We start from the raw sequence: 110,737 nt of genomic DNA, 5'->3' as shown, positions 1-110,737 counted from the left end.
GCGACGCGGGCCTCGAGCTCCCCGCGGGCCGCGGGCTCGAGCGAAGCGCGGGCCGCCGCCTCCGCGATCCCCGTGACGGAGAGCGGGATCGCGATGCTCTGCGCCGCGGCGAGGATCGCCGGCTCTCCGACGCCGTAGCCGATGCGGAGGCCGGCGAGGCCGTAGGCCTTGGAGAAGGTGCGCAGCACGACGAGATTCGGGTGCGCCGCGAGCACGTCCTCGCCGCGCACCGCCGCGGGGTCGGTGACGAACTCGCGGTACGCCTCGTCGAGCACCACGAGGACGGTCGCGGGGACGCGCGCCATGAAGCGGTCGAAGTCGGCGCGCGCGATCGCGGGCCCGGTCGGGTTGTTCGGCGTGCACAGCAGGATCGCCCGCGTGCGCTCGGTGATCGCGTCCGCCATCGCGTCGAGGTCGTGGCGCGCGCCCGCGGCGAGCGGCACGGGCACCGGCGTCGCGCCCGAGGCGAGGCCGAGGGAGGGGTACGCCTCGAAGCTCGGCCACGCGAAGAGGTACTCGTCGCCCGCGCCCGCGGCGGCGTGCACGAGCTGGTAGAGGATCGTCACCGAGCCGGCCCCCAGGTGCACGCGCTCGGGGCCAACGCCGAACGGCGCGGCGAGCTCCGCGCGCAGCTCGGGCATCGCCGCGCCCGCGTAGCGGTTCACGTCGAGGCGCCGCCTGAGGGCGTCGAGCACGCCGGGCAGCGGCGCGAACGGGTTCTCGTTGCTCGAGAGCTTGAACCCCGGCTTCGTGGGCGCTGCCCCCTGCCGGTAGGCGGGGGCGGCGAGCACCTCGGCGCGCAGACGGACGGGGACGGCGGCGTTCTCGCTCATGGCTCATCAGTCTAGTCGCGGCGGGACGACCGGCCGCGGGGCCGAGCGCCGGCGGCCGAGCGCCGGCGGCCGCGCCCCGGCCGCCGGCGATCCCGGCCCTCGCGCCCGGACGCGATACGGTACGTCTGACCCCGTCCGAGCGCCCCAGGAGGATGCGATGCCGCTCCAGCCGACGAGCACCGCGCAGTTCGCCGCGCACCGCGCGGGCGCCCTGCCGCCCACGGAGGAGTTCCGTCCCGGGGTGTGGTCGCTCGCGATGCCCATGGCGAGCCCGCAGCTCCCCTACAACCTCTGCACGGTGATCGCCGCCGATGACGGGATGCACGTCATCGACCCCGGCGTCGACGGCGCGGCGCAGTTCGAGCGCCTCGCCGACGAGCTCGCCGCCCTCGGCTCCGGCATCGCGGACGTCGCGACGATCACGGCGACGCACCTCCACGGCGACCACCTCGGGCTCGCGGCGCGCCTGCGCGCGGCGTCCGGTGCGCGGCTGCTCCTGCACCGCGCGGAGGACGATGCGCTGCCGCGGCTCGCCCGGCAGCGCGCTGCGGAGCTCGGGCGCGACGGAGCGCCCGCCCCGGGTGCGGGGGCCGGGCCCGCGGCGCGCGATCCCGACGCCGAGACCTCGCGGGAGCGGCGCGCGCGCTGGGGCGTGCCGCCGGAGGAGTCGCGCTCGATCAGCGCGAGCGCCGCCGCCGACGGCGAGACGGCGGGGCTCCCCCGCGCCGACGTCCGGCTCGAGGACGGGGACCTCCTGCCGATCCCCGGCCGCCGCATCGCGGCGATCCACACCCCGGGCCACACGACGGGCCACCTGGCCCTCCGCGACGCGGAGGGCGGGGTGATCTACACGGGCGACCACGTGCTCCCGGCCATGACGAGCGGGCTCGGGCTCGGCGCGCGCTCGGAGACGAACCCCGTCGCCGAGTACCTCGAGGGCCTCGAGCGCATCGCCGTCTTCGACGCCGACGAGGTGTCGCCGGGGCACCAGTTCCGCTTCCGCGGCCTCGCCGAACGGTGCGCGGCGCTCGCCGAGCACCATCTGCGGCGCACACGCGAGGTCGCGGCGGTGCTGGCGCGCGAGGACGACCCGACGGTCTGGCGCGTCGCGTCCCAGCTGCGCTGGTCCGCCGGCTGGGACGGGCTCGACGGCTTCGTGCTCGGCTCCGCGCTCGCGCAGACGGAGATGCACATGGCGTTCGTGCGCTCCGGGCTCGCCGCGGCGCATCTCGAGGGCTGACGGCCGGGATCCGGCGCCTCGCGCGCGGCCCGAGCGCGTGCGAGACTGGTGCCATGCGCACCATCGCCCGGATCATCGTCAACGCCTTCGCGCTGTGGCTCACGACGCTCATCGTGGGCGGCTCGGGCGATCACGGCGTGTGGATCGTCCCCTACGACGGGGAGCCCGCGAGCCGCGTCGTCACGCTGCTGCTCGTGGCGCTCGTGTTCGGCATCGTGAACGGCACGCTCGGCAGGGTCGTGCGCTTCGTCTCGATCCCGCTGTACATCGTCACCCTCGGGCTCTTCGGGCTGATCGTCAACGGGATCATGATCACGGTCGTCGCCTGGCTCTCCGAGCTCATGGGCTTCGGGCTCGGCGTCGGCGGCTTCTGGTGGGGCGTGCTCGCCGCGCTCGTCCTCTCGATCCTCTCCGGCATCATGAACGGCCTGCTGGGCACGAGCAAGAAGCGCGACCGGGATCGCTGAGCGCGGGGCGCCGGGGGATCCGGGCCAGCGCCGGGCCGCCGGACGACGTGGGAGAATGGGGTCGGACCGCGATCCCGACCCCGAGAGGCTCCCATGACTTCGCTCCCCCCGCAGCCCATCAGCCCGCTCGACGGCCGCTACCGCCAGGCGGTCGCGGAGCTCGGCGACACCCTCTCGGAGGCGGGGCTGAACAAGGCGCGCGTGCACGTCGAGGTGGAGTGGCTCGCGGAGCTCACGGAGCGCTCGCTGCTCGGCGCGACCCCGCTCGCCCCCGAGCAGCTGGCGTCGCTGCGCGCCTGGGCCGCAGGCTTCGGGCAGCCGGAGATCGACGAGCTCGCCGAGACCGAGCGCACGACGCAGCACGACGTGAAGGCCGTCGAGTACCTCGTGCGCGCGCGGCTCGAGACGCAGGGGCTCGGGCATCTCGCGGAGCTCACCCACGTGTGCTGCACGAGCGAGGACATCAACAACCTGTCCTACGCCCTCACCGTCAAGCAGGCGGTCGCGGAGGTCTGGCGGCCGCGCTTCGAGCGGGTGATCGCCGAGATCGCGCGGCAGGCCGAGCTGTACCGCGAGCTCCCGATGATGAGCCGCACGCACGGCCAGCCGGCGACGCCGACGACGCTCGGCAAGGAGCTCGCCGTCTTCGTGCACCGCCTCGAGCGGCAGCTCCATCAGATCGACGACATCGAGTACCTGGGCAAGTTCTCCGGCGCCACGGGAACCTTCGCGGCGCATCTCGCCGCCGATCCCGACACCGACTGGGCCGAGGTGTCGCAGCGCTTCGTCGAGCGCCTCGGGCTCGACTGGAACCCGCTCACCACGCAGATCGAGTCCCATGACTGGCAGGCGGAGCTCTACACGCGCATCGCGCACGCGAACCGCATCCTCCACAACCTCGCGACGGATGTCTGGAGCTACATCTCCATCGGCTACTTCCGCCAGATCCCGGTCGCGGGCGCCACCGGCTCCTCGACGATGCCGCACAAGGTCAACCCGATCCGCTTCGAGAACGCCGAGGCGAACCTCGAACTCTCCAACGCGATCCTCGACTCGCTCGCGCAGACCCTCGTGACGAGCCGCTGGCAGCGCGACCTCACCGACTCCTCGGCGCAGCGCAACATCGGCGTCGGCCTCGGCCACTCCGTGCTCGCGCTCGACAACATTCTCAAGGGGCTCGGTCAGATCGACGCGGCTCCCGAGGTGCTCGCAGCCGACCTCGATGCGAACTGGGAGGTGCTCGGCGAGGCCATCCAGACGGTGATCCGCGCGGAGGTCACCGCCGGGCGCTCCACCATCAGCGACCCGTACGCGGCGCTCAAGGAGCTCACCCGCGGGCGCCGCATCGGCCAGGCCGAGCTCGGCGAGTTCGTCGAGGGCCTCGAGATCGGCGAGGCCGCCAAGCAGCGCCTGCTCGCCCTCACCCCGGCCACGTACATCGGCGACGCGGTGCGGCTCGTCGACTTCCTCACGCGCTGACTCCGGCGGCCGTCGCGCCGCCGACTCCCCGGCACTCGCTAGCATGGTGGCATGCACGCGAGGAACGGACGGGGCGCGACGGCGGCGGCTCGGACGCGACGCGTCTCGCTCACCGCGGTGCTCGATGAGTTCTTCTTCATCTTCGCCGGCGCCGCGGCCGTCTGGCTCGCCTGGCTCGTCCTGACCGAGACCTTCCACTTCGGCTGGGTCGGGATCGCGTTCCTCATCGCGTTCTGGGCGATCCTCGCGTATCTCGCGCTGCCGCGGCTGCACCGCATCCTCACGACCGTCTACGTGCCCGACTACTTCATCGGCCGCGCCCGCACGAGCGACGGGCTGCTCGGCGACCCGATCAACCTCGCGGTGCGGGGGCCGGAGGCACGACTGCACGAGACGATGGCGGCGGCCGGGTGGACCCGGGCGGACCCGGTGACGCTGCGATCCTCCTGGGGGATCATCGCGTCGACCGTCACCCGCAAGAGCTACGAGCGCGCGCCCGTGAGCCCCCTCTTCCTCTTCGGGCGCATGCAGGACTTCGCGTATCAGCAGGAGGTGGCGGGCAACCCGGCGAAGCGCCACCACGTGCGCTTCTGGCGGACGCCCGAGGGGTGGCTGCTGCCGGGCGGCGCGCGGGTCGACTGGCTCGCCGCCGGCACCTTCGACCGCGCCGTGGGGCTGTCCCTCTTCACCCTGCAGGTGACGCACCGCATCGACGCCGACACCGACGTGGAGCGCGACCACGTGGTGCGCACGGTGCTCGGGGCGGGAACCGGCGCCCGGCTGGAGGTGCTGCGCGACTTCTCGACGGGATACCACTCGCGCAACGGCGGGGGCGACAGCATCCGCACCGACGGCGACCTGCCCGTCATCGATCTCGACGGGGCGGCGGCATGAGCGCCGCGGGCGCGCGGAGGCCTCGACCTCCCCGCGATCCGGGGAAGCGCCCGGCGATCGAGACGACGGCGCTCTTCGACCGGGATCCCGCGGCCGCCGCCGATGCGCCGCGGCCCGCCCCCATCGTGGGCGGCACCGTGCTCGTGCTGCTGCGCGCCGCGGCGACCGTGCTGTGGGGCGCCGGCTTCCTCAGGGTCTGGCCGCGGATCGCCGAGGAGGCCGGCGTCGACGCCGGGACGGCCGAGGGCGCCGCCGTGCTCGGCGTGCTCATCGGCTTCGGCGCGGTGTGGCTCGGCGTGCTCATCGTCTTCGCCGTGCTCATCTGGCGGGGCAGCACCACCGCGCGCATGCTCGCGCTGGGCTGGACCACGCTCACGATCGTCGCCCACGCGATCGCCTACTTCGCCAACGGGGAGGAGATCACGGTGCGCACGACCCTGCTCACCCTCTCCCTCGACATCCTGGTGCTGCTCGCCCTGTCGAGCCGGCCGGCCCGCACCTGGTCGCGCGCCCGCGGCGAGGCCAGGCGGGCCCGCCGAGCCCGGCCGCACGCCGGCGGCCGCCGCCGCTCGGCTCGGGTCTAGGGGCCGTCCGCTTCCCGCGCGTTCCCCCGCCCGCGCGGATCCCGAGCCCGCGCCGCACGTTCCCCGCACGTTCCCCGCACGTTCCCCATCCGCGACCCCCCACCCCTCCGCACGTTCCCTTTCGCACGTTCCCCTCGGCGACCCCCTCCGACCCTCTCCGCCCCTTCGCACGTCAGTAGTTGCGGGTTCGCGCGCGTGCAAGCCGCAACTACTGACGTCCGAAGGAGGCGGCGGGAAAGTGGAGGCGGCGGGGAGAGGGGACGGCGGGAGGCGGGGGGTTCCGGATCGGCGCGGCTCAGGCGGCGGGCAGCGGCTCGATGCGCCACTCGGCGCGATGCGCGGATCCGGGGGCGAGCGCGACGAGGCCGGCCGACTCCCCCGCGTTGAAGGCGTCGGGCGCGCAGCTCATCGGCTCGACGGCGAGCCCCGCGCGATGCCCGGGATCGGCGGCGCCCGCAGGGGCATCCGCCGTGCACAGCTGCACCCACGGGCAGGCCGACCCCCACACCATCGCCACGCCACCGCCGTCCGCCGCGCGCAGCTCGAGTCGCGCGCGGCCCCCGGCGTCGCGCGCGACGTCGGTGAAGGCGTGATCGATCACCGCCTCGCCGATGCGGCGTGGCTCCCGGAAGTCGAAGCGCTCCGCGTCGACGCCGACGCCGCGCACCGTCCCGGGAAGGAGCCGCTCGCCCACGGTCTCCATGACCCGCTCGGCGGGCAGTGCGAGCTGCCACGCGTCGAGAGGACCCGGCCCCGCGACGAGGTACGGGTGGGGGCAGACGCCGTAGGGAGCAACGCCCTCGCCGAGGTTCGTCGCCGTCACGGTCTGGGTGAGGCCCGCCTCGCCGAGCGCGTAGCGCACATCGAGGCGGATCCGCCACGGATATCCGGGACTCGGCGCGATCACGGCCCGCAGCGTGACGGCGGAGGTCGGCGCAGCGGAAGGCACCGCGGCAGAGGGCACCGCGGCAGAGGGCACCGCGGCAGAGGCAGGCGCGCCGGAAAGCGCCGCGGCGGACTCCCGCGGTGCCGACGCGGGCGCAGCGGTGCCCCCGCGGGCGGCGATGCCGTCGTCATCCGCGACGTGCTCGTGCGCCTCGCCGCCGTCGTGCCCCACGGGCGCGAAGTCGAGCCCCCGGGTGAAGCCGTGCAGCGCATGCCCGCGCGCCGGCTCGGTGACGGGCAGGCGGTACGCCGCGCCCCGGAAGCGGTAGCGCCCGTCCACGACGCGATTCGGCCACGGCGCCACCGTGAGTCCGCGGAAGACGGGCGCGGGCTCCTCGGCGGCGAAGGGGACGATCAGATCGCGCTCGCCGATGCGATAGCTGCGCAGGCTCGCGCCGATGGACGCGACGACCGCGCGCTGGGCGCCGTGGACGAGCGGGAACTGCCGGCCGGACGCCGGCCCGCCCGCGGCGGGGCCGCCGCTCAGTGCCAGGTCTTCCCGTCCTCGGGCCGCTGCAGATCCTTCCGCGCCTCGAGATCCTCCTCGCTCGGCTTGCCGCCGAGGCCGATGAGCGCCACCACCATGATCGTCACGATGAAGCCGACGCCCAGGAAGATCGCGGCGAGCAGCAGCTCACGGGTGACCAGCAGCACGACGAGGCCGGCGAACACGCCGAGCACGGCGGAGAAGCCGATGAGCTCGAGCGGGCGCAGTCGGTCGCGGCGCGAGGGCGTCACGGGACCCGGGTCGACGGGCTCGGGATTCTGGGACATCGTGTGGCTTTCCGGAAGGGATCGAATCGAAGGAGGACTATCGCGCGCCCGCGGCGGCCTCGGGGGCTCCGCCGCGGCGATCGAAGGCCGAGATGCCGAGGAAGACCCCCGCGACGATCGCGTAGCCGCCGAAGAAGCCGAGGATCGCCACCGGGTCGTCCCGCACGAGCAGTGCGCAGATCGCGAGGAGGATCCCGATCGCACCGAGCAGCGTCGCGTCCTGGCGGCTGCCTGGCCGCACCGCCGCCCCGATGAACTCGAGCAGCGCGCTCACGAGCGCCCAGGCGGCGATGGCGACCGCGAAGCCGATCGCGGTACCGGTGAAGGGCACGACGAGCGCCGCGACGAGCGCGACGGCGCCGAGGAGCGCGGGGATCGCCACGCCGCCCGCGGCGCGACCGCGGAGCACGTGGACAAGATGGGCGACCCCGATGGCCCCGAGCGCGACGCTCGCGAGCGCGAGATCGAAGCCCAGCCGCTCGTGCATCGTCGCGCTGAAGGCGATGGCGAGGCCGGCCACGAGGAGCACCGCGACGCGGAACAGCCGGACGCCTCGAGAGGGGAGTGCGTCAGGAGTCGCCGGACCTCCAGCAGGAGCAGCCGCAAGCGTCATGACACACCTTTCCGAGTCGATTCCCAGTCTACCCTGCTCACCGCAGGGAAGCTGGGCCGCGCCTGATCGCGCCGGGCGACCGAGGCGTGTCCGCCGGGCGAGCCTCAGACGCCCTGCGGCATGTCCTGGAAGCGCGAGTAGTGGCCCTGGAACGCCACCGTCACGGTACCCGTGGGCCCGTTGCGCTGCTTCGCGAGGATGAAGTCGGCCTCGCCCGCCCGCGGACTGTCCCGGTCGCCGACGGCCTCGCGGTGCAGCAGGATCACCATGTCGGCGTCCTGCTCGAGGGATCCGGACTCGCGCAGGTCGCTGATGGCCGGCATCTTGTCGGCGCGCTGCTCGGAGGCGCGGTTGAGCTGCGAGAGCGCGATGACGGGGACGTCGAGCTCCTTCGAGAGCAGCTTCAGCGCGCGCGAGAACTCCGACACCTCCTGCTGCCGGCTCTCGGCCTTCTTGCCCGATGAGAGCAGCTGCAGGTAGTCGATGACCACCATGCGCAGCCCGTGCTGCTGCTTGAGGCGCCGGCACTTCGCGCGGATCTCGACGAGCGTGAGGTTCGGGCTGTCGTCGATGAAGAGCGGGGCCTCGGCCACGCGCGCCTGCGTGGCGGCGAGCTTCTGGAAGTCGCGGCCGTCGAGCGCCCCCTTGCGGAGCGTCTGCATCGGGATGGTCGCCTCGGCGGCGAGCAGGCGCATCGCGATCTCCGCACGGCCCATCTCGAGCGAGAAGAACACGGTCGGCGCCTGGGCGTGCACGGAGGCGTGGCGCGCCACATCCATGGCGAGCGTGGACTTGCCCATCGCGGGGCGCGCCGCGATGATGATCATCTGCCCGCCCGCGAAGCCGTTGGTCATCGCGTCGAGCTCGCTGAAACCGGTCGGCACCCCGAGCATGCCGTCGGCGGCGCCGTTGGCCTTGTTGATCTCCTCGAGCGCGGCGTCGACCGCGAGCGAGAGCGGCACGTAGTCCTCGCCCTGGTTCTCGCCCGTCACGCCGTAGATCTCCGACTGCGCCACGTTCACGAGATCGATCGCCTCGCCCTCGCCGGCGTAGCCCATCTGCACGATGCGGGTGCCCGCCTCGACGAGCCGGCGCAGCAGGGCCTTCTCGGCCACGATCTCGGCGTAGAAGCTGGCGTTCGCCGCCGTCGGCACGATGCTCGTGACCGTGTGCAGGTACTCCGGGCCGCCGGCGCGCTGCAGCTCGCCCGTCTTGGTGAGCTCGTCGGTCACAGTGATCACGTCGGTCGGCTCGCCGCGGGAGTAGAGCGAGAGGACGGCCTCGTAGATCACCTCGTGCTTCGGCACGTAGAAGTCGCCGCCCTTGAGGAGGCCCGTGACGTCGGCCACCGCGTCCTTCGAGAGCAGCATGCCGCCGAGGGCGCTCTGCTCGGCGAGCAGGTCGTAGGGCGGGGTCCGCTCATGGCCGCGCGACGCGTCCTCGAGGAACGGGTCGGGGATTCCCAGGTGTGCGATCGACACGCGGTCACTCCTTCACGATGAGACGGATCCGGTCACTGTTCGATCAGACACCGGACCCCTGACATTCACGGTAGGGGGGCGGCGGCGGCGCTTCAAACAGCGACCCGAAAAGCCTGTGGATAACTCGGTGCATAACTCGCCGAATTTCGCCGCGCGGTTTCCACATCGTTGGGGATAGCCTGTGGACGGCTTGTGCATTGATGCGGATATTTTCGCGCTGAACTGGGGTTTTGATTATCCACAAGTCGAAAGTTATTCAACTCTCAGGTGAAGCTTGAATCTTCGAATCGCCCGAGGGCTGTGGATAAATCCGGACGCGAGGGCCGCTTGTCAAGTCCGGATCGGCCCGGGAATGTCGGCGCCCGTTCACGGGCCGTTCACGAGACCGCCCCCGGACACGACGACGGGGCGGCGGGATCCCGAAGGATCCCGCCGCCCCGTTCGCGGCACGGTCAGCGCTGGGCGATGACCTGCAGGGTGACCTCGGCGTCGACACCCTCGTGGAGGTGGATGACCGCCTGGTACTCGCCCGTCGACTTGATCGAGGGGAGGGTGATCTTGCGCTTGTCGATCTCGCCGAGGCCGGCGTCCGACACCGCTGCGGCGACCGCTGCGGGCTTGATCGAACCGAAGAGGCGCCCGCCCGTGCCGGTCTTGGCGTGCAGGCGGATCTTGCCCTCCTGCAGCTTCGCCTTGAGCACCTGCGCGTCCTCGACGGATGCGAGGGCGCGGGCCGCGCGGGCCGCGCGGAGCTGGGCCACCTGGGCCTCGCCGCCGCGGGTCCAGTGCACCCCGTAGCCCTGGGGCACCAGGTAGTTGCGCGCGTAGCCGCTCTTGACGTCGACGACGTCGCCGGCCGAGCCGAGGCCCTGGACCTCGTTGGTGAGAATTACCTTCGCCATGATGCTCTACTCCTTAGCGGCCGGAACCGGCGTAGGGGAGGAGCGCCATCTCGCGGGCGTTCTTCACGGCCTTCGCGATCAGACGCTGCTCCTGCACGGACACGCCGGTGATGCGGCGGGCGCGGATCTTGCCGCGCTCAGAGATGAACTTGCGGAGCGTCGCGACGTCCTTGTAGTCGATGACGCCGACGGTCTGCTTCTTCGCGGGTGCAACGGCCTTCGCGTTCTTGCCGCGACCCGGCTTGCGGCCTGCGCCGCTGGACTTGCCTGCCATAGTGGTCTCTTTTCGTGATGCGCCCCGGGATCTCGCCCGGGACAAGAAGTGTTTCGCCGCCGGTGACCGGCGGAGGGGAGCTCGCCGCCCGGAGGCGGGGCTGCTGCCTAGAAGGGCTGCTCGTCGTCGAATCCGCCGCCGAAGCCGCCGGCGGAGGAGTCGCCCTGGCCCGAATTGGTCCAGGGGTTGTCCTGCGGCTGCGCCGCGGGCTGACCCCAGCTCGGCTGACCGGCGGGCTGGGCGTTGCCGCCGCCGAAGCCGCCGACCTGGCCGCGGGACTGCCCGCGCGACACCTGCGCCGTGGCGAAGCGGAGCGAGGGTCCGATCTCCTCGACCTCGAGGTCGAGGGAGGTGCGCTGCTGCCCCTGGTTGTCGGTGTAGCTGCGCTGCGTGAGACGGCCCTGCACGAGGACGCGCATGCCCTTGGTGAGCGACGCCGCGATGTTGTCGGCGTACTCGCCGTATGCGCGGCAGCCGAGCCACAGCGGCTCGCCGTCCGACCAGTCACCCGACTGGCGGTCGCGCACGCGCGGCGTCGAGGCGATCCGGAAGGTCACCCACGACTTGCCCGCCTGGCTGACCCGCGGCTCGGGGTCGGCAACGAGGTTGCCGACGACGGTGATCAGCGGCTCGCCGGCCATGATCTACGCGCCCACCTTCGCGGCCGCACGGGCGGCCTTCGCCTGATCGCGCTTCGCCTGCGCGGCGCGCTGGGCGATGAGCTCGTCAGCGCGGAGCACCTTCGTGCGCAGCACGGCCTCGGAGAGACCCAGCTGGCGGTCCAGCTCGGCGGTCGCCTCGGGGGTCGCGGTGAAGTTGACCACGGCGTAGATGCCCTCGGCCTGCTTCTTGATCTCGTAAGCAAGACGGCGCTTGCCCCAGATGTCGACGTTCTCGATCTCGCCGCCCGCGTTGCGGATGACGCCCAGGAACTTCTCCAAGCTGGGGGCCACCGTGCGCTCGTCGATACCCGGATCGAGGATCACCATGAGTTCGTACGGATGCATTACTGACCCACCTCCTTCGGACTTCACGGCCACAGGATTTCTGTGACAGGAGGGTGTTAGTGCATCGTGCCCGCGCGCGTCCCCGACGGTTCGGCGCACAGACAACCTGTCCATACTAACACCTCGCGGCCGTGGCGCAGAGCGGATCCCGGGTCAGTCGCCCGCCTGCGGCGCGGCCCGCAGCGCGAAGGCCTCCGTCGTGCCGATGGATTCCCGCTGACCGCCGACGTGCACGAGGTCCGCGCCGTCGACGACGAGCTGCGTGCCGTGGGCGCGCAGCGCGGCGGTCTTGCGGTCGAGCCACGGGGAGACGTCGTGCGCCTCGGCCCGGAGATGGCGGGGATCGGGATCGTCTCCCGCCGTCGCCGCGGCGGCCTCGGCCCTGCCGAGGATCTCCCAGAAGGGCAGCCCGAGCGCGAGCGCGACGGCGCGGGACGCGCGGTGCGCGAGCACGTGGTCGGGGTGACCGTAGCCGCCCCCGTCGTCGTAGCTCACGATCGCCCCGGCGCCCGCCGCGTCCGCCGCGGCGAGCAGGTCGGCGATGACCTCAACGGCCGGCGCGCTCGTGAGCGCATCGGCGCCCGCGGCGCCGTCCGCCTCCGCGCGGCCGTCCGAGCCCCAGCGCATGCCCGAGTCCTCGTAGATCGCGGGCGGCAGCCCGGCGGCGCGGGCCGGGGGAGCGCCGAGGAAGGCGTGGCGCTCGAGGCCGAGCATCCCGAGCGCCGTCCGCAGCTCGTTCTGGCGCACGACCGCGAGGCCGTGCGCTCCCGCGAGCGCGGCGAGCGGGCCGGCGACCACCTCGCCCCGCTCGCCGCGCGTGAGCGTGACGAGCAGCGGCTCGCGGCCGGCTTCGGCGAGCGCCGCGAGCGTGCCGCCCGTGGTGATCGTCTCGTCATCGGGGTGGGCGTGCACGAAGAGGACGCGCGCCCGGCCGTCGAACCAGTCCCGGGGATCCTCGCTCATCGTTCCCGTCCCTCCGTCTGCTCCGCGTACCAGGCGCGCAGCCGCGCCTCGGCGGCCTCCTCGCCGATGGGGCCCTCGTCCAGGCGCACCTCGAGGAGGTGCTTGTAGGCCCGCCCGACCAGCGGGCCCGGCGGGATGCCGAGGATCGCCATGATCCGCTGGCCGTCGAGCTCGGGCCGCACCGCCGCGAGCTCCTCCGCCGCCGCGAGCTCCGCGATCCGCCGCTCGATGTCGTCGTAGGCGTGCTCGAGCCGCTCGGCCTTGCGACGATTGCGCGTGGTGACGTCCGCACGGGTGAGGATGTGGAGGCGCTCCAGCTCGTCGCCGGCGTCGCGCACGTAGCGCCGCACGGCCGAATCCGTCCACTGCTGCTCGCCGTAGCCGAAGAAGCGCAGGTGCAGCTCGATGAGGCGGGCGACCTGCTTCACGGTCGCATTGTCGAAGCGGAGTTCGCGCAGCCGCTTCTTGGCGAGCTTCGCGCCGACGACGTCGTGGTGGTGGAAGGTGACACCGCCGCGCTCGAAGCGGCGCGTCGCGGGCTTGCCGATGTCGTGCAGCAGGGCGGCGAGGCGGAGCACGGTGTCGGGCGCCGCCGGGGCGCCCGGATCGCGCCGCGCGCGCTCGAGCTCGACCGCCTGCCGCAGCACGGTCAGGCTGTGCTCGTAGACGTCCTTGTGCCGGCCGTGATCGTCCTGGGTCTCGACGAGCGCGGTGAGCTCGGGGAGGAACCGCTCCGCGAGCCCGGTGTCGACGAGGATCCGGATCCCGGGGACGGGATCGTCGGCCGCGAGGAGCTTGACGAGCTCGTCGCGGATCCGCTCGGCCGAGATGATGTCGAGCCGATCGGCGAGGCGGACGATCGCGCCCAGCGTCTCCGGCACGACGGCGAAGCCGAGCTGCGCCGCGAAACGGGCGGCGCGGAGCATGCGCAGCGGATCGTCGGTGAACGACGACTCGGGGGAGGCCGGGGTGCGGATGCGCCCGGCCAGCAGGTCCTCGACGCCGCCCGAGACGTCGACGAGGCGCAGCCCCGGCAGCATGAGCGCGAGCGCGTTGATGGTGAAGTCGCGGCGGAGGAGGTCGCCCTCGATGGTGTCGCCGTAGCTCACCTCGGGCTTGCGGGAGTCGTCGCGGTAGATCTCGGCGCGGTACGTCGTCACCTCGACGGTCTCCCCGTGCACCCGGGCGGCGATCGTGCCGAAGTCGCGACCGACGTCCCACACGGTGTCCGCGACGGCGTCGAGGATCGCCCGCGTCTCCTCCGGGCGCGCCGAGGTGGTGAAGTCGAGGTCGGTCACCGGCCGTCCGAGCAGCGCGTCGCGCACCGGGCCGCCGACGAGGGCGAGCTCATGGCCCGCCGCCGCGAACGCCTCCGCGAGGACGGCGACCGGGGAGGTCCCCGCGAGGGCGCGCACGGCGTCCATGGCGGCGGCGAGCGACGGGGTTCCAGCGGAAGACGGCATCCTCCAAGGGTACCGGGGGCCGATGCACGGTCGCGGTCCCTAGACTTGCAGGCATGTCATCGGACCGCCTCCCGCGCTCGTCGCCCGGCCGCCGTCGGCGTGCCGTGCGCGCCGGGATCGCGATGCTCGCGGGGATCGCGGCGCTCGCGTCCGTCGCGGCGGGCGGATGGCCGGGAGCCGTGCCGACCGCGCGCGCGGCGCACGCCGACGCGGACGGCGCGGGGACCGCGGGCGATGCGGCGCGCACGGCGCTCGTCGTCGCGGCGCAGGATCCCGTGCTGCGGCCCGGCACGGCGTCGATCGACGTCGAGGTCCTCGTGCGCAACGCGGGGGGGAGGAGCTGCCGGCCGGCACGCTCGAGCTCCGTCTCGGCACGGCGCCGCTCGCGGGGCCGGACCCCGGCGAGACCGCGGAGCCGGACGGCGAAGCCGCGGGAGCCCTCATCGCGGAGGTCCCCCTTCCCGCGACCGGGCCGGGCGCGGAGCAGGAGCAGACCGTCTCGGTGCCCCGGGATCAGCTGCCGCTGGGCGCCCTGCCCGAGGCGGGGGTCTACGCGCTGCGCGCCGAGCTCGTGCCGGGCGAGCAGGCCGGTCGCGCCGCGACGCTGCGCGCGTCGTCCGCGGTCGTGTGGCGCGACGCCGCGGCCGCCGCCGATCCCGTCGTCCTGCCGCTGAGCGTCATCGTGCCGCTCGTGCTGCCCGCGGACATCCGCACGCTGCCGACGCGCACCCAGCTCGAGGAGCTCGTGCCCCGCTGGGAGGCGCTGCTCGCCGCCGCGCGCGCCCGGGAGGCGACCCTCGCGATCGACCCGAGGGTGATCGCCGGCATCCGCGCCTACGGTGACGACGCCCCCGTCGCCGCGCAGCGGTTCCTCGCCGCCCTCGAACGGAGCCCGCTGCCCGACTTCCTGCTGCAGTTCGCCGACGCGGACCCTGCGGCCCAGGCCGATCTCGGCTTCACCACCCTGCTGGAGCCGACGAATCTCGACTTCGTGACCCGCTTCGGCGCGTTCGACGAGCCGCAGCAGGGCGGCACCGACGCCGAGAGCGGCGACGCCGCGAACCCGGGCGACGGAGCCGATGCGACGACCGCGGGAGACGACGATCCGGACGCCGCAGACGGCGCCCCGGCGGGCGCGGAGGCCGGGGCGGATCGCACCGGCGGCGCGGGCGGCGGATCCGGGAGCGCGGGATCCGAGGCCGCCGATGCCGACGCGGGCGCGGAGGGCGACGACCCCGCAGCCGACTTCCCGTTCCCCGACATCGCCTCCCTCACCGCCTGGGACGAGACGGAACCCGCGGGCTGGCCCGCGGAGGGCGAGGCGGACGCGGCGACGCTCGCCCTGCTCGACGACGCGGGCATCGACACGGTGGTCCTCGATTCGGGCGTTGTCGCCGCCGATGACGGTCCGGTCGTCGAGTTGGCCACCGGGGGCACCGCGATCGTGACGGATACCGGCCTCGCCGGCGCCGCGCGGGCGGCGCTCGGCGCGGCCGCCCCGGCCGAGCGGTCGGCCGGGCTCGCCGAGCTCGCCGCGCGCACCGCGTTCGCGGCGGCGAACGGCGACGCCGCCGTCCTCGGCCTCGATCGCGGGGCCGTCGGCGATGCGGAGGACCCGGCGGCGATCCTCGACGCGCTCGCCGGCTTCGACTGGGTGCGGGCCACGCCGATCGCCGAGCAGCGGACCGGCACCGGCGCGCTCGCCGTGCCCGCGGCGGACGCGGCAAGCGCGGGGGAGTCCGACGCGGCGGATCCCGCCACCGGTCCTGCCACCGATGCCGACGGCACCACCTCGGCCACGACGGAGGCCGCCGAGGCCGCGACGGATGCCGCCGACGAGCGACGGGAGCTGCTGGGCGCCGCGGTCGGGCGGGAGTCCTCGGTGAGCGAGCTCGGCGCGGTGCTCGCCCACCCCGCGTACCTCAGCGGCTACCAGCGCTCGCGCCTCCTCGAGCTCTTCGCCACCCGTCACGCGGGGCCGGGCTTCGCGGAGGTCGCCGATCGATTCCGGCTCCGCGACGCCGAGCTCCTCGAGGGCGTGCAGGCGATCAGCACCGAGCACACGCAGCTCGTGGGAGCCTCCACCCGGGTGCCCGTGCAGCTGCGCAACTCGCTGCCGTTCGACGCGGTCGTCTCCGTCGAGGCCGCGCCGGCCTCGGCGGCGCTCGCGGTCGCCGAGCGCCGCTTCCCCGAGGTGGCGGTGCCCGCCGAGGCGAATCAGACGGTCCTCGTGCCCGTGCGCAGCCGCATCTCCTCTGCCGAATCCGGCCTCGTCGTGTCGGTGTCCTCGACGGGCGGGGAGCTGACGGTCTTCACGGGCACGCTGCCGATCACGATCCGCGCGAGCTTCGAGGTGATCGCCATGTGGACCCTCGGCGTGCTCGCGGCCCTGCTGCTCGGATTCGGGATCTGGCGGAGCGTGCGGCGTCGGCGCCGCACCGGCCGCGGTCCCGCCGCCTCCGAGGGGGCTGGGGATCCCGGGAGCGCGGAATAGCGCGCGCCTAGGATGGGTTGTACCCACCGTGCGGCGAACGCCGCGACTCTCACAGCACTGCGCGCGAGGAGCCCCATGCGACACATCATCATCATCGGTTCCGGCCCCGCCGGATTCACCGCCGCGATCTACGCCGCGCGCGCGGGCCTGCAGCCGCTGCTCTTCGCGAGCTCCGTGGGGATCGGCGGCGAGCTGATGAACACGACCGAGGTCGAGAACTTCCCGGGCTTCCCCGAGGGCGTGCAGGGCCCCGATCTCATGCAGAAGATGCAGGAGCAGGCCGAGCGGTTCGGCACCGAGGTCGTCTACGACGACATCACCGAGGTCGACTTCTCGGGCCAGGTGAAGCGCGTCACCGCCGGCGACGGCTCGGTGCACGAGGCGCACACCGTGGTCTACGCCACGGGTTCGGCGTACCGCAAACTGGGCATCGCCGACGAGGATCGGCTCTCCGGGCACGGGGTGTCGTGGTGCGCCACCTGCGACGGCTTCTTCTTCCGCGAGAAGACGATCGCCGTCGTGGGCGGAGGCGACTCGGCGATGGAGGAGGCCACCTTCCTCACCCGCTTCGCGTCGAAGGTCTACGTGATCCACCGTCGCGAGGAGCTCAAGGCCTCGAAGATCATGCAGCAGCGCGCCTTCGACAACGAGAAGATCGAGTTCGTCTGGAACGCGGAGGTCGCCGCCATCCACGGCGACGCCGAGGTCACGGGCGTCACGCTGCGCGACACGGTCGACGGCACGGAGCGCGAGCTGCCGCTCGAGGGGCTCTTCATCGCGATCGGCAACGATCCGCGCACGCACCTCGTGCACGGCAAGCTCGACCTGACGGCCGAGGGCACCATCGCGGTGGACGGCCGGAGCTCCCGCACCTCGGCCGCCGGCGTGTTCGCGGCGGGCGACGTCGTCGATCCCACGTACCGCCAGGCGATCACGGCGGCCGCCTCCGGCACCGTCGCGGCGCTCGACGCCGAGCACTACCTCGCCGCGCTCGGCGAGTCCGCAGCCCAGCCGGCCGACGCCCTCGTCGGCTGACCGAACCGAACGCAGTCACGAAGGAGACATCATGTCCGAAGCTATCACCGTCGACGAGCAGACCTTCGACAAGGTCGTGCTGCAGAGCGACGTCCCCGTCCTCGTCGATTTCTGGGCGGCCTGGTGCGGCCCCTGCCGCGCCGTGGCGCCGATCCTCGACGAGATCGCCGTGGAGCAGCAGGGCAAGCTCCGCATCGTCAAGCTGAACGTCGACGAGAACCCGAACCTCGCGGCCCAGTACCGTATCACCTCCATCCCCGCGATGAAGGTCTTCAAGAACGGCGAGGAGGTGCGCGAGATCATCGGCGCCATGCCGAAGCCGATGATCGAGGAGCACCTCAACGGCATCATCTGATCCCGGTTCCGCGGTTCGCGGGCGGGCGTCGTCTTCGGACGGCGCCCGCCCGCGTCGTGTCAGCGCCTCGGATCGTCCGCGGTCTCCACGAGCCCGGCGAGCCGGTCGATCGAGGCGCGGAGCGCCTCCGCGGTGTTCGCCCGGGCGCGCGCGAAACGGGTCTCGTCGGTGAGCCCGCTCCAGTCGTAGCCGTGGCGGACGAGGGTGCCGCCCGATGCCAGGGGTTCGAGCTCCCACCGCCACAGGTGGCCGGGCTCCGGCAGCCCGACGGGGGAGGGGAGCCAGGCGATCCTTCGCCCCTCGACGAACTCCACGATGCGGTTCTCGCGCACCTCGCCGGTGTGGATCGTCATGGTGAACACGTCGCCGACGGCGCGGACGCGCTGCCCCGCGCCGGCCGCGGTGAGGTTCCCGTTGCCGTCCCACTCGGGCTGCCGCGCGGGATCGGCGATGAGCTCGAAGATCTCCGCCGCCTCGGCCGCGACGACGCGCTCGGCCGCGACGATCCGCTCCTCGGCGGCCATGCGGCTACGCCCCGAATCCCGGGTCGCCGAGTTCGGCGAGGATGCGCTTGAGGTCGGCGATCGTGGCGAAGTCGATGATGATCTGCCCCTTCTTCGCGCCGAGCTTGACCGCGACGCGGGTGTCGAAGCGGTCGCCCAGGCGCTCGGCGATCTCGCCGAGCTGCGCCTGGACCCCGCCGGCGCGCGGCTTCGGGCTCTTCCGCTTCGGCTCCTCGGCTGCGACGGCCTCCGCCGCGCGGACCGAGAGGCCCTCGTTCACGATCTTGTCGGCGAGGCGCTGCATGGCCTCGCCGTCGCCGTCGAGCGAGAGGATGGCGCGGGCGTGGCCCGCGGTGAGCACGCCGGCCGCGACCCGGGTCTGCACGGGCTCGGGCAGCCGCAGCAATCGGATGGTGTTGGAGATCTGCGGCCGGGAGCGGCCGATGCGCGTCGCGAGCTGCTCCTGCGTGATCCCGAAGTCGGCGAGCAGCTGCTGGTAGGCCGAGGCCTCTTCGAGGGGATTCAGCTGCGCGCGGTGCAGGTTCTCGAGCAGCGCATCGCGGAGCATGTGCTCGTCCGAGGTGCTGCGCACGATCGCCGGGATCGTGTCGAGGCCCGCGCGCTTGGAGGCGCGCAGGCGCCGCTCGCCCATGATGAGCTCGTACTGCGGTTCGCCCGCGGCCGGGGCCGGCTCGATCGCCCGGACGACGATCGGCTGGAAGACCCCGAACTCGCGGACGCTGTGGGTGAGCTCCTCGAGCGCCTCCTCGTCGAACTCGGTGCGCGGCTGCACCCGGTTCGGCACGATGTCGGCGACGTCGATGCGCGTGAGCCGCGCGCCGGGCACGTCGCGCAGCTCGGCGTCGGCCGACGCGCTCGCCTCGCCCGCGGGCTCCTCGGCGACCGCCGCCGCGGCCCCGCTCGCGGGGAAGAACACATCGACCGGTCGCTCGCCGGTTGCCGGGGACTGCGGGATCAGCGCGCCGATCCCGCGGCCGAGGCCGCCTCGCTTCTTCGTCGTCGCCATGTCTTATGCCTCTCCCTGCGCCACCGTGGCGGCGGCCTCGTTCCGTTCGGGTGCCGCCTCGCCCCGCGCTCCCCGCTCCGCGATCTCCGCCGCGGCCTCGAGATACGCGAGCGCGCCGATGGAGGCGCCGTCGTAGGCGTGCACGGTCTGCCCGTAGCTCGGGGCCTCCGAGATCCGCACCGATCTCGGAATCACGGCGTCGAGCACCTGTTCGGGGAAGTGGGCGCGGACCTCGCCCGCGACCTCCTGAGCCAGATTCGTCCGCGCGTCGTACATGGTGAGGAGGATCGTGGAGATCGCGAGCTCGGGGTTCAGATGCTTCTGGATGAGCTGGATATTGCCGAGTAGCTGGCTCAGACCCTCGAGCGCGTAGTACTCGCACTGGATCGGGATGAGCACCTCGTCCGCCGCGACGAAGGCGTTCACCGTGAGCAGGCCGAGGGACGGGGGGCAGTCGATGAACACGTAGTGGTAGCGCCGTTCCGATGCCGCGAGGAACTGCTGCAGAGCGGTGCGGAGCCGCTGCTCGCGGGCGACCAGGGAGACGAGCTCGATCTCGGCGCCGGCGAGGTGGATGGTCGAGGGCACGCACCACAGGTTCTCGTGATCGGTGGTCGGCTGCAGCGCGTCCTCGATGTCGTCGTCGCCGAGCAGCACGTCGTAGATGCTGGTCACCTCGGGCCGGTGCGGCACGCCGAGCGCCGTGGAGGCGTTGCCCTGCGGATCCATGTCGACGACGAGCACGTTGGCTCCGCGACGGGCGAGGGCGGAGGCGAGATTGACCGTCGTGGTCGTCTTGCCGACGCCGCCCTTCTGGTTGGAGACGGTGACGATGCGGGTCTGCACAGGGAGCGGGGAGACCGTCTCCGCGAGTTTCCGCCGTCGCCGGATCTTGTCGACGAGGTGATCGCCGACGAGCGACTTCTCCGCTTCAGCCATGTCTCACGATTTTAGCGCGAAACACCCGGGTCGTTTCATCGAGCTGGCCGATCCCGAGCTCCTCGACCGCGACGTCCGTGACGCGGTGCTTCCGCAGCGCCTTCGCCGCGGCCTCGATCTCCTCCTGCACCGAGGCGCCCTTGAGGAAGAGCATCTCGCCGCCGTCGCGCAGCAGGGGAGCGGTGAGCGGGATGAGCTTGCGCAGCGCCGTCACCGCGCGCGCGGTGATCTGGTCCACCTCGAAGGCGTCATGGAACTCCTCGGCACGGCCCCGGCGCACCTCGGCGTTCTCGAGTCCCAGCCGCTCGATCTGCTCGGTGAGCCAGGCGCAGCGCCGCTCCATGGGCTCGATGAGCAGGAAGCGGACATCGGGTCGCACGATGGCGAGCACGAGCCCCGGCATGCCGCCCCCGGTGCCGATGTCCGCAACGCGGGCGCCGGACACGAGCAGCGGCGCCAGCACCGCGCTGTTGAGGAGGTGACGGGTCCACAGGCGCGGGGGCTCGAGCGGGCCGATGAGACCGAGCTCCTCGCCGCGCCGGCCGAGATCGTCCGCGAACGCGCGCAGCACGCCGATGCGGTCGCCGGCGATCTCCGCGGCTGCCGTCGGCTCGAGCTCGATGCTGGTGGTCACGCGCCTGCCCTCCGTGTGCGGTCCTGGGATCCCGGTCGGCCGTCACGGGCGCCGGGGATGCGGCTAGCCTCGCGCCGGCCTGTCGGTTTCACGTGAAACGCTCACGCCGAGCGGCTGATGACGAGGCGCCGGTCGCGGCCCTCGCCGCGCGACTCGGAGTGGTAGCCCCGCTCCGCGACCTCGTCGTGCACGAGCTTCCGCTCGTAGGAGGACATGGGCTCGAGCTCGACCTCGTCGCGGCCCGCAGCGATCTGCGCGACCGCGGCGTCGACGAGCCCCTTGAGCTCCGTCGCCCGGGCATCGCGCGATCCGCCGATGTCCACGATGAGGCGCGAGAAGCGACCGGTCCGCGCCTGCACCGCGAGGCGGGTGAGATCCTGCAGCGCCTGCACGGTGTCGGGGCCGGCGAGGCGGTCGAGCTCCTCCCCGCCGCCGGTCACGGAGACGTAGGCGCGCCCGTTCGCGACATCGATGTCGATGTCGCCGTCCAGGTCGGCGATGTCCAGAAGTCCCTCGATGTAGTCGGCCGCGAGATCGCCGTCGGCCTCGAGATCCTCGATCCCGAGCGCCTCGTCGGGCCGCGCGATGCCATCGGATTGGGTGCTCACGGTCACTTCCCCTTCTTCTTGGCGCGCTTCGCGCTGATCGGCTGTTGCCGCTGCCCCACCTGCGGCTGCTGCGGCTCGGGCAGCTCCTCGCCCCGCTCCTTGGCGCGCTTCTCCTCGTCGGTGAGCTTGCCCTTGGCCTTCAGCCGCTCCTGCCTGGCTCGCCAGGCCTCGCTGCCGGGCGTGGGCATGTTGCGGATCACGATGAACTGCTGGCCCATGGTCCACAGGTTGGAGGTGAACCAGTAGACGTTGAGCGCGAGGGGGAAGGTGAAGCCCGAGAAGAGGAACGCGAACGGGATGATGTAGAGCATGATCCGCTGCTGGCGGTACATCGGGGAGTTCTTCGTCTCGTCGGAGACGTTCTTCGACATGATCTGCAGCTGCGTGAAGAACTGGGAGGCGATCATCAGCACCATGATGGTGCCGAGGATGATGATGACGGTCCAGTTCTGCGCCTCCCAGGCGCTGCCGAAATTCATCCGCAGCGGAGCGACGCCGAAGAGCTTGGCGTTGTAGAAGTTCTCGGTGAGCGCCTCGTCCATGAAGCCGATGCCCTGGCGCTTCTCGGCCGCGTGACGGAGGACGTAGAAGAGCGAGAAGAAGATGGGCATCTGCACGAGGATCGGCAGGCAGGAGGCGAACGGGTTGGTGCCGTGCTTCTTGTACAGGGCCATGGTCTCGCGGCTCATGGCCTCGCGCGAGTACTGATCCTTCTTGCCCTTGTACTTGTCCTGGATCTTCTTCATGTCCGGCGCGAGATCCATCATGCGCCGCTGCGACTTGATCTGCCGCACCGTCACCGGGATCAGCGCCGAGCGCACCACGACCACGAGGCCGATGATCGAGAGCAGCCAGGTGGCGCCGGACGCCGCGTCCATGCCGAGCGCGGTGAATAGCCAGTGCCAGGCCCACAGCACCAGCTCGACGAGCCACCGCAGCGGCCAGAGTATCGTTTCGAAGAAGTCCACCGGGGTCAAGCCTTTCGCTCGATGGGGCGGACGAATCCGCGCGAGTTGATGACGAATTTCGGGCGGCGCGGGGGCGGTACATCGTCGACGCCGCCCGCACTGAAGGGGTTGCACCGCAGCAGCCGCCACGCGGTGAGAGCGATTCCGACGAGGAATCCACGCAGTTGATACGCCTCAAGAGCGTATCGGGAACAGGATGGATAATACCTGCACACCTGCCCGTAGAGCGGGGAGACGATGCGGCGGTAGAGCTGCATGGCCGCGATCGCGAGGTTGCGGGGGAGGAGCCAGATCTCGAGGAGCAGCCTCATGGCGCCGCCCCCGTCGCCCCGCTCGTCCCCGTCGCGGGCGCGAGCTGGCGGAGAACGCGATCCATCGCCCGGTTGAGCTCCGCCTCGAGATCGGGGAAGCTCGCCTCGGCGCAGGCCGGAAGCGCGCGGAAGACGATGTCGACCCCGGCGACTCCGGCCTGCAGCCGTCGTTCGGCGATGGTCTTCATGCGCCGTCGGAGCAGGTTGCGCGTGACCGCGTTGCCGACCGCCTTCGAGACGATGAAGCCGAAGCGGGCGGGATCGCCCGGCGCACGCAAAACCGCGTGGGTGATGCAGAACGCACCACCCACGCGGCGGCCGGCGCGCACCGCGCGCCGGTAGTCCTCACCCCGGGTGACCCGATGCAGCCTCGCGGGCACGATCGACCTGGGGCGGGGGAATTACGCGGTGAGCTTCGAACGGCCCTTGCCGCGACGGGCCGCGACGATGGCGCGGCCGGCGCGGGTGCGCATGCGGGCGCGGAAACCGTGGACCTTCGCGCGACGACGGTTGTTGGGCTGGAAGGTACGCTTGCTCATGACAGACTCCGTGACTTATGGAACAGATCCCCGAGGCTCCGGGCGACGAGGAAGTCGGATTGCGGGCAGCGCAGCACGGGGCTGCCGCCCATACAAGGTCTTCATATTACGCTACGCCGCCGCGCGAGTCAAAGCGCAGCCCTCGTCGGCGGAGCGCGGCGGCGGACTTGCCTGTGGACAAATCTGTGACTAACGTGGGCGCAGGTGTTTCCAGCGACGAGGATGTCCCTGGGAAATCCGGGGATTTCCGCACTTGCGCTTGTGGATAAGACTGGGTATAACACCGAACCACCGCACGACGAGCATTCGAACCGGGTACGCGTGACTGACGAGGAACTCCAGGGGGTCTGGGCCAGAGTGACCCAGGCCGTGATGGGCGACCCCGCGGTCGGTCCCGCGGTCGGCGCGCAGCTCGCGCTCGCGGTGCCGCGCGGCATGGGCGCGGGCACGCTGTATCTCGCGGTGCAGCTCGAGTTCACCTTGAAGCTGCTCGAGAACCGCCTGCGGCCCGCCATCATGTCCGCGATCGCCGACATTCCCGAAGCCGCGGAGATCGCGAACTTCGTGGTGATGGTGGACGAGGACGCGCATCCCTCGATCGATCTCGACCCCGAACCGCAGGCGGAGACCGCCGCGGCGCCCGCCGGGAGCGGGGAGTCCACGGGTTTCGCGGATCGGGGCGCCGAGGTCGGCTTCGGCGACGGCTTCTCGGCGGCACGCGCCCAGACCAGGCACGAGGCCCCGCGACCGGTCGACGAACCGCGCAGCCGGCACGGCGCGGAGGCTCCCCTCGACAGTCGCCTGAACGAGAAGTACGGCTTCGACAGCTTCGTGATCGGGCAGTCCAACCGCTTCGCGCACGCCGCCGCCGTCGCGGTCGCCGAGGCGCCGGCGCGCGCGTACAATCCGCTCTTCATCTACGGGGACTCCGGCCTGGGCAAGACGCATCTGCTCCACGCGATCGGCCACTACGCCCGCGAGATGTTCCCCGACGTCCGCGTGCGCTACGTGAGCTCCGAGGACTTCACGAACGACTTCATCAACTCCATCGCCAACAATCAGGGCGCGGCCTTCCATGCTCGGTACCGCAGCGTCGATATTCTGCTCGTCGACGACATCCAGTTCCTCGAGGACAAGGTGGAGACCCAGGAGGCGTTCTTCCACACCTTCAACACCCTGCACGATCACAACAAGCAGGTCGTCATCACGAGCGACGTGCAGCCGAAGCAGCTGCGCGGCTTCGAGGAGCGGATGCTCTCCCGGTTCGAGTGGGGCCTGCTGACGGACATCCAGGCGCCGGATCTCGAAACCCGCATCGCGATCCTCCGCAAGAAGGCGCAGCGCGAGAACCTCGAGATCGATCACAGCATCCTCGAGTTCATCGCGAGCAAGTTCTCCTCGAACATCCGGGAGCTCGAGGGCACGCTGATCCGCGTCACGGCGTACGCGAGCCTGAACCAGCAGCGGATCGACATGCAGCTCGTGCACACGGTGCTGAAGGACCTCATCACGCTCGAGTCCGACAACGAGGTGCAGCCCTCGGACATCATCAGCCGGACGGCGGAGTACTTCGATCTCTCGGTCGACGATCTCTACGGCCCGACGCGCGCGCAGCAGATCGCCACCGCGCGGCAGATCGCGATGTACCTCTGCCGCGAGCTCACCCCGCTCTCCCTTCCGAAGATCGGACAGCTCTTCGGCGGCCGGGATCACACCACGGTGATGTACGCGCACAAGAAGATCTCGCAGCTCATCGCGGAACGCCGCTCCGTTTACAACCAGGTCACCGAGCTCACGACCCGCATCAAGCAGGCCTCGCGCTGAGCGGTCCCGCGTGCGCCTCGCCGCGCGGCATCCGGCGAGGGTCCGGGAGTTATCCACAGGCGGGGGATGCACTGTGGACAGCTGGGGAGAACTCGGGCGTTTCTGTGGAGGGTCCGCAGGCGCTTGTGGAAACTCCGGGATCACCGAAGTTCCGCGTCATCGCGCCGATCGTCGGTCATCCAGAGTCCGCCAACAACTCACATTCCTGTAGTTCCCCGTCCCCGATTGGGGTCCGCCGACTTATCCACAGTTTCCACAGCCGTTAACACTGTTAACACTTCACCCATTCTTCGACGGGCACTCCATCACGAACTCGCTCCGCCGGCACCGAGAACGTACACGCCGGAATGACAAGCCCGGGTGCCCCGACCCCCTCGAGTGTGCAAAGATTGTGAACCGAAGTGCAGCTCAGGTCCGCATGCACGTGAAAGGGATACAGCCGATGCGATTCACCGTCAACCGTGACGTGTTCAGTGACGCGGTCTCATTCGCGGTGAAGCTGCTGCCCCAGCGCCCGACTCAGCCCCTGCTCAGCGGTGCGCTGATCGAGGCGGAGGACGGGAGCCTCACGGTCTCTTCCTTCGACTACGAGGTGTCCGCGCGCACCAGCATCACCGCGGAGGTGGCGGATCCGGGCCGCGCGCTCGTCTCCGGTCGACTGCTCGGCGAGATCGCTTCGCGCCTGCCGCACGCGGACGTCGAGGTCTCGCTGCTCGAGAGCCGCGTCGAAGTGCGGTGCGGCTCGGCGTCCTTCAGCCTGCCGGCGATGCCGGTGGAGGAGTACCCGCAGGTTCCGCAGGTGGACACCGTCTCCGGTGCGGTGCCGGCCGACGTGTTCTCCGACGCGATCGCCCAGGTCTCGATGGCGGCCTCGAAGGACGATGTCACGCCCGTGATCACCGGTGTGCAGTTCGAGATCACGGAGAATTCGCTCACGCTCACGGCGACCGACCGCTACCGGGTCGCGACGCGCAGCATCGACTGGGAGAACCAGGGCGGACAGAACGATCTGAGCGCCCTCGTGCCCTCGAAGATCGTCACCGAGGTCGGCAAGACGTTCTCGGGCGACGGCATCGTGCACGTGGCGATCATCAAGGACGCGGAGCGGGAGCTGATCGCGTTCACCGGGGGTTCGAAGACGGTCACCTCCTTGCTCATCAAAGGGAACTACCCGCCGGTCGGCCGCCTGTTCCCGACGTCGATCGACAACTATGCGGTCGTGAACACGGGGGAGCTCGTCGAGGCCGTCGGTCGTGTCGGGCTGGTCCTCGAACGGGAGGCGGCGCTCCGCTTCTCCTTCGCGGAGGGGACCGTGACCCTCGAGGCCGCCGGCACCGAGTCCGCGCAGGCGGTCGAGACGGTCGACGCGCACCTCGTCGGCGAGGAGATGGTCGTCTCCCTGAAGCCCCAGTTCCTGCTCGACGGGCTGCGCTCGACGCACGCGGAGTTCGCGCGCATCGCCTTCACGCGCACGGACAACCCCGGTAAGCCCGGCCCCGTGCTCATCACGAGTCAGCGCAGCAAGGACGAGACGGACGAGGAGAGCTTCCGCTACCTGCTCCAGCCGAATCTGCTGCTCCGGTAGGGGGAGCGATGCGGGTCGCGCACCTGTCGCTCGCCGACTTCCGCAATTACGCCTCCGCGGAGCTCGCGCTCGAGTCCGGCCCGAATCTGCTGGTCGGACGCAACGGCCAGGGCAAGACGAATCTCGTCGAGGCGATCGCCTACTTCGCGACGCTCCGATCGCACCGCGTGACCGGAGACGCCGCACTCATCCGGGCGGGGCGCGACGCCGCGGTCGCACGGCTGAAGGTGGCGGCGGATGAGCGCGACGTGCTGCTCGAGCTGCAGATCAATCGGGGGGCGCCGAACCGCGCCCAGGTGAATCGGAACGCAGTACGCCCGCGGGAGGTCACCCGATGGTTCTCGGCGATCGCGTTCGTGCCGGAAGACCTCTCGATCGTTCGTGGAGAGCCCTCAGGACGCCGGCGCTTCCTCGATGATGCGCTCGTCTCTCGCCATCCGGTCGCCGCGGGCGCGCTGGCGGACTACGAACGAGTGGTGCGGCAGCGCACGGCGCTGCTGAAATCCGCGCGCGGCGGACGCGCTGGGGGAGTGGAGGCGACGCTCGAGGTCTGGGACGAGCAGCTCGTCGACTTCGGCACGCAGATCCTGTTGGCGCGTCGGGAGCTCGTACGCGACATGATCGGTCCGCTCCGCACCGGCTATGCCGCGCTCGTCGGGCAGGATCACGGCCCGGCGCTCACCCTGAGCGAGTCTGTGCGGGAGGAGGGTGAAGGTGTTTCACGTGAAACTCCGGATCCGAAGGAGGACGCCGCCGTTTCACGTGAAACACTCGCCGAGCAGTTCCGTGCGGCGCTGCACCGGGTTCGGGGAAGAGAGCTCGAGCGGGGCGTGACGCTCGTCGGTCCGCATCGCGATGACCTGGTGCTCGAACTCAACGGTCTTCCCGTGAAGGGGTATGCGAGTCATGGCGAATCGTGGTCGTTCGCCCTCGCGATGAAGATGGCGCTTGCGACGATCCTCCGCGACGAGTCCCCCGCGGGGGATCCGGTGATCATCCTCGACGACGTCTTCGCCGAGCTCGATCTGCGTCGGCGCAACAGCCTCATGCGCGCGGTCAGCGGATTCGAGCAGGTGATCGTCACGGCTGCCGTCGAGGAGGACGTCCCCGATGGCGTCGACTGGCATCGCGTGCGGATCGATGGCGGGCGGATTCTCGGAGACGCGTCGTGACGCCCGCGGCGGGGGAGCCGGGCTTCGCCACCGAAGCCTATCTTCGCGCGAAGTCCGTGTGGAAGGGGCGACCGGTCCGTCGCCGCCGCGGTACCGCTGCGGATGCGCCCGGGGGGAGCCCATTCGGATTCGGACGCGACCCGCGGATGCTCGGCGATGTGCTCTCGACGGTCGCCGGGGAGATGGGGTGGAGCCTCGAGCTCGAGCAGGCGAGGCTCATCGCGGAGTGGTCGGAGTTCGCGGGGGAGTCGACCGCCGAGCACACCACGGTGCTCGGCATCAGCAACGGGGTCGTGCAGATCCAATGCGACTCGACGACCTGGGCCACCGAGCTGCGTCGCCTCCGCGCGGAGATGCTCACGCGCCTGCTGCGAGACTACCCGGACGCGGAGATCAGGGATCTGCGCTTCCTCGCCCCGGGCGCCCCGAGTTGGCGGCACGGACCGCGCACCGTGCAGGGCCGCGGACCGCGGGACACTTACGGCTAGGGACCGCCTGGAGTGCTTCGACAGCGCCTTACGAGCCATCGTCTCGACACGTCCGGAGCCGATTTCTGACGTTCGTGAAAACCGAGGGGACGATCCCCGCTGAAACTTCGTGCTCAACGGCGCGGAATCGGGCGCGAGGCCGCTGAAGCTTGATAGGCTAGGGTGCGGAAGTGTCCAGGGCTGAGAAAAGCTCTGAGAGGCCCAGAAAAGGATCAATCAAGGCATGAGTTCAGAACAGGCTGCTGCAGCGGACGACTACGGCGCCGGAGCTATCCAGGTGCTCGAAGGGCTTGAGGCAGTACGCAAGCGGCCTGGCATGTACATCGGATCCACCGGTCCTCGAGGGCTCCATCATCTCGTCTACGAGATCGTGGACAACTCGGTGGACGAGGCGCTCGCCGGCTTCTGCGACACCATCGACGTTACCATCCTCGAGGATGGCGGCGTCCGCGTCGTCGACAACGGCCGCGGCATCCCCGTCGACCCCCACTCCTCGGATCCGAGCAAGTCGTCGGTGGAGGTCGTGCTCACGGTGCTCCACGCCGGTGGCAAGTTCGGCGGGGGCGGCTACGCGGTCTCCGGCGGACTGCACGGCGTCGGCTCGTCGGTCGTGAACGCGCTCTCCACGCGCTTCGCCGTCGAGGTGAAGCGACAGGGTTTCACGTGGAACATGTCCTTCACCGGCAGCGTTCCGGATGCGCCGCTCGCGCAGGGCGCACCGAGCGAGGAGACCGGTACCACGATCACCTTCTGGCCGAGCCCGGAGATCTTCGAGACGATCGAGTTCGACTACCAGACGCTGCGGACCCGGTTCCAGCAGATGGCGTTCCTCAACAAGGGCCTGCGCATCGTCCTCACGGATCTGCGGCCGCAGGATCCGGTGGAGAACGACGCGGGCGAGCTCGTCGCCCCGGCACCGCCGCGCGACGAGTTCCTCTACGAGCGCGGCATCGAGGACTACGTGCAGTATCTCAACGCCGCCAAGCGCGCCGAGATCGTCAACGAGGAGATCATCTCGTTCGAGGCGGAGGACACGGAGCGCAAGATCGCGGTCGAGGTCTCGATGCAGTGGACGACGGCGTACACGGAGAGCGTGCACACCTACGCGAACACCATCAACACCCACGAGGGCGGCACTCACGAGGAGGGCTTCCGCGCGGCGCTCACCACGCTCGTCAACCGCTACGCGCGCGAGAAGAACCTGCTCCGCGAGAAGGACGACAACCTCTCGGGCGACGACGTGCGCGAGGGGCTCACGGCGGTCATCTCGGTGAAGCTCGGCGAGCCGCAGTTCGAAGGGCAGACGAAGACCAAGCTCGGCAACACCGAGGCGAAGGCCTTCGTGCAGAAGGTCGTCGGCGATCAGCTGGGGGACTGGTTCGAGCGGAACCCCGGTCCGGCCAAGGACATCATCCGCAAGTCGATCCAGGCCGCGACCGCGCGGCTCGCCGCGCGGAAGGCCCGCGAGACCGCGCGCCGGAAGGGGCTCCTCGAGTCCGGCGGCATGCCTGGCAAGCTCTCGGACTGCACGAGCAAGGACCCCACGATCTCCGAGATCTTCATCGTGGAGGGCGATTCGGCCGGCGGCTCGGCGAAGACCGGGCGCAATCCGCACACGCAGGCGATCCTGCCTCTGCGCGGCAAGATCCTGAACGTCGAGAAGGCCCGGCTCGATCGCGCGCTCGGCAACGCCGAGGTCCAGGCGATGATCACGGCCTTCGGCGCAGGCATCGGCGAGGAGTTCGACCCCGAGAAGGCGCGGTACCACAAGATCGTGCTCATGGCGGACGCCGACGTGGACGGCCAGCACATCACGACGCTGCTGCTTACGCTGCTCTTCCGCTACATGCGCCCGCTCATCGACCTCGGCTACGTGTACCTCGCGCAGCCGCCGCTGTACCGCATCAAGTGGGCGAACGCGGAGCACGAGTACGTCTTCAGCGATGCTGAGCGCGATGCGCGCCTCGCCGCGGGTTCCGAGGGCGGCAAGCGGCTCATGAAGGAGAGCGGCGTGCAGCGCTACAAGGGCCTCGGCGAGATGAACCACGAGGAACTGTGGGAGACCACCATGAACCCCGAAACCCGCACCCTGTTGCAGGTGACCATGGAAGACGCGGCGATCGCCGACGAGATCTTCGCCACTCTCATGGGCGAGGACGTCGAGGCGCGCCGCAACTTCATCCAGCAGAACGCGAAGGACGTGCGTTTCCTTGACATCTGAGAACGAGACGCCGGATCAGGCGGAGACCGGGATCGACGGCGCGGACGGCGCGGCGATCGACACGGACGCGATCGACACCGAGCCGGGTCGCGGCGCCGAGGGCGAGGAGGCCGTGCACGGCCGTATCGACCAGGTCGACCTGCAGTTGGAGATGCAGCGCTCCTACCTCGACTACGCGATGAGCGTCATCGTCGGGCGCGCGCTGCCCGACGTGCGCGACGGCTTGAAGCCCGTGCACCGCCGGGTGATCTACACCATGTACGACGGGGGCTACCGGCCCGACAAGGCGTTCTCGAAGTGCACGCGCGTCATCGGCGACGTCATGGGCCAGTTCCACCCGCACGGCGACAGTGCGGTCTACGACTCGCTCGTGCGCCTCGTGCAGCCGTGGGCGATGCGCTATCCGCTCGCGCTCGGACAGGGTAACTTCGGCTCCCCGGGCAACGACGGCGCCGCCGCGCACCGGTACACCGAGACGAAGATGTCGCAGCTCGCCATGGAGATGGTGCGCGACATCGATGAGGACACGGTTGACTTCCAGGACAACTACGACGGCCGCACTCAGGAGCCGACGGTTCTCACGAGCCGCTTCCCGAACCTGCTCGTCAACGGCTCCGTCGGCATCGCGGTCGGCATGGCCACGAACATCCCCCCGCACAATCTCCGCGAGGTCTCAGAGGCGGCCATCTGGCACCTCGAGCACCCCGACGCCTCGAAGGAGGAACTCCTCGAGGCGCTCATGGAGCGCGTGAAGGGACCGGACTTCCCGACCGGCGCCCAGATTCTCGGCACCAAGGGAATCCGCGAGGCGTATCGAACGGGCCGCGGCTCCGTCACCATGCGCGCCGTCGTGAACATCGAGGAGCTTCAGGGCCGCACCTGCCTCGTCGTCACGGAGCTCCCGTACCAGGTGAATCCCGACAACCTCGCGGTGAAGATCGCGGATCTCGTCAAAGAGAACAAGGTCCAGGGCATCGCCGACATCCGCGATGAGTCGAGCGGCCGCACCGGTCAGCGCCTCGTCATCGTGCTCAAGCGCGACGCCATCGCCAAGGTCGTGCTCAACAACCTGTACAAGCACACGCAGCTGCAGGAGAACTTCGGCGCGAACATGCTCGCGATCGTCGACGGGGTGCCGCGCACGCTCTCCCTCGACGGCTTCATCACGGCGTGGGCCAAGCACCAGGTCGACGTCATTGTGCGCCGTACGGAATACCGGCTGCGCAAGGCGGAGGCCGAGGCGCACATCCAGCGCGGCTACCTGAAGGCGCTCGATGCGCTCGACGAGGTCATCGCCCTGATCCGCCGCTCGCCGACCGTCGATGAGGCCCGTGAGGGCCTCATGGCCCTCCTCGACGTCGACCAGCTGCAGGCCGACGCGATCCTCGGGCTGCAGCTGCGCCGTCTGGCCGCGCTCGAGCGGCAGAAGATCCTCGATCTCGCCGCCAAGCTCGAGGCGCAGATCGCCGAGTACCAGGGCATCCTCGCCTCGCCGGGGGAGCAGCGGAAGATCGTGGTCGACGAGCTCGGCGAGGTCGTCGGCAAGTTCGGCGATGAGCGCCGCACCACCATCCTGCACGGCTTCGACGGCGACATGTCCATGGAGGACCTCATCCCCGAGGAGGAGATGGTCGTCACGGTCACCCGCGGGGGGTACGTCAAGCGCACGCGCATCGACAACTACCGCTCGCAGCACCGCGGTGGCAAGGGCGTCAAGGGCGCGCAGCTGCGGGCCGACGACATCGTGGAGCACTTCTTCGTCACGACGACCCACCACTGGCTGCTGTTCTTCACGAACACCGGACGGGTGTACCGGGCCAAGACGTACGAGGTGCCCGAGGGCGGGCGCGACTCCAAGGGGCAGCATCTCGCGAACCTGCTCGCCCTCGCCCCCGGCGAGGCGGTCACGCAGATCCTGGACATCCGCGACTTCGCGGCGGGCGGCTACCTCGTGCTCGCCACGCGCGACGGTCTCGTGAAGAAGACGGCGCTCGACGAGTACGACACGAATCGCACGGGCGGCATCATCGCCATCAAGCTGCGCGAGGGCGATGAGCTCGTCTCCGCGCTCATCGCCGACGCGAGCGACGACGTGCTGCTGGTCTCGCGGCACGGCATGTCGGTGCGATTCACCGCATCTGATCAGGCACTCCGTCCGATGGGCCGGTCCACGAGCGGCGTGCGCGGCATGAACTTCCGCGACGGCGACGCGCTGCTGTCGGCCTCGCGGATCGACGAGAGCGGCGGCTTCGTCTTCGTGGTCACGGAGGGCGGCTACGCGAAGCGGACGGCCGTGGACGAGTACCGCGTGCAGCAGCGCGGCGGCTTCGGCATCAAGGTCGCGAAGCTCGACGAGAATCGGGGCGACCTGGTCGGCGCGCTCATCGTGGAGGAGCCGGACGAGGTGCTCGCCGTGCTCGCGAGCGGTAAGGTGGTGCGATCGAACGTCGCCGAGGTTCCGGCGAAGGGGCGCAACACCATGGGCGTGGTCTTCGCACGCTTCCCAGAGCAGGACCGTATCATTGGCATCGCACGGAACACCGAGCGAGGGCTCGACGAAGAGGAGTCCGTCGCCGCGGACACCGAACACGCTGAGAACGAGGAAGACCTGAATGAGTAACACTGTCGCCGACAAGCTGGCCAAGAAGACCCGGAAGAAGGCGCCCGCGAAGCAGGTCCGCCTGAAGCTGGTGTACATCGATTTCTGGTCGGCCGTGAAGTTCTCGTTCCTCGTGGCCCTGTGCCTCGCGATCGTGAGCGTCGTGTCGACGATCCTCATCTACACCGTGCTCATGCAGACGGGCGTCTTCAGCCAGGTCGACTCGCTCTTCATGGACATCGTGGGCGAGGAGAACAGCCTGATGAACATCATCGGCTTCCCGCAGGTACTCGGCTTCGCCGTCGTCGTGGGGATCCTGAACACGATCGTGGGCACGGCGCTCGGCGCCGTCGGCGCGCTCGTGTACAACCTCCTCGTGCGCGTGCTCGGCGGCTTCCAGCTCGGCTTCACGAGCAACTGAGCCGCGCCGCGTGCGCGGCATGCCAGGCAACGCGCCCGGTCGTCGGATCCGATTTCGGATCTCGGGTACTTTCGGGTAATGTTGTTGCTTGGTCACGGGGCTATAGCTCAGGCGGTTAGAGCGCTTCACTGATAATGAAGAGGTCCCAGGTTCAAGTCCTGGTAGCCCCACCAATACACGCACGGGCGGTCGAGCAATCGGCCGCCCTTCGTCGTATCCGGCGGTCGGAAGACGATGGGGGATCCGAGATGGGCGACGGCGCCGAGCGGCCGGAGATCGTGAGCTACGACGGGCTTCCCGCGGCCTCCGGGGGAGCGCACGGGCTTCGGGCGAAGAACCCGCGGGCGGCGCGCGAGCGGGTCGACGCCTTCCTCGCCGCCTGCACCGTCGGGGCCGAGCCGCGCTGGGACCTGCGGATCGCCCGAGGGGGACCGGTGCCGCTTCGCGAGGGGCTCCGTGCTTTCGCCGTCGCGTGCTTCGGAGGTCCCGCGCGCAGCGGAGCGGAGGGCGAGACCTGGCGCGTTCCGGCGTCGCTGGCGCCCGAGGCGCTGGAGCATCTCTCCGCCGCCGACCTCGCGGGTGCCGTGAACGCGCACGGTCAGTCGCTCGCGGTGCTGTCGGCGCAGGCCTCGGTACGGCTGCGCGATCCGGGCACCGGGCTCGCCGATGCGGGTGTGACCCCCGAGGCGTGCGGGGGATTCGCGGTCGACGGCTACGGCCGCCTGCTCGGCGCGTCCGGCGTGCGCGCCGCGTACGGGACCTCGGGCTCCACGCTCTCGCTGTGGCTCTGCCTGCCGGGGGATGCGCGCCTCGAGGCCGCCGCCGCGCATCTCGCCGCGCACACGCCCGTGCGGCTCTCGGCGAAGCACTGGCGGCGTTGGATCCCGCTGCGCGGTGCCGAGGGGTACCGCTCCCGGCGGATCCCGTCACCCGTCAGGTGAGGCCCGTCGCGTGCGGAGCACGGGCGCGCGCGGGGCGCCCCGGTGCTTTTGCGCGCGCGAAACCCGGCGGCTATAGTAGTCCCAGACGATTCCGGCCCCGCCGTGATCGTGGAGGCGAGGCCCGGTTCGGGAGCTCATCTCGGGTCCTTAACTCAGTTGGTAGAGTGCCTGCTTTGCAAGCAGGATGTCGGGAGTTCGATTCTCCCAGGATCCACCACGCTCCCATCGGAGCCCCTCTCCCGCACCGGGCACGCCGGACGACATCCGTTCGCCGAGACGACCGGGCGTCTCGTAGAGTCTCCCCATGCGGCTCGCGATCTCTGCGTTCATCGATCCTGCCACCGTGCCTCTGGTCGCGGAGTCCCGGGAGTTCTACGCCCGCCGGCCTCCCGGCCGGGGGCCCGGCACGCTCGGCGAGCTCATGCGGATCCGCGCGGCCGCCCCGACCGCTCCGACCGCTCGCGAGAGCACGCCGGCGCCGGCGGAGGAGACGGTGAGCGCTGATGGCCGCGAGGTGCGGGTGCGAATCCACACGCCGACGGGGAAGGCCGCCAGGGGAGTGCTCCTCGAGATCCACACGGGTGGCTTCTTCCTCGGTTCTGCCGCCGGCAGCGACACGCGCAATCGTCGTCTCGTGGAGGCTCTGGACATCGCCGTCGTGAGCGTCGACTACCGGCTCGCTCCCGAGCATCCGTGGCCGGCGGCCCCCGACGACTGCGAGACCGCCGCACTGTGGCTCGCAGAGCACGCGGCAGCGCGCTTCGGCACGTCGCGGCTCGTGATCGCGGGGTTCTCCGCGGGCTCCACCCTGGCGGCAGCAACCCTGATCCGGGTCCGGGACCGCGGGATCGACGCGTTCCGCGGCGCAGTCCTGCAGTGCGGAACCTACGATCTCTCCGCGCGGACCCCGGCCGGACGCCGCATCGCGGACGAGTACTTCCTCGCCGCGTACGCCGGATGCACCGCCGATCGCACGCGCCCCGATGTCTCGCCCGTCTTCGGCGACCTCAGGGGCCTGCCGCCCATTCTGATGGTGGTCGGAGAGGAGGACATCCTCCTCGAGGACAATCTCGCCATGGCGACGAGACTGCTCGCCGCCGGCGTCGAGGTGGATCTGCGGGTCTATCCGGCTTCTCCGCATGCGTTCACCAGCCATCCGACCTCCATGGCGCGCACGGCGCTGGACGGCATCGACGAGTGGCTCCGGCACCGCTTCGCACCGACCGGCTGACTCCGGATCGGGTCACCGAATGCTCTGCGCCGGATCCCCGGGCCGGCAGTCGTACGGAAACTCTTGCCGAAACTAGCGTAACCATGCATGATGGTTACATGAATCTCGCACCTCCGACCGGGCAGTGGTTCGTCGCCGACGACGGCCAGCGCTGGTGGTTCGACTCCGGGTCGATCGCGCTCGACTTCGCGTACACCGGGGGATTCCCGGGCCCCGAGGCATGGGAGCTCTGGCACGGGCCCGAGGACATCGCCCGATGGTGGCGCGAGCGCTTCGACGTCGAGGTGCCGGTGGACGAGGAGGAAGCCGTGCGGGCGCGGGACCTGCGTCGTGCCATCGCCGACGCCGTGCTGGCTGCGGCTGCCGGCACCGCGATCCCCGGCGGGGCCGCCTCCGTCATCGACGCCGCCGCGGCACGTCCGGACGTGCCTCGGCAGCTGCGCGCCGAGCCGGCGGTGACCTGCGACCGTCTGCTCGCGACCATCGCGCGCACGGCCGTCGCCGCGCTCGAGCGGCCGGAGCGCGTGCGGGTCTGCGGAGCGGACGATTGCGCCGTGATGTACCTCGACATCTCCCGATCGGGCAACCGCGCCTGGTGCTCGATGCGGCGATGCGGCAACCGGCAGAAGGTCCGTGCGCTCCGTGCGCGACGCGCGGCATCCGAGACCCCCGACGATGGGGCATCGCAGCCCCGGGAGGAGCACCACTCATGACCCTGCAGCGAGCGGCACAGCCGATGCCCGTCGACATCGCCGAGATCCTGGCCGAACAGCGTCTCCGCGACGCCTACGACGACCGGCCCGCCTACCAGCGCAACGACTATCTCGCGTGGATCGCTCGGGCGAAGCGACCCGAGACCCGGACCAAACGCATCACGCAGATGCTCGACGAGCTCGCCGAGGGCGGCGTGTACATGGGAATGCGCCACCGCCCCTCCCGCCGCTGATCCGCCCTACGGACGCGCAACCTGAACGGCCCGGCCGCGCGGCGAGATCGGCGCACGCCCTCAGAGGCCCCGAGCGTCACGCTCCGCCGCTGCGGCTCCGGGCGCGAGCGCCGCGGCGCCCGAGCAGGAGCGCACCGGCGGCGGCGAGCAGGATCGCGGCGCCCGCCGCCGATCCGAGCGGCGCCGAGCCGGTCGCCGCGAGCGCGGGGGCCGCCGGTGCCTGCGGCGCGGGCGAGGACGGCTGCTGCTTCGGCGGATCGACGGGCCCCGGAGGTTCCGTCCGGGGCGCCGGGCTGATCTCGAGCACGGCGACGGCGCTCGTCGAAGACGCATGTGTCGCGTCTCCGGCGTAGGCGGCCGTGATCTCGTGCGATCCGGCCGCCAGCGTCGTCACCTCGAGCGTCGCGACGCCGTCCGCCAGCTCTGCCGTGCCGAGCGGCACACCGCCCGCGAAGAACTCGACCTCGCCGCTCGCGGCGTCCCCCGCCGGGTCCGTCAGCACCGTCGCCCGGAGATGCGCGGGGTCGCCGGCAGCGAGGGGGCCGGCGGGGATCGCGAGCTCCGTGGCGGTGGCGATCCGCTCCACTCCGAGCACCACGGGCTCGGAGGTCGACGCGGCGTGCACGGCGTCGCCGCCGTAGACGGCGGTCAGCTCGTGCGCCCCGACGGCGAACGCGGAGACCGCGAGTGCGGCCGATCCCGCGGCGACGGGGGCCGTGCCGAGGGAGGTGGCGCCGTCGAAGAACTCCACCTCGCCGCTCGGGGCCGTCCCCGAGACCTCGGCGGTGAGCGTCGCCGTCTCTCCGACGGTGATCCGATCGGGGGAGACCGAGAGCGAGGTCGCGGTCGCGGCCGGCGAGACCGTCACGGTGACGGGGGCGGCCTCCGAATGCCGGGTGGTGCTGTTCCCCGTGAAGCGCGCACCGAGTTCGTGCGCCCCGAGGGCGAGTGCGACGCCCTGAAGCGCGGCGGTTCCGGTCGCGGGATCGACGGAGGCCGTGCCGATCGTCACGCCATCCGCGGTGAAGGCGATCGACCCGGAGAGATCGGCGTCCGAGGTCTCCGCGACGAGCTCGGCGTGCAGGCTCAGCGGGTCGCCGAAGGCGATGCTCTCCGCCGATGGGCGCAGCTGCACCGTGCTGGATTCGGTGGTGGCGAAGGTCACCTCAACGTCGATGACGTTCGCATGATGTCCGGGATCGGTCACGGTGACGATCGCGAAGTCGCTGCCGACCCGCTGCGGCGTGTAGGTGAAGGCCCCGTCGGACGCCAGCTCGAGAGCGCCGAGGGTCGGCGCCTCGCTCACGGAGAAGTCGAGGTCCGCACCCTCGGGATCCGTCACGAAACGGGCGAGCGTGTCGGAGAGCGGTGAGCCGAGTTCGGCGCCGAAGGTCATGGGTGTCGCGCTCGGTGGGAGATCGGCGTCGGGGAGCCCGGAGCACGATCCGGTGGCCTCCCAGACGAGCTGCTCCGGGAAGCCGTTGCCCGAGGCACTCACGACGGAGAAGCGGAGCGGGTTGTATTGCGGCAGTGCGCTGTAGGCGGTGCTGCTGCTCAAGCCGGGCACCGTGCTGAGCGGCTGCGCCGAATCGGTGGCGAAGAGCACGGTGCCGGCGTCGTCGACGACGCGCACCCGGTAGGCTTCGACGCCGGAACCGGTGTTGTCCCGATCGAAGGTCCACGTGCCCTAGCTGTACCCGAAGTTCGCGCAGCCGAGCGACACGCTCCGGGGCTCCGCGACCTCCAGCGCGCGAGCCGGGGCGGATACGACGAGGCCGCTGAGAACGAGGGCGAAGGCGGCGACGACGCCGAGGATGCCGCGCATGAAAGTGAGCATAGTCCAAGTTTGGCGTGCAGCCGGTGAATCTTCGGGATCCGCTGTCCGAAGCATCGGCTCGATGCCGGGGGAACTCGGCGATCCCGACGTATCCGGGTGGTCGCGGCGGCGATCCCGGTGGTGGCACGGGATCCCGGCGGTGTCGCGGGATCCCGGTCGCACCGCGGTGCGCGCCGAGCGAGGGACGGCCTGCGCCTCAGCGCTGCCGGTCCTCCGGCCAGTGCGCGGCGAGCTTCTGCAGCAGCCGCGCCAGCTCGCGGCGCTCGTCGGCGCCGAGGTGCTCGAGGGCCGTCGCAAGGGACTTCCGCCTGCGGCCGCGCAGTCCGGAGGCGACGCGGCGCCCCGCGTCCGTGAGCACGACGCGGCTCCGTCTCGCGTCCTCGGGATCGACCTCCCGCCGCACGAGATCGCGGGAGACGCCCTGCTTCACGAGGCGGGAGGCGCGCGGCTGGTCGACGCCGATCGCCTCGCCGATCGCGCTGACGTTCAGGGGTTCGGGGGCCGAGGCGAGCGCCTCGAGCATGCGGAAGATCGCGGGGGGTCCGCCCCGGTCGGCGTGGCCGCCCCAGCCTCCGCCCGGTCGTGCGCCGAAGCGGTCGTCGAACGGACCGCCGCGCATGACGCCCGGGGGGAACGCCCCCTGGCCGAACGGTCCGCGTCGCCGTCGATCGGGGCCGCCGCCGTGGCCGCCGCCGTTGTGGACGTCGTCGCCGAGCGGGCCATGTCCGCCGCGTCCGCCGAAGTGCGCGGCGCCGTGCGAGGCGCCGTCCGCTTCGCGGGCCTCGCGAGCGTCCCGGTACCCCCCGCGGGGGTGCGCACCGCGCGCGCCGCGGAGTCGGGAGAGCGCGTCGGCGATGGCGTCCGCGGGGTCGAGGTCCTCGGGAGTCATGCCTCCACTTTACATGCACCTTGACATGCAAAGTCATTGCATGTCACACTACATATACATGCATCATGACAAGTAAGGAGCGAACATGACGTCGCACACCACCCCTTCACCCGCGGGCGAGGAGTCCGTACCGGCCGCGCGGGAACCCGGCGGCTCCGAGCGACCGCTCGGCTACTGGATCCGAGCCGTCGATCGACTGCTCGATGCCGAGTTCGCCCGCACCTTCGTCGACGTCGGCATTTCCCGCCGTGATTGGCGCGAACTCAACCGGATCGGCGGCACCGCTCCCGGTGGACGCGATCCGCGGCCGCGGTCCTCCGGGCGCGGGCGCACCAGCCGGCGCGCGCTGGAGGCGCGCGGCTGGATCGCACACGACTCGGGGGAGTGGCGCCTCACCGAGGCCGGCCGCGCGGCGTTCGCCGAGCTCACGGCGCGCGTCGAGAACATCCGCGCCACGGTCTCCGACGCCGTCGCCCCCGACGATCTCGCGACGACCCTCGCGTCGCTGGAGCGCATCGCGATCGCGCTCGGCTGGGACGCGGAGACTCCGCTGCCCCGGCGTCGGACCGGGCGGGGTGCGCGTCGATCCGGCGCGGGATCGGTCGACGGGCGTCGCTGGCACGGAGGTCACCCGCCCCACGACGGACATCGTTTCGAGGACGCACGTTGTTTCGAAGACGCGCATCGTTTCCACGACGAGCCTCGCCGCGGCGCGGACGGAGATCCGCGCGGGCACCGCTGGGACTCCCGCGGACACAGCTGGGCGTCTCGCGAGCATCGCTGCGATTCTCGCGAGCACCCCCGGGAAGCCCGCGAGCTGCGTGGCCGCTCCCGTGCCGGCTGGGACGACGCGCGTTCGTGGCACGATCCGGAGGGAGTGTTCCACGTGGAACACGACCGCGGCGCGCCAGGGCAGCGCGGCGGATCCGGACGCGGCGGGCGCGACCGCGCGGAGGGCCACCGCGGCTCGGATCGCCGGCGCGCGGCGATGGCCGCGTACGAGCGCGGCTTCCGCGCCGGCTTCGCGAACGGCCGAGAGGGCTGACGAGGCCGGCGCCGACGCCGCCTCGCCGTGCGCGGTGACGGCACCGCCGGCGCGGCCGCCGTCGGCCGCCGTGCGAGCCGGGCCGCCGAGGAGGCTTCGGGAAAACCCGAAGCCGACGCTCCGGCGGGCAGGGTGTCGGCCCGGGGGAGGCACGACCTAGCGTAGAGGCATGACGATCACGAGCGATCCCCCGAGCCCGGCTCCGAGACCGGACGCCCCGCAGGCGGCGCAGCACCCGAGCCCGGCCGCACCGGGCACCCCTGCCGCGGGCCAGGCGCCCGCCGCACCGGGCGGTCCCCCGAGCCCGGTCGCCGGCCGGATCCCGGCCGGCGACCACACCCCGACCGGAGGTGACGTCCCGGCCCCCGATCCGGGGCTGGTCGCAGCCCAGAACGGTTCCGCGACGCGGACCCCTGCCGCGCCGACCGGATCCGGCGCCGCTCGCGACGCCGCGGCCTCCGTGGCTTCCGCGCACTCCGCCCGTCCGCCGTACCGCATCGCGCTGACGATCCTGCACCTCGCGGCGCTCGGCATCGTCGGCCTGATGATCCTCGCGGGGCTCCTGCCGCTCTTCGGCGCGGGCGTGGGGCTGCTCATCGTGGGCATCGGGCTCGTGTTCCTCGTCGCCCTGGTCTACGCGCTCTTCGGGATCGGCTGGTTCGAGACGGCCCGCGTCTCGGGCCTCTACGGGGTGCGGACCGCGGCCCTGCGCTGGAGGCGCGCGGAGAGCGCCGGGTTCAAGGGCTGGCTCGTCGCGCTCGCCCGACAGTCGGTCGACGGACGGATGTGGCGCGCGATCGCGCACTTCGGGATCGCGACGGTGCTCGGCGCGATCATGCTCGGCCTCGTGCAGGGCGTCGTCAGCGGCACCGTCTCGACGCTGCAGGGCGGCGTCGTCTGGTGGCAGCCCGGACTCCTCGGCGCCATCGTCTGCGCGGCCGGGGTCGTCGGCATCGCGCTGCTCCACCGGATCATCGCGCTCGCGATGCTCGGATCCGCGGCTACCGAGGAGCAGCTCGTCGCCCAGGTGCGCAGCACGGCCGAGCAGCGCGAGGGCGCGGTGCGCGCGGCCGACGTCGAACGCACCCGCATCGAACGAGATCTGCACGACGGCGTCCAGCCGCGGCTGGTCTCCGTGGGCATGACCCTCGGACTCGCCCAGGAGAAGATCGACACCGACCCCGAGGCCGCGAAGGCGCTCATCGCCGAGGCGCACACCTCCACGAAGGCCGCCATCACCGAACTGCGCCAGCTCGCCCGCGGCATCTACGCCTCGGTGCTCGACGATCGCGGCCTCGACGCCGCGCTCTCCGCGCTCGCGGCCCGCTCCCACATCCCCGTGCAGCTCGACGTCCGTCAGGCCGAGCGCTGCGGGCGGGACGCGGAGGCGGCCGTCTACTTCGCCATCGCGGAGACCCTGACGAACGCCGCGAAGCACTCCCGCGCGAGCGAGGCGCGCGTCGTCGTGCGCCTGCGGGAGACCGACGAGACGGGCGGGCGCCGGCTCTGGGCGCGCGTCGAGGACAACGGGATCGGCGGGGCCAGGATCGTGCCTGGGGGCGGACTCGACGGCGTGCGCAACCGCGTGCTCGCCGCCGGCGGGACGAGCCGTCTGGACAGCCCGATCGGCGGGCCGACGTCGTTGGAGGTGAGCGTGCCATGCGCATCCTGATCTGCGAGGATTCCGTGCTGCTGCGTGAGGGGCTCGTGCGCCTGCTCGAGCACGGCGGGCTCGAGGTCGTCGCGGCGCTGCCGGACGCGGACGAGCTGTCGGCGACCGTCGAGCACACCGATCCCGAGCTGTGCATCCTCGACGTCCGGCTGCCGCCCACGTATACCGATGAGGGCATCCGCGCGGCGATCGAGCTGCGCCGGGCGAGGCCCGGGCTGCCGGTGCTCGTGCTCTCCCAGTACGTCGAGGAGCGCTACGCGAGCGAGCTCATCGCGGGGCAGGGCGGCGCCTTCGGCTACCTGCTGAAGGACCGGGTCGCCGACGTCGGGGACTTCCTCGACTCCGTGCGGCGCATCGCGGACGGCGCGACCGTCCTCGACCCCGAGGTCGTCTCCCAGCTCCTCGCCCGACGGGGACGAGACGATCGCATGGCGGCGCTCACGGACCGCGAGCGGACGGTGCTCGCGGCCCTCGCCGAAGGCCGCTCCAATCAGGCCATCGCGGGGCTGCTCTTCCTCTCGGAGGCGAGCGTCGAGAAGCACATCACCGCGATCTTCCAGAAACTCGGCCTCGATGCCGACGGCGGAGGCAACCGCCGCGTGCTCGCGGCGATCGCCCACCTCACCAGCACCGGCGTGCACCCCGCGCCATCCGGCGCCCCGAACGGCGCCGCCACGACCATCGCACAGACGGGACAGCGACCATGACTCACGACGACCGCACCGGCACCCCGGAGGACCGCGCCGCGCCCGACCCGACGCAGACGCCCGGCCCGCACGCGGCCGCCCCGCGCGTCGGCGCCCCGAGTGCCGGCACGCCCGGCGCCGCGGCCCCGAGCACCGCCGCGCGAGCGACCCTCATCGCCACCGCCGTCGTGGGCGGGGTCGCGCTGCTCACCATCGGCGCGCAGACCGCCGCGGGCGCGTTCGCCCCCGGGCCGGGCGTCGTCCTCGAGGAGTTCACCGACGGGGCGACGGTCTCCTCCGGGGGCGCCGCCGACGGCACGGAGCAGCACGAGTTCCTCGATGCGAGCGACGTCGCGGAGCTCGAGCTCGACATCTCCGCCGCGGAGTTCACGATCGCGTTCGCCGAGACGGATGAGGCCGAGCTCCGCGTCGCGGGTCCCCGCGCGGGCTCCTGGAACTGGGAGACCGAGGAGGGCACCCTCTCCGTGGAGGCGCCCGACACCGGTTTCGCGGCGGCCTGCCTCATCGACTGCGCTTCGAACGATCACCTCGACCGCGTCACCCTCACACTGCCCCAGCGCCTCGCCGAGTCCGGGAAGCTGAGCGTGGAGGCGGACGTCGCCGCGGGCACCCTGCGGGGCGCGGGCGACTTCGACCGGCTCGGCCTCGAGATCACGGGCGGGGAGGTCGAGATGAGCGGCTCGGCTCGCGCGCTCGAGCTCGACGTGCAGGCGGGGGAGTCGCGCCTCGAGCTCGCCGACGTCGCGACCGCGGAGATCGATCTCAGCGCCGGGGAGGCGCGCACCCGGCTCACCGGAACCGCACCCGACGCGGTCCGTCTGGACGCGAGCATGGGCAGCGCCGAGCTGCAGCTCCCCGAGGCCGAGTACCGCGTGGACGTGCGCGGGGAGCTCGGCGAGGTCGACAACCGCCTCGCCTCGGCGGACGATTCCGCGCACGAGGTCGTCGTGCGCGCCCGCGCCGCCGAGGTCCTGCTGCGTTGACGGGCGGGCCGGGCGGGCCGCCCCCGCCGCGCCCCGCCGCCCGGACGTAGACTGGGGCCATGACCCGCTGGCGCGATGACCTCCTCGGTCCGGGATTCGCGTGCACCGACCTCGAACTCGGCAGCGACGCGGAGGGGCCGCTGCTCGCGACGCTCGTGCGCGCCGTGCCGGAGCACCGCGGCTGGTTCGCGCGCTGGCTCGACGACCCGCCGCCGCTCGCGGGCGTCGACGTGCTCTACGTGCACGGCTGGTCGGACTACTTCTTCCAGCGCGGCCTCGCGCACTTCTGGACCTCGCGCGGGGCCCGCTTCTTCGCGCTCGATCTGCGCAAGTACGGGCGCAGTCTGCGACCCGGTCAGACCCCCGGATACATCGACGACCTCGCCGAGTACGACGCGGAGATCGGCCTCGCGCTCGAGGCGATCGAGCGCGAGGCGGCGGCGGACCGCGTCCCGCGGCGGGGGGCGGGCGGGCGCTCCCTCGTGCTCTTCGGGCACTCGACCGGCGGCTTGATCCTCAGCCTGTGGAGCGCGCGGCACCGCGGTCGTGCGCAGGGGCTCGTGCTCAACAGCCCCTGGCTGGAGTTCCAGCTCGCGGGCCGGATCAGGCAGCTCATCACGCCGATCGTGGGGTTCGGGGCCCGCATCAATCCGCGCGAGGTCGCCCCGCAGCTCGATCTGGGCTTCTACTCCCGGGCGCAGCGGGAGGCGGGTGCCGCCGAGGAGCTCGCCGGCGTCAACGCCGAGTGGCGGCCGGACTTCACCCACTCGGTGCACGCGGGCTGGATGCAGGCGATCCTCGCGGGCCACGCCCTCGTGGACGCGGGCCTCGACCTCGCCGAACCCGCGCAGGTGCTGCTGTCGGCGCGCTCGGCGCTGGCCCTGCGCTGGAGCGAGGAGATGACGCGGGCGGACACCGTGCTCGACGTCGACGCCGTGGCCCGGGCGGCGCTGCGGCTCGGGGCCACGGCCACGATCGACCGGGTCGACGGCGCGCTGCACGACGTCTTCCTCTCAGCCGACGGGCCCCGTGCCGAGGCCTACGCCAGGCTCGACCGCTGGGTGACCGGCTGGCGCGCGGCCGAGCGGCGCGGCGGAGGCCCCGCGACGCAGTAGGCTCGAGTCATGGATCTTCGAGTTGCGGCCTACGCGGTCGTCGAGCGACGCGGCAAGATCCTGCTCACGCACTGGCGGCGCGGCCATCTCCACGGCTGGACGCTGCCGGGCGGCGGCCTCGAGAGCGGGGAGGATCCCCGTGACGCGGTCGTCCGCGAGGTCATGGAGGAGACCGGGCTCGAAGCGAGGATCGGCAAGCTCCTCGGCGTCGACTCGCGCGTCATGGTGCGCGAGGAGGTGCCCGAGGGCAGCGATCCCGAGCTCCACACGATCCGCATCGTCTACCGGGCCTCCGTGAAGGACGGCCCGCTCGTCAACGAGGTGGACGGCTCCTCGGACGAGGCCCGTTGGGTGCCGATCCGGGAGATCAAGGCGCTGCGCACCCTCTCGCTTGTGCAGACCGGCATGCGCATGGCCGGCATCAACCGGCGTCCGCCGGCGAAGGGCGGGGCGAAGGCCCCGGCCAAGGGCGGGCAGAAGCCCGGCGCGAAACCGCGATCGGGCAAGCCGAAGAAGTAGGCGCCCGCGGGAACGCGAAACGGCGCCCGGCCGCAGCCGGACGCCGTCGCTTCGGACGCGGCGATCAGTTCTCGGGCGCGACCCAGAGCTCGTCGTCGGTGCGGAACGCCTGCCACAGCGCGTAGCCCACGCCCACGGCGGCGATGCCGCCGAGCACGAGGGCGATGACGCCGCCGGCGCCGCGCTTCTTCGCCGGCTGCAGGTAGCCGGTGCGCTCGCCGAAGCCGCGGATCTGCTTCGCGGCGTCGCGCTGCTCGAGCTCGTCGAGCTTGTGGATGGTCGTGGCGAGCGCGCCGGCGACCACGGGGGTCGTGACCCGGCGGATCGTGTCGGCTGCGCGCCGCGCCGAGGCGACGCCGCGGTCGATGGTCGGCCGCGCCGCCTCGAGCGCGTCCTCGACGCGGGGGGCGAGGTGCTCGTCGCTCAGACGCTTCGCCTGGCGACCCGCCTCGTTCAGGACGTCGCCCGCGTGCCCGAGCACGATGCGCTGCTGATCGAGCAGCTCCTGCGCGTCACCCCGCAGACGACGGAGTTCGCGTCGGCGCTTGCGTGAGAGATTCATTCCTGTCCTCCTAGCTCGGCGAGGCAATGCCATGAGCGACTTCGCTCGTACGTCCACGCTACACCGAACCGGCGCGGCCCGTACGGGGGCGGGTGGCGCGATCGCACGAGATTCCCAGCGTGCACGCGCGGATCGGGGCCGGCCACGCCGGGAGCGAACGCGCTCCGCGGGCCGGGGATTCCCCCGGGAGGCCCCGCATACACTAGATCCCATGACCATTCACACCTCCGTTGCCACCATCCACACGAACCACGGCGATATCGTGCTGCACCTCTTCGGCGACCACGCGCCGAAGACGGTGAAGAACTTCGTCGACCTCGCCCAGAAGGGCTTCTACGACGGCGTCATCTTCCACCGGATCATCCGCAACTTCATGCTTCAGGGCGGCGATCCCACCGGCACCGGCACGGGCGGCCCCGGCTACACCTTCGACGACGAGATCCACCCCGAGCTCGTCTTCAACGCCCCCTACCTGCTCGCCATGGCGAACGCGGGCAAGCGCCCCGACATGACCGGCCGCCTCGCCGGCACCAACGGCTCGCAGTTCTTCATCACCACCGTCGACACCCCGCACCTCAACGGCAAGCACACCATCTTCGGCGCCGTCGCCGATGACGCCTCGAAGGCCGTCGTCGACGCCATCGAGGCCGTGCCGACCGGTGCCATGGACCGCCCCGTCGAGGACGTCGTGATCACCGGCGTCGACATCGCCGAGGCCTGAGCGGCGTGACGAACGGATCGGGCCCGGCATTCGGCGAGCGCGTCGAGTACGGGCCCGACGACGTCTGCTACCGTCACGCCGACCGGCACAGCTTCACGCTCTGCCAGCGCTGCGGCCGCACGATCTGCGCGGACTGCCAGAACGTCTCGGCGGTCGGCGTGCTCTGCCCGGAGTGCGTGCGGCAGACGCGGCCGGGCGCTGCGAAGCGCTCGGCGCGGACGGCGAGGGTCGCGGGGCGGCGCTTCGCCGGCTCGGACGCCCCGGTCACCTACGGCATCATGATCGCGTGCGCGGCGGTCTTCCTCGCGCAGCTCGCGACGCACTACTTCGGCGCCGATCAGGTGACGCGGGCGCTCTGGTACGCCCCGCTCTACTCCCTGCCCGACGCCGTGCTGCCCCCGGGGCTCGCCTTCGAGCCGTGGCGGATGGCGACGGCGATGTTCGCCCACTCCACGGGCTTCATTCTGCACATCCTGTTCAACATGTACGCGCTGTGGCTCTTCGGCCGCAACCTCGAGCAGATGATCGGGCGCACGGCCTTCGTGCTGCTGTATCTCTTCGCCGGGCTCGGCGGTTCGCTCGCCGTCATGTTCTGGGTCTACGCGGATCCGACGAGCATCAACGTGCCGACCGTCGGCGCCTCCGGGGCGATCTTCGGCGTGCTCGCGGCGACCCTCGTCGCGTATCGTGCCGCGCGCGTGAACATCACCTCGCTCGCCGTGCTCATCGCGATCAACTTCGGGATCGGACTGCTGCCGGGCGCGGGGATCTCGTGGCAGGCGCACCTCGGCGGGGCGATCGCGGGGGCGGCGACGATGGGGCTGCTGCTCGCGACGCGCGGGCCGCGGCGCCGCGGCGCGAGGATCGCGGTGCTCGCCGGCCTCGGCGTCCTGCTCGTGCTGCTCGCCGGAGCGTACTTCGTGTGGCTGCCCGCGGGCGTCTGAGCCTCGCCCGGAACGTGACTGCGGCCCCGACGGTTGTCGGGGCCGCAGTCGTGTTATCCACAGGCCTATCCCCAGCTGGGGAGGAATGACACCGGTGTGATTCGCCGGGCGGAGCGGGGCGATGCGCCCGGAGCGGGACTCGCTTCCGCGCGCCTCACTTCCACCAGGGCGTCATGAGGAAGCCCACGAGCACGAGGCCGAAGCCGACGAAGATGTTGGCCTGGCCGAGCACGGGCACGGGCAGCTGCAGGTTGGCGCTCGTGATGTAGTAGAGCACGATCCAGATGAGGCCGAGCAGCATGAAGCCGAACATCACCGGCTTGAACCACACCGGGTTGGGCGCTTCCTTGCGCGCCGCCGCCAACTCCGCGCGGTTCTTGTCGAGCTCCGCCGACTTGCGCTTGCTTACATTCTTCCCAGCTGCTGCCATGGCTCCGATTGTACCGGGATTCGCCTGCGTGCCGAGAGCGAAACCGGCGTCCAGGGAGGGCGACCTAGAATATGGAGCGTGGATGAGACGCGCGCAGCACGCGGCAGGCGCCGCCGGGCCCGGCTGAGCCCGCTGACGGTGATCGGCGAGCTGCTGCTGCTCGGCGGACTCGGCGTCTTCGGCTACATCGTGTGGCAGCCGTGGCACACGGGGCTCGCGGTGACGGCGAAGCAGACCGACCTCTCGGCGCAGGACTCCGCGAAGTGGCAGAGCGAGGCGAGCGCCGAGCCGTGGGACGGGGTGGTCCCCGTCGCCCAGCGGCCCGCCGAGGGCGAGGTGTTCGCCGTGCTCCACGCGCCGGCCTTCGGCACGACGTACGCCAACCGGGTCGCCGAGACGACCGACTGGTGGACGGTGCTCAACCTCGACGACAAGGGCATCGGCCACTACGAGACGACGCAGATGCCCGGCGAGCCGGGCAACGTCGCGCTCGCCGGGCACCGCTCCGGCCCGCTCATCAACTCGTTCCGCGAGATCATGAACCTCCGCGTCGGCGACCCGCTGTTCATCGAGACCGCCGACGGCTGGTACACCTACCGCTTCCGCTCGATCGAGTACGTGCTGCCCGACGAGACGGACGTGCTCAACCCCTTCCCGCGTCTCGACGGCACGCCCGGGCAGGACCAGATCCTCACCCTGACCACCTGCCACCCGAAGCTCGCGGGCAGCGACGAGCGGGCGATCGCGTACTCCGTGTTCGAGGGCTACCAGCCGCGCAGCGCGGGGCCGCCGGCGGAGCTCGTGGAGCTCAACCCGACGATGGAGGCCACGCAGGCCCCGAGAGGAGACGCCTCCTGATGTTCTCCCTGATCTGGCGCTTCTTCCCCGGCCCCGCGTGGCTGCGGGTCATCGTGCTGCTCCTCGCGCTCGCGGCGCTCGTGTACGCGCTCATCGCCTACGTCTACCCGTGGGTGGCCCTGCAGTTCCCCGAAGAGGAAGTGACGGTCGGCACATGACCAGCATCCTGATCATCGACAACTACGACAGCTTCGTCTACACGCTGAACGGCTACCTGCAGCAGCTCGGCGCCGAGACCCGCGTGATCCGCAACGACGAGGTGTCCGCCGGTGAGCTCGAGCAGCTCGCGGCCGAGTACGACGGCGTGCTCATCTCGCCCGGGCCCGGCACTCCCGCGGAGGCGGGGATCTCGATCCCCATGGTCGGGATCGCGCTGCGGACCGGGATCCCGCTCCTCGGCGTCTGCCTCGGGCACCAGGCGATCGCCGAGGCCCTCGGCGCCACGGTCACGCACGCCGAGGAGCTCATGCACGGCAAGGTGTCGCGCGTGCGGCACACGGGCGACGCCTTCTTCGCCGACGTGCCCGCGGAGTTCGACGCGACGCGCTACCACTCGCTCGCCGTCGTCCGGGAGACGGTGCCGGGCAGCCTCGTCGTCACGGCGGAGACGGCCGGCGGCATCGTGATGGCGCTGCGCCACGAGGAGCTGCCCATCTACGGCGTGCAGTACCACCCCGAGTCGGTGCTCACCGAGGGCGGCTACCAGCAGCTCGGCAACTGGCTCACGGTCGTGGGCGTGCCGAACGCGGCCGAGGTCGCGAAGACCCTCTCGCCGCTGCTGTCGCGCTGAGGCGCGGCGGCGGGCGCCGGCTTTCCGCCCCGCCGGAGGCGGAGCGGTCGCGGGAGCCGACCCGGCGTCAGCCCGTGCAGTACTTGAGTTCGAGCCGGCTGCCCTGCGGCTGCTGGCCGACGACCGACTGCTCGAAGATCGGGTAGCCGCCGACCGACGGGCAGTCCTTGACGGGCGTGAGGATCATCTCGAGTCCGAGGCTGTCGACCATGTTCTGGGCGAGCTCGAGCGGCTGGTTCAGCACGTCGGGCACCTGCACGCTGCCGTTGGACACCTGCACGTCGACGGCGCTGCCCGAGCTGAGCTCGGAGCCGGGCTCCGGGGAGACCGCGAGCACGCGCTTCTCCGGTTCGATCGGGCTGTCGACGCTCGTGACGAGGCCGATGGTGAGCCCGAGCTTCTCGATCTCGAGGGTGTACTCGTCGATCGACATGCGCGAGAAGTCCGGTACCTCGGCCGTTTTGGGGCCGGTCGAGATGTAGAGCGTGACCTCGTCGCCCGGGTTGAGCACGGCGCCGGCCTCGGGGTCGCTCGAGATGATGTGCTCGGCGTCCACGTCCTCGCTCGTGCGCTCGATGGTCACCGGCACCAGGTCGCGCTCCTGCAGCTGCTCGATCGCGGAGGCGCGGTCGAGGTCGACGAGGGCCGGCACCTCGCGCGAGCTGTCCGGGAGGAACTGCTTCGGGGCGAGGGTGACGAGCCAGAAGACGACGGCGACGATGACGGCGCCGATGGTGAGGATCGCCGCCCACGTCCACATCACCGGCGGACGGCTCTGCGTGCGGGCCCCGCCGCCGCCCTCGGCGAGCTGGCGGAGCGCGAGATCGGACTCCGACACCTCCTCGCCGCCGGAGAAGAGCACGGTGTCCTGGTTCTGCACGGCGAGCTTCGGCATCTTGCCGCTCGCGGCGATGCGCAGGGCGTCCCGGAACTCCGCGGCCGACTGGAAGCGCTTCGCGCGATCCTTCGCGAGACCGTAGAGCACCACGCGGTCGAGCTCGGGCGGGATGCCGCTCTTGCGCTCGCTCGGCGGCGTCGGGCGCTCGCTGACGTGCTGGTAGGCGACCGCGACGGCGGTGTCGCCGCGGAAGGGCACCTCGCCGGTGAGGAGTTCGTAGAGCAGCACCGCCGTCGAGTACAGGTCGGTGCGGGCGTCGATCGCCTCGCCCTTGGCCTGCTCGGGCGAGAAGTACGCGGCGGTGCCGAGGATCGCGGTCGTCTGCTGCAGCGTCGAGGAGGTCTCGGAGACGGCCCGGGCGATCCCGAAGTCCATGACCTTCACCTGGCCGGTCTTGGTGATCATAATGTTCGCGGGCTTGATGTCCCGGTGCACGATCCCGGCGCGGTGGGAGTACTCGAGCGCGGTGAGCACGGCGTCGACGACGCGGCACGCCTCGGCCTGGGAGAGCTGCCCTCGGCGGCGAGCTGGCGCAGGTTCGTGCCCTCGACGAACTCCATGACTATGAAGGGCAGCCGCTTCGGGCCCTCCGCGGTCTGGATGAGGTCGTCGCCGGCGTCGAAGACCCGCACGACGGTGGGGTGCGCCATGCGGGAGGCGGACTGCGCCTCCTGGCGGAAGCGCGAGCGGAACTGCTCGTCGCCCGCGAGATCGGCCTTCATCACCTTGATGGCGACGGGTCTGCCGAGCTTGGTGTCGGTGCCGCGGTACACGGTGGCCATGCCGCCCTGCCCGACGAACTCGCCGATGGCGTAGCGCCCGGCGAGAATGCGCTGCTCGCCCACGCCCGTCGACTCCGGCATGTTCACCTCTTCCGTGCTCAGTATGGTCCGCGATCAGTTTATCCTGTCGCGGCGGCGATCCCTGCAGGGTCGCGGGGAACCCCGGGCCCCGCGCCGTTCAGCCGCCCGTGCTGGCGGTGCCGTTCGCGCCGTTGCCGCCGCTCGAGCTGCTGCCCTCGGGGTTGCCGTTCGCGTCGGCGTCATCGTCGTCCTCGGCCGGCGGGGCCGTGACGACGATGGTGATCGCCTCGGAGGCGACCGAGTCGCGTTTGACGTCCGCCCCGTTGCCGCAGGTGACGGAGTAGGAGACCGTGATGGCGCCATCGGCCGCGCCCGGCTCCAGCGTCGCCGCCGTGATCGTGACGCTCGGGCTCGGCACCGAACCGGAGCCGGAGCCGTCGCCGGAGATGCTCACGTTGTAGGCCTGGAGCGTGAGCCCCGTCGGGCAGCTCGCGACCGGCCAGCTCACGGTGGTCGTGCCGCCCGAGTCGACCGTGGCCGGGCTCGCGGTCGGCGTCGCGGGCGCCGCGACGTCGCCGAAGGCGACGTTGTAGGTGAGCACGATCTCCTCGGCGAAGTCGACCTTGTTCCCCGTCGGGTTGACCGAGGTGACGATATTCACCTGGTCGTCGGGCGCCTGGTTGCCGGCGCGGGTGACGATGTTCGTGAAGCCGAGCCCCTCGAGATACCCCACCGCCACGTCGACGTTCTGCCCCACGATCTGGCTCTCGTCGACGACGCCCGTCGTCGGCGCGGCCGAGGTCGTGGGCTTCTTCGTGGTCGTGGTCTTCGTGGTCGTCGGCTTCTCCTCGCCGCCGCCCGTGTTGCCCCACAGGGCGAAGGCGGTGCCCGCGCCGATGAGCACGAGCAGGGCGATGAGGGTGATGAGCGGCCAGCGCCAGCGGCTCTTCTTCTTCGGCTGCAGCTCCTCCTCCGCCTCGCCCTCGGCGTCGAGGCCGTCGGGCAGCGCGGTCGTGGCGCCGGTCTGCCCCGCGAGCGCGGTCGTCTGCGGCAGCGCGGTGGTCGCCGCGTCCATCGCGGTGGTCGTCTGCGGCAGTGCCGTGGTCGCCGGCTCCTGCGCGCCGAGCACCTGCGGCACGTAGCTCGCCGCGAGCTGCACGTCGCCGCGGTGCAGCGCCGTGGCCGCCTGGGCGAGCTTCGCGGAGGTCTGCGGACGGCCCGCGGCGTCCTTCGCGAGGCACGCGTAGACGAGGTTCCGCACCGGCTCGGGCACATCGGCCGGGAGGTCGGGCGGGGTGTCGTTGATCTGCGCCATGGCGATCGCGACCTGCGACTCCCCGGTGAAGGGGCGCTTCCCCGCGAGGCACTCGTAGGCGACGACGCCGAGGGAGTAGATGTCGGTCGCGGGGGTCGCCGTGTGGCCGCTCGCCTGCTCGGGCGCGAGGTACTGGACGGTGCCCATGACCTGGCCCGTCGCCGTCAGCGGCACCTGATCCGCGATCCGCGCGATCCCGAAGTCCGTGATCTTCACGCGGCCCTCGGGCGTGATCAGCAGGTTGCCCGGCTTGATGTCGCGGTGCACGAGTCCGGCGTCGTGCGCGGCCTGGAGGGAGGTCGCCGTCTGCGCCACGATCCCGAGCACGCGGTTGGCGGGCAGGCGCCCCTCGCGCTCGATGATCGAGGAGAGCGGCTCGCCCGGCACGAGCTCCATGACGATGTACGCGGAGCCCTGCTCCTCGCCGTAGTCGAAGACGTTCGCGATGCCCTCGTGATTGACGAGCGCGGCGTGGCGGGCCTCGGCGCGGAAGCGCTCGAGGAAGCCCGGATCCCCCATGTACTCGTCCTTGAGGATCTTGATGGCCACGGTGCGGCCGATGATGCTGTCGGTGGCCTTCCAGACCTCGCCCATGCCTCCGACGGCGATCCGAGAGCTCAGCTCGTAGCGTCCGCCGAATGTGATCCCTGCCGATGGCCTCATTCGCTCAACACCGCTTCCATTACTCGTTTTCCGACAGCCGTGGGCAGATCGGACGATCCGCCCTCGAAGTTGTATGCCTCGCCGCCCGCGTCCTCGATGACGACCGCGACCGCGACCTGCGGGTCGTCGACCGGCGCGAAGCCCGTGAACCACAGCGTAAAGGGAAGGTCATTCCCGTCCTCGTCCGTACCGTTCTCCGCGGTGCCGGTCTTGCCCGCGACGCGCACGCCGTCGATCCCGGCGTTCTGCGCGAGCCCCTCGGGGTTCGAGACGCCGTGCTCCATCATCTCGCCCACCGCGTCCGCGGTCTCCCGCGAGATCGGCGTGCTGAAGGTCTCGGGCGAGAACTCCTTCTCCGCGCGCAGGTCGGGGGTGATGACCTTCTCCACGAGGTAGGGCGTCATCACCTCGCCGCCGTTCGCGATGCCGGCCGAGACCATGGCGATCTGCAGCGGCGTCGCGCGCACGTCGAGCTGGCCGATGGAGGAGAGCGCGGTCTGCGCCTGGTCCTCGGGGATCTCGGAGGTCGACGGGGTGACGGCGAGGGGGATCTCGATGTCCTGCCCGAAGCCGAAGGCGTGCGCCATCTCGGGCACCGCGTCGCGGTCCATGCTCATCGCGAGCTCGGCGATGGGGATGTTGCAGGACATGACGATGGCCTGCTCGAGCGTCGCCTTCGCCCCCGCGCCGCAGGTGCTGCGCGAGGCGTTCTGCATCACGGCGCTCGACTGCGGCAGCGCGAGCTGCGCCGGGTTCGCGTACTCGGAGCTCGGCTTCGCCTCGCCGGCCTCGATCGCGGCGGCCGCGACGAGGAGCTTGTACACCGAGCCCGGGTGGTACAGGTCGCCGGCGATCGCGCGGTTCACGAGCGGCTGCCCCGGATCGTCCTCGAGCTGGCTGTAGTTCGTGATGATGTCGGCGTCGCTGTTGCTCGAGAGCAGATTGGGGTCGTAGGAGGGCGTAGAGGCGAGCGCGAGGATCCTGCCCGTGTCCGGCTCGATCGCGACGACCGCGCCCGAGAAGCCGCCCTCGGTGAGCGCCGCGACCGCCGCCTCCTGCGCCGCGGGATCGATCGTCGTCTCCACGGAGCTGCCCTGGGGCGAGACGCCGTTCAGGGTGTTCATCAGGCGGGTGAAGAACTGGGCGTTGCCGATGCCCGAGAGATCCTGGTTCATGGCGGCCTCGAGGCCGGTCATGCCCTGCGTGTGCGAGTAGTAGCCGGTGACCGGCGCGTAGAGCGGGCCGGCCGAGTACTGCCGCAGGTAGCGGAAGGAGTCGTCGGTGGGCGTCGAGAAGGCGATCGGGTCGCCGTTCACGAGGATCGAGCCGCGCTCGACCTTGTAGCCGTTCTTGATGGTGCGCGTGTTGAGCTCGTTCGCGCGCAGCTCGTCCGCCGACACGAACTGGATCATCGTGACGGAGAAGAACAGCACCAGGAACATGCCGAACACGGTGCGGGAAATGAACTTCAGCGGCTTGTTCATGCGCGGATCACCAGCTTCGGACGACTGCGGACCGACCCGGACAGGAGGATGAGCAGGGCGATGATGATCCAGTTCGAGACGAGGGAGGATCCGCCCGCGGCGAGGAAGGGCGCCGTGAGGCCGGTGAGGGGGATCACGCGGGTGACGCCGCCGACGACGATGAACACCTGCAGCGCGATCGAGAAGGCGAGGCCGGAGGCGAGGAGCTTGCCGAAGTCGTCGTGGCCGGCGAAGCCGATCCGCAGCCCGCGGCCCACGAGCAGCAGGTAGCACGCGAGCACGACGAACAGGCCGATGAGCCCGAGCTCCTCGCCGAGGCTCGGCACGATGTAGTCGCTCTGGGCGAGGGGCGTGTCGTCGGGGTAGCCCTGGCCGAGGCCCGTGCCGGTCATGCCGCCGTTCGCCATGCCGAAGAGGCCCTGCACCATCTGGTAGCTCGCGCCGTGCGCGTCGGCGAAGGGGTCGAGCCAGTTCGCGAAGCGGTCGCCCACGTAGGAGAGGGTCTGGCTCGCGACGAGGCCGCCGACGAGGAAGAGACCGACGCCGAGGATGATCCAGCCGATCCGCGCCGTCGCGAGATAGAGCATGGACAGGAAGAGGCCGAAGTAGAGCAGCGAGGTGCCGAGGTCGCGCTGGAACACGAGCACGGACATGGCCGCGAGCCAGAAGACGAGCAGCGGACCGAGATCGCGGGCGCGGGGGAAGCGGATGCCGAGCACCTTCTTGCCGACCATCGCGAGCGAATCACGGTTGCGCACGAGGTAGCCCGCGAAGAAGACGGCGAGCAGGATCTTCGCGATCTCGCCGGGCTGGAAGGAGAAGGAGCCGATGTGGATCCACACGCGCGCGCCGTTGATCGTCTGGCCGATGCCCGGCAGCATCGGCAGCAGCAGCAGGATGACCGCGGCGAGCCCCGTGAGGTACGTGTAGCGGAACAGCACCATGTGGTTGCGGATGAGCAACAGCACCGCCATGGCGGCGACGAGCGCGACCGTGGACCACACGAGCTGCCGCACCGAGGTGGACTCCCAGCCGCTGACCTCGCGGGCGAGGTCGATGCGGTAGATCATCGCGATGCCGACCGAGTTCAGGAAGGCCGCGATGGGCATGATGAGCGGGTCGGCGTCGGGCGCGATGCGGCGGATGGTGATGTGCAGCGCCATGAGCGCGAGCACGAAGACGACGCCCGCGGGGAGGAGCTCGGTGGAGAGCGCGCCGCGCACGGTGAGGTCGACGATGACGACGGCGGCGACGCCGATGGCCACGGCGAGGAGGAGGAGCGCGAGCTCGAGGGTGAGGAGGAGTCGGGGCGCGCGCAGCGCCGTGATGCGCTGCAGCACGGTCTCGCTCGTGCGGGTCTTCTCGAAGCTGCGGGGCTCACTCATCCTCGTGCACCCCCAATCGCAGCACGATGTCGCGCGCCTCCTCGAGGGAGCCGGCGCCGAGGGTGCGCTCCACCTGGCGCTGCTCGAGGCCGTCCAGCTCGGAGAGCGGGATGTCGGTGTCCTCGGCGACGCTGTGCAGGGAGAAGGATCCGAGGTTCTGCTGCACGCCGCGGTAGATGATGACGGTCTCGCCGTCGGTGCCGACGAAGTAGCGGGACTGCGTCCACTGGTAGCCGAGGCCGAGGGCGCCCGCGATCCCGAGCAGCACGACGACGGCGCCGAGCGCCCACAGGACGCGCCGGTTGCGGTTGCGGCGGCGGGTCTCGGCGATGAGCTCGGCGAGGTACTCGTCCACGCGCGGCTCGAAGTGGCTCTCCTCGACGACCGGCGGGCGGCGCACCGGCCGGCGGCGGCCGAGGATGCGGGTGCGGGCGGTGGAGACGGCGCCGTCGCGCGGCTCGGGCGCGGTCGCGGCGGAGCCGACGAAGCGGCGCTCGGCCTCCACGAGCTCGCGGGTGTCGTCGGGATCGAGCTCCGGGGCGGCCTCCGTCTCGACGAGCACGACCGTCACGTTGTCGGGGGCGCCGTGGGCGAGGCTCTTGTCGATGAGGGCGTCGACGGCGCCCTGCAACGAGGTGCGGCGGCGCAGGATCTTCTCGATGTCGTCGTCCTCGACGTAGCCGCAGAGGCCGTCGGAGCACAGCAGCCAGACATCGCCCGGGCGGGTGTCGAGCACGCGGGTGTCGACCTGGGGGGAGGAGTCGACGTCGCCGAGCACGCGCATGAGCACGGAGCGCCGCGGGTGCGTCTTCGCCTCCTCCTCGGTGATCTTGCCGCTGTCGACGAGGCGCTGCACGAAGGTGTGATCCTTCGTGATCTGCTGCAGCGCGCCGTCGCGCAGCAGGTAGAGGCGCGAGTCGCCGATGTGGGCGAGGGCGAGGCGGTCGCCGACGGGGATGAAGCCCGTGAAGGTCGTGCCCATGCCGGCGAGCTCGGGGCGCTCGCGCACGGTGGCGCGGAGCTTCGCGTTCGCCTCGAGGATGGCGGTGCGGAGCGCGTTCGTGGCCGTCTCGGCGCTGCCCGTCGGCGGCACGTCGAGGCTCGAGAGCGCCTTCGCGGCGATGGCGGAGGCGACGTCGCCGCCCGCGTGGCCGCCCATGCCGTCGGCGACGAGGAAGAGGTGCCCGCCGGCGAAGCCGGAGTCCTGGTTGTTCGACCGCACCATCCCGACATGCGAGCCGATGGCGCTGGTGTAGGCGACTCCCACGCTCAGGGCCTCAGCTCGAAGGTCGTCGTGCCGATGGTGACCGGGGTGAAGGGCGGGACGGGGACGGAGGCGGTGACGCGGGCGCCGTCGAGGCGGGTGCCGTTGGTCGAGTCGAGGTCGGTGAGGATCCACTGCTCGCCGGTGCGGGCGAGGCGCGCGTGATGCGTGGAGGTGTACTCGTCGACGATGACGAGGGTGGAGTCGCTGGAGCGGCCGATGGTCACGAGATCCTCATCGAGCGTGATCGCGGTGCCGGAGGCGACCCCCGAGGTGATGACGAGGGAGCGCGCCGCGCCCCCGCCGCCGGCCGAGGGCAGCGCGCCGCCGCTCGGCGTGATCGCGGGGCCCGTGTAGGGGGGCGCCGCAGCCTGCGACGGCCGCGGCGCCGCGGGGGCCGGGGCCGGGGACTGCGGCGTGACGACCTGCGGCGCGCCCGAGTCGCCCTTCAGCCGGCGCACCGGGGCGCCGAAGAGGTCGCTGCGCAGCGCGTAGACGATCGCGAAGATGAAGAACCACAGCAGCACCAGGAAGCCGATGCGCAGGATCAACAGGGTCAATTCGCTCATAGGCCCCTCCAGAAGTCCTGGTCGATGCTCGGGGCATCGCCGGACCGGGGATCGGGCGCCTGCGGGGCGGCGCCGGGCGCGCGGTGCGCGCGAGACGGAACGTGCGGGTCTGCGGGGGCCGGGCGGGGCGGCTGCGGCTGCGGGGCGCTCGGCGCGGCGGGGCGCACCTGGGCCTGGGCCTGGGGCTGCGCCTGGGGCACCGAGCGCTGGGCGCGGCCCGGGACGAGCTGGAAGCGCAGCGCGGTCTGGCCGATGGTGATGGCGATGCCGGGGGAGAGGGCCGCCTCGCGGAAGCGCTGGCCGTTGATCTTCGAGCCGTTGGTGGAGCCGAGATCTCGGGCGATGCCGGCCTGGCCGTCCCAGATGATCTCGAGGTGCTTGCGGGAGGCGGCGCTGTCGCCGATCCGGATCCCGCAGTCGGTGCCGCGGCCGACCGTCGTCGTGCCGCGCCGCAGCTCGTGCCGCGCCCCGTCGACGTCGATCACGGCCACCCAGTCGACGGCGCCCTCGACGCGGGAGGCGTCGATCTCGACGACCCCGGTCGTGAGGGCGTGGTCGGCGCGGATCTCGACGTCGGGTTCGCCCATCAGCTGGTAGCTCTGGCGCTTCGCGTGCTTGAGCACGACCCCGCGCAGCTCCTGCTCGAGCGAGGCGCCGAGATTCTGCAGGCGCGTCGCGTCCTTCTCGGAGACGCGGACGACGAAGCGGTTGGGGGCGAGCACGCGATCCCGGTCGACGATCACGGCGCCGATGTCGAGCTCGCGCTTGAGCGCCGAGGCGATCTCCACCGGCTGCACGCCCGAGCGGAAGGTGCGGGCGAAGGCGCCGTTGACGGCGCGCTCGAGCCCGCGCTCCACGCTGTCCAGAATGCCCATGCGCCCCACCCCCGTTCCGTGTGCTCCTGCGCTGCCGCGCCGTCGTGTCCGTGCTGTCGTCAGTGTGCCACCCTAGCCAAGGCGGCCGAATGTGGCCCAGTTTAGCCCGCCGACCGGACGCTTTGGTGTGAGCGCCGCGGTGCTGCTAAGATTGCAGAGTTGTCCAGGCGAGGCCGCCCGGATCACGACTCGCGCGAGTGGCGGAATTGGCAGACGCGCTGGCTTCAGGTGCCAGTGCCCGCAAGGGCGTGGGGGTTCAAGTCCCCCCTCGCGCACGAGGGGTGTTTCACTTCATGTGAAGCCCGAGTTCACGAAATGGCGAGAGCGGCTCGGATCCGGTTCAGGATCCGAGCCGCTTCGTCGTTCGTGCGTGAGTGTGCTGCTCGCGAACCGATACGTGTTCATGCGAGGCTTCCAGCGGTGTGGTCATGACTCCAAGGTCGATTCGCAATCTCGGGTACGATGTGGTGACGGTCAGCTTTCTTACGCGCGATTCCTCACGCCCAGCCCCGTGCTTCGCGAGGCATCACGTGGGAGCTCCGGAACTCAGGGAACTGAGAGCACTGGCCGGGTGAATACGGCCACGGCGCTCAGGAGTTCTCATGCGAATGCGTTCCCCCTCTGCCGCAGGTGTCGTGCTGATCGGCCTCTCGCTGATGCTCGCGCTCTCGGGCTGCGGCCTCTCGGGCGCGGAACCTCGGGAGTCCACGACGGCCCCGACGAGCACCGCGCCTTCCGGGCCGGCTGAGCCTGAGGTTCCTCCTGCGGAGGGCGAGATGCTCGAGATCCGGACTTTGACCCTGCGCCTCACCGAGGATCTGCGCTGGCTTCGACCGGAGTCTGGGGAGCTGACGGTATCGGCGACCGCCCTCATGGACGACGGATACCCGGTGATGGTGACGATCAGTGATCTGCCGGCCGTGCAGAGCGATCTCGATCTCGACGCCCAGGCCTTTCTCGACGTCTCCGCGAACGACCCGAAGCCGACCCGGCTCGACGACCGGACGGTCGACGGAGTGGAGGCCTGGACTGCCGAGGCCTCGGACGACCTCATGCGCTCCCTCTGGCTGGGCGGGCTCCACGAGGATCGGCAGTGGACCGTGGAAATTCAGACCCCGGTCACCATGTCAGAGGACGAGGCCCATCTGCTCCGCGAGCGGATCATCGCGAGCATCGCGTTCGCCTAGGGCGCGCACCACGGTGAGCCCGAGCGGTTCGCCATCGGGATGGAGCCGAGCGGCACTGGCGATGGCCGCGGTGCTGGAAGGATCAATACAGAACTACAGTGATGAGCTCGTGCGCGATTTCTGCCGCGGTGAAGCGTTTCCGGGAGCTCGAGATGGAGAACGAGGTGCTTCGTAGCACGGCGGTATGTGTGTCGCAGGTCTATATCACGACCCCGAGATGACCTACCCGCTCGTCCACGAGCTGGCCGCGACCGGTGCTCGGGACAGGGGGCCGGTCGCGGTGGCGTGCCGCACCCTCGGATGCGGCGAACAGGCCTACGAAATGGCTCGTCGATACCGCCGAACCCCTACGCCTCGTCTGACACCACAAGCACACTGGTCAGTGGGATCTCGTTCCGCCATCGCTCGGGAAGCTCACTGTAGTGTTCGAGCACGAGGCTTACGATGTCTTCGCCGCTGAGGAGACGCAGGCCAGGTCTTTGCTGCTCGATCATTCGTGCGTCCTTGCTGTAGCTCCCCAGAGTTACGAATAGCGAGTGCTCGCCAGGGCCTTGGGTGCCGACGAGTCGTTGCACGTCGGGGGATCCGATGGTGCCTGTGAGGTGCTTGCACTGCACCTTGATCTGAGGCGGCTCCACGCCGAGCGGGTCACGGTGTGCGATGACGTCGACGCCGCCGTCTTGGGAGTACTGGGTGACGCGTGCCTCGTATCCAAGCGCGCGCAGGAGAGCCGCGGTGAACTCTTCAAACTCGCGGTGCGTGATGTTCTTGTGCAGTGTCTCAAGTACGAAGTCGCGCGTGTGGCGATCGATGCGTGAGGCACGCGGCTCGTCACTGACGGCATCATCGCTCTCGCGTGCTGCCACCTGATCGACGGCGATGGTCACTTCATCAATAGACGCGCCATCAGATTCGAGTGCAGCAAGGAACTCCCTGCCGTGGTTGCGCACGCGAAACACGGTGATAGCCGAACCAACCTCGTAGAGAGCGCTCTGTGAGAAGACGGTCCGCGGAATGCCAATCTTCTTCCACTCAACGGCATGACGATGCCGATGTGTCGGGGCATCGACCACGTACTCGTACCCTCCGATGATCACACCAATGTTGATGGTCGAGTCAGGCTTGTACGGCGCGATCACGGTGTCACCGACGCGCATCTCATCACGGAACCGGAAGAGAACGCCGGCCTGGTTGGCGATTGAACGCTGCTTGGCGTTCGGTTCCTGGTCCGCGAGTACCCGCTTGATGCCCTCGCGACCATGTGGGATCTTGCGGAGGTCTCCGACTTCATCCCAGCCGAGGCTGATGAACGCATCATCCACGAGCTCGTTGGTCAACGTGTCGTTGTGGATGCCCCAGATGTTCATGCCGGCCTTTCGGATAGATATGCACTTCGAGTCTAGGGACATAGAGAGGAGCAGGAATCGGCATTCGATTCAGTACGGAGGCCCCACCCGTGTCGCGCTTCGGCGTCAAGCGTCAGGTGTCAGCCCATCTGCGCGAGGCTCGGCGACGCGACCTCGGATGAAGATCAGCAGCACGAGCCCGACGAAGATCACGACGAAGTTGCCCAGCCCGGCGACCCCGGCGAGGCCGTTGTCTGCGGGGTACGCCGCCATGAGCGAGGTCGAGGGGTCGGTCGAGGCGTGGAGCAGGATCGGCCAGATCAGGTTTCCGGTGACCCGCAGCGTCAGATACATGCAGATGCCGAAGGCGAACGTGTAGACGAGCTGGATCACCGTCGAGAGCAGGTCCTGGCCGGAGAGCAGGTTTCCCGCGTGCAGGGCGGCGAACAGCGCCGACGACACGGCGGCCACGGAGATCTCGCGATACCCGGCCGAGCGCATGAGCTTCACGACCACACCGCGGGTGAGCGTCTCCTCCGCGAATCCGATGCAGAGACCCGCGGCCAGCCATGCGATGACGACGCCAGGCCCGGCCCGGGCGTAGTCGATGGAGGCGACGTGCAGCAGGGCGAACAGCAACGGGACGGCGACCCCGATCCACATCCACCACGGTCCGCGGATGGGCTGCGGGCCGAACAGTCCGCGGAGCCAGCCGAGCGAGCACGCGAACAGAATCAGCAGCACTCCGCCGAGCGCGATGGGGAGCGCGTAGTCGACCCAGATCGCGGCGGCGGGGTCCTCGCCGATGGACGCGGCGACGGGACTCACGACCACGATGGACAGTCCCTGGTAGAGCGCGTAGTAGACCGCGACGGCCACGAGCGACCGCCACCAGCCGCCGCGCTCCCAGAACCGATGCCACGCCGACGCCTGCTCATGACTGGCCATCGTGTTCCTCCCCGGAGCCGCCGTGCGCATCCCCGACCTCAAGACTACGGTCGCTAGGGGGACCTCTCGGGGCGCGAGGGTAGCCTCGGCCGGGCCTTGTCGCGTCATACCGCGGATGGTGCGGGTCACCGGTGCGGCCGTCGGGGGACGAGCCCACCCGGAGTTCAAGAAGTAGGAATGTGCCCGCAACGCGCGCGTCATCTCGCCGCACTCGCTCACTTCGACGCGTCGATCTCACCTACACTGACAGCAGTGATTCTCGTTGCGGGCTGTGGGGCTCCGCCGCTTCACGGGATACCGCAACGCAGAGAAAGCCAGGCGACTGCAATGAAGAAGTTGACCGCATTGTCATTGACCGCAGCGATCGTCGTGGGATCGATCGTGGGGACCGCTGGTGCTGCCAGCGCAACCGAGTCCGATAACCCCTGGGTGTCGACGACCGCACAGGTGCGAGGCGGATCCGTGCAGACGGGATCCACTGTGACCATTGACCTGCAGGTGACGACAAAGCTCGCGATCGATGGCCCGCACCTCTCAACCCTCACGTCGCCGGATCGACCGGACGGCACGATGTTCACCTGCGATGACGGGGTGAATACGATCCCCTCACCGCTCCCGAGCGAGGGCGGCGCATTCGTGTCGCCCGACGCCTCGGCCATCGGCAACGCCGTCAACTGCGTGATCATCGCGCCGAACTCGCCCGGTGCTCACAGCCTCACCTTCGTCTGGACCGACTACGACGAGGATCCCCACGGAGAGTCTCAGGTGACGGTGGAATGGACCACACCCGAGCTCGTCGCCGAGGTGTCGGTGGAGAAGTCGATCATCGAGGAGTCCGGAAGCGTTCCGGGTCTCGCCGAACCCGGTGAGACGCTGACGTATCAGATGCGGTTCACGAACACCGGCAACGCCGCCGCCACGCTGCTCGCCTCGGACATCCTGGAGACGGTGCCCGCGAACACGACGGCCGCCGGCATGGATGACTTCGCCTGCGCCGCCGGAGCCCCAGGGGGGACCGGCTGCGCTGCGCACACGGATGTCACGGTGCCGGGCGGTGGCGAGTCAGTCGATCTCACGTTCCGCGTCATCGTCGACGATCCCATTCCGTCCGGGGTGACTGAGGTCTCCAACACCGTCGGGCTGACGGGACCGGACGCCCCGGACTGCTCCGCGGCGCCGAACGCGTGCACGGTGAGCATCGACACGCTGCGGCCGTCGCTGTCGCTCGACAAGAGCGCCGCCCCGACGTCGGTCACCGCCATCGGCCAGCAGGTGGGGTATTCCTTCCGGGTCACCAATACGGGCAACGCCACCGTTTCCGACCTCGTCATCGACGACGTGTTCACCGCCCCTGCTGGTCCCGCACTGAACATCACCTGCGCGACCGCGACGCTCGAACCGGGCGACGTCGTGGTCTGCACCGCGCCGTACGACGCGACCGCCGCAGATTTCGCGGCTGGCAGCATCGTGAACACCGCGACGGCCAACGGCATCGCGGCCGGCCGACCCGTCAGCTCGAACGCGGACGACGCGGTCGTCACCGCCGTGCTCCCCTTCACTCCTCCGGTGACTCCGCCGGTGAAGCCGACCCCGCCGACGCCCTCGACTCCGCCGGTGCCGTCGCCCGCGGCGGTGCATCCGGCCCTGGCCACGCCGGCCGGCGGGCCCGCCCTCAGCAAGACGGGCCAGGAGACGGCGACGGCCGGCCTCGGCATCGCGTTGCTCGCGCTGCTCGGCGGCGGAGGGCTGCTCGGCGTCAGCGCCGCGCGCCGTCGGAGGGCCTCGTCGCAGAACCGGTGAACGGCGTCCGGGGCGCTTCGGCCCCGGACGCCGAAGGCCCGTCTTCGTCCGTGAGGTGCCCGGCAATGCGGCGGTCGTTCCCGTGGCCGGTCGAACCGCAGGGCAAGCCTCGGGGCATCGCGAGGCATACGACCGGAGCGCCTCAGGTCACGCTGTAGACGCGCTGGTGGTCGCCGGGCGTGAACCCGAGCTTCACGTATCCCGCCTGCAGCTCGGGGGTGCGGGCGACCGCGACGAGCACTCGCCCCGCCGGCATCGACCGGACCGTGCGCACCGCGAGCCGGAACACCGCGGCGCCGTCCGCCGCGGTCCTCGCGGCGAGGGATTCGACGACCCAGTGCTCGCCTGCCGGTGTCTCCGGCCCGACGGCGGCGAGGCTCTTCGACGCGCTGCCCTGCCAGATCATCAGGATTGCAGCGATCATCAGCCAGAGCGCCAGGAGGAGGTACGCGAACGCGATGCACTGCGAGAGCGCCACCGCCACCGAGTACCCGGCTCTTAGAAGGAGGACGCATCCGAACTGCAGGAGCATGAAGAGCGAGACGAAGCCGACCGCGAGGATCGTGATCAGCGCCACGTCCGTGCCGACGGATCTGCGACGCACGACGACCATCGCGCGGCTGTCCGTCGTCGCGTATAGGCTGCGGCGCATCCACGACGTCGTTACGGTGATCCAGGACATCGGCAGCACGCCGATCGCCGCCCAGCGCCTCGTCCGGCGCTGTCGGGGCGAGACCGAGTCCGTGCGGACACGTCGTTCGGATCCGCTCATGCGGTCGGCGACCGCACCCCCGAACGCGCTGGCGTGCGTCCAGGCCAAGCCTGCGATCTGGGAGCCCCGTGCGCGCGTCATGTCTCGATCATGTCAAAGCCGCGAGATCGGCGCATCGTTCGTCTTGCCTGTCGTCGCTCAGTCCGGCAGAACCTCGAATCGTCGATCGCACCCGGTGCCGCTGGCCGCCGCCTGCTCGTTCCACATCATGGCTCTGCCGTCGAGCTCGTCCGCGATGCACGGGAGCGCGTCGACGTATGAGGTGCGGTTCGCGTTGGAGGAGAGCACCGCGCCCGCCGGCACCATCGGCATGACCGGGCTCTCGTGCAGGAGCACCGTGCGCGACCCGATGTGCCTCCCGGTCTCGGGATCGAGCACCAGCTCGGTGCGGATGCCCTGCGCGGTCTCGAAGGCGATCCCCGTGCCGGTCTGTCCGGCGAGCTCCACCGCCCATTCGGAGACCTCGACGCCGTCGAGTTCCGACATCGCCGTGAACGCTGCGGACCGGACCTCGACCGGTACCCCGCTCGGGTCGCCGAACACGTCCGGGGCAGTGACGAGCGGGAGCAGCCAGTTGAAGCCTGCCCCCGCGTCACGAGGGCCACCGGGTACGGCTCCAGCTCGCGCGAGCCTCGCCCCTCGAGGCCCCTGGCATCGGTCTCCGCCGGGGGCAGCACCCCCACGAGCCCGGTGTACTCGCCCTCGGTGCGACGGAACTCGCCCGGTCGCAGCTCGAGGTCCTGGAAGCGCACCTGCTCCGCCGCTCTCCGCAGGAGTTCCGCGGCCTCCGCAGTGCGCGTCGAGCTCGGTGCAGTCGCGACGACACGGTCCCCGCGGGGATCCCGAGCGCCGCGCCCCCGAGCGGTCGGAGCCCGCTCAGCTCGGCGATGGCTCCGGGGCCTCCGGGTACTTCTCGAGTGCGTCGGGATCCCGGAGGCCATCGGGATCCAGCGCGAGCAGCGCATCGATACCGGTCGCGTGAGCCGCATCGTCGTCGTGGACGACGATGACCGTGCCCCCCAGCACGGGCGCGTCCCGGCGCGGCACGCACAACTCCTCGGTCACCGACCTCCTGCCGTCCCTCGTATCGAACTCCGCCGTCAGGGTGAACACGGAGTCGTCGTCCGGGTGCGTGTACTGCCAGTCGAGGGACGTGATCCGCGAGACGGTGCGGGTGCCGTGCTCGCGCAGCTGCTCGCGCCGCAGGTGCCCGGCGTATCGTCGGCGCAGCGCCCGGAGGAAGGCGCGCAGCGCGAGCGAGCCCAGCAGCGCCAGCAGCGCCCCGAGCGCGGTGACCCCCAGCGCGATGAGCGGGTGGACGAAGCCCGGCCCGGCGACGAGGAGCCCGAGCCCGCCGCCCAGCAGCCCGGAGACGATTCCGGCGGCGGTGGGGGCGCCGCCCCGCTCGGACCAGGGCTCCGACGTGTCGAGGAAGAACGCGAGCCCGATGCCGAGCAGCATCGTCAGGAGGACGCCGGACACCGTCACGGCTTCCGGCACCGCCGGCCAACGGACGTCGAAGAGGTGCGTGAGCACGGGGTCGCGCTGCAGCGGGCAGACCCGGCCTCCCGTGGGGGAGTCCGAGAAGCATTGCGGATCCATCTGCGGCAGCGCCGCCGCCGCGATCAGGAAGGTCGCGATCGCCCAGAGGCCCGCGACGACGCCGGCCTGCAGGAGGACGCGCGCCCAGCCGTCGTCCGGGGTCGGGAGTGCTCCGGCGGCCATCAGCGCCGCCCCCGCCCTGCGCGGGCGATCATGACGCGCATCCCCTCGGCCGATGCGGGAACGGGGACCCCGGTCCGACATCGACCGGCCCCGAGCTCCCGCCGAGCCCGTGGACGCCGTCGACGTTCCAGCCGCAGCGCCACACCTCCTCGTGCGCCTCGGTGAGGACGACCCGCGTCGTCTCGGGGGAGTAGGCGTGGATCCACCAGACGCTGCCCGGTGCGAAGCGGTCGAGCCAGGAGTCGTCGATCACATCGGCGAGGTACCGCTCCCGGGCTTCCCCGTCGGCATCGACGTATGCGACCCGCACGTTCGGCTCCGCGGTCTCAGCGCCGCTGGTGTCGAAGGCGCGGATCACCGTCGCGGGGTATGCGCGGCTCCGATCGATGAGCGGGATCGGACGATCCTGATCACGGATCGCGCGTCTGATGAGCAGCGGCATGCCGATAACGAACAGGGCGACGAGGGCGATCACGATCCAGAACGGCCACATCATGGAGCGCGCCGCCGCTCGGCCTTCCGGCGGAGCCGTGCCCGGATCCTCCGCAGGCGCTTCGGTACCGGCACCGGGGTCACGATCACCTCGGGCGCATCGTCGCCCGGGTCGAGGGGGCCGGCAGACCCGGGAGGATCGGTGATCAGCACCCACTGATGCTCCGTCGTCTCGCCGGCCGCCTGCGAGACGGGCAGGTGCAGAAAGAAGTAGCCGCCCTTCGCCTGCGGACCGAACAGCGCCTCCGACGAGATGGGAGCCGAACCCGAGGGCGGCGTCCCCGAGCCGGCCAGCCAGCGCTCGAACGCCTCGTGGATCCGCGCCGCCCGCCGGTCGTCGAGCCGGTGGTCGAGCGCGACGTACGTCGCCCACCCGGCCTCTCCGTCGTCGTGGTCGACGGACATCCGGTGGACGGAGTGCGCGCGTCCGTGCGCGAAGATCCGCGCGTTCTCGGCGTCCAGCGCTCTCCAGGCGCTCGTCCGCAGCAGGAGGACGCCCACCGCGCCGAGCAGCCAGAGGCTCACTGCGATCCAGACGAGCCACAGGAACCAGCTCGGCCAGACGTCGACGGATTCGCCGAAGAAGGACGTGTTCCACCCCTGACCCGTCGGATCTGCGATGGCCTGTTGGATCAGGAACCCGAGAGCCGCAAGGGGGAGCGCCACCCAGAGGATCGGGGCGGCGATGAGCACGGTGCGGCGGAAGTCCTCGCTGCCGGCCCAGGCCGCGACCTCGTCGACGGACTCCGGGCGCGGGACGTCACCCGGGCGCAGCACTCCCGGAGGGCGGCCGCTGGAGACGCGGGCCCAGATCTCGACGTTGTCGCCCGAAGTGATCCGCATCCTCGCTCGCCCCCGTCCTGGATCGGGGAGCGCCGATGCGCGGAACCGGGTGGCTCGTGCGGTGCGCGCGAAGGGCGGGTGCCGCTTCGCCGACGGACACCGGCGGCGCCCCTGCCGTCCTCCCCAGTGTCTCACAGCGTGATCTCGCGAGCGATCCGCGGATGCTCGTGCCCGCGGAGCGCCGCCGCTCGAGGCGGTACGCACCCCGACGCGGCCGGTCCGCCGCGCTGATCGAGGCGAGCGGCCCGGCTACGCCCGATCGGCGCCCGCAGCGTCCATCGGCGGCACGGGGGCCGCGCGCTCGGTGTGCACGTCGGTGATGTGCTTCCGCAGACCGTCGGCGAACCGCGAGGGGTCGCCGGCCTGCAGCGCTTCGACGAGCTCGCGGTGCTCGGCGAGGATGAGCTGGCACTGCTCGAGCAGCCGGCCGCCGAGCCTGAACAGCATGTAGCGCTGCCGGTCGGCGAGCCGATCGCTGAGCTCGAGGAGCACCTGGTTGCCGCACACCTCGACGAACGATCGGTGGAACGCCGTCGTCAGGTCGACGAAGCGGTGCACGTCCTGCGTTTCGAGCGCCGCCTGCTGCTCGGCGATCACCCGCGTGAGCGTCCCGGCGAGCGTCTCCATCTGCCCGGGGTCCGCGCGCTGCACCGCAGCGGTTTCGAGAATGTAGCGCGCCTCCGAGAGATCCGCGATCGCGCGATCCCCGAGTCCGCGGACGAGCGCGCCGCGCTTCGGATAGATCGTGATCCACTGCTCCTCCTGCAGCCGCACCAGCGCCGCCCGGACCGGGGTGCGACTCATCGAGAGCTCCGCCGCGAGTCCCGATTCGCCGAGCATCTCGTCGGTGGCGTACCGTCCCTCGATGATGCCGTCCCGAATGTGCTCGTAGGCGCGGGTCGTGGCGGACTCCGATTCCTGCATCAACTCTCGGGCACCTCACTCGTCGGAAACTCCATCACAGCTCCCACGAGTATCTCAGCTTCGCGGGCGCGCACCCCGGCGCCGCGCATGCCGATGCGGTCGTCCGCGCCTCGCTCCCGGTCACTCCTCACGCGAGACGGGGATGCGGCGCACGACGAACAGCATGAGCGGGACGAGTACGACCATCGCGAGGATCGAGAGCGCCGCGAAGCTGCTGACGGCGAGCAGCGGGCCGGCGAGGAACGCGGCGATCGCGCCGCAGAGGTTCGCGAGCGCGTCGACGCCGCCCTGCGAGGACGCGCGGACCTCGGCGTCGACGGTGGCGGCGAACAGCGCGGATCCGGCGACGTTGACGCAGGACCACCCGATCCCGAGCAGGATCAGCGAGGCGACGATCCAGCCCGTCCGATCGGGCCAGAGCGCGCCGAGCACGAGGGAGGCGAGGAGCACCGCGATGCCGGTCCAGATGGCGAAGCGATGGCCGTACCGGTCCGTGATCCAGCCCACGACGGGGGCGAGCGCGTACATGCCGAGCACGTGCAGGCTGATGGTGATCCCCACGAGGTTCACGCTGCCGCCCTGATGCACGAGGTGCACCGGTGTCATGGTCATGATCGACACCATGACGATCTGAGCCGTGAGGATCGCGATGACCGCGATGCGGGCCGGCGCGTTGCTGCGGATCTCGGCGATGATCGGCGCGAATCGGCCGCCGTTGCGGGCGGTGCGCGAGGGCCCGGCGGCGCCGGAGGCCTCGTCGAGGAGCCGGAGGGGGTCGGGGCGCAGGACGAGGAAGACGATGAGACCGGCGAGCGCCAGGCACACGGCCGCGATGAGGAATGCGCCGGCGTAGACCGTCAGCCCGGTCGCACCGCCGATGAGGCCGCCGGGCGCGCCGAGATTCGGACCGAGCACGGAGCCGATCGTGCCGACCCAGACGATGAGCGCGAGCGAGCGCGCCCGGTGCCGTGGCTCGGCCAGATCGGTGGCGGCGAAGCGCGACTGGAGGCTCACGGCCGAGCCCGAGCCGATCAGGAGCAGTCCGATGAACAGCGGCACCACGAGGTCCCACTGCGCCGCCGGGACGAGGAGCGCCGCGCCGGCGGCGGCGATCCACCATCCCGTGGTGAGGGCGAAGCGGCGCCCGCGCCGCGCCGCCAGCGCGCCGAGCGGCAGGCCGAGCAGCGCGGCGCCCAGGGTGCTCGCGGTCCGGGCCAGGCCGGCCCAGGCCTCGTTCTGCGTGACCTCGCCGGCGAGGAGCACGCCGATGGACGGCGCGACGCCGACGCCGACGGTGCCGACGATCTGCGAGAGCACGAGCACGATCATGGTGCGCCGGTGCACTCGGGCGAGGCGGGTGTTCCGTCCGGCGGTCGGCGGAGGGGTGGTCGTCGAGGGTTCCATGCGTGCTTTCCCGAGGCTGCGCGGCAGCGTGCGTGTCGAGCCGGCACCGCGCGGGGAGCGCGCGATGTCCTGCGAGAACTAGGATACAAGAAGAATCCCAGATTGGCGGACGGTGCAACCGCCCGCCCCGGCCGATCCGATGGGATCCTGGATGCGCACCACGGACGCCGCGGCTCGGGCACGCGCCCGACGCCCCGCACGAGACAGGGAGAGCCCATGAGAATTCTGATCGTCGGTGCCAGCGGGCATGTCGGTTCCGCCGCTGCCGCCGCGCTCGAGCCGAGGCACGACGTGGTCGGGATCAGCCGCGGCTCGGACCCCGCGATCGATCTGCGCGACGCCTCCTCGATCGCCGCCGCGTTCGACCGGCTGGGCCGATTCGACGCCCTGATCTCGGCGTACGGCTCGGCGCCGTTCAAGCCCGCGACCGAACTCACGCCCGAGGACCTCACGGCGGCCTTCGCCGGGAAAGTGCTCAGCCAGCTGAACCTGCTGCGCATCGGTCTCGATCACGTGAACGACGGCGGATCGGTCACCCTCACCACCGGGATCCTCGCGCGCGAGGCGATCCCGGAGGGATCCGCCGCGGCGATGGCGAACGGCGCCGTCGAGTCCTTCGTGCGGTCGGCGGCCGGCGAACTGCCGCGGGGGATCCGCCTGAACGCGGTGAGCCCGACGGTGCTCGCCTCGGCCACCGGGTACCACGAGGCCTTCCCCGGCTTCGTCCCCGTGTCCGACGAGCGGGTGGGGCTCGCCTTCGTGCGCGCGGTCGAAGGGATCGGCACGGGGGGTGTGCTCGCGCTCGACTGAGCTCGTCGGACGCGAGCCCCTCGATCCTCTCGGCCAGCGCGCCCGCCGGCTCTTGCGTATTGCATTGATTTCCATCAATATAGAGACATGTCGAATCAGAGCCTGGCGCAGCGGCGTACCGCGCCGAAGCGACTCTCCTCGCTGGACCGGTGGCTGCCGCTCTGGATCGGCCTCGCCATGGTCGCGGGCCTCGTGCTCGGTCGATTCGTCCCGGCCCTGTCGGAGCTTCTCGGCCGGCTCGAGGTCGCCGGCATCTCGGTGCCCATCGGGCTCGGCCTGCTCGTGATGATGTACCCGGTGCTCGCGAAGGTCCGCTACGACCGGGTCGCGGCAGTCACCGGGGACAGGAAGCTCCTCGTCTCCTCGCTCGTGCTGAACTGGCTGGTGGGCCCCGCGGTGATGTTCGCCCTCGCGTGGATCTTCCTGCCCGAGCTGCCGGAGTACCGGACCGGGCTCATCATCGTCGGGCTCGCACGGTGCATCGCGATGGTCGTGATCTGGAACGATCTGGCGTGCGGCGATCGGGAGGCGACCGCGGTGCTCGTCGCGATCAACTCGGTCTTCCAGGTCGTGATGTTCTCCGTGCTCGGCTGGTTCTACCTCACGGTGCTGCCCGGCTGGCTGGGCCTGGACGCGCAGGGGCTCGAGGTCTCGGTCTGGCAGATCGCGCTGAACGTGCTGGTGTTCCTCGGCGTGCCGCTGGTGGCGGGGTTCGCGTCCCGCTGGATCGGCGAGCGGCGTCGCGGCCGCGCCTGGTACGAGGAGAGGTTCCTCCCCGCGGTCGGCCCGTGGGCGCTGTACGGCCTGCTGTTCACGATCGTGCTGCTGTTCGCCCTGCAGGGCGACGCCGTGCTCGCGAAGCCGCTCGACGTCGCGCGCATCGCGGTGCCGCTGCTGATCTACTTCGGGCTGATGTGGTTCGCCGGGCTCCTGCTCGGCAGGGGCCTCGGCCTCGGCTATGCGCGGTCGGCCACGCTGGCGTTCACCGCCGCGGGCAACAACTTCGAGCTCGCCATCGCGGTCGCGATCGGCACCTTCGGCGCGGCGTCCGGCCAGGCGCTGGCGGGTGTCGTCGGTCCGCTCATCGAGGTGCCCGTGCTCGTGGGGCTCGTCTACGTCTCGCTCTGGGCCGCCCGCGCCTGGTTCCGCACCGACCCCCACGCCACCGAATCGAGGACGTCATGACCGACACTGCGCTCATCACCGACGCCGAGGCCTGTGCTCCGTCCACGAGCCGCGCCATGGGCCGCGACGCCGCGACGGCGGTCGCGGGAACCCTGAAGTCGCTTGCGGACCCCCTGCGGCTGCGCATGCTCTCGGCCATCGCCGCCGACCCGCGCGGTGAGGCGTGCGTCTGCGACCTCGCCGAGCTCGCGGACGTCTCGCAGCCGACGATCTCCCACCACCTGAAGGTGCTCAAGGAGACGGGCATGCTGCTCTCGGAGCGGCGCGGCACGTGGGTCTACTACCGGATCGCCCCGGCGCGACGGGCGGCCGTCACGGCGCTCCTGGACGCCTTCGCCCCCGCCGCCACCTTGGACGCGATCACGGATGACGCCGAACGCGCCGAGGCGCTGCAGGCGATGGACGGCCGCGTGACCCGCCTCGCCGAGGAGCTGGCGGACGAGCTGTCGGATCTGCACCGGGATCTCGTGACCGCGATCGTCCGCGAGTCCTACGCGGGGCTGGTCCGGTCGGCGAAGCTCACCCGGCACCTGATCCCGCTCACCGAGCGCTTCGCCCGCCAGCGCCTCGCCGACCTCACCCGAGACCGCGAGACCGGCGTTCCGCAGGTGCTGTTCGTCTGCGTCGCGAACGCCGGCCGTTCCCAGCTCGCCGCCGCGATCGCCAACAGGCTCGCCGACGGCCGCGTGATCGCCCGCTCCGCGGGGTCGACTCCCGCGTCGGAGGTGCATCCGCACGTCCGATCCTTGCTCGCCGAGATCGAGGGGACGCCGGGGGCCGAGACGGCGTTCCCCAAACCGCTCACCGACGACGCCGTCCGCGCGGCGGACGTGGTCGTGACGATGGGCTGCGGCGATGTCTGCCCGATCATCCCCGGTGTCAGGTACGAGGACTGGGCCGTCGGCGACCCCGCGCTGGCGTCGCCCGACGGCGTCGCCGCGATCCGCGATGACATCGAGGGCCGGGTCCGCGGGCTCCTCGCCGCGCTCGCCGACGGAAGGAACCGACCATGACCGATCAGAAGCCCTCCGTCCTCTTCGTCTGCGTCCACAACGCCGGCCGCTCCCAGATGGCCGCCGGCTGGCTGCGCGAGCTCGCCGCCGGCCGCGTCGAGGTCCGCTCCGCCGGCTCCCTGCCCGCCGAGCAGATCAACCCCGTCGCGGTCGCGGCCATGCGCGAGGTGGGGATCGACATCACCGCCGAACAACCGAAGATCCTGACGACGGAGGCCGTCCGGGCATCCGATGCGGTGATCACCATGGGCTGCGGCGACGCGTGCCCGTTCTTCCCAGGCAAGCGCTATGAGGACTGGGTGCTCGACGACCCGGCCGGGCAGGGCATCGAGGCGGTGCGCCCGATCCGCGACGAGATCAAGCACCGCGTCGCCGCCCTGCTCGCGGAGCTCCTCGCGCCCTGATCGGCCGGTCCCCGGGCGCCGCGCGCCTCGCGGTCGGGCGACGCGCCGGCGGCGGGGACCGCGCTCAGTCGCGATCCTCCTGCTGGTAGACGTCGGGGATGCCGTCCTCGTCCGCATCCATCGCATCGCGCTGCGCGATGCGACGGTACCGGCGGTTGCGTGCCCCGAGCACCACCGCGGCGCCGAGCGCCGCGATCACGGAGGCGCTGAGGATCGCGACCTTGGCCCCGTCGTGCTCGGCCGTGCCCGGGGCGAAGCTGAGCTCGGCGACGAGCAGCGACACGGTGAAGCCGATGCCGGCGAGCAGCCCCACGCCGATCATGTCGATCCAGCGCAGCGCGGGGTCGAGGCTCGTGCGGAGGGCCTTCGTGGTGAGCCAGGTCGTCGTCACGATGCCGAGCGGCTTGCCCAGGACCAGGGCGGCCACGATCGCGAGGGTCAGCGGATTCGTCATCGCGTCGCGGATCCCCTCGGCGCCGCCGACGGAGACACCCGCGGCGAAGAACGCGAAGATCGGCACCGCGAACCCCGCCGAGAGCGGACGGAAGCGGTGCTCGAACTCCTCCGACAGCCCCGGGCGCTCGGCGGCCGTCTCGCGGTCCGCCCGGCGATGCAGCACCGGGATCGTGAATCCGAGCAGCACGCCGGCGATCGTGGCGTGCACGCCCGAGGCGTGCATCAGCGCCCACGCGACGACTCCGATGGGGAGCAGGATCAGCCAGGCCGCGAACGCGTGCAGCCCGAAGAAGGCGCGGTAGCGCTGGGCGATGAAGCCGTAGATCGCGATGACGGCGCACGCGAGCAGCAGCGGCAGGATCTCGATGTGGTCGGTGTAGAACACGGCGATGATGCTGATCGCGAGCAGGTCGTCGACGACTGCGAGGGTGAGCAGGAAGATCCGCAGCGCCGGGGGCAGGTGGGAGCCGATGATCGCGAGCACGGCCACGGCGAAGGCGATGTCCGTGGCGGTCGGGATCGCCCAGCCGGAGTGGAGTTCGGGGTGCTGCGCGACGATCGCGGTGTAGATGAGCGCCGGGACGGCCACGCCGCCGACGGCGGCGGCGATGGGGACGATCGCGGTGCGGAACTTCCTGAGGTCGCCGGCGACGAACTCGCGCTTCAGCTCCAGGCCGACGAGGAAGAAGAAGACGGCGAGGAGGCCATCGGCGGCCCACGCTCCGAGGCTGAGCTTCAGATGCCAGGGTTCGTAGCCGATCGTGAAGTCCCGCAGGGCGAAGTAGCCGTCTGCGGCGGGCGTGTTCGCCCAGATGATCGCGATGAGCGCTGCGGCGACGAGCAGCATGCCGCCGACGGCCTCCTTGCGCAGCAGTGCGCCGATGCGTGTCGCCTCGGCGAACGACCCGTACCGGGGGAAGGTGCGGCGGGCGGGTGCGGATGCGGGATCCAAGAATTCTCCTCTGAGTGGTCGACCGGACGGGAAGCGACCGGCTCGAGTCGGAGCGTCCGCACCGCTCGGGGTGCGGGGGACCGAGCCGGGATCAGGCAGCAGGATCGACGGTCGGGACGGTGCCGGAGAGCATCGCCCCCACGAGGAGATGTATCCGTTCGTGCCCGGGTGCGGCAGCACCCATGCGGTCGGCGTGAATGCCGAACGGGGCGGGCAGGGAAGCATCATCGCAGTCCAGAATACCAGCGGCGCGGCCGCGATCAGAGCGCATCCCCGGCCCACGCCTCGGTGAATCCGCACCCCTCGATATCGCGCCAGGCGAGCGTGACGTCGGTCCACGCCCCGGATCGGGAGCCGAGCGCCTCTTCGAGGCGACGCTGCAGTGTCACCGGAGCTGCGCAGTCCGTGATGTCGAGGACGAGCACCTGCAGATATCGCGCGCGGTCGCGCTCGAGATCCGTGTGGATCCGTGAGGCCGCATCCGACGGGACCTGCACGAGCATCGATTGCGGGAAGCGGGTCGGCCTGCGGCAGGCGACGCAGAGCCGCCGGATGCCGGGGAGCCGATCGAGCTCGCGCTTCAGGCCGTGCACGGATCGATGCCATCGGTCGCGAGCCGCCCTCCGGGTCGCGCAGTCCGCGAGGTCCACGCCCCAGAGCAGTCCGCGCGAGGGCGCGCCCTCCGGCGCATCGGTATCGGGCGGCACCGCGGTGACCGGATCGCCGCGTACCAGGAACGGGGTGGGCACGAAAGACTCCTCGGGGCTCGGGTCGGTCATTCGCCGACCAGACTTCCCGGCACACCAGCCGCTGCGTCGGGCGAACCCGAGCAGCGGCATCCCACTCTACGCCCTCAGGCGCGGAGGGCGTCACCCCTCGCCGGAGGCGCTCGATCTTCGGGCCGCCCTCGGGGTAGAGTCGGGTGCGGTGCGCCGGGAAGTCTGGTCGGCACGCCGCCGACCCCGGCGGCGTTCACGGACGAGGGGCGCCTGGAATGGAATCGCGCAGGGTGAAGAGCCTCAGCGAGCGCGTGCGCGGCCTCGCGCATCGTGCCGTCACACGCACCCGCTATCTCGCCGGGCACTCGCCGGCCAGAATCGCCATTCTGGTGTTCGCGGCCGCGGTGCTGCTCTTCACCGCGCTCCTCATGCTGCCGTTCTCCTCCCGGACCGGCGCGGTCACCCCGCTCGACGACGCGCTCTTCACCGCGGTCTCCGCGGTCACGGTCACCGGGCTCACGACCGTGGATACGGGCGAGCACTGGTCGATGATCGGGCAGCTCGTGATCCTGGCCGCCATTCAGACCGGCGCGCTCGGAGTCGTCACGATCGCGCTGCTCCTCGCGCGGATGGTGACGCGCCGGCTCGGTGTCAGCGGCCGCGTCTTCGCTCGGTCGAGCATCGGCACCACGGGTCTCGGCGATGTGAAGCACCTGCTCCGTGTGGTCGTGGTCACGACGCTCTCGATCGAGCTCGCGCTCATGCTGGCCCTCGTCCCCGCCTTCATCGTCGTCGAGCAGTCCTTCGGGCGCGGAGTCTGGTACGGGGTGTTCTACGCGATCTCGGCGTTCGCGAACGCCGGCTTCACGCCGCATGCCGGGGGCATCGGCCAGTTCGCCGGCAACCCGTGGATCCTGACCCCGCTCGCGCTCGGCGTGTTCGTGGGGAGCTTCGGATTCCCCGTGTTCCTCAATCTCATCCGCGCGAAGTGGACGCGGAAGCGCTGGACGCTCCATACGAAGCTCACGATCGTCACGACCGTGGTCCTCTTCGCGCTGGGCGCGGTCGCCTGGGCCGGATTCGAGTGGACGAACCCGGGGACGATCGGCGGCGAGACCTGGTCTGCGAAGATCGGGAACGCGCTCTTCGCCTCGGCGATGCTGCGGTCCGGCGGCTTCGCCGTCGTGGATACGGAGTCGATGACGGCGACGACGATGCTCCTCAGCGACGCGCTCATGTTCGTCGGCGGCGGATCCGGATCGACCGCTGGCGGCATCAAGGTGACCACGCTCGCCGTGCTCTTCCTGGCGATCTGGGCCGAGGCGAAGGGCACCGAGCATACGAACGCGGCGGGGCGCAGGATCCCCAACAGCACGCTGCGCCTGGCGATCAGCGTGGTGTTCCTCGGTGCCACGCTGGTGCTCACGGCGACGGCACTCCTCACGATCGTGAGCGACGCGTCATTGGACCGGCTGCTGTTCGAGACGATCTCGGCGTTCGCGACCTGCGGTCTCTCCGTCGGCATCAGCGGGGAGGTCGGTCCGTTCGGGAAGTACGTCCTCTCCGTGCTCATGCTCGTGGGACGCGTCGGACCGATCGTGCTCGCCTCCGCACTGGCGGTGCGCCAGCGCAGAGAGCTCTACCGGCTCCCCGACGAGCGTCCCATCATCGGCTAGCCGGCCGGGCTCAGTGCCCGGCGCCGAGGCCGCCGGAGAGCCTCGTATGGAACGCGGTCGTGGACGCGTTCATCCCGATGAGCTCGACCGTCTTGCCGCGCTGCTCGTACTTCGTCACGATCGCGTCGAGCGCGGCGACGGTGGAGGCGTCCCAGATGTGCGATTGCGTCATGTCGATGACGATCCGTCGAGGGTCGTTCGCGTACTCGAACTGCGTGGTGAGGTCGTTGCTGGAGGCGAAGAACAGTTCGCCGATGACGGTGTAGTGGGCGCGCGCCTCGCCGCGATGCTCCGTCACCTCGCGCGCGACGGTCGCGAAGTGGGCGACGCGGCGGACGAACATCACGGACGCGACGAACACCCCAACCACGACGCCGATCGCGAGGTTATGGGTGGCGACGACGACCGCCACGGTGACGACCATCACCGTGGTCTCGCTCTTCGGCATCCGGCGCAGGGTCGCGGGTCGGATGGAGTGCCAGTCGAAGGTGCCGACGGAGACCATGATCATCACCGCGACCAGCGCCGCCATCGGGATGATCGCCACGACATCCCCGAGCAGCACGATCAGGATGAGGAGGAACACGCCCGCGAGGAACGTCGAGATGCGGGTCCGCGCCCCGGAGACCTTCACATTGATCATGGTCTGCCCGATCATCGCGCACCCGCCCATGCCGCCGAACAGTCCGGAGACGAGGTTGGCGACGCCCTGGCCCCAGCTCTCGCGCGTCTTGTTCGAATGCGTGTCGGTGACATCGTCGACGAGCTTGGCCGTCATGAGCGATTCCATCAGGCCGACCAGTGCCATCGCGAGAGCATAGGGGGCGATGATCGCGAGCGTCTCGACGGTGAGCGGCACGTTCGGGATGACCAGCTCGGGCAGGCTCCGGGGCAGCTCGCCCGTGTCGCCGACGGTCGGCACGGTGATCGCGAAGACCACCGCCGCGGCGGTGACGACGACGATCGAGACGAGCGGGGCGGGGACCGCCTTCGTGATCCGCGGCATGACGATCATGATCAGGAGGCCGACCGCGACCAGGGGGTAGACCATCCACGGCACGCCGATGAGCTCGGGCAACTGCGCCATGAAGATGAGGATCGCGAGGGCGTTGACGAAGCCGACCATGACGCTGCGCGGGATGAAGCGCATCAGCTTCGCGACGCCGCACGCCGCCAGCACGATCTGCAGCACGCCGGCGAGGAGCACGGTCGCGATGAAGTAGTCCATCCCGTGCTCGCGGGCGACCGGTGCGATCACGAGGGCGACGGCGCCGGTCGCGGCGGTGATCATCGCGGGACGGCCTCCGACGAACGCGATGGTGATCGCCATGATGAACGACGAGAACAACCCCACTTTCGGGTCCACACCCGCGATGATCGAGAACGAGATCGCCTCCGGGATCAGCGCGAGCGCGACGACCAGGCCCGCGAGCGCTTCGCGAGTGAGCAGCCGGGGGCTCCTCAGCGCAGCGAGCACGGACGGGTCGGCGCGGTAGCGGTCGGGGTCTTCTACAGTGGGAGTGCTGGTCACGGCACTAACCCTAACGTAACGTGAGGTTTGGTGCGAGCGGGAGTGAGGAATCGGGATGGGCGACGGGACGATGATGCATATCGGCGAGCTTGCGGAGCGCACGGAGCTCTCCCTGCGCACGATCCGGCACTACGACGAGATCGGCCTTCTCGAGCCCTCCGGGCGCTCCGAGGGCGGTTTCCGGCTCTACACCGAGGAGGATCACGATCGGCTCATGCTCATCCGCCGGATGAAGCCGCTGGGCTACTCCCTCGAGCAGATGGGCGACCTGCTGCGGGCGATCGACCAGGCGAACACGTCCGGGGCGGCCGGGGACGACGCGCGACGCGCGCTCGGCGACTTCCGGGCTGACGCCGAGGCGCGCCGGGCGAAGCTCGCCAAGCAGCTCGAGGCGGCGGACGAGTTCATCCGGCAGTTGGACCCGCACGCCCCCTAGCCGCGGTCGGGGCGCCGGATGCGACGGTTCGGTACCATGGGAACCGAGCGGAGGTGCCGAGCATGCTGATGTCGATGTGGATGATCGCGCAGCTCGTGATGCTCGCCCTCTCGGTCGGATTCGCGGCGAACGCGCCGGGATCGCCGGTGCCGGCGATCCTGCTGCTCGTCGCCGGGGCGCTTGCCCTGCTCCCGCTCGTGCTCGCCGTCGTCTGCATCCTGGCGCACGTCCTCGTCGGCCCCGTTCCCGGGTATGGCCGCGGCCGCCCGGAGCGGAGGGTCCGCGAGTACCGCCTCCCGGGCGACCCCGGCACGCCGGGATCGCGGCTCGCACGGGCGCCCGCGCGGTTCGTTCACGCCCCCGCCTGAACGACCCGTCCACTCGCCCGCCGATCTTCCGTGATCGGCATCACTTCGGCGCACCCTCGCGGCTCTCGTTCACGCGCGGCGATCACCCGATCCCGACCCGCGACAGAAACGAGCTCGTCATGCATTCCCACGTCCCCGGCGCCCGGAGCGCCGCCATCCGCCTCCTCCCCGCACCCCGCACCGCATCCGCCCCCGAGCGCGGGAGGGGACGATGAACCTCTACGAGTTCTTCCCGATCAGGGTGCTCGTGGAGGCGGCCTCCGCGGTCGTCACCCGGCTCAGCGAACTGCTCGCGCCGCTGCTCGGCGCGCAGAGCGCCGCGATCGCGATCATCCTGCTCACGGTCGCGGTGCGGGTGCTGCTGATCCCCGTGGGGCGCTCGCAGATCAAGGCCGGCCTGGTGCGCCAGCGCCTCGCGCCGGAGCTGGCGCGGCTGCGCCAGCGGTACCGGAACGACCCGGAGCAGCTCCGCCGCAGGACGATGGAACTCTACGCGGCGGAGCGGGCGTCGCCGATGGCGGGCTGCCTGCCGGTGCTGGCGCAGGCCCCCGTGCTCATGGCCGTCTACGGGCTGTTCGTGCTCCCTGAGATCGGCGGCGCCGCGAACGGCCTGCTGGCGCACACCTTCCTCGGCGTCCCGCTCGATGCGGGCCTGCTCGGGATGGTCGGCGCCGGGACGATCTCGGGGGGCGCGGCGCTCGTCTTCGCGGCCGTCATGCTCGTGATCGCGGTGGTCGCGCAGGCCTCGCGGAGGCTGCTCCCGATGCCGCAGCCGGAGCCGCCGCAGCCCGGCATGCCCGACATGTCCGGGATGCTCCGCGCGATGAGCTTCATGCCGTTCCTCACCGCCGTCTTCGCGGCGTTCGTGCCGCTCGCCGCCGGGCTGTATCTGGCCACGACGACGGCGTGGACGCTGGGGGAGCGGCTCGTGCTGACGCGGATCTTCCGGAGCCGATGAGCGGACCGGGCTCGGCGGCCGATGCGCGCGGCCCGCGCTCGAGCCCCGATCCGCTCAGCCGGGGTGCGCGTCCGGCTCCCGGACGATCCCGCGCCAGACGATCCTGAGCGCCTCGCGGCAGCGGGGCAGCATCGACGGGTCGTCGAAGGAGACGCCGCGCACGACGTACTGGTAGTAGAACACCCCGTTCATCAAGTCGATCGTCGCCTCCAGGTCGAGGTCCTCGCGGAGCTCGCCCCGCGCGACCCCGGCCTGCAGCAGCGCGGTGATCCCGCTGCGCCGCCGGGAGACGTGCGAGCGCCAGTACGCCTGCGCGAGCCGCCGGTCCGAGAGCGCGAGCCGCAGCCGCAGCCGCAGCCGCTCCTCGCTGTACCCGGCGCCCATCGCCGGCAGCGGGGAGGTGTAGCCCTCCAGCAGGGCGCCGAGCAGATCATCGCCGTAGGGCAGCGGCGGCGCCTCCCGCCCCTGGTCGAGGGCGGCGGCGAGGAGATCGGTCATGCTCGGCCAGCGACGGTAGATCGCCGCCCGGCTCACGCCGCTGAGCTCGACCACGCGGCCGACGGTGACCTCCTCGCCGCGTTCCATGAGCGCGATGGCGGCGCTGAGGATGCGCGCATCGTGCCCCGCGTCCCGGGGACGGCCGGGGCCGCGCCGCACCGGGGATCCCGGTGCGGGCGCGGCCCCGGCGGCGTCGACGAGGGTCACGCGGTGCCCGCGCGCTCGCGCAGCCGGGCGATCAGCGCGTCGCTCAGACCGGCGGCGCGCAGCAGCGCGAGGCGATCCTCGGCCTGCTCGCCGAGCCACGCGAGCAGCCCCTGCATCGGCGCCGGCGAGAAGCCGGTCGCCATCGCCGCCCGGGCCGCGGCGTCGAGGTCGAACCCGAACTTCGCCATCAGCGGCTGCATCGTGGGCGCGAGGCGTTCGTGGATCGCCGCGGAGTTGTCGCCGGTGCGCGCGTAGTCGGCGACGATCTCCGCGTCGTCGGCGCCGAGCGCGAGGAGGAGCGAGGCGGCGAGCACGCCCGTGCGATCCTGCCCGGCGGCGCAGTGGAAGGCGATCGCTCCCGGCGCGTGCGCGATGATCGCGAGCGCCGTGACGATCTGCGGGGCGGCTCCGGCGAACATCCGCCGGTACATCCCGGCGAAGTTCGGCTGGGCGAGGTCGATCTCCTCCGCACCGTCGGCGACGGTGGTCAGGAACGGCACGTGGTGGTAGTTCACCGTCGTCCGTGCGCCGAGGGGGCCGCGGCCGGTGAGGGCGACCTCGTCGGCGGAGCGCAGGTCGATCACCGTGCGCAGCCCGTCGCCGACGAGCGCGTCGGCGACCTCCTCGGTGACGGTGGAGAGGTCGTCGGCGCGGATCGCGAAGCCGGGGCGGATCACGCCCTGCGCGACGGGGATGCCGCCGAGGTCGCGGAGGTTGACCGGCGCCGAGAGCGTGAGCGCGGGGGCCGGGATGGTCGTGGCGGGGGCGTCGAATGCGGTGGTGGTCATGTGATCTTCCTTCGGATGACGGCGCTCGCCTGGTCGATGACCGTGACGAGCACGATGATGCAGATGACGATCGCGGACAGGTGCCCGTAGTCGTACATCTTCATGGCGGTGGTGAGTTCGAGGCCGATGCCGCCTGCGCCGACCATGCCGAGGATCGTCGCGCCGCGCACGTTCCCCTCGAACAGGAGCAGGGTGTAGGAGACGAGGAGGGGGGCGGCCTGGGGCAGGATGCCGTACTGCACGACCTGGCGCCGGGAGGCGCCGACGGCCTGCATGGCCGTGACCGGTCCGCGGTCCACCGACTCCATCGCCTCGGCGAAGATCTTGCCGATCGAGCCGATCGAGCCGATGGTCATGGCGAGGATGCCGGCGAAGGGCCCGAGTCCGACGGCCGAGACGAACATCAGCGCGAAGACGAGGTCGGGGAGCGAGCGGATCACGTTCATGATCCAGCGCGTGGGGTAGTAGAGCCATTTCGGGGCGATGTTCGAGGAGGCGCCGAAGGCCACGATGAGCGAGAGCACCGCGCCGAGCACGGAGCCGACGATCGCCATCTGCAGCGTCTCGATGAGCAGGGCGACGATCGTGCCGAACTTGTCCCAGGTGGGCGGGAAGAGCCGGGAGAGGAAGTCGCCCATGTTCACGGCGCCCTCGCCGAGCTTCGCGAAGTCGAAGCCGGCGCCGACGAACGACCAGATCAGCAGCACCGCGGCGACCGGGAGGCCGAGGAGGAAGCGGGCGCGGGGCACGCGGAACGCGCGCTCCAGGCGCTCGCGCTCGCGCGGCTCGAGGCGAGGCGCGGCCGTGGCCCGCGCGCGCTCAGGCGTCGTCGTCGGCATCGCCGTCCTCCTGATCGTGGGCGTAGATGGGCTCGAGCGCCGCGGCGTCGAGCTCGGACGTGGGCGCCGACACGAGGATCTCCCCGTTCCGGAGGCCGATGATGCGGTCGGAGTGCGCGAGGGCCAGCGGCATGACGTGCAGGCTCACGAGCACGGGGATGCCGTCCTCCCTGGCGATCTCCTGCAGCAGCGAGAGCACCTGGTGCGACATCTTCGGGTCGAGCGAGGCGACCGGCTCGTCGGCGAAGATGAGCTGCGGGCGCTGCATCAGGGCGCGCGCGATGGCGACGCGCTGCTGCTGGCCGCCGGAGAGCGCCCGCGCCGGCTCGTTCGCCTTGTGCGCGATCCCGACCCGCTCGAGCAGCTCGAGCGCGCGGCTCCGGTGCGCGCGGCCGAACCCGCCGACGAGGTTCAGCGGACCGGCGTCGTGCAGGCCGCCGGTGAGCACGTTGGTGAGCACGCTCAGCCGGCCGACGAGGTTGAACTGCTGGAACACCTGCCCGACGCCGGCGCGCAGCTGCCGGAGCTGGCCGCGGCGCAGGTTCGCCAGGTCGTAGCCGGCGAGGCGGGCGGTGCCGCCGGAGATCGGGGCGAAGCCGGTGAGGCTCTTCATGAGGGTCGACTTGCCGGATCCGGAGGAGCCGAGCAGGGCGACGGTCTCGCCGGGGAAGAGATCGAGGTCGATGCCGTCGAGGACGAGCGGGCCGTCGCCGTAGGCGACGCGGAGCCCGCGGACCGAGGCGAGCGGGAGCCGCGGGCGCAGCCCGGCGGCCGCCGGCGCGGCCGCCGGGCTCGTGCCCGGGACGCCCGACTGCGGGGGCGCGGGGGCCGAGGGCCTGGCGGCCGGTGCGAGGGGCGAGACGGACATGCTCAGCCCAGGTCCGAGATGTCGACGTCGGCGATCGCGGCGATCTCGACGAACGGCTCGAAGATCGCGGCATCGGGCTCGAGGATGGGATCGCTGCCCTGCATTGCGGAGAACATCGCGCCGAGGGCCTCGGCGTTCTCCTCGGTGAAGACCTGCGGCAGCGCGTCGAGCAGCAGCTCGCGCTTGTCGGCGGCGATGCCCTGGTCGGCGAGCACGGTGACGGCGACGGGCATGGAGGCGCTCTCGCCGAGCGAGCGGGTCTCGCCCTCGGCGAAGGGGAACATGTCGGTGCCGGTCATCGTCGGCATGATGGTCGAGGTGCACGCCACGTCGACCTGGCCCTCCTTGAGCGCGATGAAGCTCATGTCGTGCCCGCCGGAGAACATCGACGTGTAGTCGACGTCCCGCTCGAGGCCGGCCTCGTGGAGCATGGCGACGGGCATGAAGTAACCCGAGCTCGACGCCGGATCGGCGAAGGCGACGACCGTCTCGGGGGTGATGTCCTCGAGGGTCTCGAGCTCGGAGCCGTCGAGCACGAGGCAGGTGGAGACCGGCGTCTCGTCGTCGCCTGGCCAGGCCACGAGCGCGTCGACCTCGCCGGTGTTCACCGCGAGCGCGGAGGGGAAGCCGCTCATGAAGCCGATGTCGACGTGGTGGTTGCGCAGCGCCTCGACGACGGCCGTGTAGTCCGGCACGTCGACGATCTCGACCTCGCGCCCGGTCTCCTCCGCGACGAGCTCGGCGAAGGCCTCGATCGGGTTCACCGCGGTCGGGTCGTCGCCGAGCGGTGTGGCGGCGAAGGTGAGCGGGGCGTTCGGATCGTCCGCCGTGACGGCGTCGGAAGCCGGAGTGGCGCAGCCGGTGAGGGCGCCCAGCGCGAGCGCGCCGAGGGCGAGGGCTCCGGTGATGCGGGGCGTGAGAGCGGCGGAGGCGCGCTGGCGCATGGTCGATTCCTTCCGGGAGATGCGATATCGCGATCGGCGATATCGAAATCCAAACAGCCGAAGATGGCCGGGAATTACGAGACTGGGGGACTCGGAACGGAACGGTCCATGAACGGCGGATGAACCCGCCCGGGGCGAGGAGCCGGGGCGGCCGGGTGCGACCGTGGCCATCGGGCCGGGTTCGGGCCGGGCCGGGCTCGGGTCGTGAGGATCTATCGTGCCCGAATCGTGCAGTATGATGCACGGTATGGACGAGGGTGCGGAGGAGCTCGCACGCGCGATCGGTGCGCGGGTGCGGCAGGAGCGGGTGTCGCGCGCATGGACGCTCGATCGGCTCGCGGAGCTGGCCGGCGTGAGCCGGAGGATGGTGGTGAGCGTCGAGCAGGGGGCCGTGAATCCCAGCGTCGGCACGCTCCTGCGTCTGTCCGATGCGCTCGGCGTCGGGCTGCCGGCCCTCGTCGAGCCCCCGGCCTCGCGCGCGGCGAGGCTCACGCGCGCCGGCGAGGGCGCGGTGCTCTGGACCGGGGCGGCCGGGGCCGGGGCGTGCTCGTGGCGGGCACGGAGCCGCCCGACGTGGTCGAGCTGTGGGAGTGGACGCTCGCGCCCGGAGAGCGCCACGACACGGAGGCGCACCGCGACGGGACGCGCGAGCTGCTGCAGCTGCAGGCGGGGGCGCTCGTCGTCGTCGTGGAGACCGAGCGCTACGAGCTCGCGGCCGGCGACGCCCTCTCCTTCGGAGGGGACGCGGATCACGCCTACATCAACCCGGGTCCGACGCCCGCCCGATTCTCGCTCGCGGTGTTCGAGCCGGGCGTCGGCGCCGCGCATCGGGCGGAGGCCCCGGATGCCTGAGGCGAAGCGGCCGGTGGCCCCGTGAACCGCCGACGATCGACGGGCGTTCCCCCGTGGTCGATGGCCGTCGCGGCGATGCTCGCCGTGCAGCTGTCGAACGCGCTGTCGGTGCCGGTGATCGAGCGCATCGGTCCGGCCGGCACGGCCTGGCTGCGCATGTGCTTCGGCGTCGTGTTCCTCTGGATCATCGCGCGCCCGGCGATCCGCTCCCTGCGGCGCGCGGACCTTCCGGCGCTGCTCGCGCTCGGCGTGGTCACGGGGTTCATGACGACCTTTTTCCTCGCCGCGGTCGATCGGATCCCGCTGGGCACCGCCGTCGCGATCGAGTTCCTCGGGCCGCTCACCGTGGCGGGGCTGATGAGCCGGCAGCGCAGAGCTCTCGTCTGGCCGTTCCTGGCGCTCATCGGCGTGGTGCTCTTGACGGAGCCGTGGCACGGGGGCATCGACCTCGCCGGCGTCGGGTTCGCCCTGGCCGCCGGCGTCTGCTGGGGGCTGTACAACCTGTTCACGCAGCACGTGGGGGATCGGTTCTCGGGCATCTCCGGGCTCTCGCTGACGATCCCGGTCGCGGCGCTCGCCACCCTGCCGCTCGGGCTGCCGCAGCTCGTCGGCGGCGAGTTCGCATGGTGGGTGCTGCCGGCCGCGGCGGGGATCGCGCTGATCACGCCCGTGATCGCGTTCGGGCTCGAGATGCTCGCCCTGCGACGCATGACCCACACCGCCTTCGGCACGCTGCTCTCGGTCGAGCCCGCGTTCGGCATCCTCATCGGACTGCTCGTGCTCGCCCAGACGCCGTCGCCCATGCAACTGCTCGGGATCGCCATCGTGATCGTCGCGGGGGCGGCCGCGCAGCGCGGCGGCCGACGGGATGCCGCGAGTCCCTGACGCGTCGGGCGCGGCCCTGCCGCTCCGCCGCTACGCCGGCGCGGCGAGGTGCAGCATCGCGAGCGCTCGATCGTCGGCGCGCGCGAGGCGGAGCCGGTCGCGGATCGCCTCGGCGGCGATATCGTACGGCTCGGGAGTGCGGAGGAGCAGGGAGCGGGAGTTCGCCTGCTCGGTGAGGGCGATCAGCTCGAACGCGAGCGTGCGAGGGCGCTCGGAGCCGAGCTCGCCGGCGGCGACGGCCTGCTCGGCCTGCGCTTCGACGTATCGATACCAGTCGGTGATGGCGGCGCGGACCGCCTCATTGACCGGCCCCGACTTGGAATCGACATCGGCACTCACCGCGGCGAAGAAGCAGCCGCCGGTGAATACGCGGTTCCTCGAGTAGAGCAGCGCGTTGCGCAGGAGGGCCGCGAGCCGACGGGCCCGGTGCGACTCGGACCTCGCGGGTGCCACGATGCGTGCGAAGAAGATGTCGCGGGCTGCGGCGACCGTGGCGAGCTGCAGGCCTTCCTTCCCGTTGAACAGCGTCGCGACGCTGCTCTTGCTGAACCCGGAGGCCGAGGCGAGACGACCGATCGTGAGGCCGTCCAGGCCGTGCACGGAGGCGAGGTCCGTCGCCGCCTGCAGCACGGCGCGGCGCGAGGCGTCCCCTCGCGCCCGTCGTCCGTCCCCGGGATGATCCTGCACGCCAGAAGTATACGATCGATCGTGCGTAAACTATCGGTACGATCGTTCGTATTGTTGCTCGAAGGGGGACCTCATGCCGCGTCGTCGCCGACTTCAGGAGTTCGTGGGCGGAGGCATCCGAGCCGCCGCACGCGTCTCGCCCGCCCTCGGGGGTGCGCTGGCGTATCGCGCGTTCTTCGCGACCTCCCCGCGGATGCCGGTGCGCGAGGCGGAGGCGGCGCTCTTCCACGAGGCGCGTCGTGCATCGCTTCGCGTGCGGGGCAGAGCGATCGCCGTCTTCGAGTGGGGCGAGGGTGCGCCCGCGGTGCTGCTCATGCACGGCTGGAGGGGGCGTGCGACCCAGTTCGCCCCGCTCGTGCGGGAGCTCCTGGCGCAGGGATGCCGCGTCGTCGCGTTCGACGCCCCCGGGCACGGGGCCTCGCCGGGGCGGCGTGCCGACATCCGCGACTGGGTCGATGCGGCCGAGCGGTTGCAGGCATCGCACGGCCCGTTCGGCGTCGTGGTGGGGCATTCCTTCGGGGCCTTGGCCGCGCTCGCCTGCGCCCGTTCCGCGGTCCCCGTGCCGGCCGTCGTCTCGATCGCCGGCGCGACGAGCCCGGTCGCATTCGTCGAGCGGTTCGCGCACGGGCTCGGGCTGGCTGGGGGCGTGGCCGAGGAGATGCTCGTACGTCTGCGCCGCCGGCTCGCCGTCGACGAGGACGAGTTCGCGCGGCGCTACGACGCGGTCCGGCACCCGCTGCCGGCGTCCACCGAGCTCCTCGTGGCCCACGACCGCGGGGACCGGACGATGCCCTGTGGCGAGGCGGTGCGTCTGCGGGGCGCTCACGCCGGTCGGTCGCGACTGCTGCTCACCGAGGGGTGCGGGCACAATCGGATACTCGCATCCGATCGGGTGCTGGCCGCGGTGGGCGCGCTGGCGCGCGGCGATCTGCGCTCGGTGGACGCGCTCGCCGCAGAGGACGAGGGCGCCACGGCGGCCACGACGAACCAGGCGTCCGCCTCGCAGCCCGAGTTCCCGAGGGCGCCCTCGGCGCCGCTCATGCCGCCGCCGAACGCGGCGGGTTCGCCCGCGTCGTAGCGCTGCCCGCCCATCCGCAGCGCGTCCGCCGAGACGGTCGGGTCGAGTCCGCGCGGGAGGGAGAGCCCGATCTGTTCCCCGGTCGCGAGTCGGAGGGAGACGCAGGCCCGTTCGAGTCGCAGGACGCCCCGGATCATCGCCGAGTCGCCCGTCGCACCGTCCCCCTCGTGCGTCACCGCGGCCGCGACGTCGCCCGTCGCACCGTCGAAGGGGGCCGGTGAAGAGGCGGTGCCGGGCGCCGGCGCGGATCCCGCGCAGGCGCTCACGGTGAGCAGGGCGACGACGGGGAGGACCGCGGCGACGCGCAGGGGGCGGTCGAACCGCGATCGGCTCGGCAGTGAGCGGTCCATGGCGGTGCCCCCGATCCGAACGATGACCGATGCGTCCATTGTGCGCAGCATCACTCTCCGGAGTACAGCTCGGTCCGGCGACGCCGGGTCGCCTCCGAGCCGGCCTGACCGGTATTCGGGGGTCACGTTCCGGGTTCGCGTGCCGGCCCGCCCGGACCGCGCCGCCCATTGATTTGCGCGTCGCGGAAATCGTGGCAGGATCTGACCATGAGCCAGCTCCCCCCGCCAGCCGGTTGGTATCCGGATCCCGAAGCCCCGCACCGGCAGCGCTACTGGGATGGCGCGTCCTGGACCGCTCACCTCCACGAGGACGCGGCGCAGCCGGTTCCCGCACCGGGCCCGATCGAGCCGATGCCGGCGACGGCTGCCGCGGGAGCGCCGCGGAAGCGCCGCGGCTGGATCGTCTGGGCCGCGGCCGGCGCCGTGGTGCTCCTGGGCATCGCCGCAGCGGGGGTCTGGGGTGTCACCCGGCTCACCTCGGGCCTCACCGCGGGGGCGGCCGCGGCTGCGGGAGATGGCGGCGAGGTGCGGCTCGCCGATGCGGACTTCTACCAGCGGGAGCTCCGGAATCTCCGGGAGATGTTCCCCCCGGAGCCGACCGTCGCCCTCGAACAGACGACCGGGGCCTGGGGGCTTCGCGAATCCCCCGGGTACACGGCCGCCGCCCGCGCCGCCGTCGAACAGGTGATCGCCGACGTGGAGGCGGAGGGCGAGACGACGTTCGCCACGCTCGACGACGCCGAGAGCTACGCCTATTCGACGCTCGCCGCCGAGATCGCCGAGCAGACCGACGGACTCCTTTTCGGAGGCACGGGCACCGAGCTCGCGACCACGGGTTTCCCGCAGGATCCGGCGGTCGTCGCCATCGAGCAGCAGATCGCGGCCGCCACCGTCGCCCCCGGCGCAGACGGCAGCTATCTGGAAGCGGCGGATGCCCTCGCCGGACTCGTCGGGTCGACCATCACGACCGACCAGGCGGCCGCGGGATGCCCGGAGGACATGCCCGATCCCGCCGGGGTCGAGACCCTGGCCTTCGTCTGCCTCGGCACGGAGGCGGGGTGGGGTCTCATCACCTACACCCCGGCGGGCATGGCGCACGTCACCGAACCGAGCTTCGTGAACACCATGCGGCACGAGATCGCCCACAAGCTCATCCACGTCCAGTGCGGCGATCTCTCGGCCACCGCGTGGAACGCGGCGTACGGCGAGGGCGTGACGAACTCGTACGCGGCCCTCTACCTCGGCGCCGACCGTACGGAGCTCGAGAGCTCGGGGCGCGCCGTCCCGGAGTACATCATGAACGAGACCACCGACGCCAAGGCGCGCGCGATCCACGAGAGCGACCTCGCCTGCTACGACGACGAGCAGCTCCCCGAGAACTGAACCGGGACGCGGCCGCCGCTCGGCGGCCGGCGGTCCGCACACGAGCGCGAGCCCGGGCGAATGCCCGGGCCCGCGCTGCGCCGTTCGCCTCGTCGGGGCCGTGTCAGGGGGCCTCGATGCGGAACAGGAACGCGGCCATCGCCTGGCGCGACACGTCCGAGCTCGCCAGGTACTTCGGCAGGCCGGTCGGCTGCTGGGTGCCCGTCGAGAGCCCCGTCTCGTACATCCAGGAGATCTCGTCGTAGAACTTGTGGCCCGGCTGCACGTCCGCGAAGTAGGAGGTGGCCGGACCCGTGGTGTCCGCCTGCTTGAGGCGGTAGAGGAAGGCCGCCATGGCCGCGCGCGAGACGGTGTCCGTCGGCTCGTACACGCGACCGGCGGAGGTGTTCGTCCCCGTGGACAGGCCCTGCTCGTACATCCAGGCGATCTCGTCGTAGAACCGGTCGTCCGGCTGGACGTCGACGAACGGCGATGTCGCCGGGCCCTGGAAGTCGGCCCCTTCGAGACGGTAGAGGAAGGCCGCCATCGCCTCGCGCGTGACCCCGGCCTTCGGCCGGTAGATGCGACCGTCGGCGCTCGCCGATCCCGTCGACAGGCCGGAGCCGTACATCCACGAGATCTCCGTGTAGAACTGGTGCCCCTCGGGGACGTCGATGAACGGCGCCGACGCGAGCGCGACGCTCGCGGTCTCGGTCGAGGTACGGGTGGCGGAAGCGTAGCCGGTCTTGGTGCCGGTCACCGCGACCGAGAGGGTGCGGCCGATGTCCGCGCCCTCCGGCGTGTAGCTCGCCGCGGTCGCCCCGTCGATCGCGACGCCGTTCCGCAGCCATTGGTAGGAGAGCGATACGGGTGCCGGGCCCCAGGTGCCCGGAGAGGCCGTGAGCGTCTCGCCGGGCCGCGCCGTGCCGGAGATCGTGGGTGTGGCGGCCGTGAGGGTGCCGGCGGCGACTGCGGCGGTCGCGGCGGAGGTCTTCGTGACCGTTGCGTAGCCGGTCTTCGTCCCCGTGACCCGCACGGAGAGCGTCTTGCCGGCGTCCGCGGGGACCGCGGTATAGCCGACGGAGGTCGCGCCGCTGATCGCACTGCCGTTCCGCAGCCACTGGTACGAGAGGGCGACGGGTGCGGGGCCCCAGCTGCCGGGCGACGCGGTCAGCGTCGCGCCGACTTTCGCGGTGCCCGAGATCGTGGGCGTCGCCGAGGCGACCGGGGCGAAGACGAGCGTCTGGATGCCCGTTCCTGCCCAGTTCTCGACTGCGAACTGGAGGGCGCCGGACTCCGCGGCCGCGGTCGGGGCGTCCAGGCCCGTGTAGTACTGAGTATTGCCGTTCCACACGGAGTAGGCGATGTAGTCGCCGGCGGGCAGGCCGGAGAAGCCGTAGTTGCCGTAGGAGACCTCGGGCGGGCAGGCGGTGCTCGGCTCGGTCCAGCCGCTCTGCGCCGACTCCGCCTCGTAGACGGTGCCGGTGGCGACGTTCTTCGCGTAGAAGGCCGTCTCGTCGCCGTTCACCCAGCCGCATCGAGCGATCGATGCCCGAAGGCGACCCTCCTCGGTGATGACCGTGGTCCCGACGGCCTCGTCGTCGTCCACGGTCAGCTCCTGGTGGGTGCCCGGTGCGGAGCCGTTGCCCGGCAGGCTCACGTTGATGGTCAGGCGGTAGACGCCCTCGGGCACGTCGGTGACCGCCCAGGCGCCCGTCGCCGGGTCGAAGCTGACATTGGCGTCCTGGCCGAGCTGCCAGCCCTCGACCGGACCGTCCTGCTTCACGTCGAGCGTGAGGTAGACGCCGACGTAGCCGCCCGTGCCGGTGCCGTCGGGCTGCCAGGGCACCTTGAGACTGCTCGGGGCGCTGGCCGGGAACTGGATCGTCCCGCTGACCGTGTGGGTCCCCGCGGCCTGCGCCGCGCCGGCGCCGGTGACCATGCCGAAGCACAGCATCGCGAAGCCGATGAGGAGCGCCATCCCCCGCGCGAGCCTCGATTGCGGCGAACGCGCGTCCGCATGATGAATGGCCGTATTCGATCCCATGTGTGTCTCCCCTGGGGTCCGGTGAACAGCGCCAGCCTAGCCCGCGATTCCGCCGAACACCGACCTCGCGGCGAAGCCTGTACGCCATCAGTCCACAGGGTCGGGAAACCGTTTTTATAGCCCATGCGTCCGCTGTGCACGGCGCACCTGTCGGGCTCCGGGGGCAGAGTGGGGTGCGCGGGCTCAGCCGTGCGCGAGGAGCTGCAGGGCGATCACGCCGAGTCCGAGCGCGGCCTCAGCGCCGAGCGCCACGAGCCGCTGCCACCAGCTCAGCGGGATGCGGCGCACCGCGATCCAGCCGATCGCCACGAGCGACGCCACGAGCGCTGCGGCGGCGGCGCGCAGCGCGTGCTCGACGGGCCACGTCCCGAGCGCGGAGATCCCGAGGAAGACGAACGGGAGCGCCACTGCGCCGAGCGCACCGAACGTCGTCACGGCCGCGTGGCGCAGCTCGGCCGCCGTCATCAGGCGGCCGTGGGCGACGATGTGCGAGATCAGATCCGCCGTGAAGACGGCGGACAGCGTGCCGAAGACCGTGACGAGCAGCGTCACGACGGCGTCGCCCGGCTCGACATGGCCATGGCTGCCGAGCGTGAGCACGACGGCGAGTGCGGCGAAGGTGAGATAGATCCGCTCCTTGAGGAACGCCGCGCGCTCGGCGCGCTCGGGGGCCTCGAGTCCTGCGTGCATGCGTCGATCTTCGCACCTCCGCGTCGCCTCCGATGCCTCCGCGAGTTCGCCGGAGCCTGCATCGACTTCGGTGGGACACTGGCTGCATGGACGAGACGCCGAACGGGACGGAGCGCGAGCGCGAGCGAGCGCGAGAGCACGGCGTCGCGAGTCGGGCGGTGCCGCCCCTGCCGGTCGGCGGGCGCTCATGATCGGGGCGCCCACGGATTCCGTGATTCGGAAGCGCCACCTGCGGCGGGGCTCCATCAGTACGGCGATCGGGGTCTTCTGCGGCGCGGCGATACTCGTCGGCTGGATCAGCGCGGACTGGGACCCGAACTTCCATGTCAGCGGACGGAGATACGGTCTCCCGCTGTGGCTCGCGTCCGTGCATATCGGAGTCTTCGGCGCCGGCCTCGTCTGGTTCGGCATCTCGCAGCTGCGAGCGGCTGCGCTCTTCCGGCCGAGCAGGCGCCGACCCGCCGGCGATACGGGGCAGCGCGACCCGTGAGTTCCTGGCCGATACCGATCGCCCACGGCGACGGTGACGGTGACGATGACGACCACGGATCGCACCGAGATCGACGACCGGGCGCATGAGGGTGGCCCCGGCAGGTGCGCTCGGTAGACTCGGCGGTGCCCGGCCTCCGAAGGGGGAGCGAGCCGCCGAGGGGCGGGTGCGGAAGGGGCATGGCGCGATGGGTCAGGATCAGCTCTCGCTGTTCGAGCCGGACGACGCGGCGCGTCCGCTCGCCGACCGGCTGCGCCCGTCCCGGCTGGAGGAGGTGGTCGGTCAGGAGCATCTGCTCGGCGAGGACGGGCCGATCGGCAGGATGGTCGCCGAACGGCGCCTCGTGTCGATGATCCTCTGGGGTCCGCCGGGGTGCGGGAAGACCACGATCGCCCGCCTGCTCGCCGAGCGCACCGATCTCGTCTTCGAGCCGCTGTCCGCGACCTTCTCGGGAGTCGCCGATCTGCGGAAGGTGTTCGGCGCGGCGCAGAAGCGCCGCGAGATCGGCCAGGGCACCCTGCTCTTCGTCGACGAGATCCACCGCTTCAACCGCGCCCAGCAGGACTCCTTCCTGCCGTACGTCGAGGACGGCACGATCGTGCTCGTCGGGGCGACGACCGAGAACCCGAGCTTCGAGCTCAACGGCGCACTGCTCTCCCGCTGCCAGGTGTTCGTGCTCAGACGCCTCGATGAGCGCGCCCTCACGACGCTCGTCGCGCGGGCGGAGCAGGCGATGGGCCGTGCGCTCCCGCTCGACCCGGCGGCGCGCCACGCGCTCGTGGCGATGTCCGACGGCGACGGCCGCTACCTGCTCAACCTCGTCGAGCAGCTGCAGGCGGTGCATGCTCCCCTCGACGTGGCCGGGCTCGCCCGGCTCGTGCAGCAGCGCGCCCCGCTCTACGACAAGTCGCAGGAGGGGCACTACAACCTCATCTCGGCGCTGCACAAGTCGATGCGGGGATCCGACCCCGACGCGGCGCTGTACTGGCTGGCGCGGATGCTCGACGGCGGAGAGGACCCCCTCTACGTCGCCCGGCGGCTCGTGAGATTCGCGAACGAGGACATCGCGATGGCCGACCCGGAGGCCGTCCACCAGGCGCTCGCCGCCTGGGACGTCTACGAGCGCCTCGGCTCGCCGGAGGGCGAGCTCGCGATCGCGCAGGCGGTCGTGTACCTCGCGACGGCGCCGAAATCGATCGCCGTCTACCGCGGCTTCGGCGCGGCTCGGAAGCTCGCGAAGCGGACCGGGTCCCTCATGCCGCCGCCGCACATCCTCAACGCCCCGACGCGGCTGATGAAGGATCTCGGCTACGGCGAGGGGTACCGGTACGATCCCGATACCGAGGACGGCTTCTCCGGCGCCGACTACTTCCCCGAGGGCATGGAGCGCGAGCGGGTGTACCGGCCGACGCGCAACGGCCATGAGCGGACCGTCGGCGAGCGCCTCGCCGAGTGGGAGCGCCTTCGCGGGGGCTTGCGTGAGCGGCGCGGGCGCGAGCCGGAGGATGCTCAGGACCCGGGCGGCGCGGGGGAGGGGTGACGAGCCGACGCCCCTGTGCGATCCTGGTGGCATGGCTCGGCTGAAGCGGTTCGCGAGGTGCATCGGATGGGCGGGACTGACCTCCGCGGGGGTGCTGCACGCGGTCTGGGCGACCGGATCGTCGTGGCCGGAGCGGAATCGGAAGCGTCTCGCCGAAGCCGTCGTCGGGTCCCGGACGATGCCCGGAGCCGCGCCGACCGCGACCGTCGCCGCTGCGGCGCTGCTCGGAGGGGCCGTGGCCGCCGGCGGGCTCGGCGACGGACGCGCAGCGGTCGCCCTGCGTCGCGTCATGGGCGCGGGGCTGCTGGCGCGCGCCGTGCTCGGCGGCGATACCGCACTGGCGGCTCTCCGGCTCCCGCCGGCGGGTGAGCGCTTCTCCCGGCTGGACGCGACGTACTACCGCCCGCTCTTCGGGCTGCTGGGCGCGGCGCTCCTGCTCGGGGCGCGGAAGTAGCGGCTCGCCGACCCGGGCCGCTACGGGCGGCCCAACGGAATCGCGGAGCGCGGTGGCGGCCGCGGATCCGCACGCCTCGACGTTTGCGGAATACCCTAGGGGGGTATAACGTTGATGCGTGAGAAGGTACCCCGCGGGGGTACCGTCGCGAGAGGAGGGCGGCCGATGGCTGCGAACGAGTACCGGGTGACCGGGATGACCTGCGGGCACTGCGAGATGTCCGTCCGTGAAGAAGTCGAGACGATCGAGGGCGTCGAGGGGGTCGAGGTCAGCGCGCAGACGGGCAGGCTGATCGTCAGCGGCGCGGCCGGGATCGACGATGCGCAGGTGCTGGCCGCGGTCGAGGAGGCCGGGTACACGGCGGTGCGGGTCTGATGCGGGCCGGCGCACGGCTCGCGCTGTACGGAGCGGGACTGGTGGTGGCGTTCGGCGGCGCGTTCGCTGCCGCCGGTGCCGTCGTGCCAGACGAGTTCGTCGCCGCGTGGACGGAGGGAAGCGATATGGATGCGCAGGATGCAGGCCACGGCGGAAGCGGGGAGCCGGCAGGCGCGCACGGTCCGAGCGGTGTCTCGATCGAGGCGAGCGGCTTCGTGCTCTCGCCCGTCGAGGCGCCGGGGACCGTGGGTGCCGAGGGCGAGCTGAGCTTCCGGATCGTGACCGCAGCGGGCGAGGTCGTGACCGAGTTCGCCGAGGCCCACGAGAAGGATCTCCACCTGATCGTCGTCCGCAGCGATGGCGCCGGGTACCGGCACGCCCATCCTCGTCTGGACGAGGCCACCGGGACGTGGTCGCTGCCGTGGGAGTGGGATGCGGCCGGCACGTATCGCGTGGTCGCCGATGTCACCCCGGCCGTCGCCGGGGCGGAGGGCGTGACGCTCTCCCGAACGATGCAGGTCGCCGGCGCGTTCTCGCCCGTCGCGACGGAGGTGCGGCGCACCGTCGAGGTCGACGGCTTCACCGTCAGCCTCGACGGGGAGCTCGCGGCCGGCGCGTCGGGCGATCTGACCGTCACGGTCGAGCGCGATGGCGAGCCCGTCACGGAGCTCGAGCCGTACCTCGGCGCGTTCGGTCATCTGGTCGCGCTGCGCGAGGGAGACCTGGCGTATCTCCATGTCCACGCCGAAGGCGCAGAGCCCCGCGCGGGCGACACGGCCGGCCCGAGGATCGGGTTTGCCGCCGAGCCGCCGACCGCGGGCCGCTACCTCCTGTACTTCGACTTCCAGGTCGACGGGACGGTGCGCACCGCCGCGTTCGTCATCGACGCCGGTCACGGCGACCGCGCCGCGCATGCGGACGCGGGCGGCCACTGATCCCGAGCGGTCACCGCGCCTCGTGCGCAACAGGAAGGAAGAACGATGCATGCATCAGCCCCCATCGCCCGGGAGTCGGGCATCGAGCTGGAGATCGGCGGGATGACCTGCGCTTCCTGCGCGAACCGGATCGAGCGGAAGCTGAACAAGCTCGACGGCGTCGAGGCGACGGTCAACTACGCCACGGAGAAGGCCAGGGTGACGGTGCCCGCCGGGTACGATCCGGCGCTGCTGATCGCCGAGGTGGAGAAGACCGGCTACACGGCCGCGCTCCCGAGCCCCCCGAGCCGCGGCTCGGCCCGGGGCGCCGACGGTGACGCCGAGGCGCCCGATCCCGAGCTGACCTCGCTGCGGAACCGCCTCATCGGCTCGATCGTGCTCACGGTTCCGGTGATCGCGATGGCCATGATCCCGGCGCTGCAGTTCACCTTCTGGCAGTGGGCATCGCTCGCACTCGCAGCGCCGGTCATCGTCTGGGCGGCATGGCCGTTCCACAGGGCCGCCTGGACGAATCTCACGCACGGCACCGCGACGATGGACACGCTCATCTCGATGGGCACCTCCGTCGCGCTGCTGTGGTCGCTGTACGCGCTGTTCCTCGGCACCGCGGGCGCCCCGGGGATGACGCATCCCTTCGAGCTCACCATCGCCCCCTCCGACGGCGCGGCGAACATCTACCTCGAGGTCGGGGCCGGGGTGACGATGTTCATCCTCGCGGGCCGCTACTTCGAGAAGCGCTCCAAGCGCCGGGCCGGGGCCGCGCTGCGTGCGCTGCTCGAGCTCGGCGCGAAGGAGGTCTCCGTGCTGCGGGATGGCGCCGAGGCGCGGATCCCGAGCGACGAGCTGCTCGTGGGGGACGAGTTCGTGGTGCGCCCCGGAGAGAAGATCGCGACCGACGGCGTCGTCGTCTCCGGCACCTCCGCGGTGGACGCCTCGATGCTCACCGGCGAGTCCGTGCCGGTCGAGGTCGGGCCGGGCGCCGCCGTCACCGGCGCCACCGTCAACGTCGGGGGGCGCCTCGTGATCCGGGCGAGCCGCATCGGCGCCGACACGCAGCTCGCCCAGATGGCGCGGCTCGTCGAGGACGCGCAGACCGGCAAGGCCGAGGTGCAGCGACTCGCCGACCGCATCTCGGGCGTGTTCGTGCCGATCGTCATCGTCATCGCCGTCGTCACCCTCGGCGCCTGGCTCGGCGCGGGATTCCCCGTCGCAGCCGCGTTCACCGCAGCGGTCGCCGTGCTCGTCATCGCCTGCCCGTGCGCGCTGGGCCTCGCGACCCCGACGGCCCTGCTGGTCGGCACCGGGCGCGGGGCGCAGATGGGGGTGCTCATCAAGGGCCCCGAGGTGCTCGAGTCGACCCGGAAGGTCGACACCGTCGTGCTCGACAAGACCGGCACGGTCACCACCGGCAGGATGACCCTCGTCGACGCGGTGGTCGAGCCCGGAGCGGACCGCGCGCAGCTGCTGCGTCTCGCCGGCGCCCTCGAGAGCGCCTCGGAGCACCCGATCGCCCAGGCGATCGCCCGGGGCGCCGCGCAGGAGGTCGGGCCGCTGCCGGCGGTCGAGGGCTTCGCGAGCGTCGCGGGCACGGGCGTGCAGGGCATCGTCGACGGCTCCGCCGTCATCGTCGGCCGGGAAGCGCTGCTCGCCGACTGGTCGCAGCGGCTCTCCCCGGAGCTCGCGGCGGCCAAGGCGCGCGCCGAGCGCGAGGGGAAGACGGCGGTCGCCGTCGGCTGGGACGGGCGGGCACGGGGTGTCCTCCTCGTGGCCGACACGGTCAAGCCGACGAGCGCGGAGGCCATCGCGGGACTCCGCGAGATGGGTCTCACCCCGGTGCTCCTCACGGGCGACAACGCCGCGGTCGCGGAGCGGATCGCCGCGGAGGTCGGCATCGACGAGGTGATCGCCGAGGTGCTCCCGCAGGACAAGGTCGACGTCGTCGCCCGGCTGCAGCGGGAGGGCAGGGTCGTCGCGATGATCGGCGACGGCGTCAACGACGCCCCCGCGCTCGCGCAGTCGGATCTGGGCCTCGCGATGGGCACCGGCACCGACGTCGCCATCGAGGCGGCCGACATCACCCTCGTGCGCGGCGATCTGCGCTCGGCCGTCGACGCGATCCGCTTGTCGCGCAAGACCCTGTCGACGATCAAGACCAACCTGTTCTGGGCGTTCGCCTACAACACGGCGGCGATCCCCGTCGCGGCGCTCGGCATGCTCAATCCCATGCTCGCCGGTGCGGCGATGGCGTTCTCGAGCGTCTTCGTCGTGGGCAACAGCCTCCGCCTGCGCGGCTTCAGGAGCGTCGCCTCGCGGTGACGCGCTCGAATCCACGCGCGGCGCATTCCGCGTGCGATGCGATGCCCGCCATGTGCTGAGATGGAGGGGCGCCGTCGATCGCGACGGCGCCGGGACACAGCCAGGAGCGGAGCGGCAGGATGGACGTGCAGGTCGCCGACGAGATCGATCGGCGCATCATCGATGCGCTGCGCGCGGACGGCCGTCGCCCGTTCCGCCGCATCGCCGCCGAGCTGGGCGTGAGCGAATCGACCGTGCGGGCGCGCTACGCGAGGCTCTCCTCCCTCGGGATCGTGCAGGTGGTCGGCCTCGCCGATCTGCACACGGTGGGCACGGTCGAGGGGCATCTCTCGATCCAGGTGCTCGGCGGCGAGACGCGGCGCCTGGCCGAGGAGCTCGGCCGCCGTCCCGAGGTCAGGCTCGTGGCGGCGGCCGTGGGCGCGGCCGACCTCGTGCTCGACGTGGTCTTCCCGAATCCGGGGGCGTTCCAGCGCTTCATCACGAGCGAGCTGCCGGCCTACGGGGGCGTGCGCCGCGTCGAATTCCTCCGCACGGCGGAGGTGATCAAGGACTCCTACGTCTGGGAGGGGTGAGGCGCCGCGCCGCTCGGGCTCCGCGCGCGGCCGCCGGCAGCGCGCCGGCCTGCCCGGTGCCGCCGCGCAGGCCGCCCCAGGAGTGGTCCTTGTCGAAGCGGGTGAGCACGGAGGTCTGCAGGTCAGCGATCCCGCGGATCGACCGGATCTCGTCGAGCGCGCGCTGCGCCTCGCTGAGATCCCGGCAGGTGAGTTCCACGTAGACGTCCCGCGACCCCGTGCCGAGCGAGACCCGGTTCGTGCAGGGCAGTTCGGCGAGGGCCGCGCAGACCTCCTCGGCGGCGGCGACGCGCCGGTCGACCGAGATGAACAGCCGCAGCGCCTGCAGCCCGAGGGAGAGCGGATTGCAGAGCGCCACGAAGACGAGCATGCCGGTGTCGGTCATGCGCTGCACGCGATGACGCACCGTGCCCTCGCTGAGTCCCAGCTGCGCCGCGATGGACGTGAACGAGCGGCGGCCGTCGCGGCCGAGCATCGCGAGGATCGCGGCATCGAGCTCGTCCATCTGCCGCCCCTTCCTCACCGCCGGATCCGCTTCCGGGTCACTCGCGCACCGCGCGCAGCTCATCGTGGATCCGGAGGGCCTCCGCGATCTGCATCCTATTCGAGGCGAGCTCGCCGCGCTCGTCGACCGTGACGTCCTCGATCCCGACTCTCACCTCGGCGCCGTCCTCGATCGCCGCGCGCACGACGGCCCACGTGGAGCCCTCGAGGCCGTGATAGAGCAGCGGCGCCGTCACTCCGCCGGCGCGCAGCGCCTCGGCCATCTCCCGGCAGTCCGCCACGGCCCGGACGGGATCCTCGTCGAGCGGTTCGATGAGCACCCGCACGTTGTCGTGCAGCGTCGGCGAGGCGAGCAGCGCGGGCACGTCCGCCATCGACCAGACGGCGCTCTCGAGCGTCATGCCGCGGTCCACGATCGCTTGCGCCGCCTCGGCGGCGCCGTCCTCGCAGAAGGCCACCGAGGCGAAGTCGGGCAGCCATTCCCGGGGCCACGCGGCGATCTTCGCCATCCGATCGTCGTGGCCCTCGCACGTCCAGAGCCCGGTCGTCGTGCCCACGACGATTCCCGGATCGCGCTCGCGCACCGCGCGCACGAGCGCGGCGATGTGCTCGGGATCGATGGTCTGAGCGCCGTCGGGCGTGCGGGCGTGGGCGTGCACCACGGCGGCGCCGTCGTGCACGGCGGCCGCCGCCTCTGCGGCGATCTCCTCGGGCGCGAGCGGCACGTGCGGGGTCTCGTCGCGGCTCCGGCCGCCGTTCACCGCGGCCTTCACGAAGAGCGACCGCGTGACGGCGTAGCTCGCGGCGATCCTGCGGTTCGCGAGAGCGGGCAGCGCCCGCCGCACCTCCGCGGTCCGCTCCCGGGCGACCTCGGCCGAGCACCACGCCAGCGGCGCCTCGCCGGCATCGGCCACGACGACGCCCATCGGGTCGACGATCGCGCTGCCCGCGACGCACTCCTCGCAGGCGCTGCCGCTCGCGACGACCCAGATCGTGTTCTCGATGGCGCGGGCGCGCAGCAGCGTGCTCCAGTGGTCCTCCTTGCGGCGACCGCGCATCCAGGCTGCCGAGACGGCCAGCACCTCGGCGCCCCCGTCGACGAGCGCGCGGGAGAGCTCGGGGAATCGCAGGTCGTAGCAGTTGAGGAGCCCGACCGCCCGGCCCGCGAGCTCCACGACGGGCGGCAGCGCGTCGCCGGGCTGCACGCGGGCGGACTCCTGGTAGGCGAAGGCGTCGTAGAGATGCAGCTTCCGGTAGCTGCCGGCGATGCGGCCGTCGAGGTCCACCGCGAGCATCGTGTTGAACGGCCGGCGCCCTCCGCTCGGTTCGAGACCCGAGGCGATGAGCGCGATGCGGTGGCGGGCGGAGACGGCTGCGAGGCCGTCGCGGAACCGGGCCCAGGATCGCTCGGCGACGGGCGCGAGGGAGCCGGCGACGTCGCCGGTGTGCGCCATCGCCTCCTCCGGCAGGACGAGGATCGAGACGTCCGCGGCGGCGGCCTCGGCGGCGAGCGCCTCGATGCGCGCGAGATTGGACTCCGGGTCGGCGGTCGGGGCGAACTGTGCGGCGGCGATTCTCAAGCGGGTCTCCGATCTGCGGGTGAAGCGGGTCGCGGCGTCCTCGCCGTGCCCGCGCGAGCGGGGTCAATTGTGTCCCGGGGAGGGCGGTCCGGTGCGCCCCGATTCCGATATCCGCGGTCCTATCGCCCGAATTCTGCGTACTTCGGATTCTCGCCAACATCGGGTGATGCGAGGCGTAGTCACGGCAAACCCCGGACCTTATGATGAATTTCTCCACATCAGTCAATTTTGTGGAGATCACAACACCCGTGCAGTTCTGGCGCCGGGGCGGCTCCCCGCGAGACGCACGGGCGTAGCCAGCGAACGCAGCAGGAAAGGTAACGGAGCCTTGAAACATGTGAATAGCTCGTCCCGCCCCCGGCGGGCGGCGCAGGCGATCGCGGCGGGGGCCGCGATCGCAGTGGCGATGGTCGGTTGCGCGGCGTCGCCCGGAGGCGACGCGGCGCCCGAGGCCGGTGGCATCGCGGTCGTCGCGCTCACCCAGGAGCCGGGCATGCTGAGCCCGATGTTCAACACGCAGAGCGGATCGAACCTCACCTTCGCCTTCGTGGTGGAGCCGCTCTTCACCACCCTCGACACCGGGGAGCGCGTCGCCAACCTCGCCGCCGAGATCCCCACCCGGGAGAACGGCATGGTCAGCGAGGACGGACTCACCGTCACCTACGCCCTGCACGACGGGATCACCTGGTCCGACGGCGAGCCCTTCACCGCGGACGATCTCGCCTTCACCATCGACGTGACGAAGGAGCCGGGCACCCTCGCGATCCCCGACCCCGAGTACGCCTCGGTCGCCTCCTACGAGGTGGTCGATCCGCAGACCATCGCGGTCACCTTCGTCGCGCCGCAGCCGAACTACCTCAACCTCTTCCGGCAGGTGCTGCCGAAGCACCGTTTCGACGGTCCGAGCATCGCGGAGGACGACCCCGAGCTGCGCGAGCCCACGGGCACCGGTCCTTTCGTCATCGACAAGTGGACTTCCGGCGATGAGATCGCGTTCGTGCGCAACGAGCACTACTGGCGAACCGATACCCCGCCGCTGCTCGACGGCGTCACGGTCAAGATCAACCCCGATCTGACGACGGCGGTCAACGGCTTCACCCGCGGCGAGTTCGACCTCGTGTTCGGCCTGACCGCCGGGGACCTCGACGAGGTCGCCGCTGCGGTCGATTCCGGGGCGCCCATCGAACTGCACGAGAAGCCCGAGAACACGGGCTTCGTCGAATGGCTGTGGCTGAACAACTCGGCCGGCGGCCAGCTCGGCACCCCGCATCCCGTGCTCGGGGACCCCGCGATCCGCGAGGCGATCGACCTCGGGATCGACCGCGAGGGCATCCTCGAGGACGTGCTCGGCGGCTTCGGGACGCTCAGCAACTCCCTGGTCTACTCGGGCTTCGGGGGCGAGCTCACGGAGACCGCGCCCTTCGACCCCGAGGCGGCGCGGGAGGTGCTCGAGGACGCGGGGTGGACGCTCGGCGGCGACGGCGTCCGATCCAAGGACGGTGTGCGGGCCTCGGTGAAATTCCAGACCATCAGCGGCGACGAGGTGCGCGCCCTGTACCAGCAGGTGATCCAGCAGAACCTGAAGGACATCGGGATCGAGACGGTCATCGAGAACGTGCCGTCGAACCTCATGTTCGGCGATGCCGCCGACGGCGGCCTGCTCGCCACGGGCGACTTCGACATCATGATGTCCCGGGCCGGCAAGCTGCCCGACCCGTCGGAGTGGATGATGGAGTTCGCCTCCGCGCGGATCCCCTCGGGCCCCGACACGCCCGGCTACTCCTACGCCTGGTGGAGCAATGCGGAGTACGACGCGCTCGTCGACACGGTGAACTCCGAGCTCGATCCCGAGCTGCGCGAGCAGGCCGTGCACGAGGCGAACCGGCTGTTCGCCGCCGAGCGGCCGGCGATCCCGATCTACGCCTCCCCGACCGCATGGGCCTGGTCCTCCCAGCTCTCCGGGGTCACCGACGACTCCTGGAACGGGCCCTGGGACACCACGAGCTCCGTGCACTGGAGCTTCTCGGGATCGGGCGAGTAGACACGATGGCTTCGTACCTGCTGCGCCGACTCCTGCAGTCGGTCCCGCTGCTCTTCGGCATCAGCGTGCTCGTCTTCCTGCTCATGCAGATGACGCCGGGCGGGCCGATGTCGGTGGGCGAGGGCGGAGCCTCCGGCGCCACGGCCGCGCAACTCGAGCGGTTGCGCGGCCGGTACGGCCTGAACGACCCCATCATCGTGCAGTACGCCAAGTGGCTGTGGGGGGTCGTGACGGGCGACTGGGGGAGCTCCTACCAGACGGGCAGACCCGTGCTCGACGTGATCGGGGAACGGGTGCCGACCACGCTGCTGCTCACGCTCACCGCGTTCGTCATCGCCCTCCTCATCGCCCTCCTCGTCGGCGTGCGCTCGGGCATCCGCAAGGACGGCTGGTTCGACCACGTCGCCACGGCGCTCACCTACGGCGGCCTCGCCGTACCGGGATTCTGGCTGGCGCTCATGCTGATCTTCATCTTCTCCTACAGCCTCGGCTGGCTCCCGAGCTCCGGCCTGCGAGACCTGCGGGCCTCCCACGAGGGCGCCGGCGCCGTCCTCGACCTCGCGCGGCATCTCGTGCTCCCCGTGCTCTCCCTCGTGCTCGTCTCGGTCGCGGGTCTCGCCAGGCACGTCCGCTCCTCCGTCATCGAGGTGCTCGAGCGGGACTACATCCGCTCGGCGCGCGCGAGCGGTCTTCCCGAACCGGTCGTCATCCGCAAGCACGTGCTGAAGAACGCCTCGCTGCCGGTCGTCACCATCGCGGTGCTGATGCTGCCCGAGCTGTTCCTCGGCGCCGTCGTCACCGAGACCATCTTCGGCCTGCCGGGGATGGGCCGGCTCTTCGTGGAGTCGGCCGACCTGCGCGACTACCCGGTGCTGCTCGGCATCCTCATGATCGCCGCGCTGCTCGTGCTCCTCGCCAATCTGCTCGCCGACCTCGTCTACAGTCGGCTCGATCCAAGGATCAGTTATGAATAGGACCAGCGCTCCGAAGACCCGCCTCGTGCGGCTCCAGGACCCCGCGCAGCCGGGCTTCTTCGCCCTCTACTGGAGGAGCGGGCCGGCACGATTCGGCCTCATCGCCTTCGCGGCGATCCTGCTGCTCGTCGTGGTCGGGCCGGCGTTCGTGCCCTACACCCCCGAGCAGATCGACCTCGCCGCCAAGGGGCAGCCGCCGACGCTCGCGCACCTGATGGGCACGGATGAACTCGGCCGCGACGTGCTCGCCCGGGTGCTCGACGGCGGACGCCTCACGATCCTCGTCGCCCTCATCGCCGTCGGCGTGGCCATCGTCGTCGGCGTGGTCGTGGGCGCCATCGCCGGCTACTTCGGCGGCTGGATCGACAACGTGCTCATGCGGATCGCGGACGTCTTCTACTCGATGCCGGCGCTCTTCGTCGTCATCCTGCTCGTCGCGCTCATCGGCCCCGGCTTCGCATCCATCATCCTCGCGATCTCCGCCTTCAGCTGGATGACCACCGCGCGGCTGCTCCGCGCCAGCATCCTGAGCCTCAAGAAGTCCGACTTCGTGCAGGCCGCGCGCGGACTCGGCGCGAGCGACCTGCGCCTCATCGCGGCGCACATCCTGCCCAACGCCCTCGCACCGATCTTCGTGGCGGCGACGCTCGGCATCGCCGGCGCCGTGCTCACCGAGTCGGCGCTCTCCTTCCTCGGGCTCGGCTTCCAGGCGCCGCAGGCGACCTGGGGCGGGCTCCTCGAGGAGGCGCAGCGCGCCGTCATCAGCGGCGGTCAGTGGTGGCGCGGCTTCTTCCCCGGCGTGATGATCTTCCTCGTCATCCTCTCGGTGAACTTCATCGGGGAAGGCCTGAACCGGGCGATTCTCGGCAGGAAGGAGCACCGTTCATGAGCGCACCGATGCTCGAGATCGACCGGCTGTCGGTCGGCTTCCCGGACACGCAGCGCGTCCTCGTCGACGAGCTCTCACTCGCGATCGAGGCCGGATCGGCGACGGCACTGGTCGGCGAGAGCGGCTCGGGGAAGACCCTCAGCATGCTCGCGGTCATGGGCCTGCTGCCGCCGGGGATCGGCGTGCTCGGCGGGGAGGCGCGCCTCGAGGGCGTCGATCTGCTGGCCCTGCCGCCCCGTGCCAGGCGCCGGCTGAACGGCAGCCGGATCGCGCTCATCCCGCAGGACGCGATGGCCGCGCTGAATCCGACGCTCGACGTGCAGACCCAGTTCGAACTCGTGCTGCGCACCCACGAGCGCCTCGGCGGCGCCGCCGCGAAGGCCCGAACGGTCGAGCTGCTCGACCAGGTCGGGATCCCCTCCGCCGCCTCGCGGCTGCGCAGCTACCCGCACGAGTTCTCGGGCGGGCAGCGGCAGCGCGTGATGATCGCGCTCGCGCTCAGCTGCCGGCCGGAGCTGCTGATCGCCGACGAGCCCACTACGGCCCTCGACGTCACGATCCAGCAGCAGATCCTCGACCTCGTCGCTCGCCCGCGCGAAGAGCTCGACATGACGGTGCTGTGGATCACGCACGACCTCGGCGTCGTCGCCGGTCTGGCGGACCGCGTGGCCGTGCTCCGCCACGGCCGCATGGTCGAGTCCGGCACGGCCGAGCAGATCTTCTTCCGGCCCGAGCAGCCCTACACGCGTCAGCTGCTCGCCGCCACCCCGACCCTCTTCGACGCCGAGCCCGGAACGGAGGCGCAGCCATGAGCGACGCAGACACGCTGGTCGAGGTGGAGCGCCTCCGCTACGCCTATCCCGTCAGGCGCGCCCTGTTCTCCCGTGCGGGTGAGCGGGAGCCCGCCGTCGACGAGGTCAGCTTCACGATCGCGCGCGGCGAGATCGTGGCGCTGGTCGGGGAGAGCGGATCGGGCAAGTCGACGATCGGGCGGCTGATCCTCGGCATGCTGCGCCCGGATGCGGGCCACGTGCGCTTCGCCGGGCAGGACGTGCACGCCCTCGGCCGCCGCGCGAGCCGGGCCCATCGCCACAACTACCAGATGGTCTTCCAGGACCCCTACTCCTCGCTCAACCCGCGGATGCGCGTCGGCGACGCGGTGGCCGAGGCGCTCGCGATTACCGGCGAGCTGCCGGCCGAGGCGCGCCGCGCCGCGGCCGAGGCGCTCCTCGGGCGCGTGCACCTCGACCCCGAGGTGTTTCCGCGACTGCCCGCGGAGCTCTCCGGCGGGCAGCGGCAGCGGGTGGGCATCGCCCGCGCGCTCGCCGCCCGGCCGCAGCTCCTCGTCGCCGACGAGGCGCTCGCCTCGCTCGACGTCTCGATCCAGGCGCAGGTCGCGCAGGTGCTCGCCGAGCTCAACGCCGAGGAGGGGCTGTCGATGCTCTTCATCACGCACGACCTCGCCATGGCCCGCAGACTGGCGTCGCGGATCATCGTGCTCAACCGGGGCCGGATCGTCGAGGAGGGGCCGACCGGGGACGTGATCCGCGCCCCGCGCGACGCCTACACCCGCGCGCTCATCGACGCCGTGCCGATCGCCGATCCCGTGCGCGCCCGCGCCCGGCAGCGGGAGCGCGTCGAGCGCGAGCGTCTCCTGCGGCGCACCGCATCACCCCACACCCCCACCGAAAGGACCGCTCCGTGACCGACAGCTTCCCGTTCCACCGATTCGCCGGCTCCCACTTCGAGGTGGGCCGTCAGCACGGGGAGGCGCTGCGGCCGAGGATCCTGCGGCACCTCGAGCGCCTCGAGCGGCGCTTCGCGCGCCAGGGCTTCACGCTCGACGACGCCGAGGGCGCGGCGCTCGCGTACCGGGAGAGCATCCGTGCGGTCTCGGCCGGGCTCGACGAGGAGATCCACGGCCTCGCCGAGGGCGCGGGGATCCCGCTCGGGGCCGCCTTCCTCCTGCAGCTGCGCGCGGAGGTCTTCGTCGACCTCGTCGGCCGGCACGGGGCGGAGCAGGAGTGCACGACGTTCGCGATCCTGCCCGAGCGCAGCGGCACCGCGCGCGGCTTCGTCGGGCAGAACGCCGACCTGCCGGCGATGTACCACGACCTGATGACCGTCGTGCGCGTCGCCGTCGCGGACGAGCCCGAGGTGCTGATGGTGACCCCCGCCGGGCAGATCTCCTACATCGGGATCAACGATGCGGGACTCGGCGTGTTCGCCAACTATCTCCACTGCGCGAGCTGGCGGGCGGGCTTCCCGCGGTATCTCTACACCCGGATCGCGTTGCGCGAGCGCACCGTGGGCGACGCCGAGGCGGCGCTCCGTCGGCTGCACCGCGCCTCCTCCCGGAACATCATCATGCTCGACTCGCGCGGCGGCGCCGTCGACCTCGAGAACACGCCGGAGACGATGCTCGCGCTCGCTCCCGAGGACGGCGTCCTCGTGCACGCGAACCATTACGTGCACGGCTCCCTCGTCGCGAACGAGTCGAATCCCTGGGTCGAGAACTCGCGGATCCGCCAGCGCCGGCTCGCCGCGCGGATCGAGGCGGCCGACGGCCCGATCGGCGAGGAGGAGATCGCCGCGATGCTCCGCGACCGCAGCGACGTCGGCAACGCGCTGTCGATCCATCCGGAGGACGACGTGCGCGACGTCGATCCCGAGGACCGCAACATGACCGTGACCTCGGTGATCGCCGAGCCCGGACGCGGGCAGATCTGGGTCGCGAGCGGACCCCCATCCCGCTCCCCCTATGCGCACTACGCATTCTCGGACACCGCCGCGACCGCCTGAACCGGCGCGCGCCACACAGAGGAGGAACCATGAAACCCACCACGCACGGAGAGCGACTCTCCTTCTACCAGTTCGGCGCGACGACGATGTTCGCCAGCCGTTTCGATCAGCGCTTCTCGTACTGCCTCTACGTCCCCGAGAGCTACGACGAGCACGACCCGGGCGCGTACCCGCTGGTCGTGGCGATCCACGGCACCGGCCGCGATGCGCCGCGCCTGCGCAACGAGTTCATCGCCATCGCCGAGGCGGAGCAGTGCGTGGTGCTGGTGCCGCTGTTCCCCGCGGGGATCGGCAGCCCCGGTGAGCTGAACGCCTACAAGTACCTCGTCGCGGAGGACGCCCGCTACGATCTCGTGCTGCTCGACATGGTGGCCGAGGTGGAGGAGACGTACGGCCTGCGGTTCGAGACCTTCTTCCTCACCGGCTTCTCCGGCGGCGGGCACTTCACCCACCGGTTCCTCTATGCGCATCCGGAGCGCCTGTTCGGCGTGTCGATCGTCTCCCCGGGCGTGGTGACGCTCTGCGACCCCGAACTGCCGTGGCCGGCGGGGGTCGCCGGTCTCGAGGAGGCATTCGGACGCGCCTTCGACGCGCAGGCCGTCGCGCGGGTCCCGGCGAACCTCGTCGTCGGCGACGAGGACACGGAGACCTGGGAGATCTCGGTCGCCCCGGGGAGCCCCGCCTACATCCCCGAGGTGAACGCCGCCGGCGTCACCCGGATCGTCAGGCTGGAGGCGCTCGCCGACTCCCTGAGGCGCAACGGCGGCGCCGTGACGGTCGACCTCGTGCCCGGGGTCTCGCATGAGGGGTACCATCTCCTCAAGCCGACGTTCCGGGCGCTCCGCCGGCTGCTGGCGGAGGCGCGCGGGGCGGAGCAGGAGACGCGGGTGCAGCCATGAGCCCACGGGAAGCCGAGCCGCCGCCGGACAACCCGGGCGACGTGCTCGAACGGATCCGCGAGCGGCTGCCCCGGCTCACGGCGGGGGAGTCGCGGATCGCGCAGTACATCGCCGAGCAGCCGGAGCAGGCCCTCCTCATGAGCGCGGTGCAGATCGGCGAGACGCTCGGTGCGAGCGATATGACCGTGCTGCGCACGGCGCGCGCGCTCGGCTACACCGGATGGCCCGAGCTGCGCCGGGCGCTCGGCTCGCACCTCGCGCTGACGGTGCACCCGGCGACCCGGCTGTCGACCCGGCTGACGGTCACGAGACGCGAGTCCCACGCCAGCCTGCTCGACATCGTCTTCGAGGAGGCCCGCGAGCGTCTCGCGACATCGCGGGCCTCGCTCGACGCGGAGGAGTTCACGCGGGCGGTGCGCCTCGTCGGCGACGCCGCGACGGTGCACGTCTTCGGCGTCGGGGTCTCCTCCGTCTCGGCGGAGTACCTCACGGTCAAGCTGCTGCGCGAGGGCGTGCTCGCGAGGCACGCGAAGAGCATGGGCTTCGCGTTCGCGGACGCGCTGCTGGCGCTGCGTCCGGGCGACCTGCTCGTGGCCTTCGCTCCCGGACGGGAGTTCTCCGAGCTGGACGTCGCCTTCGCGGAGGCGCAGCGGCTCGGCGCGTCGACGCTGCTGTTCACCGACAAGTACCGGGATGCGTACGTCGACCGCGTCGACTGCGTGATCCGCACGGCCAGCTCCGCCGGCGGATTGACCGGGGAGAACCTCCCCGCGATGGTCGCGGCCGATGCGCTCGTGCTCGCTCTGGGCCACGTCGATCCCGAAGGGGCGCTCGCATCCTCGCGGCGGCTGAACAAGCTGCGACGGGCGCTCCGCCGCCGTCCCGGCAGTACGAAGGGCGACGCGGGAGCCGCCGCCGGCACGGAGCCGCGGCCGTGATGGAGCTCGTGGTCCGCGACGCGCCGGCCGCGCTGCCGCGCGCCGAGCAGGCGGCCCTCGCCGCGCTGAGCCTTCCGACCCTCGGGCACTTCCTCGAGGACGGCTTCGTCGACCCCGGCATCCGGTGCCTCGTACCGCCGCCCGCGAACGTGGTCGGCGTCGCGCTGACCGTGCGCACGACCGCGAGCGATTCGACCGCGCTGCATCACGCCGCCGGCATGATCCTGCCGGGTCAGGTGATGGTCATCGACACCGGGGGCGACCGCAGGCACGCGCCGCTCGGCGAGGTCGTCGCG

Annotated in this window: 114 protein-coding genes, 3 tRNA genes and 2 pseudogenes (2 of these 119 running past the window's edge); 64 read left to right on the top strand and 55 right to left on the bottom strand. The window is 71.4% G+C overall.

What is annotated here, in order from left to right:
* Window positions 1–833, bottom strand: partial view of a histidinol-phosphate transaminase gene (locus MUN78_RS15750; RefSeq protein WP_244727678.1) — the 5' portion only. 256 nt of this gene lie to the left of the window's left edge; 833 of the gene's 1,089 nt are visible here — the first part of the coding sequence; its start codon is at window positions 831–833; its stop codon lies beyond the left edge, outside the window.
* A 157-nt stretch (window positions 834–990) separates the two neighbouring features.
* On the opposite strand from MUN78_RS15750, the gene MUN78_RS15745 reads away from it, so the two are divergent.
* The 5 genes from MUN78_RS15745 to MUN78_RS15725 all read left to right on the top strand — a co-directional run bounded on the left by MUN78_RS15745 (window position 991) and on the right by MUN78_RS15725 (window position 5,497).
* Window positions 991–2,073, top strand: coding sequence for an MBL fold metallo-hydrolase (locus MUN78_RS15745; RefSeq protein ID WP_244727676.1), 1,083 nt, complete (start codon window positions 991–993; stop codon window positions 2,071–2,073).
* 53 nt (window positions 2,074–2,126) lie between these two features.
* Window positions 2,127–2,540 (top strand): phage holin family protein, encoded by a 414-nt coding sequence (locus MUN78_RS15740; RefSeq protein WP_244692188.1) that lies wholly within the window; start codon window positions 2,127–2,129, stop codon window positions 2,538–2,540.
* A gap of 93 nt (window positions 2,541–2,633) precedes the next feature.
* Window positions 2,634–4,019 (top strand): adenylosuccinate lyase, encoded by a 1,386-nt coding sequence (gene purB / locus MUN78_RS15735; protein WP_244692187.1) that lies wholly within the window; start codon window positions 2,634–2,636, stop codon window positions 4,017–4,019.
* A gap of 51 nt (window positions 4,020–4,070) precedes the next feature.
* Entirely contained in the window at window positions 4,071–4,913 is an 843-nt protein-coding gene (locus tag MUN78_RS15730; RefSeq protein WP_244692186.1) for an LssY C-terminal domain-containing protein, read from the top strand.
* Window positions 4,910–5,497, top strand: coding sequence for a hypothetical protein (locus MUN78_RS15725; protein WP_244727674.1), 588 nt, complete (start codon window positions 4,910–4,912; stop codon window positions 5,495–5,497). The genes MUN78_RS15730 and MUN78_RS15725 overlap by 4 nt, the downstream gene beginning before the upstream one ends.
* A gap of 295 nt (window positions 5,498–5,792) precedes the next feature.
* Here the strand turns inward: MUN78_RS15725 and MUN78_RS15720 are convergent, their stop codons facing one another.
* From MUN78_RS15720 to MUN78_RS15675, 10 genes are all read right to left on the bottom strand, one after another.
* On the bottom strand, window positions 5,793–6,815 hold the full coding sequence (locus MUN78_RS15720) for an aldose epimerase family protein (RefSeq protein ID WP_429952333.1): 1,023 nt from the start codon (window positions 6,813–6,815) through the stop codon (window positions 5,793–5,795).
* Between the two features lie 110 nt (window positions 6,816–6,925).
* Window positions 6,926–7,216: an ABC transporter ATP-binding protein gene (locus tag MUN78_RS15715; RefSeq protein ID WP_244692184.1), complete on the bottom strand. Its 291-nt coding sequence runs from the start codon at window positions 7,214–7,216 to the stop codon at window positions 6,926–6,928.
* Between the two features lie 37 nt (window positions 7,217–7,253).
* Complete coding sequence (locus MUN78_RS15710) at window positions 7,254–7,829, bottom strand: hypothetical protein (RefSeq protein WP_244727673.1); 576 nt, start codon at window positions 7,827–7,829, stop codon at window positions 7,254–7,256.
* 104 nt (window positions 7,830–7,933) lie between these two features.
* Window positions 7,934–9,310, bottom strand: coding sequence for a replicative DNA helicase (gene dnaB, locus MUN78_RS15705; RefSeq protein ID WP_244692182.1), 1,377 nt, complete (start codon window positions 9,308–9,310; stop codon window positions 7,934–7,936).
* 452 nt (window positions 9,311–9,762) lie between these two features.
* The gene (gene rplI, locus MUN78_RS15700) at window positions 9,763–10,212 is read right to left on the bottom strand and encodes a 50S ribosomal protein L9 (protein WP_244692181.1); all 450 of its coding nucleotides are present in this window, start codon (window positions 10,210–10,212) and stop codon (window positions 9,763–9,765) included.
* 13 nt (window positions 10,213–10,225) lie between these two features.
* Entirely contained in the window at window positions 10,226–10,486 is a 261-nt protein-coding gene (gene rpsR / locus MUN78_RS15695) for a 30S ribosomal protein S18 (protein ID WP_244692180.1), read from the bottom strand.
* A 107-nt stretch (window positions 10,487–10,593) separates the two neighbouring features.
* Window positions 10,594–11,127, bottom strand: coding sequence for a single-stranded DNA-binding protein (ssb, locus tag MUN78_RS15690; protein WP_244692179.1), 534 nt, complete (start codon window positions 11,125–11,127; stop codon window positions 10,594–10,596).
* A 3-nt stretch (window positions 11,128–11,130) separates the two neighbouring features.
* Complete coding sequence (rpsF, locus tag MUN78_RS15685) at window positions 11,131–11,493, bottom strand: 30S ribosomal protein S6 (protein WP_130110092.1); 363 nt, start codon at window positions 11,491–11,493, stop codon at window positions 11,131–11,133.
* A gap of 153 nt (window positions 11,494–11,646) precedes the next feature.
* A complete protein-coding gene (locus MUN78_RS15680; protein WP_244727671.1) occupies window positions 11,647–12,456 on the bottom strand; it encodes a PIG-L family deacetylase in 810 nt (269 codons plus the stop codon).
* A complete protein-coding gene (locus tag MUN78_RS15675; RefSeq protein WP_244730131.1) occupies window positions 12,453–13,880 on the bottom strand; it encodes a CCA tRNA nucleotidyltransferase in 1,428 nt (475 codons plus the stop codon). The genes MUN78_RS15680 and MUN78_RS15675 overlap by 4 nt, the downstream gene beginning before the upstream one ends.
* 205 nt (window positions 13,881–14,085) lie before the next feature.
* Here MUN78_RS15675 and MUN78_RS15670 point away from each other — a divergent pair, with 205 nt between their 5' ends.
* The 3 genes from MUN78_RS15670 (at window position 14,086) to trxA (ending at window position 17,803) form a co-directional block, all read left to right on the top strand.
* On the top strand, window positions 14,086–16,413 hold the full coding sequence (locus MUN78_RS15670) for a DUF6049 family protein (RefSeq protein WP_244727669.1): 2,328 nt from the start codon (window positions 14,086–14,088) through the stop codon (window positions 16,411–16,413).
* A 75-nt stretch (window positions 16,414–16,488) separates the two neighbouring features.
* On the top strand, window positions 16,489–17,448 hold the full coding sequence (gene trxB, locus MUN78_RS15665; RefSeq protein WP_244692176.1) for a thioredoxin-disulfide reductase: 960 nt from the start codon (window positions 16,489–16,491) through the stop codon (window positions 17,446–17,448).
* Window positions 17,449–17,479: 31 nt separating this feature from the next.
* Window positions 17,480–17,803 carry a thioredoxin gene (gene trxA, locus MUN78_RS15660; RefSeq protein WP_244692175.1) on the top strand — a complete coding sequence of 108 codons (324 nt, stop codon included), beginning with the start codon at window positions 17,480–17,482 and terminating at the stop codon, window positions 17,801–17,803.
* Between the two features lie 59 nt (window positions 17,804–17,862).
* Here the strand turns inward: trxA and MUN78_RS15655 are convergent, their stop codons facing one another.
* The 9 genes from MUN78_RS15655 to rpmH form a co-directional block, all read right to left on the bottom strand.
* Entirely contained in the window at window positions 17,863–18,327 is a 465-nt protein-coding gene (locus MUN78_RS15655) for an SRPBCC family protein (protein ID WP_244727667.1), read from the bottom strand.
* 4 nt (window positions 18,328–18,331) lie between these two features.
* Window positions 18,332–19,333 carry a ParB/RepB/Spo0J family partition protein gene (locus MUN78_RS15650; protein WP_244727665.1) on the bottom strand — a complete coding sequence of 334 codons (1,002 nt, stop codon included), beginning with the start codon at window positions 19,331–19,333 and terminating at the stop codon, window positions 18,332–18,334.
* A 3-nt stretch (window positions 19,334–19,336) separates the two neighbouring features.
* Entirely contained in the window at window positions 19,337–20,272 is a 936-nt protein-coding gene (locus tag MUN78_RS15645; protein WP_244727663.1) for a ParA family protein, read from the bottom strand.
* The gene (gene rsmG / locus MUN78_RS15640) at window positions 20,265–20,906 is read right to left on the bottom strand and encodes a 16S rRNA (guanine(527)-N(7))-methyltransferase RsmG (RefSeq protein ID WP_244727662.1); all 642 of its coding nucleotides are present in this window, start codon (window positions 20,904–20,906) and stop codon (window positions 20,265–20,267) included. Before rsmG ends, MUN78_RS15645 begins: the two co-directional genes overlap by 8 nt.
* 101 nt (window positions 20,907–21,007) lie before the next feature.
* The gene (locus tag MUN78_RS15635) at window positions 21,008–21,514 is read right to left on the bottom strand and encodes a Jag family protein (RefSeq protein ID WP_244692170.1); all 507 of its coding nucleotides are present in this window, start codon (window positions 21,512–21,514) and stop codon (window positions 21,008–21,010) included.
* Window positions 21,515–21,516: 2 nt separating this feature from the next.
* Window positions 21,517–22,482: a membrane protein insertase YidC gene (gene yidC, locus MUN78_RS15630; protein ID WP_244727660.1), complete on the bottom strand. Its 966-nt coding sequence runs from the start codon at window positions 22,480–22,482 to the stop codon at window positions 21,517–21,519.
* A 5-nt stretch (window positions 22,483–22,487) separates the two neighbouring features.
* On the bottom strand, window positions 22,488–22,793 hold the full coding sequence (gene yidD / locus MUN78_RS15625; protein WP_244692168.1) for a membrane protein insertion efficiency factor YidD: 306 nt from the start codon (window positions 22,791–22,793) through the stop codon (window positions 22,488–22,490).
* A complete protein-coding gene (rnpA, locus tag MUN78_RS15620) occupies window positions 22,790–23,173 on the bottom strand; it encodes a ribonuclease P protein component (protein WP_244727658.1) in 384 nt (127 codons plus the stop codon). Before rnpA ends, yidD begins: the two co-directional genes overlap by 4 nt.
* Before the next feature lie 21 nt (window positions 23,174–23,194).
* Complete coding sequence (gene rpmH / locus MUN78_RS15615; RefSeq protein WP_010155609.1) at window positions 23,195–23,332, bottom strand: 50S ribosomal protein L34; 138 nt, start codon at window positions 23,330–23,332, stop codon at window positions 23,195–23,197.
* A gap of 372 nt (window positions 23,333–23,704) precedes the next feature.
* Between rpmH and dnaA the strand changes: the two genes are divergently transcribed.
* The 13 genes from dnaA (at window position 23,705) to MUN78_RS15550 (ending at window position 36,760) form a co-directional block, all read left to right on the top strand.
* Window positions 23,705–25,156 (top strand): chromosomal replication initiator protein DnaA, encoded by a 1,452-nt coding sequence (dnaA, locus tag MUN78_RS15610; RefSeq protein ID WP_244730129.1) that lies wholly within the window; start codon window positions 23,705–23,707, stop codon window positions 25,154–25,156.
* Window positions 25,157–25,598: 442 nt separating this feature from the next.
* A complete protein-coding gene (gene dnaN / locus MUN78_RS15605; protein ID WP_244727657.1) occupies window positions 25,599–26,741 on the top strand; it encodes a DNA polymerase III subunit beta in 1,143 nt (380 codons plus the stop codon).
* Between the two features lie 8 nt (window positions 26,742–26,749).
* Complete coding sequence (recF, locus tag MUN78_RS15600; RefSeq protein ID WP_244727655.1) at window positions 26,750–27,913, top strand: DNA replication/repair protein RecF; 1,164 nt, start codon at window positions 26,750–26,752, stop codon at window positions 27,911–27,913.
* Window positions 27,914–28,059: 146 nt separating this feature from the next.
* Complete coding sequence (locus MUN78_RS15595; RefSeq protein ID WP_244692165.1) at window positions 28,060–28,401, top strand: DciA family protein; 342 nt, start codon at window positions 28,060–28,062, stop codon at window positions 28,399–28,401.
* Between the two features lie 223 nt (window positions 28,402–28,624).
* Window positions 28,625–30,622, top strand: a complete 1,998-nt coding sequence (gene gyrB, locus MUN78_RS15590) for a DNA topoisomerase (ATP-hydrolyzing) subunit B (RefSeq protein ID WP_244727653.1) — start codon at window positions 28,625–28,627, stop codon at window positions 30,620–30,622.
* 70 nt (window positions 30,623–30,692) lie between these two features.
* On the top strand, window positions 30,693–33,242 hold the full coding sequence (gene gyrA, locus MUN78_RS15585) for a DNA gyrase subunit A (RefSeq protein WP_244730126.1): 2,550 nt from the start codon (window positions 30,693–30,695) through the stop codon (window positions 33,240–33,242).
* Window positions 33,235–33,642 (top strand): DUF3566 domain-containing protein, encoded by a 408-nt coding sequence (locus MUN78_RS15580; RefSeq protein ID WP_244692164.1) that lies wholly within the window; start codon window positions 33,235–33,237, stop codon window positions 33,640–33,642. The genes gyrA and MUN78_RS15580 overlap by 8 nt, the downstream gene beginning before the upstream one ends.
* A 96-nt stretch (window positions 33,643–33,738) precedes the next feature.
* A tRNA-Ile gene (locus MUN78_RS15575) sits at window positions 33,739–33,815 on the top strand.
* Window positions 33,816–33,890: 75 nt separating this feature from the next.
* A complete protein-coding gene (locus tag MUN78_RS15570; RefSeq protein WP_244727651.1) occupies window positions 33,891–34,583 on the top strand; it encodes a hypothetical protein in 693 nt (230 codons plus the stop codon).
* 141 nt (window positions 34,584–34,724) lie between these two features.
* Window positions 34,725–34,800: transfer RNA gene (locus MUN78_RS15565), tRNA-Ala, on the top strand.
* 87 nt (window positions 34,801–34,887) lie between these two features.
* The gene (locus MUN78_RS15560; RefSeq protein ID WP_244727649.1) at window positions 34,888–35,814 is read left to right on the top strand and encodes an alpha/beta hydrolase; all 927 of its coding nucleotides are present in this window, start codon (window positions 34,888–34,890) and stop codon (window positions 35,812–35,814) included.
* Window positions 35,815–35,912: 98 nt separating this feature from the next.
* A complete protein-coding gene (locus MUN78_RS15555) occupies window positions 35,913–36,527 on the top strand; it encodes a CGNR zinc finger domain-containing protein (RefSeq protein WP_244727647.1) in 615 nt (204 codons plus the stop codon).
* A complete protein-coding gene (locus MUN78_RS15550; RefSeq protein WP_244727645.1) occupies window positions 36,524–36,760 on the top strand; it encodes a YdeI/OmpD-associated family protein in 237 nt (78 codons plus the stop codon). Before MUN78_RS15555 ends, MUN78_RS15550 begins: the two co-directional genes overlap by 4 nt.
* Before the next feature lie 76 nt (window positions 36,761–36,836).
* Here MUN78_RS15550 and MUN78_RS15545 read toward each other — a convergent pair whose 3' ends face one another.
* The 3 genes from MUN78_RS15545 to MUN78_RS15535 all read right to left on the bottom strand — a co-directional run bounded on the left by MUN78_RS15545 (window position 36,837) and on the right by MUN78_RS15535 (window position 39,486).
* Window positions 36,837–38,393: an Ig-like domain-containing protein gene (locus tag MUN78_RS15545; RefSeq protein WP_244727643.1), complete on the bottom strand. Its 1,557-nt coding sequence runs from the start codon at window positions 38,391–38,393 to the stop codon at window positions 36,837–36,839.
* A 54-nt stretch (window positions 38,394–38,447) separates the two neighbouring features.
* Window positions 38,448–38,597 (bottom strand): hypothetical protein, encoded by a 150-nt coding sequence (locus MUN78_RS15540; protein WP_244727642.1) that lies wholly within the window; start codon window positions 38,595–38,597, stop codon window positions 38,448–38,450.
* Between the two features lie 196 nt (window positions 38,598–38,793).
* Entirely contained in the window at window positions 38,794–39,486 is a 693-nt protein-coding gene (locus tag MUN78_RS15535) for a MarR family winged helix-turn-helix transcriptional regulator (protein WP_244727640.1), read from the bottom strand.
* Between the two features lie 85 nt (window positions 39,487–39,571).
* On the opposite strand from MUN78_RS15535, the gene MUN78_RS15530 reads away from it, so the two are divergent.
* From MUN78_RS15530 to MUN78_RS15505, 6 genes are all read left to right on the top strand, one after another.
* Window positions 39,572–40,531: a hypothetical protein gene (locus tag MUN78_RS15530; protein ID WP_244727638.1), complete on the top strand. Its 960-nt coding sequence runs from the start codon at window positions 39,572–39,574 to the stop codon at window positions 40,529–40,531.
* Between the two features lie 169 nt (window positions 40,532–40,700).
* Window positions 40,701–42,203, top strand: coding sequence for a sensor histidine kinase (locus tag MUN78_RS15525; protein ID WP_244727636.1), 1,503 nt, complete (start codon window positions 40,701–40,703; stop codon window positions 42,201–42,203).
* The gene (locus MUN78_RS15520; protein ID WP_244727634.1) at window positions 42,191–42,910 is read left to right on the top strand and encodes a response regulator transcription factor; all 720 of its coding nucleotides are present in this window, start codon (window positions 42,191–42,193) and stop codon (window positions 42,908–42,910) included. Before MUN78_RS15525 ends, MUN78_RS15520 begins: the two co-directional genes overlap by 13 nt.
* Window positions 42,907–43,893 carry a DUF4097 family beta strand repeat-containing protein gene (locus MUN78_RS15515; RefSeq protein ID WP_244727633.1) on the top strand — a complete coding sequence of 329 codons (987 nt, stop codon included), beginning with the start codon at window positions 42,907–42,909 and terminating at the stop codon, window positions 43,891–43,893. The genes MUN78_RS15520 and MUN78_RS15515 overlap by 4 nt, the downstream gene beginning before the upstream one ends.
* Window positions 43,894–43,952: 59 nt before the next feature.
* Window positions 43,953–45,008: an alpha/beta hydrolase gene (locus tag MUN78_RS15510; protein WP_244692152.1), complete on the top strand. Its 1,056-nt coding sequence runs from the start codon at window positions 43,953–43,955 to the stop codon at window positions 45,006–45,008.
* Window positions 45,009–45,017: 9 nt separating this feature from the next.
* Entirely contained in the window at window positions 45,018–45,527 is a 510-nt protein-coding gene (locus tag MUN78_RS15505; RefSeq protein ID WP_244692151.1) for an NUDIX hydrolase, read from the top strand.
* A 64-nt stretch (window positions 45,528–45,591) separates the two neighbouring features.
* On the opposite strand, the gene MUN78_RS15500 is transcribed toward MUN78_RS15505, so the two are convergent.
* Window positions 45,592–46,089 (bottom strand): DUF5324 family protein, encoded by a 498-nt coding sequence (locus tag MUN78_RS15500; RefSeq protein WP_244692150.1) that lies wholly within the window; start codon window positions 46,087–46,089, stop codon window positions 45,592–45,594.
* Window positions 46,090–46,300: 211 nt separating this feature from the next.
* On the opposite strand from MUN78_RS15500, the gene MUN78_RS15495 reads away from it, so the two are divergent.
* A complete protein-coding gene (locus MUN78_RS15495) occupies window positions 46,301–46,810 on the top strand; it encodes a peptidylprolyl isomerase (protein WP_244692149.1) in 510 nt (169 codons plus the stop codon).
* A 5-nt stretch (window positions 46,811–46,815) separates the two neighbouring features.
* Window positions 46,816–47,754: a rhomboid family intramembrane serine protease gene (locus MUN78_RS15490; protein WP_244692148.1), complete on the top strand. Its 939-nt coding sequence runs from the start codon at window positions 46,816–46,818 to the stop codon at window positions 47,752–47,754.
* Window positions 47,755–47,908: 154 nt separating this feature from the next.
* On the opposite strand, the gene MUN78_RS15485 is transcribed toward MUN78_RS15490, so the two are convergent.
* Complete coding sequence (locus MUN78_RS15485) at window positions 47,909–48,184, bottom strand: cell division protein CrgA (RefSeq protein ID WP_244692147.1); 276 nt, start codon at window positions 48,182–48,184, stop codon at window positions 47,909–47,911.
* Between the two features lie 78 nt (window positions 48,185–48,262).
* Here MUN78_RS15485 and MUN78_RS15480 point away from each other — a divergent pair, with 78 nt between their 5' ends.
* From MUN78_RS15480 to MUN78_RS15470, 3 genes are read left to right on the top strand one after another with little or no spacing between them, the layout of a single operon-like run.
* Window positions 48,263–49,042: a class E sortase gene (locus MUN78_RS15480; protein WP_244692146.1), complete on the top strand. Its 780-nt coding sequence runs from the start codon at window positions 48,263–48,265 to the stop codon at window positions 49,040–49,042.
* Window positions 49,042–49,200: a hypothetical protein gene (locus MUN78_RS15475; protein ID WP_244692145.1), complete on the top strand. Its 159-nt coding sequence runs from the start codon at window positions 49,042–49,044 to the stop codon at window positions 49,198–49,200. Before MUN78_RS15480 ends, MUN78_RS15475 begins: the two co-directional genes overlap by 1 nt.
* On the top strand, window positions 49,197–49,832 hold the full coding sequence (locus MUN78_RS15470) for an anthranilate synthase component II (protein ID WP_244692144.1): 636 nt from the start codon (window positions 49,197–49,199) through the stop codon (window positions 49,830–49,832). The genes MUN78_RS15475 and MUN78_RS15470 overlap by 4 nt, the downstream gene beginning before the upstream one ends.
* A 67-nt stretch (window positions 49,833–49,899) precedes the next feature.
* Here the strand turns inward: MUN78_RS15470 and MUN78_RS16770 are convergent, their stop codons facing one another.
* The 8 genes and pseudogenes from MUN78_RS16770 to MUN78_RS15430 all read right to left on the bottom strand — a co-directional run bounded on the left by MUN78_RS16770 (window position 49,900) and on the right by MUN78_RS15430 (window position 59,088).
* Complete coding sequence (locus MUN78_RS16770) at window positions 49,900–50,592, bottom strand: PASTA domain-containing protein (RefSeq protein ID WP_346730640.1); 693 nt, start codon at window positions 50,590–50,592, stop codon at window positions 49,900–49,902.
* A 246-nt stretch (window positions 50,593–50,838) separates the two neighbouring features.
* Window positions 50,839–51,512, bottom strand: a pseudogene (locus MUN78_RS16765) (protein kinase domain-containing protein); the annotation flags it as partial.
* Window positions 51,513–51,690: 178 nt separating this feature from the next.
* Window positions 51,691–53,511, bottom strand: coding sequence for a protein kinase domain-containing protein (locus MUN78_RS15455; protein ID WP_244727631.1), 1,821 nt, complete (start codon window positions 53,509–53,511; stop codon window positions 51,691–51,693).
* On the bottom strand, window positions 53,508–54,995 hold the full coding sequence (locus tag MUN78_RS15450; RefSeq protein ID WP_244727629.1) for a peptidoglycan D,D-transpeptidase FtsI family protein: 1,488 nt from the start codon (window positions 54,993–54,995) through the stop codon (window positions 53,508–53,510). Before MUN78_RS15450 ends, MUN78_RS15455 begins: the two co-directional genes overlap by 4 nt.
* Window positions 54,992–56,380 (bottom strand): FtsW/RodA/SpoVE family cell cycle protein, encoded by a 1,389-nt coding sequence (locus MUN78_RS15445; RefSeq protein ID WP_244692140.1) that lies wholly within the window; start codon window positions 56,378–56,380, stop codon window positions 54,992–54,994. Before MUN78_RS15445 ends, MUN78_RS15450 begins: the two co-directional genes overlap by 4 nt.
* The gene (locus MUN78_RS15440; RefSeq protein WP_244692139.1) at window positions 56,373–57,647 is read right to left on the bottom strand and encodes a Stp1/IreP family PP2C-type Ser/Thr phosphatase; all 1,275 of its coding nucleotides are present in this window, start codon (window positions 57,645–57,647) and stop codon (window positions 56,373–56,375) included. Before MUN78_RS15440 ends, MUN78_RS15445 begins: the two co-directional genes overlap by 8 nt.
* Before the next feature lie 2 nt (window positions 57,648–57,649).
* A complete protein-coding gene (locus MUN78_RS15435; RefSeq protein ID WP_244727627.1) occupies window positions 57,650–58,213 on the bottom strand; it encodes an FHA domain-containing protein FhaB/FipA in 564 nt (187 codons plus the stop codon).
* Entirely contained in the window at window positions 58,210–59,088 is an 879-nt protein-coding gene (locus tag MUN78_RS15430) for an FHA domain-containing protein (protein WP_244727625.1), read from the bottom strand. The genes MUN78_RS15435 and MUN78_RS15430 overlap by 4 nt, the downstream gene beginning before the upstream one ends.
* A gap of 191 nt (window positions 59,089–59,279) precedes the next feature.
* Here MUN78_RS15430 and MUN78_RS15425 point away from each other — a divergent pair.
* Together MUN78_RS15425 and MUN78_RS15420 are read left to right on the top strand one after the other, a co-directional pair.
* A tRNA-Leu gene (locus MUN78_RS15425) sits at window positions 59,280–59,363 on the top strand.
* Window positions 59,364–59,690: 327 nt separating this feature from the next.
* Window positions 59,691–60,275, top strand: a complete 585-nt coding sequence (locus tag MUN78_RS15420) for a hypothetical protein (RefSeq protein ID WP_244727623.1) — start codon at window positions 59,691–59,693, stop codon at window positions 60,273–60,275.
* A 347-nt stretch (window positions 60,276–60,622) separates the two neighbouring features.
* Here MUN78_RS15420 and MUN78_RS15415 read toward each other — a convergent pair whose 3' ends face one another.
* Both MUN78_RS15415 and MUN78_RS15410 read right to left on the bottom strand, forming a co-directional pair.
* Complete coding sequence (locus tag MUN78_RS15415) at window positions 60,623–61,642, bottom strand: restriction endonuclease (protein WP_244727621.1); 1,020 nt, start codon at window positions 61,640–61,642, stop codon at window positions 60,623–60,625.
* Window positions 61,643–61,747: 105 nt separating this feature from the next.
* Window positions 61,748–62,569 carry a CPBP family intramembrane glutamic endopeptidase gene (locus MUN78_RS15410; RefSeq protein WP_244727620.1) on the bottom strand — a complete coding sequence of 274 codons (822 nt, stop codon included), beginning with the start codon at window positions 62,567–62,569 and terminating at the stop codon, window positions 61,748–61,750.
* A gap of 252 nt (window positions 62,570–62,821) precedes the next feature.
* Between MUN78_RS15410 and MUN78_RS15405 the strand changes: the two genes are divergently transcribed.
* Window positions 62,822–64,369 carry a DUF7507 domain-containing protein gene (locus MUN78_RS15405; RefSeq protein WP_244727619.1) on the top strand — a complete coding sequence of 516 codons (1,548 nt, stop codon included), beginning with the start codon at window positions 62,822–62,824 and terminating at the stop codon, window positions 64,367–64,369.
* A 142-nt stretch (window positions 64,370–64,511) separates the two neighbouring features.
* On the opposite strand, the gene MUN78_RS15400 is transcribed toward MUN78_RS15405, so the two are convergent.
* The 7 genes from MUN78_RS15400 to MUN78_RS15370 form a co-directional block, all read right to left on the bottom strand.
* Window positions 64,512–65,222, bottom strand: coding sequence for a hypothetical protein (locus MUN78_RS15400; RefSeq protein WP_244727618.1), 711 nt, complete (start codon window positions 65,220–65,222; stop codon window positions 64,512–64,514).
* 57 nt (window positions 65,223–65,279) lie between these two features.
* A complete protein-coding gene (locus tag MUN78_RS15395) occupies window positions 65,280–65,627 on the bottom strand; it encodes a hypothetical protein (protein WP_244727617.1) in 348 nt (115 codons plus the stop codon).
* A 390-nt stretch (window positions 65,628–66,017) separates the two neighbouring features.
* Complete coding sequence (locus tag MUN78_RS15390; protein ID WP_244727616.1) at window positions 66,018–66,866, bottom strand: hypothetical protein; 849 nt, start codon at window positions 66,864–66,866, stop codon at window positions 66,018–66,020.
* A gap of 28 nt (window positions 66,867–66,894) precedes the next feature.
* The gene (locus MUN78_RS15385) at window positions 66,895–67,362 is read right to left on the bottom strand and encodes a hypothetical protein (RefSeq protein WP_244727614.1); all 468 of its coding nucleotides are present in this window, start codon (window positions 67,360–67,362) and stop codon (window positions 66,895–66,897) included.
* Window positions 67,359–68,201: a hypothetical protein gene (locus MUN78_RS15380; RefSeq protein ID WP_244727612.1), complete on the bottom strand. Its 843-nt coding sequence runs from the start codon at window positions 68,199–68,201 to the stop codon at window positions 67,359–67,361. Before MUN78_RS15380 ends, MUN78_RS15385 begins: the two co-directional genes overlap by 4 nt.
* A gap of 249 nt (window positions 68,202–68,450) precedes the next feature.
* The gene (locus tag MUN78_RS15375) at window positions 68,451–69,125 is read right to left on the bottom strand and encodes a GntR family transcriptional regulator (protein ID WP_244727611.1); all 675 of its coding nucleotides are present in this window, start codon (window positions 69,123–69,125) and stop codon (window positions 68,451–68,453) included.
* Between the two features lie 120 nt (window positions 69,126–69,245).
* Entirely contained in the window at window positions 69,246–70,529 is a 1,284-nt protein-coding gene (locus MUN78_RS15370) for an MFS transporter (protein ID WP_244727609.1), read from the bottom strand.
* Between the two features lie 216 nt (window positions 70,530–70,745).
* Here MUN78_RS15370 and MUN78_RS15365 point away from each other — a divergent pair, with 216 nt between their 5' ends.
* From MUN78_RS15365 to MUN78_RS15350, 4 genes are all read left to right on the top strand, one after another.
* A complete protein-coding gene (locus MUN78_RS15365; protein ID WP_244727607.1) occupies window positions 70,746–71,339 on the top strand; it encodes a short chain dehydrogenase in 594 nt (197 codons plus the stop codon).
* Window positions 71,340–71,426: 87 nt separating this feature from the next.
* The gene (gene arsB / locus MUN78_RS15360; protein ID WP_244692082.1) at window positions 71,427–72,524 is read left to right on the top strand and encodes an ACR3 family arsenite efflux transporter; all 1,098 of its coding nucleotides are present in this window, start codon (window positions 71,427–71,429) and stop codon (window positions 72,522–72,524) included.
* Window positions 72,521–73,537, top strand: coding sequence for a metalloregulator ArsR/SmtB family transcription factor (locus tag MUN78_RS15355; protein WP_244727605.1), 1,017 nt, complete (start codon window positions 72,521–72,523; stop codon window positions 73,535–73,537). The genes arsB and MUN78_RS15355 overlap by 4 nt, the downstream gene beginning before the upstream one ends.
* A complete protein-coding gene (locus MUN78_RS15350) occupies window positions 73,534–73,941 on the top strand; it encodes an arsenate reductase ArsC (protein WP_244727603.1) in 408 nt (135 codons plus the stop codon). The genes MUN78_RS15355 and MUN78_RS15350 overlap by 4 nt, the downstream gene beginning before the upstream one ends.
* A 64-nt stretch (window positions 73,942–74,005) precedes the next feature.
* Here MUN78_RS15350 and nhaA read toward each other — a convergent pair whose 3' ends face one another.
* Both nhaA and MUN78_RS15340 read right to left on the bottom strand, forming a co-directional pair.
* Entirely contained in the window at window positions 74,006–75,349 is a 1,344-nt protein-coding gene (nhaA, locus tag MUN78_RS15345) for a Na+/H+ antiporter NhaA (protein ID WP_244727601.1), read from the bottom strand.
* Window positions 75,350–75,609: 260 nt separating this feature from the next.
* Window positions 75,610–76,128 carry a hypothetical protein gene (locus MUN78_RS15340; protein ID WP_244727600.1) on the bottom strand — a complete coding sequence of 173 codons (519 nt, stop codon included), beginning with the start codon at window positions 76,126–76,128 and terminating at the stop codon, window positions 75,610–75,612.
* Window positions 76,129–76,343: 215 nt separating this feature from the next.
* Between MUN78_RS15340 and MUN78_RS15335 the strand changes: the two genes are divergently transcribed.
* The gene (locus tag MUN78_RS15335; RefSeq protein ID WP_244727598.1) at window positions 76,344–77,744 is read left to right on the top strand and encodes a TrkH family potassium uptake protein; all 1,401 of its coding nucleotides are present in this window, start codon (window positions 76,344–76,346) and stop codon (window positions 77,742–77,744) included.
* 10 nt (window positions 77,745–77,754) lie between these two features.
* Here MUN78_RS15335 and MUN78_RS15330 read toward each other — a convergent pair whose 3' ends face one another.
* Window positions 77,755–79,275: a SulP family inorganic anion transporter gene (locus MUN78_RS15330; RefSeq protein ID WP_244727596.1), complete on the bottom strand. Its 1,521-nt coding sequence runs from the start codon at window positions 79,273–79,275 to the stop codon at window positions 77,755–77,757.
* Between the two features lie 55 nt (window positions 79,276–79,330).
* Here MUN78_RS15330 and MUN78_RS15325 point away from each other — a divergent pair, with 55 nt between their 5' ends.
* From MUN78_RS15325 to MUN78_RS15315, 3 genes are all read left to right on the top strand, one after another.
* Window positions 79,331–79,711 (top strand): MerR family transcriptional regulator, encoded by a 381-nt coding sequence (locus tag MUN78_RS15325; protein ID WP_244727594.1) that lies wholly within the window; start codon window positions 79,331–79,333, stop codon window positions 79,709–79,711.
* Between the two features lie 62 nt (window positions 79,712–79,773).
* The gene (locus MUN78_RS15320; RefSeq protein ID WP_244727592.1) at window positions 79,774–80,079 is read left to right on the top strand and encodes a hypothetical protein; all 306 of its coding nucleotides are present in this window, start codon (window positions 79,774–79,776) and stop codon (window positions 80,077–80,079) included.
* A gap of 211 nt (window positions 80,080–80,290) precedes the next feature.
* Window positions 80,291–81,037, top strand: coding sequence for a YidC/Oxa1 family membrane protein insertase (locus MUN78_RS15315; RefSeq protein WP_244692076.1), 747 nt, complete (start codon window positions 80,291–80,293; stop codon window positions 81,035–81,037).
* Window positions 81,038–81,091: 54 nt separating this feature from the next.
* Here MUN78_RS15315 and MUN78_RS15310 read toward each other — a convergent pair whose 3' ends face one another.
* The 5 genes from MUN78_RS15310 to phnD are packed head-to-tail and all read right to left on the bottom strand — an operon-like array spanning window position 81,092 to window position 85,181.
* Entirely contained in the window at window positions 81,092–81,742 is a 651-nt protein-coding gene (locus tag MUN78_RS15310) for a TetR/AcrR family transcriptional regulator (RefSeq protein WP_244727590.1), read from the bottom strand.
* The gene (locus MUN78_RS15305) at window positions 81,739–82,530 is read right to left on the bottom strand and encodes a tyrosine-protein phosphatase (protein ID WP_244692074.1); all 792 of its coding nucleotides are present in this window, start codon (window positions 82,528–82,530) and stop codon (window positions 81,739–81,741) included. Before MUN78_RS15305 ends, MUN78_RS15310 begins: the two co-directional genes overlap by 4 nt.
* Window positions 82,527–83,369, bottom strand: a complete 843-nt coding sequence (gene phnE, locus MUN78_RS15300; protein ID WP_244727588.1) for a phosphonate ABC transporter, permease protein PhnE — start codon at window positions 83,367–83,369, stop codon at window positions 82,527–82,529. The genes MUN78_RS15305 and phnE overlap by 4 nt, the downstream gene beginning before the upstream one ends.
* Window positions 83,350–84,237: a phosphonate ABC transporter ATP-binding protein gene (locus tag MUN78_RS15295; protein ID WP_244727586.1), complete on the bottom strand. Its 888-nt coding sequence runs from the start codon at window positions 84,235–84,237 to the stop codon at window positions 83,350–83,352. The genes phnE and MUN78_RS15295 overlap by 20 nt, the downstream gene beginning before the upstream one ends.
* A gap of 2 nt (window positions 84,238–84,239) precedes the next feature.
* Window positions 84,240–85,181: a phosphate/phosphite/phosphonate ABC transporter substrate-binding protein gene (gene phnD / locus MUN78_RS15290; protein ID WP_244692071.1), complete on the bottom strand. Its 942-nt coding sequence runs from the start codon at window positions 85,179–85,181 to the stop codon at window positions 84,240–84,242.
* A gap of 235 nt (window positions 85,182–85,416) precedes the next feature.
* Between phnD and MUN78_RS16760 the strand changes: the two are divergent.
* From MUN78_RS16760 to MUN78_RS15280, 3 genes and pseudogenes are all read left to right on the top strand, one after another.
* Window positions 85,417–85,578, top strand: a pseudogene (locus MUN78_RS16760) (helix-turn-helix domain-containing protein); the annotation flags it as partial.
* Window positions 85,579–85,730: 152 nt separating this feature from the next.
* Window positions 85,731–86,033, top strand: coding sequence for a cupin domain-containing protein (locus tag MUN78_RS16755; RefSeq protein ID WP_346730592.1), 303 nt, complete (start codon window positions 85,731–85,733; stop codon window positions 86,031–86,033).
* Between the two features lie 21 nt (window positions 86,034–86,054).
* Window positions 86,055–86,918 (top strand): EamA family transporter, encoded by an 864-nt coding sequence (locus MUN78_RS15280; protein WP_429952193.1) that lies wholly within the window; start codon window positions 86,055–86,057, stop codon window positions 86,916–86,918.
* Window positions 86,919–86,948: 30 nt separating this feature from the next.
* Here MUN78_RS15280 and MUN78_RS15275 read toward each other — a convergent pair whose 3' ends face one another.
* Window positions 86,949–87,605, bottom strand: a complete 657-nt coding sequence (locus MUN78_RS15275) for a TetR/AcrR family transcriptional regulator (protein ID WP_244727584.1) — start codon at window positions 87,603–87,605, stop codon at window positions 86,949–86,951.
* A 73-nt stretch (window positions 87,606–87,678) separates the two neighbouring features.
* Between MUN78_RS15275 and MUN78_RS15270 the strand changes: the two genes are divergently transcribed.
* On the top strand, window positions 87,679–88,683 hold the full coding sequence (locus tag MUN78_RS15270) for an alpha/beta fold hydrolase (RefSeq protein WP_244727583.1): 1,005 nt from the start codon (window positions 87,679–87,681) through the stop codon (window positions 88,681–88,683).
* 557 nt (window positions 88,684–89,240) lie between these two features.
* A complete protein-coding gene (locus MUN78_RS15265) occupies window positions 89,241–90,416 on the top strand; it encodes a DUF2510 domain-containing protein (protein WP_244692065.1) in 1,176 nt (391 codons plus the stop codon).
* Between the two features lie 103 nt (window positions 90,417–90,519).
* Here the strand turns inward: MUN78_RS15265 and MUN78_RS15260 are convergent, their stop codons facing one another.
* A complete protein-coding gene (locus MUN78_RS15260) occupies window positions 90,520–92,376 on the bottom strand; it encodes an S-layer homology domain-containing protein (protein ID WP_244727581.1) in 1,857 nt (618 codons plus the stop codon).
* A gap of 249 nt (window positions 92,377–92,625) precedes the next feature.
* On the bottom strand, window positions 92,626–93,132 hold the full coding sequence (locus tag MUN78_RS15255; protein WP_244727579.1) for a hypothetical protein: 507 nt from the start codon (window positions 93,130–93,132) through the stop codon (window positions 92,626–92,628).
* Between the two features lie 211 nt (window positions 93,133–93,343).
* Between MUN78_RS15255 and MUN78_RS15250 the strand changes: the two genes are divergently transcribed.
* From MUN78_RS15250 to MUN78_RS15220, 7 genes are all read left to right on the top strand, one after another.
* Window positions 93,344–93,622 (top strand): hypothetical protein, encoded by a 279-nt coding sequence (locus tag MUN78_RS15250; protein WP_244692062.1) that lies wholly within the window; start codon window positions 93,344–93,346, stop codon window positions 93,620–93,622.
* 187 nt (window positions 93,623–93,809) lie between these two features.
* Complete coding sequence (locus MUN78_RS15245; protein WP_244727577.1) at window positions 93,810–95,162, top strand: replication-associated recombination protein A; 1,353 nt, start codon at window positions 93,810–93,812, stop codon at window positions 95,160–95,162.
* A 31-nt stretch (window positions 95,163–95,193) separates the two neighbouring features.
* Window positions 95,194–95,616, top strand: coding sequence for a DUF3995 domain-containing protein (locus MUN78_RS15240; protein ID WP_244727575.1), 423 nt, complete (start codon window positions 95,194–95,196; stop codon window positions 95,614–95,616).
* Between the two features lie 165 nt (window positions 95,617–95,781).
* Window positions 95,782–95,991 (top strand): heavy-metal-associated domain-containing protein, encoded by a 210-nt coding sequence (locus tag MUN78_RS15235; protein ID WP_244727573.1) that lies wholly within the window; start codon window positions 95,782–95,784, stop codon window positions 95,989–95,991.
* Entirely contained in the window at window positions 95,991–96,926 is a 936-nt protein-coding gene (locus MUN78_RS15230) for a heavy-metal-associated domain-containing protein (protein ID WP_244727571.1), read from the top strand. Before MUN78_RS15235 ends, MUN78_RS15230 begins: the two co-directional genes overlap by 1 nt.
* A gap of 45 nt (window positions 96,927–96,971) precedes the next feature.
* A complete protein-coding gene (locus MUN78_RS15225) occupies window positions 96,972–99,242 on the top strand; it encodes a heavy metal translocating P-type ATPase (protein ID WP_244727570.1) in 2,271 nt (756 codons plus the stop codon).
* A gap of 119 nt (window positions 99,243–99,361) precedes the next feature.
* Window positions 99,362–99,814, top strand: coding sequence for an Lrp/AsnC family transcriptional regulator (locus MUN78_RS15220; protein WP_244692057.1), 453 nt, complete (start codon window positions 99,362–99,364; stop codon window positions 99,812–99,814).
* Here the strand turns inward: MUN78_RS15220 and MUN78_RS15215 are convergent.
* On the bottom strand, window positions 99,786–100,319 hold the full coding sequence (locus tag MUN78_RS15215; protein WP_244727568.1) for an Lrp/AsnC family transcriptional regulator: 534 nt from the start codon (window positions 100,317–100,319) through the stop codon (window positions 99,786–99,788). The two genes, MUN78_RS15220 and MUN78_RS15215, sit on opposite strands and share 29 nt — an antisense overlap.
* A gap of 37 nt (window positions 100,320–100,356) precedes the next feature.
* Window positions 100,357–101,898, bottom strand: a complete 1,542-nt coding sequence (locus MUN78_RS15210) for a nitrilase-related carbon-nitrogen hydrolase (RefSeq protein ID WP_244727566.1) — start codon at window positions 101,896–101,898, stop codon at window positions 100,357–100,359.
* Window positions 101,899–102,235: 337 nt separating this feature from the next.
* Between MUN78_RS15210 and MUN78_RS15205 the strand changes: the two genes are divergently transcribed.
* The 9 genes in view from MUN78_RS15205 to MUN78_RS15165 are tightly spaced (at most 29 nt apart) and all read left to right on the top strand, a layout consistent with a single transcriptional unit that may run on beyond the window.
* A complete protein-coding gene (locus MUN78_RS15205; RefSeq protein ID WP_244727564.1) occupies window positions 102,236–103,939 on the top strand; it encodes a peptide ABC transporter substrate-binding protein in 1,704 nt (567 codons plus the stop codon).
* Window positions 103,940–103,944: 5 nt separating this feature from the next.
* Window positions 103,945–104,913, top strand: a complete 969-nt coding sequence (locus MUN78_RS15200; protein ID WP_244692053.1) for an ABC transporter permease — start codon at window positions 103,945–103,947, stop codon at window positions 104,911–104,913.
* Window positions 104,906–105,802, top strand: a complete 897-nt coding sequence (locus MUN78_RS15195) for an ABC transporter permease (protein ID WP_244692052.1) — start codon at window positions 104,906–104,908, stop codon at window positions 105,800–105,802. The genes MUN78_RS15200 and MUN78_RS15195 overlap by 8 nt, the downstream gene beginning before the upstream one ends.
* Entirely contained in the window at window positions 105,799–106,614 is an 816-nt protein-coding gene (locus tag MUN78_RS15190) for an ABC transporter ATP-binding protein (protein ID WP_244727562.1), read from the top strand. Before MUN78_RS15195 ends, MUN78_RS15190 begins: the two co-directional genes overlap by 4 nt.
* Window positions 106,611–107,507, top strand: coding sequence for an ABC transporter ATP-binding protein (locus MUN78_RS15185; protein WP_244692050.1), 897 nt, complete (start codon window positions 106,611–106,613; stop codon window positions 107,505–107,507). The genes MUN78_RS15190 and MUN78_RS15185 overlap by 4 nt, the downstream gene beginning before the upstream one ends.
* Entirely contained in the window at window positions 107,504–108,604 is a 1,101-nt protein-coding gene (locus MUN78_RS15180) for a C45 family autoproteolytic acyltransferase/hydrolase (RefSeq protein ID WP_244727560.1), read from the top strand. The genes MUN78_RS15185 and MUN78_RS15180 overlap by 4 nt, the downstream gene beginning before the upstream one ends.
* 29 nt (window positions 108,605–108,633) lie before the next feature.
* A complete protein-coding gene (locus tag MUN78_RS15175) occupies window positions 108,634–109,503 on the top strand; it encodes an alpha/beta hydrolase family protein (protein WP_244692048.1) in 870 nt (289 codons plus the stop codon).
* Window positions 109,500–110,441, top strand: a complete 942-nt coding sequence (locus tag MUN78_RS15170; RefSeq protein WP_244727558.1) for a MurR/RpiR family transcriptional regulator — start codon at window positions 109,500–109,502, stop codon at window positions 110,439–110,441. Before MUN78_RS15175 ends, MUN78_RS15170 begins: the two co-directional genes overlap by 4 nt.
* A protein-coding gene (locus MUN78_RS15165; protein WP_244730119.1) for an RraA family protein crosses the window boundary here: on the top strand, window positions 110,441–110,737 show its 5' end (the start). Its footprint extends 390 nt past the window's final position; the window shows 297 of its 687 coding nt (coding positions 1–297); its start codon is at window positions 110,441–110,443; its stop codon lies off the right edge, out of view. The genes MUN78_RS15170 and MUN78_RS15165 overlap by 1 nt, the downstream gene beginning before the upstream one ends.

It is taken from the genome of Leucobacter allii (assembly GCF_022919155.1).
Lineage (GTDB): Bacteria > Actinomycetota > Actinomycetes > Actinomycetales > Microbacteriaceae > Leucobacter > Leucobacter allii.
This window is presented reverse-complemented; position numbering and strand designations above follow the sequence as displayed.

Bases quoted from the DNA above. Each gene is read 5' to 3' on its own strand.
- MUN78_RS15335 (WP_244727598.1), top strand. From the start codon at position 76,344: ATGGAATCGCGCAGGGTGAAGAGCCTCAGCGAGCGCGTGCGCGGCCTC.
- MUN78_RS15540 (WP_244727642.1), bottom strand. From the start codon at position 38,597: ATGCTCACTTTCATGCGCGGCATCCTCGGCGTCGTCGCCGCCTTCGCC.
- MUN78_RS15510 (WP_244692152.1), top strand. From the start codon at position 43,953: ATGACCCGCTGGCGCGATGACCTCCTCGGTCCGGGATTCGCGTGCACC.
- MUN78_RS15215 (WP_244727568.1), bottom strand. From the start codon at position 100,319: ATGGACGAGCTCGATGCCGCGATCCTCGCGATGCTCGGCCGCGACGGC.
- MUN78_RS15555 (WP_244727647.1), top strand. From the start codon at position 35,913: ATGAATCTCGCACCTCCGACCGGGCAGTGGTTCGTCGCCGACGACGGC.
- MUN78_RS15740 (WP_244692188.1), top strand. From the start codon at position 2,127: ATGCGCACCATCGCCCGGATCATCGTCAACGCCTTCGCGCTGTGGCTC.
- MUN78_RS15170 (WP_244727558.1), top strand. From the start codon at position 109,500: ATGAGCCCACGGGAAGCCGAGCCGCCGCCGGACAACCCGGGCGACGTG.
- MUN78_RS15200 (WP_244692053.1), top strand. From the start codon at position 103,945: ATGGCTTCGTACCTGCTGCGCCGACTCCTGCAGTCGGTCCCGCTGCTC.
- gyrB (WP_244727653.1), top strand. From the start codon at position 28,625: ATGAGTTCAGAACAGGCTGCTGCAGCGGACGACTACGGCGCCGGAGCT.
- MUN78_RS15270 (WP_244727583.1), top strand. From the start codon at position 87,679: ATGCCGCGTCGTCGCCGACTTCAGGAGTTCGTGGGCGGAGGCATCCGA.
- MUN78_RS15645 (WP_244727663.1), bottom strand. From the start codon at position 20,272: ATGGCTGAAGCGGAGAAGTCGCTCGTCGGCGATCACCTCGTCGACAAG.
- MUN78_RS15535 (WP_244727640.1), bottom strand. From the start codon at position 39,486: ATGACTCCCGAGGACCTCGACCCCGCGGACGCCATCGCCGACGCGCTC.
- MUN78_RS15715 (WP_244692184.1), bottom strand. From the start codon at position 7,216: ATGTCCCAGAATCCCGAGCCCGTCGACCCGGGTCCCGTGACGCCCTCG.
- MUN78_RS15430 (WP_244727625.1), bottom strand. From the start codon at position 59,088: ATGGGCATTCTGGACAGCGTGGAGCGCGGGCTCGAGCGCGCCGTCAAC.
- rpmH (WP_010155609.1), bottom strand. From the start codon at position 23,332: ATGAGCAAGCGTACCTTCCAGCCCAACAACCGTCGTCGCGCGAAGGTC.
- MUN78_RS15560 (WP_244727649.1), top strand. From the start codon at position 34,888: ATGCGGCTCGCGATCTCTGCGTTCATCGATCCTGCCACCGTGCCTCTG.
- MUN78_RS15235 (WP_244727573.1), top strand. From the start codon at position 95,782: ATGGCTGCGAACGAGTACCGGGTGACCGGGATGACCTGCGGGCACTGC.
- purB (WP_244692187.1), top strand. From the start codon at position 2,634: ATGACTTCGCTCCCCCCGCAGCCCATCAGCCCGCTCGACGGCCGCTAC.
- MUN78_RS15370 (WP_244727609.1), bottom strand. From the start codon at position 70,529: ATGGAACCCTCGACGACCACCCCTCCGCCGACCGCCGGACGGAACACC.
- trxA (WP_244692175.1), top strand. From the start codon at position 17,480: ATGTCCGAAGCTATCACCGTCGACGAGCAGACCTTCGACAAGGTCGTG.
- MUN78_RS15260 (WP_244727581.1), bottom strand. From the start codon at position 92,376: ATGGCGCTCCTCATCGGCTTCGCGATGCTGTGCTTCGGCATGGTCACC.
- MUN78_RS15195 (WP_244692052.1), top strand. From the start codon at position 104,906: ATGAATAGGACCAGCGCTCCGAAGACCCGCCTCGTGCGGCTCCAGGAC.
- MUN78_RS15505 (WP_244692151.1), top strand. From the start codon at position 45,018: ATGGATCTTCGAGTTGCGGCCTACGCGGTCGTCGAGCGACGCGGCAAG.
- MUN78_RS15395 (WP_244727617.1), bottom strand. From the start codon at position 65,627: ATGTCGGAACTCGACGGCGTCGAGGTCTCCGAATGGGCGGTGGAGCTC.
- MUN78_RS15240 (WP_244727575.1), top strand. From the start codon at position 95,194: ATGGCTCGGCTGAAGCGGTTCGCGAGGTGCATCGGATGGGCGGGACTG.
- MUN78_RS15670 (WP_244727669.1), top strand. From the start codon at position 14,086: ATGGCCGGGAGCCGTGCCGACCGCGCGCGCGGCGCACGCCGACGCGGA.
- recF (WP_244727655.1), top strand. From the start codon at position 26,750: ATGCGGGTCGCGCACCTGTCGCTCGCCGACTTCCGCAATTACGCCTCC.
- MUN78_RS15485 (WP_244692147.1), bottom strand. From the start codon at position 48,184: ATGGCAGCAGCTGGGAAGAATGTAAGCAAGCGCAAGTCGGCGGAGCTC.
- MUN78_RS15295 (WP_244727586.1), bottom strand. From the start codon at position 84,237: ATGTCCGTCTCGCCCCTCGCACCGGCCGCCAGGCCCTCGGCCCCCGCG.
- MUN78_RS15255 (WP_244727579.1), bottom strand. From the start codon at position 93,132: ATGCACGCAGGACTCGAGGCCCCCGAGCGCGCCGAGCGCGCGGCGTTC.
- MUN78_RS15320 (WP_244727592.1), top strand. From the start codon at position 79,774: ATGCTGATGTCGATGTGGATGATCGCGCAGCTCGTGATGCTCGCCCTC.
- arsB (WP_244692082.1), top strand. From the start codon at position 71,427: ATGTCGAATCAGAGCCTGGCGCAGCGGCGTACCGCGCCGAAGCGACTC.
- rpsF (WP_130110092.1), bottom strand. From the start codon at position 11,493: ATGCATCCGTACGAACTCATGGTGATCCTCGATCCGGGTATCGACGAG.
- MUN78_RS15710 (WP_244727673.1), bottom strand. From the start codon at position 7,829: ATGACGCTTGCGGCTGCTCCTGCTGGAGGTCCGGCGACTCCTGACGCA.
- MUN78_RS15385 (WP_244727614.1), bottom strand. From the start codon at position 67,362: ATGATGTGGCCGTTCTGGATCGTGATCGCCCTCGTCGCCCTGTTCGTT.
- MUN78_RS15445 (WP_244692140.1), bottom strand. From the start codon at position 56,380: ATGAGTGAGCCCCGCAGCTTCGAGAAGACCCGCACGAGCGAGACCGTG.
- MUN78_RS15550 (WP_244727645.1), top strand. From the start codon at position 36,524: ATGACCCTGCAGCGAGCGGCACAGCCGATGCCCGTCGACATCGCCGAG.
- MUN78_RS15380 (WP_244727612.1), bottom strand. From the start codon at position 68,201: ATGCGGATCACTTCGGGCGACAACGTCGAGATCTGGGCCCGCGTCTCC.
- phnD (WP_244692071.1), bottom strand. From the start codon at position 85,181: ATGCGCCAGCGCGCCTCCGCCGCTCTCACGCCCCGCATCACCGGAGCC.
- dnaA (WP_244730129.1), top strand. From the start codon at position 23,705: ATGGGCGACCCCGCGGTCGGTCCCGCGGTCGGCGCGCAGCTCGCGCTC.
- MUN78_RS15220 (WP_244692057.1), top strand. From the start codon at position 99,362: ATGGACGTGCAGGTCGCCGACGAGATCGATCGGCGCATCATCGATGCG.
- MUN78_RS15515 (WP_244727633.1), top strand. From the start codon at position 42,907: ATGACTCACGACGACCGCACCGGCACCCCGGAGGACCGCGCCGCGCCC.
- MUN78_RS15730 (WP_244692186.1), top strand. From the start codon at position 4,071: ATGCACGCGAGGAACGGACGGGGCGCGACGGCGGCGGCTCGGACGCGA.
- MUN78_RS15350 (WP_244727603.1), top strand. From the start codon at position 73,534: ATGACCGATCAGAAGCCCTCCGTCCTCTTCGTCTGCGTCCACAACGCC.
- MUN78_RS15420 (WP_244727623.1), top strand. From the start codon at position 59,691: ATGCGAATGCGTTCCCCCTCTGCCGCAGGTGTCGTGCTGATCGGCCTC.
- MUN78_RS15570 (WP_244727651.1), top strand. From the start codon at position 33,891: ATGGGCGACGGCGCCGAGCGGCCGGAGATCGTGAGCTACGACGGGCTT.
- MUN78_RS15225 (WP_244727570.1), top strand. From the start codon at position 96,972: ATGCATGCATCAGCCCCCATCGCCCGGGAGTCGGGCATCGAGCTGGAG.
- rpsR (WP_244692180.1), bottom strand. From the start codon at position 10,486: ATGGCAGGCAAGTCCAGCGGCGCAGGCCGCAAGCCGGGTCGCGGCAAG.
- MUN78_RS15355 (WP_244727605.1), top strand. From the start codon at position 72,521: ATGACCGACACTGCGCTCATCACCGACGCCGAGGCCTGTGCTCCGTCC.
- MUN78_RS15680 (WP_244727671.1), bottom strand. From the start codon at position 12,456: ATGAGCGAGGATCCCCGGGACTGGTTCGACGGCCGGGCGCGCGTCCTC.
- MUN78_RS15455 (WP_244727631.1), bottom strand. From the start codon at position 53,511: ATGAGGCCATCGGCAGGGATCACATTCGGCGGACGCTACGAGCTGAGC.
- MUN78_RS15400 (WP_244727618.1), bottom strand. From the start codon at position 65,222: ATGACGCGCGCACGGGGCTCCCAGATCGCAGGCTTGGCCTGGACGCAC.
- MUN78_RS15475 (WP_244692145.1), top strand. From the start codon at position 49,042: ATGTTCTCCCTGATCTGGCGCTTCTTCCCCGGCCCCGCGTGGCTGCGG.
- MUN78_RS15745 (WP_244727676.1), top strand. From the start codon at position 991: ATGCCGCTCCAGCCGACGAGCACCGCGCAGTTCGCCGCGCACCGCGCG.
- MUN78_RS15340 (WP_244727600.1), bottom strand. From the start codon at position 76,128: ATGACCGACCCGAGCCCCGAGGAGTCTTTCGTGCCCACCCCGTTCCTG.
- MUN78_RS15675 (WP_244730131.1), bottom strand. From the start codon at position 13,880: ATGGACGCCGTGCGCGCCCTCGCGGGGACCTCCCCGGTCGCCGTCCTC.
- MUN78_RS15265 (WP_244692065.1), top strand. From the start codon at position 89,241: ATGAGCCAGCTCCCCCCGCCAGCCGGTTGGTATCCGGATCCCGAAGCC.
- MUN78_RS15595 (WP_244692165.1), top strand. From the start codon at position 28,060: ATGCTCGGCGATGTGCTCTCGACGGTCGCCGGGGAGATGGGGTGGAGC.
- trxB (WP_244692176.1), top strand. From the start codon at position 16,489: ATGCGACACATCATCATCATCGGTTCCGGCCCCGCCGGATTCACCGCC.
- MUN78_RS15390 (WP_244727616.1), bottom strand. From the start codon at position 66,866: ATGGCCGCCGGAGCACTCCCGACCCCGGACGACGGCTGGGCGCGCGTC.
- MUN78_RS15530 (WP_244727638.1), top strand. From the start codon at position 39,572: ATGACGTCGCACACCACCCCTTCACCCGCGGGCGAGGAGTCCGTACCG.
- MUN78_RS15655 (WP_244727667.1), bottom strand. From the start codon at position 18,327: ATGGCCGCCGAGGAGCGGATCGTCGCGGCCGAGCGCGTCGTCGCGGCC.
- rplI (WP_244692181.1), bottom strand. From the start codon at position 10,212: ATGGCGAAGGTAATTCTCACCAACGAGGTCCAGGGCCTCGGCTCGGCC.
- MUN78_RS15230 (WP_244727571.1), top strand. From the start codon at position 95,991: ATGCGGGCCGGCGCACGGCTCGCGCTGTACGGAGCGGGACTGGTGGTG.
- MUN78_RS15365 (WP_244727607.1), top strand. From the start codon at position 70,746: ATGAGAATTCTGATCGTCGGTGCCAGCGGGCATGTCGGTTCCGCCGCT.
- MUN78_RS15305 (WP_244692074.1), bottom strand. From the start codon at position 82,530: ATGACCACCACCGCATTCGACGCCCCCGCCACGACCATCCCGGCCCCC.
- MUN78_RS15315 (WP_244692076.1), top strand. From the start codon at position 80,291: ATGAACCTCTACGAGTTCTTCCCGATCAGGGTGCTCGTGGAGGCGGCC.
- MUN78_RS15525 (WP_244727636.1), top strand. From the start codon at position 40,701: ATGACGATCACGAGCGATCCCCCGAGCCCGGCTCCGAGACCGGACGCC.
- MUN78_RS15175 (WP_244692048.1), top strand. From the start codon at position 108,634: ATGAAACCCACCACGCACGGAGAGCGACTCTCCTTCTACCAGTTCGGC.
- MUN78_RS15470 (WP_244692144.1), top strand. From the start codon at position 49,197: ATGACCAGCATCCTGATCATCGACAACTACGACAGCTTCGTCTACACG.
- MUN78_RS15190 (WP_244727562.1), top strand. From the start codon at position 105,799: ATGAGCGCACCGATGCTCGAGATCGACCGGCTGTCGGTCGGCTTCCCG.
- MUN78_RS15185 (WP_244692050.1), top strand. From the start codon at position 106,611: ATGAGCGACGCAGACACGCTGGTCGAGGTGGAGCGCCTCCGCTACGCC.
- MUN78_RS15450 (WP_244727629.1), bottom strand. From the start codon at position 54,995: ATGAACAAGCCGCTGAAGTTCATTTCCCGCACCGTGTTCGGCATGTTC.
- yidD (WP_244692168.1), bottom strand. From the start codon at position 22,793: ATGAGGCTGCTCCTCGAGATCTGGCTCCTCCCCCGCAACCTCGCGATC.
- MUN78_RS15415 (WP_244727621.1), bottom strand. From the start codon at position 61,642: ATGAACATCTGGGGCATCCACAACGACACGTTGACCAACGAGCTCGTG.
- MUN78_RS15580 (WP_244692164.1), top strand. From the start codon at position 33,235: ATGAGTAACACTGTCGCCGACAAGCTGGCCAAGAAGACCCGGAAGAAG.
- MUN78_RS15375 (WP_244727611.1), bottom strand. From the start codon at position 69,125: ATGCAGGAATCGGAGTCCGCCACGACCCGCGCCTACGAGCACATTCGG.
- phnE (WP_244727588.1), bottom strand. From the start codon at position 83,369: ATGCCGACGACGACGCCTGAGCGCGCGCGGGCCACGGCCGCGCCTCGC.
- ssb (WP_244692179.1), bottom strand. From the start codon at position 11,127: ATGGCCGGCGAGCCGCTGATCACCGTCGTCGGCAACCTCGTTGCCGAC.
- MUN78_RS15245 (WP_244727577.1), top strand. From the start codon at position 93,810: ATGGGTCAGGATCAGCTCTCGCTGTTCGAGCCGGACGACGCGGCGCGT.
- MUN78_RS16770 (WP_346730640.1), bottom strand. From the start codon at position 50,592: ATGTGGACGTGGGCGGCGATCCTCACCATCGGCGCCGTCATCGTCGCC.
- MUN78_RS15520 (WP_244727634.1), top strand. From the start codon at position 42,191: ATGCGCATCCTGATCTGCGAGGATTCCGTGCTGCTGCGTGAGGGGCTC.
- MUN78_RS15325 (WP_244727594.1), top strand. From the start codon at position 79,331: ATGGGCGACGGGACGATGATGCATATCGGCGAGCTTGCGGAGCGCACG.
- MUN78_RS15495 (WP_244692149.1), top strand. From the start codon at position 46,301: ATGACCATTCACACCTCCGTTGCCACCATCCACACGAACCACGGCGAT.
- dnaN (WP_244727657.1), top strand. From the start codon at position 25,599: ATGCGATTCACCGTCAACCGTGACGTGTTCAGTGACGCGGTCTCATTC.
- MUN78_RS15650 (WP_244727665.1), bottom strand. From the start codon at position 19,333: ATGGCGACGACGAAGAAGCGAGGCGGCCTCGGCCGCGGGATCGGCGCG.
- MUN78_RS15500 (WP_244692150.1), bottom strand. From the start codon at position 46,089: ATGAATCTCTCACGCAAGCGCCGACGCGAACTCCGTCGTCTGCGGGGT.
- MUN78_RS15725 (WP_244727674.1), top strand. From the start codon at position 4,910: ATGAGCGCCGCGGGCGCGCGGAGGCCTCGACCTCCCCGCGATCCGGGG.
- MUN78_RS15435 (WP_244727627.1), bottom strand. From the start codon at position 58,213: ATGAGCGAATTGACCCTGTTGATCCTGCGCATCGGCTTCCTGGTGCTG.
- MUN78_RS15410 (WP_244727620.1), bottom strand. From the start codon at position 62,569: ATGGCCAGTCATGAGCAGGCGTCGGCGTGGCATCGGTTCTGGGAGCGC.